Consider the following 115,343-nt stretch of genomic DNA (forward strand, 5'->3'; position numbering starts at 1 on the left):
ATGAACCGTGATCAAATTTTATTAGGTGACCTTCCTCTTGAGTAATACTTTCCCAAGTAGCGATGATGTACTAGGGCGTACATTCAAAGTGGGTGTAAGAGCGCAATTCTAAACAAGGCCTCGTAGAAAATCGAATACGGGGCTAACGGCCCCGTTTTTTATGTTAACAGTATGTCTTAATGTCAATTTTAAGGACTAAAGATTAGTCGGTATCGTTTGCAAGTGAAGCCGAACTATGGCTTGCGTCAAGCAATCTTAGACGCTGATAAAGCTCTGTTATGACCGGCGTATATAGGTTTTTTGATTTCGCCATATTACTCAAAAAACCAAGCACAGTTTCATTTTCACTTAAGCGTTTGTATTTTACGTCTTGGCACATTGAAGACCAATTCTCTGAGGTGGCCTCTATTACTATATCAATCGCATGGGATAGGGCCTGTTCAAAAAACGTAATGTCATTTGCCTTATACACCGCAAAAATTTCTTTCTTCAGCGCAGCTACTTTCTCAGGGTACTGACGCAGTTGCCCATTTTTAATCTGTAGCACCGCCGTTAATGGATTTATTACGCCATTAATAGCCAGTTTTGTATAAAGGGCGTCAGATACATCTTGGTGATACATCACAAAGGGATGAAAGCGTAATAAGCTATCTAACAGGCTTTTCTCATGCTGCCAATTGACTGTCTTATGTTTACACGGTTTGGGCGCATATTGTGTTGGGTCAAGCATATTCCACAAAGGACCTATATCGAGACGACCTTGTGCACTTATTTGAAATGTATCAGTAGCGCTAGCATAAACGGCATCGGTGGTGGTGCCGGCATAAATCAAATTTTGTGGAAAATGCGCCGCCAGCATCTGTGCGCCGCCCATACCATTTTGAACTATTACCAGCCGCGTTTGCCTAGCCACCCAAGGGCGCAACTGAGATATCAATTCTGCTAGCTGATAGCCTTTTACTGTAATGAGCAAAAAATCAAAAATATAAGGCTCAGCGTTATTGGTAAAAGGGTTATGAACGGGCTGTTTTGCGAAGTCAAGCAGCGTGCTTTCTCTAGTCAAGCCTATAATTGTTCTTGCAGGAACGTCTATATTTTTTACTAACAGCACGGGTGAAAGTGTTTTAAAGTAATATGCGAATAAACTGCCGATAGCGCCTTGACCCACAATGCCTATTTTCATACCGATTTACGTGAGTCGACACCATGTGGGTGCGTCGGCGGTAGTATTGGCGGTATATACTTTGGCCAAGGTAAGTGGTGAATTACCGCGATATCTTGTAATAATGCGGGTGTAAATAAATTCCCGGTTTGTGGCATGCACATTATGCAAAAATCATCTTGTTTGTACGAAAATACCAACATAGCGCTGTGTAGATAAAGTCTATCTGAGTTTGTGCCTTTATAGCGTGTGTCGCCAAGAATAGCGCTGCCAATAGATTTAAGTGCAACGCGTATTTGATGGGTTTTACCGGTCACTGGTTTTATGTAAAACACACGGCCAAGATCAGGGGTGCTTTTACTGATAAAAAAGGTAATAGCTTTAGGCAACGAATTCGCGTGTTTCGTTAACATATAGCTGCCGCCACGACTTTTTTTCATATCGCCTGACACTTTGCCTTGCTTCTTTTTAGGTTTGCGATCGCTTATGGCTACATAGTATTTTTCAATTTTTTTATTGGCAAAAAGCTGGCTTAAACTTGCTGCCGCCAATTTATTTTTTGCCAGCAGTAAACAGCCACTTGTTGCAGAGTCGAGTCGATGCACTAAGTAAAGTTGGTCGAGGGACAACTGACGACAAAGCACTTGGCAAACGCTCGCTAAAGGATCGTGCATAGGTAGATCGCAGGGTTTATTGATTACCAAAAAGTCTGGATGGTCATAAACGATAGGAATAATCGATGTCATTTAGGCTGTTGCTCTACTGTAAATTTTATGAGTGTGGTGGGTTCTAATTACATACACTAGCGCGTACGTTTTATCATTTCAATGGCTTCAAGGTACTGCAAGTCTTCGGCTAATGTTTTAATATGCTTAATTGTATCTTGCATAACATTTTGAAACGCGTCAACTTGAAGCGGATCTATGTTGTCTTGGCTTATTTGTTGCTCTAACACTTTGCTGCACTCATAAAGCGCTGTTAAACCAATATTGCCCGATAAGCCTTTAGCGGTGTGAACTTTTAACTCAGCTGATTTTACGTCGTTTTGCGCAAGTGCGTCTTTTACCTGCTGCGGCGTGTAGGTAAATTCATCACAAAATTTATGAAGCAATTTGGCGAGTAGTGCAACGTTTCCGCCAAGTTGTGTGGTGGCGAATTCAATATCGACTAATTTGTGTGTTTTGGTCATTTTAGAGACGTCCCTCTTACATGCTAAGGCGCGTGTCAGCCAATATAGTGTGAGCTATTTGTCGCAGCTTAGGGGTATAACTGGTAAATAAACCACCCGTTTATTCACGACACAAGTAATAAAGATTTAATTAGGCTTTTACAAATTGGTTTTTTTTATCCATCATAAGCGTATGTTCGCAAACAGTACACATTATTAACATTATGGAAATGAAGAAACTAACAGGCATTGTGCATAGCAGCCTAACATTATCGACATATAAGAAAGCGTTTGCGCTAACCACGACCCTAACATTATGCCTTGTTTTTGTGAACGGGTGTACACAGCAAAACAGCATCGTTGCTGCTCCGGTGGCTTTGCAAGGTGAGAGCATAAAGCATTATAAGTATGTTCTTGAAAACGGCTTAACGGTTGTGCTACACGAAGATAATTCTGACCCCTTGGTAAATGTGAATGTAACCTACCATGTTGGATCTGCACGTGAGCAAATAGGCCGCTCTGGTTTTGCCCATTTCTTTGAACATATGATGTTTCAAGGCTCACAGAATGTAGATGACGAAGAGCATTTTAAAATAATTACAGAGGCGGGCGGCAACTTAAACGGCACGACTAATAGCGACCGTACTAATTATTTTCAAACAGTGCCGGCTAATCAGCTTGAAAAAGTGTTGTGGCTTGAAGCCGATCGTATGGGATTTTTACTGCCTGCAGTCACTCAAAAAAAGTTTGAAAACCAGCGTGAAACAGTTAAAAACGAACGCGCACAGCGAGTTGACAATCAACCCTACGGCCTGCGCAATGAGAGAACCGCGCAGGCGCTATATCCTACTGGACATCCATATTCGTGGTCAACCATAGGCTATGTAGAAGACCTTGATCGCGTGGGTTTAAATGACCTTAAAGCCTTTTTTAAAAGATGGTACGGGCCCAATAATGCGGTGCTTACCATTGGCGGCGACATTGACATTGCGCAAGCTAAAGCATGGGTCGACAGATACTTTTCGCCTATTCTGCGAGGTCCTGACGCAATTGATGCAGCAAAGCAGCCTGCTACGCTTGACTATACTCGATATATAACACTGCAGGACAATGTACATTTACCGCTGTTACAGGTCACTTATCCAACCGTATATGCAAACCATCAAGACGAGGCCGCGCTCGATGTACTGGCCAGTATTTTAGGGGAAGGAAAAACCTCTTTATTGCATAAAAATATGGTAAAAGAAGGCCTTGCGGTGCAAGCCTTTGCCGCGCATCTCTGTCAAGAGCTTGCATGTGAATTTACCTTACTGTCTTTAGCTAATCCTCAAAACGTGCGAGATTTGAAGAGCTTAAATGAGATCATTCATGACTCATTAACTGAGTTTGAAGAACGTGGCGTGCAGGACGATGACCTCCAGCGCGTAAAAAGCGACATAGAAACGGGCTATATCTATGCTTTGCAAAGCGTTGAGGGCAAAGTGAATATAATGGCCTCAAGCCAAACCTTTAAAGGTGAACCAGACACGGTAAAAAGTGAACTTGCGCGTTATAATGCAGTGACTAAACAAGACGTGATGCGTGTTTATAAACAGTATATAAAAGGCAAACCCGCTGTTGTGCTAAGTATAGTGCCCCAAGGGCAAGCCCAGTTAGCTGCTAGCGAACAAAACTTTGTTTTGCCTAAACGTAATATTGAGCCAACACAAGCTGTTATTTTAGCGCCTGAAATCGTCGCTACAGTCGACACGTTTGATAGAAGCATTACCCCCACAGCAGATGCAAATCGAGCAATTTCAGTGCCTGATTTTTGGGAATATTCATTCCCAAACGGCATTGAGATTTTAGGGATCGAAACAAGTGAAACACCTACTTTTTCCTTAAGTTTAAGTCTTGAAGGCGGTGTACTACTTGATCCTATCGACAAGACTGGTCTTGCCAGCTTAACAGCCGCTTTAATGAATGAAAGTACCCTGAACTATAGCGCTGAAGAAGTGGCTAACCAACTGAGTTTACTGGGTAGCTCTATATCGTTTAGTGCAGGTGGCCGCTATATTAATGTGTATGTAGATACGCTTTCAAAAAATGCCGTCCCTACACTTGATTTATTACGTGAAAAGCTATTTCGCCCCGCATTTACCCAGGCTGACTTTGACCTTATTAAAAGCCGTACCCTAGGCGCTATGCAGCAAAGCTTGCGAAATCCGTCGGTGTTGGCCTCGCGCGGTCGCAATCTGCTGTTGTATTCAAACGAATCAAGATTAGGCTTGCCCGACGATGGCACCATGTTAAGTATTCAAGCAATTACCCTTGATGATGTAAAACAGTTCTATGATGATTACATTCGTCCAAACCATGCAACAATGGTGGCGGTGGGTGACATGAACAAAGCTCAAACGCTGCAGCTAAGCGCGTTTTTATCATCGTGGGAAGGCAAAAACTATGAGTTGCCAAGCTTTACAATTGACACCACCATAAGCAAAGGCAAGCTATATATTGTTGATAACCCGAGCAGCGTGCAGTCAGTCATTAATATTTTTCGTCACGCGCCTGTTTTTGATGCTTTCGAAGAGCATTTCAAATTAACATTGGCGAACTTTCCGTTAGGGGGCATGTTTAACAGTCGAATTAATTTAAATCTTCGCGAAGACAAAGGCTTCACCTACGGTGCCCGAAGTGCATTTGTGGGAGGTAAACAAACGGGTCAGTTTATTGCGTCTGCCGATGTGTCGAGCCAATTCACAAGACAAAGCATTGAAGAATTCATAACAGAAATAGATACCTTCAACGCATCCGGCATGACGGCTCAGGAGTTAGGCTTTCTTAAAAATGCCTACAGCCAGTCTGACGCCCTTAAATATGAAACCCCAAGACAAAAAGCAGGTTTTTTGGTGAGACTGCTATCTTTGGGTTTGAACAAAGAGTATCCAGCTCAGCAGCAAGCCATCATCCAAAATATAAATGCTGAGCAGCTCAATGCATTAGCGAATAAATGGCTTGATACTGATAAAATGCATATTTTAGTGGTAGGAGACGCTGCGACATTGGTAGAATCACTAAGACCGCTGGGTAGAGACATAGAAATAATAGACGTGCCCGAATAAGTTAAAACTGACCTAGCAAGCACGGCTCGCTTCGCGAGCACACATCGAAGCACACATGCGCTTCGTCATAACCGTACCATAAATTATAGAGAATAATAATTTGCCGACCAACCAAATAAGTTTTGAAGCTAGACTAGCTGCCGTTTCTGCACCTTCTTTTATGCAGGCGCTATGTAACATTAGACACGGTATTGAGCGCGAGACCTTAAGGGTTAACGACAATGGCACAATTAGCAGCGAGCCACATCCTCAGGCGCTTGGGGCAGCACTAACTCATACATGGATTACCACTGATTTTTCAGAATCATTGCTCGAGTTTATTACGCCGCCTGAAACAGACGTTGTTACCAGCATTAGCCAGCTTAACGATATTCATAAATTTACCTATGAATCCATAGGCGAGCAGTACCTGTGGCCTATGAGTATGCCTTGTTTTATTGATGAGCACACAGATATTCCGATTGCTCGGTATGGCAGCTCGAACATAGCACGCATGAAAGAGGTATACAGGGAAGGGTTGCATAATCGCTACGGCAGCATGATGCAGGTAATTTCAGGCGTGCACTTTAATTTTTCACTACCCGACGAGTTTTGGCAGCAGTGGTGCGATTTGCATGGTGAAACGTGGAACAAAGACACGCAGTCTGATTATTATTTTGGGCTCATTCGCAATTTTAAGCGCTTTGCATGGATCATTCCCTATTTATATGGTGCTTCTCCAGCGTTATGTAGTTCTTTTATTGCGCATAAAGATGTGAAACATAAGTTTGATACAGTAGGTAAGGGCACTCTTTATATGCCATATGCGACCTCTCTTCGAATGAGTGACCTTGGCTACACGAGCAGCTCACAGGCTAATTTGAAAATTTGCTACAACGACTTGAGTACTTATGTCAGCAGCCTACGCGGGGCTATTGGTAAAAAAGCACCTGACTATGCGCATTTAGGCTGCGATGAACAAAATGGATGGCAGCAGCTTAACGATAACGTATTGCAAATAGAGAACGAGCTATATTCACCTATACGCCCAAAACAAATAGCTAAATCATTAGAGATGCCAACAAATGCCCTGCAAGATCGCGGCGTAAGCTATTTAGAAGTGCGTTCGTTAGACGTCAACCCCTACTCTAATGTGGGCATTGATATTGAACAGTTTCATTTTTTAGACACGTTTTTAGTATATTGTTTGTTAGCGCCTTCAGAAAAGTTTGATGAGGCCAGCAGGCCGCTTAGTCAACAAAATATCACTGACGTAGTCGAAAGAGGTCGCGATCCAGCGTTACGGCTTAGTAATAACGGTGAGCCTATTTTGCTCAAAGACTGGGGTCAGCAACTTATCATAGAGTTACGTAAAGTAGCGGTGCTACTCGATGAAGCTAAACAAACAAGCGTGCACATTGAAGCGGTGAATAAGCAATATGAAAAGTTCATGGATCCTACCACTACACCCTCTGGAAAATGGCTAAAGACACTACTTGATAATGACATGGACAACGGTGAACTGGGTATGGCGTTGGCTAAGAAATATAAAGCGCAAGCGCATAATATTCCATATATTCATTTATCAAAGGCCGATTTTGTTGCTGAGGCGCTAGTGTCAGAAAATGCACAAAAAGAAATTGAGTCTCCTGATGATAAAGATTTTACCCAGTTTGTGAGTGATTATTTTGGTAAACGTGTGGCGTGTGATCACGAAATGTAACGTTGAGGACGTTAAGATTAGTCTTTAGGTGTTTAGTGAGACTTATCTGTTCATGGAAAATGACGGATAAAAAAAAGCCTGACGTTAAACACGTCAGGCAACACACACACTTAGGGAAAACATTTGTAGCACACAGTAATAAGAGTAAGAGGGAGGTGATTAGTTCCGCATGTTATTAAAAAAAGTAAATTTATTTTTATGCATACTGCTTAGCGCTTTTTTCTTAGGTGCTTGCAGCACCACTCAGCCTTCTCAAAGAGAGAATTTATGCTATATTTTTGAAGAAAAAGATGATTGGTTTGATGCTGCCGCCGACATGCGTGAGAAATGGGGTGTACCTATTCACGTGCCAATGGCCATGATGTATCAGGAAAGCTCTTTTCGTCATAATGCGAAACCGCCCCGAGATTATATACTCTTTGGGCTCATTCCATGGGGCCGCACGAGCAGCGCCTTTGGTTATGCGCAAGCAAAAACCAAGACCTGGGAAGACTACAAGCGAGAAACCGGGCGCACTTTCGCTGATCGTGATGATTTTGACGACGCCATAGACTTTATGGGCTGGTTTATTAGCAAAACCCACACTATTAATAACGTTTCGAAGTGGGATGCAAAAACGCAGTATTTAAATTATCACGAAGGATGGTCGGGCTATAAACGTAAAAGCTATCGTAAAAAGGCATGGCTTTATGGTGTCGCTAAAAAAGTTGATGAACGCTCACTTCGGTACGCAGCGCAGCTTAGAAATTGCGAAGACGATCTTGATAGGGGCTGGTTTATGCGGCTATTCACATAGTACTTGCTCGTATCGGTAAAATCTTTGATCTAGATCAGTAACTTATTCCTCGTTTTAATTACAATAACTCCATTGACTAATTTTAATTTATTAGCAAACGTGAGGTGATCATTATGTGGAACTTAGTTTTTTCAGATCCGGTTGTTTGGGGTTCAATTTTAGGTATTGTAATTATGATAGTAATGGCGGCGTATTATGCGTATCTGTTTATTCATAACGCTAAAAATGGTTTATAGCTAATAGTTGAATGGTTTTCGCAAGATTACGAACAGATGTTTACATTACGTAAGTTAAACGAGCGGTCAATTTCTACTCAGGCTTATAGGCTTGAAAGTCAATGCTGATTAACACAAGTAGGCCTGCTTTGCCGCCATACTCTCTAGGTGCCTGAACAAATCCTGCCACGTCAGGGTGCTGTACAAGCCAATTAGGCACTTTTCGTTTAAGTGTGCCATTGCCATGTCCGTGGATAATGCCGATGCATGCAAAGTGACGCTTCTTTGCCTCAAAAATAACGGCCAAGATTTCTGCTTTTGCCTGCTGTCCAGTTTGGCCGTGTAGGTCTATCTCAATTTCAGGTGTAAAATAGCCCATACTTAGCTTCTTAAGCATGTCTTTGTTGCTAAACGTTAAGGGCAGTTTGAACTCGCTTTGATAGTTAATGGCAGCATCTTTTCGATAATATCTAATAGGTTTATCATCATCCCAATGTGCTTCAAATATATCTGAAAGCTCTACACTGGCACTGTGCTGTAAATAATCCGAAGAAGACAATTGTGCTAATGACATTTTTTGTGCACTAGCCTCCTTCTTAGCCATTCTCAAACGACTTTCTTTTGTGCGCTTTTGTTTACGCTCTTCATTTGTCAGCACATATTGATTATGGCTAACGGGCTTTGCGTCTTTAAACAAAGTAGAAAAATCTAAAGGCTCGTCGTTTTTTTTGCTCATGTGAATATTATTAACAGCATGTTTAGTCATTTTTCGATATTATACGCAACATACCATTCGTTAAATAGCCCAATTAAGTAGTTAATAATTCATGCATGAAGCTAATCAAGCGCCAAGACCTTACAAAACGCTGCAAGATCATGACATAATATCAGCCTTGAATAATCAAGAGCAGGTTACTCAATCTCTTAATAGCATTATAGACTATATCCGTTTTGCCATCTCACAGTGTAACCACCATGACGTTTATTTTGGCCATGGTACTCAAAACGCGTGGCAGGAGTCTCACCGACTCGTTTTTACAGCACTTTCACTGCCTTTAGATATTAGTGTGCAAGAGCAACAAGTATTTTACAGCTGCCGACTGACGCCAGCAGAGAAAGCACTGGTGTTTAGCTGGATAAAAGCGCGCTGTGAAGACGCTATTCCACTGCCGTATTTAAGCAATCAAGCTTGGTTTGCAGGGATGCCATTTTACATTGACGAACGCGCATTGATCCCACGCTCCCCCTTCGCTGAATTAATCGAAAGTAAATTTTCAGACTATTTACAAGATTCTGTGCCTCCAGCCTTTATTTTAGATATGTGCACAGGAAGTGGCTGTATCGCTATTGCGCTAGCGCAGCACTTTGTCCATGCTCAAGTAGATGCGGTGGATATAGACGAAGATGCGCTTGATGTGGCGTCAATTAACATTGAACAATACCAAATTCAAGATAGAGTGTTTCCTATGCAGTCTGACTTGTTTTCAAATTTGGGCGCGCAAAAATATGATTTAATAGTGGTAAATCCGCCTTATGTAGATGCGTACGACATGCAAGATCTTCCGCGCGAATATTTACATGAGCCTGAATCAGCGCTTGCGTCAGGTGAAGATGGCCTTGATTTAACCCTCGCACTCTTGAAACAAGTAGCCCAATATATGTCGGACAACGCTTGGTTGTTCGTGGAAGTTGGCAACAGTGAAGTGAACTTTGCCCAGCGTTTTGGCGCTTTTAGCGTGCATTGGTGCAAGTTAACGCATGGTGGTAATGGTATATTTGCGCTCAATAAAAGCCAATTAACAGCACAACTCCCGTTGTTAAACAAACTCTAAAACACATTCATATTTAAAAAGGAAACTAGCGATGTCAGGAAATACCTTTGGTAAATTGTTTAGCGTTACCACCTTTGGTGAAAGTCATGGACTTGCTATTGGCGGCGTGGTGGACGGTTGCCCACCTGGACTTGAGCTTAATGAAGAGGACTTGCAGGGTGATTTGGACCGACGTAAACCAGGTACCTCAAAATATACGACCGCTAGACGTGAAGACGACGAGGTGAAAATTCTTTCCGGTGTATTTGAAGGTAAAACGACAGGCGCTAGCATTGGTTTATTAATTAATAATATTGACCAACGCAGTCAAGACTATTCTAACATTAAAGACAGTTTTAGACCTGGCCATGCTGATTACACTTATCAACAAAAATTTGGTATAAGAGACTATCGCGGTGGCGGCCGTTCATCTGCACGTGAGACCGCGGTTAGAGTAGCAGCTGGCGGCATTGCTAAAAAATATTTACAGCAGTTGTTTGGTATAGAAATTCGTGGCTACATATCCCAAATTGGTCCAGTGGTAATAGACAAAGTTGATCACAACGTTACGAATACCAACCCTTTCTTTTGCCCTGACAAAGATAAAATAGCCGCCTTAGATCAATACATACGCGATCTAAAAAAGGAAGGTAATTCCATAGGTGCTAGAGTTTGCGTGTCGGCAACAAATGTACCCGTGGGACTAGGTGAGCCTGTGTTTGATCGTTTAGACGCCGACATTGCACATGCCATGATGGGCATAAACGCAGTGAAAGGGGTAGAAGTCGGCGATGGTTTTGACGTGGTAACACAAAAAGGCACCGACCACCGCGACGAAATTTCTCCCAAGGGCTTCTACACAAATCATGCTGGGGGAGTTCTAGGTGGTATCAGCACGGGTCAAGAAGTGCTAGTACAATTGGCATTAAAACCGACCTCAAGTATCAGTATTTCAGGTAAAACGGTTGATATAAACGGCAATGCGGCTGGCATTATTACGAAAGGGCGACACGACCCCTGTGTGGGGATCCGCGCGGTGCCTATTGCTGAGGCCATGTTAGCGCTGGTATTAATGGATCATTTGTTAAGACATAGGGCGCAAAATTCACAGGTTCATTCCATCACGCCCGTAATTCCGGCGCAACGTCCGTAATTGTGGCGTGAATTCATTCATTCGTCTGCTATTTGGGCCTAAGCGTAATGTGCCTATAGACAGCACGAGCAACCGTGTTTTTTTAGGCATGACCTATTTCTTTTATTTTGGCCAACTAGGCATCTTTATGCCGTACGTTGGTTTGTTTCTTGATGACCGTGGCTTTAGCTCCGCGCAAATAGGCACCTTGCTCGCCATCACCGCTTTATTTAGAATGTTAGGGCCTAATTTGTGGGCTAATAAAGCAGACAAGAATGGCACCGCGGGCGAAGTATTGCGCTTTGGAAGCTTACTCGCCTTTTTGGCCTTTTTGGCGGTATTTGTGGTTCAAGGCTACTGGTTACTGACCTTAACCTTTTGCATAATGATGCTGTTTTGGACGGCTGTTTTACCCCAGCTTGAAGTCATTACCTTAAGCGCGACTGCTACCAGTAGAGGCGGCTACGGGAAGCTTAGGCTTTGGGGCAGCGTTGGTTTCATAGTGTGTAGTTTATTGGCGGGTAGCTTAATAGACATATATGGACCAAGTGTGGTGGCCGTGACCACCAGTATTAGTTTATTGTTTATTTACTTAAGCAGCTTGTTGATTGTAAACCCCAAAGTAAAAGAGCACAGCACACAGGCAAGTGGCGGTGACTACAAGCAGGTTATGAGCCTTGTTTTTATCGTTTTTTTGCTGGCTAATACACTTCTACAGGTCAGCTTTGGTACGTATTATAACTTTTTTGCCCTGTATATGAGTGATTTACAGTACACTGGTTTCCAAACGGGTATTTTTATTGCCATAGGGGTAGTTGCAGAAATATTTATATTTATCTATGCGGCCACGCTAGTCAAGAGATTTAATGTACTACATCTGCTGGCTTTAAGCATCTTTTTGACCGCGCTGCGCTGGTTTGGACTGGCTTATTTTGCACACATTGGCGCTGTTATCGTGCTGAGCCAAGTCTTGCACGCATTTAGTTTTGCCTTGAGTCATGTTGCTTCAGTGTATTTTCTGACGCAGCATTTTTCAGACAAATTTCAAAGTCGCGCTCAAGCTATCTATCTGTCAGTGACCTTTGGCTTAGGCAGTGCAATTGGCAGTTTTACAGCAGGCTATGTATGGAATGATGGAGTGGGCGCATCGCTCAGCTTTATATTATCGGGCAGCGTTGCCTTTATTGCTGGGTTATTGTTAGTCATATTAATTGTGTATAAAGCGTTTATTAAAAATAAGGTGGTTTAACAATGTTAATGCAGCTAAACAAAGAGAATCTGACGATTAATTGTGGCTTGACCAAGCTTGCACCGATCTTTTGTGTCACGCTATTGTTACTTTTTTCTGCTCAAGTAAGTGCACAAGAGGCGAGTGATATTTGGGTGGGGAAACTAAACTTATGGGAAAAAGAACCCATTACTGAGCTGATCCAAGTTACTAATACTCAGCAGTATAGTAATCAACCTTACTTCTTTGATAACGAACGCTTGTTTTTTACTGAAGCGGTCAACGTTGATGGAAGCGACGCGCAGATGGACATATGGGTGTTCGATTTTCAATCAGGTAAATTGCAGAACATTACGCAATCGGCCAGCAGTGAGTACTCTGCGACCCCAATACCCGATAAAGACGATATGTCAGTTATTCGCGTAAATGCAGCAGGTTCACAAGAGTTGTGGCAAGTCAATTTATTGGGTAAGGCGGTTCAGCATTTGGCACCTAAATTATCCCCTGTAGGCTATCAGGTATGGTTAAGCGACACTGACTCACTGTTGTTTGTATTAGGCCAGCCTATCACTTTACAACGAGTGAACGCGTTTGACCCCGACACTAAAGGTAGCATTGTCGATACCAATATTGGTGCAAGTCTACATCGATTTGAAAAAACCGACTGGTTCTTATACACCCGTGATGATGATGGCAATTTTCTTCACGCCTATAATAAAGAAACAAATAAAACGATTCAGATTGTCAGAATGCCTGAGAATAGTGTTTTTTTTTCAGTCAGCAGAATGGGTAACGTCATCACGTCTGATGGAGAAACCCTGTGGCAGCGTAAATTTATGATTAAAGGGGACAAAATACGGCCTTTAAATGGATGGCAAAAAATCACTATCGAGCAGCCAGAATGCGCTGAGGGTGTCACTAGAACGGCTATATCCCCAGACACAAGTATGATCGCTTTGGTGTGTCCTAGAGATCCAAAAGAAGCAGAGCAATCATAAAAAAAAGGCGCTATAAAGCGCCTTTTTTTGTTTCACTGATAATACTAGCCAGTAAAGTTTTCAGAAGCAAACTGCCAATTAGCAAGTGCCCAAAAACCTTCAAGGTAATTTGGACGGACATTGCGGTAATCGATATAGTAAGCATGTTCCCACAAATCTACGACTAACAAGGCCGAAACGCCGTCGCTAGTAATAGGGTTGTTGGCATTGCTGGTGTTCATTATATCTAAACTACCGTCTGCTGCTTTTATTAACCATGTCCAGCTAGAACCAAAGTTATTGACCGCTTTGTCGTTAAAGGCTGCTTTGAAGTCTGCAAAAGAACCCCATTTCGCGTTTATTGCCTCAGCAAGTGCACCACTTGGTTCGCCGCCGCCGTTAGGGCTTAAGCTGTTCCAATAAAAAGTATGATTCCAAATTTGAGCAGCATTGTTAAAGACACCACCATCACTGTTTCTGACGATTTCTTCTAACGATTTGCCCGCTAAGTCTGTGCCTTCAATTAGTCCGTTTAATTTAGTCACATAAGTAGCGTGATGCTTACCGTGGTGAAAATCTAATGTTTCAGCTGAGATGTGTGGTTCTAGTGCTGTTTTATCATATGGTAATGCGGGTAATTCAAAAGCCATGTGTTTTCTCCGTGTGTTGAGTGAATTCTTGTTCTCATGTAACTTACTATTAATTGGGGATGATTGGCTTGATTAAAAGCCCAGATAAAAAATAATTCTATCTGTTAGTTCTTTATTTAGCGTGAACAAGATCAGTTTTCTTTTAAATTTCGTATCATCATCATGAACGATTTACACTTTAGCTAAATTGAGATGCGAAAAGGTGTTGAATTTGGTATACTTAGACACACATACAACTAACTAAATACGTATAAGGAATAAGCATTACTATGAGTGAACAAGAAATAAGTGTAATAGAAAAAATTAAACAGCAAATTAGTGAGAATAGCGTTCTCTTATACATGAAAGGTTCGCCGAAACTACCTTCGTGTGGGTTTTCTTCGCAGGCTTCCCAAGCGCTAATGGGCTGTAATGAGCAATTTGCTTACGTCGATATTCTCCAAAATCCAGATATTCGTGCAGAGTTGCCCAAGTACGCAGACTGGCCAACTTTCCCGCAGCTTTGGGTAGACGGTGAATTAGTAGGCGGTTGCGATATTATTATGGAAATGTTTCAGCAGGGCGAACTGCAGTCCTTGATCCAAGAATCGGCTGCTAAAAATAAAAGTGCGTAGTGTCTTGAGTAGAAACTAAAAAAGGCGATGAAATTATTCATCGCCTTTTTTGTTGTTATACTTTATTCGTATTGACGGGCGACAATTAACCCACATCTTTAAACATGCTGTAGTCCATGATAGTGGTATCGATTATGTTTTGTGCCATGTTTATGCAGCTTCCGCACTGTGAGCCCACGCCTAATGCGTTTTTCAGTTCACGCATATTGCCGACACCTTCAGCGCGCACAATGTTTTCAATTTGTGTGTCGGTAATTCCGTGGCATAAGCATACAAACATTTATATTTCTCGTGAAAAATGCACAACAGGCTGTGCGTCTAATACTGTTACAAATGATAATAGTTTCTATTCACAACAAAGGCAAGCGTTTTTTCCATGAATTTTGTATTCGTCTGTCTATGGCTTAATCGCATCAATGTTAATAGACCTTGCGGGCGTTTCATCTTTTGTCCAGTGGCGTTTTTTTAATAGCACAGCCAACGCTGTGGTGCACTGCGCCTGCGCCGTTAACCTGTTCTAATTGTTTTTCATTTAATTAAATCATTATAAGGTCCTTTTATTTGATTTAATTTCAGTAAACTTTTACTGTAATGACAAAAGCGTCATTACAGTAACGACAAGTAAGACGTGAGTATGCTGACAAAAAGTATGCACTTTGGACAATTACGAAGACACACGTAAAGACGCTCTTTGCGCATAGTTAATATCATAAGGAACACAAGCATACATGTGGATATATCTCGTAAGACATGCGCAAACCGACGGTAACGCAAAGCGCATAGTGCAATTACCTGATACTCCTTTGTCTGTTGACGGTGAGCGCCAAGCTAAGGAATTTGCACAAGCCTATTTACACTTACCCATATCCACTATACTCAGCAGTGATTATGCACGTGCAAGAGCAACTGCGTTAGCGCTACATCGGCATGAAAAGACTGTAATGTTAAGCAGTAAGCTACTGCGTGAAAGAAATTTTGGCGATTTGCGCGGCGTGGCCTACCGCGATATTCCCAACGATATTTTTGCGTTAAATTTTAAGCCACCATCAGGGGAGTCTCATCGAGACTTTGTTGTGCGAGTGGGTTTGGCCTGGCAGAATGTGATTAATGTAGCAAAAAGTAACGAAGGCGAACTGCTGGTGATGACGCATGGTTTAGTTGTTCGCTGTATTTTAACCGAAATACTCAAACTTCCGACTGGGGTTTTAAACAGCGCCGATATTCAAAACACCTGCGTCACAAAAATAAATAAACATAATATAGCAGACGTACCATTACTATGTGATGTTTCGCATTTATCAGCACAGGCTTCTGATAAGCGCGAATAAAGTCGTTTAAGCTAAAGTTTGAAGCGTAGCCCTAAGTTTCTTCACTAAGCGGCCAGCCACCTAGTGCTTGATACCGGTTTAGCATAAAGCAAAATAGCTCCGCTGTTTTTTGTGTATCATACAGCGCACTGTGTGCTTCTGACTGTTTAAATTCAATTTTTGCCGCCTCACAGGCCTTTATCAATACTGTTTGGCCAAGGGTAAGCGCCGCCAGCGTAGTAGTATCAAACGACACAAAAGGGTGAAAGGGAGTACGCTTAATATTTTGCCTAACAATGGCGGCATTTACGAAACTTTGATCAAACGTAGCGTTGTGAGCCACGATTACACTGCGCTGGCAGTCAGCCTCTTTTTGTGCTTTACGAATATGCTGACACAAATCTTTTATTACTTCGTTTTCGGGTTTGGCACCGCGTAAGGCACAAAAGGGATCAATGCCATTAAACTCGATGGCTGCTTTTTCGATATTGGCGTCTTCAAACGGAATTACATGCTCGTGAAAGCATGTGTTGGGGCTGAATATGCCGTTTTCATCCTGCTTAAGCGTGATTGCCGCAATTTCAAGTAGGGCATCGGTCTGAGCATTAAATCCGCCCGTTTCTACATCAATTATTACGGGGAAATACCCCCTAAAACGCTGTGCTAATGCTGTCATTTTACTCACTTACAAAAGATAAAAAGATGAAAGTATACGCTATGGTTTATAGTATAGAGCTTTTTGAGTTAAACAATACCCTCCGCACTTAGCAATAATGCGCAATAATGCGCAATAACACTTAATAACACTTAATAACACTTAATAAGGCGTAATGCTAAATTAATGATGGCTAAACCTTTTATAAAAAAAGCCTATAATTAGCAACAGTATAGTACTCTTAGGCTAGTGGCTGCTTCGCAGGATGTTAAGGCTACTCTACTTTGTCTTTATACTCACACAAATCTTCAATAAGACATGAGCCGCAGCGAGGTTTGCGAGCAATGCAGGTGTAGCGGCCATGTAAAATAAGCCAGTGATGTACATCTATTTTAAATTCAGCGGGTATCACTTTAATGAGTTTATCTTCAACTTTCTCAACTGTTTTACCCATGGCCAACTTGGTGCGATTGCTAACCCGATATATATGCGTGTCTACGGCTATGGTAGGCCAGCCAAACGCAGTATTTAATACCACATTTGCGGTTTTGCGGCCAACGCCAGGAAGCGCCTCTAAGGCCTCACGATTTGCCGGTACAATACTATTGTGCTGATGCACTAATATGCGGCAAGTTTCAATCACATTTTTGGCTTTGGCATTGAAAAGCCCAATTGTTTTTATGTATTCTTTTAGACCCTCTAGGCCTAAGGCATAAATAGCCGCAGGCGTATTGGCAAGCGGGTAAAGTTTATCAGTGGCCTTATTCACGCCCACGTCTGTCGATTGCGCAGATAAAATAACGGCAATGAGCAGTTCAAACGGGCTAGAAAAATTGAGTTCGGTGGTGGGATGTGGATTGTCGTCGCGCAGACGCGTTAGTATTTCGTATCTTTTTGTCTTATTCATATTTTATATGTCGGTTCCAGTAACGCGAGCGCGCTGTACCACCTTTTTATCTTTAACTTGGGTTCTGTCCTTAATGACTTGGTCGATAATATTTTTCGCTGCAATAATAAATCCAAGGCCTAAAAAAGCACCAGGCGGTAAAATAGCTAACAGGAAGTTGGCATCGGTTTGGTAAACCACAATGGTTAAGTCGCTAGCCCAGTTGCCCAGTAACAATTCAGCGCCCGAGAATAAGGTGCCCAAGCCTAAAATTTCACGTGTAGCGCCCAGCAGGACTAAAATCAAGGTAAATCCGGTGCCCATCATTAAGCCATCGTAAGCCGCAAATTTAACCGAATGTTTAGATGCATAAGCCTCAGCTCTGCCAATAATCGCGCAGTTGGTCACAATTAAAGGAATGAATATACCTAACACCTGATATAGGCCAAAGGTAAAAGCGTGCATGAGCAGCTCTATAACGGTCACAAAAGAGGCAATAACCATCACGAAAATTGGAATGCGTATTTCGTTGGGCACAATATTTCTGACCAGCGACACCGTTATGTTTGAACCTAGCAGCACAAGGGTGGTGGCTATTCCAAGGCCTAAGGCATTTACAACCGTTCCAGACACGGCCAATAAAGGACAAAGTCCTAAAAGCTGAACTATTGCGGGATTGTTTTTCCATAAGCCTTGTAAAGTAAGCTCTTTGTATTCGTTAGTCACTAGGCATGCCCTTAGCAGACGCCACTGCAATTATTTTCGATGAGTCTGTTTTGCAGTTAGCCGGCAAGGCAAACAGTGTTTGTATGTTATTTTGGCCATAAATAGCCGCGTTTTTAATTGCCTCTACAACCGCACGCGGCGTAATGGTGGCGCCGGTAAATTGATCAAACTGGCCACCGTCTTTTTTAACGCCCCAGCGATCGTCACGCTGCTCATCATAAACAACATTGGAAAAACTTAATATCCAATCGCTCACTCTTAGCTCTATTTTGTCGCCCAGCCCCGGAGTCTCTTTGTGGTTTACCACACGCGCTGCTAACACAGTATTTTGTAAGTCTATAGCCACGACTATATCTATCGCCCCGCTGTATCCGTTGGGCGCGGTAGTTTCAATTATTAGCGCGGTATTGGCATCGCCTTGACGAGATCGATACACTCGCTGCGGCTTATTGCCAAGTAATTCGTTAGCTTGGACCTCAATGCAGTCGGTGTGTAACTCATTGTCGTGCATAGATGGTGCAACAACTTGGTTTAAAGTAGTCAATAACTGCCTTTCTTTTGCGGCTTCTATTCGCTGCGCAGTAAAGCTAAAGGTAAGCGCAATTATACTGGTGGTGACCAAAGCAAAGCCACCCAAAATAAGCCCGTTTCTTAGCACTGTATTGTTCATTTATCACCTTGCTGCGATTTTTTTGCGGGTGAAGGCTTCGCCATATTTCTTACTTTATTTTGGTGACCATAGGTGCCTGGTTTGGTGTAGTAGTCAATTAATGGCACCGCTAAATTCATTAGCACAACGGCAAACGCGATGGCATCAGGATACCCGCCCCAAGTGCGTATAACGATAATCCAAAAGCCTATAAGTGCGCCAAAAACTATTCTGCCGCGGTTAGTAGTAGAGGCTGAAACAGGGTCAGTTGCAATAAAGAATGCCCCTACAATTAAACTGCCATTGACTAAATGAAACCAAGGTGAGGCGTGCGTACTCATATCATAAATAGACAGCACTGCGCTAACGGCCATGGCCGCAATGATCATACTTGCGGGAATGTGCCAGTTAATAACTTTCGCTTTTATGAGCACCAAGCCGCCTATTAAATACGCAAAAGAAACGGGTGCCCAGCCTACGCCCATGCTGGCATTGAATATCTTGTTGTTTAAGCCTTCTGAGATAATGTAACCTTCACTAAGCGCTGTCTTTATATGGTCAAGCGGTGTGGCCATTGTGGCGCCATCAACGGTGGCTTGAAGCTGCGCAATACTGAAGCCGGTGGCTGTGTAACCGGTAAAAATAGTATGTATGGTGTCCCAAATCCCCACGTTTTGAATCGTTAGACTTACCGGTGGCAGCCAAGCTGTCATTTGTACGGGGAATGAAATAAGCAACATCACGTAGCCAGCCATAGCGGGATTGAACAAATTAAAGCCAAGGCCTCCATACAGCTGTTTTACGATGGCAATGGAGAAAAACGTGCCGATAACAATTATCCACCAAGGTGCCAGGGGTGGAATGCTAATGGCGAGCAAAAGACCGCACAGTAATGCGCTATAATCTTTAACTGCGCGTTCGGTGTTCTTTTTGCGGATCTCTAATATCACCACTTCGGTTACCACAGCTGTCACTACCGCCAATGCAAGCTGTACTAGCACACCGTAGCCAAACATATAGGTTTGCACAGCAATACCCGGAATGGCGGCATACACGACTAAGCGCATAACGGCGCCAGTGTCTCGTTGATTGTGGTGATGAGGCGAGCTAGCAACCTGCAGCTTAGTCATTTTTTGCCTCCGCTTTAGTGGCCGAGGCTGTCTCGCTAGGCGACAATTTCTCTTTATTTGCGTTTACTGATGCACCGTCGTTTACGCTATCTTCGCTAGGTTGCAGTTGGGCTGATTTTTTGGCTTTAGCTCTTGCCAGCGCTGCGGCAATTTTATCTTTAGCACCGCCGCCGTTGCTGTTTAAGGCTTTGGTTCTGGCTTGGGCGGCCAAGCGATGTTTTTCTTCTCGCGCTTGTTTTTCACTTTCTAGGCGTTGCTGCCTCGCTTCAAACCGAATACGCGCTTTTTCTGCCTGTTCTTTTTCATGTAGCTGTGCGCGAATGTCGCCTTTAGCTTGACGGTAATAGTGTACTAGCGGTATTTCACTTGGGCACACATACGCGCAGGCGCCACACTCAATACAATCAAACAAGTCATATTCTTGGGCAACATCATAGTCTTTCGCTTTACTATACCAAAACAGCTGCTGTGGTAGCAACGATACTGGACAAGCATCTGCGCAAGCTGAGCAGCGAATGCAGCCTCGTTCATCTTCAACGCTAGGCAGTTCTTTGGCAGCAGGGGCCAAAATACAGTTAGTGATTTTTACAATGGGGATTTTAGCTGATGCAAGGGTAAAGCCCATCATTGGGCCGCCCATAATGATGCGAGGATACGCTTGCTTGTTTACGTCAAAGGCGCTGTTTTCTAATAAATGGCTGACCGGCGTGCCAATTTTTGCCCATACGTTTTGTGGCTTATCAATCGCTTTACCCGTTACAGTAACCACTCGCTGGGTGAGGGCTTTGCCCTCTATGATAGCGTCGGCAACGGCGAAGCAGGTACCAACATTGTACATTACGCAGCCAATGTCTATGGGTAAGCCATCGCTGGGTACCTCGCGAGATGTAAGTACTTGAATAAGCTGTCTTTCGCCGCCTGCTGGATACTTAGTAGGCACACTAACAACGTGGTATTCACTTTGTTGCTGGCAGGCAATAGACATCGTTTCCAAGGCTTCTGGTTTATTATCCTCTATGGCAATAATGACGCGTTTGGGTTTTATTAGGTGGTGAAGAATATCGATTCCTTGCCTAATTTGCCATGCATGCTCGCGCATTAAGCGGTCGTCGGCTGAAATATAAGGTTCACACTCTATTCCGTTAATAATCAAAAATTCTACCGGTTTGATGGTATTTGATTTTATGTGGGTAGGAAACCCTGCGCCGCCAAGGCCACTTATGCCTGCATTACAAATTGCACTAATAATATCGTGTTTACTGGCTTCTTTGTATTGGCTAATGCCTTGCGTGGCAATCGCATCGTCCTTACCGTCTAATGTAATTGTTACGGTCATCTCGGGTAAGCCTGACGGGTGTGCAGCAGGATGTTCACCAATCGCGGTAATCAGGCCTGAAGACGACGCGTGCACCGGCACGGCATATGGATTTTCGCTGGCCGTGAGCGCCTGTCCTTTAAGTACTTTGTCACCTAGAGTGACTAAAAGCTCACTGTCTATGCCTATGTGCTGCTTTATAGGGACGTAAACATACTCAGGCAGCGGAAGGTTTTTTATCACCTCTTTATTTGACAATGATTTTTCTTGAGCAGGGTGAACACCACCGGGAAAGTCCCAAAGGCGGCCAACCGACAGTCTTTCTAATACGGTGTCAAAGCTAGCAAACCCCTTCATAGCGATTGCCTTACGGGTATATCACCCACTTGCGTTTGGCTGAAATCCCATTTCCAGTTGCTGGTACTTTCATGCAGCGGGATCATATCAATGCAGTCTACCGGACAGGGGTCTACGCATAGATCGCAGCCTGTGCATTCGTCTATAATAACGGTGTGCATTTGTTTAGCAGCGCCTACAATGGCGTCGACTGGACATGCTTGAATACATTTAGTGCAGCCAATGCATTCGTCTTCGCGGATAAACGCGACTTTTTTTATGGCTTCGACCCCATGAGCACCGTCTAAGGGTTTTACTTCAACCCCCATAAGCTCGGCTAGATTTTTTATGGTCGACTCGCCACCTGGCGGACATTTGTTTATTTCATCACCGTTGGCGATAGCCTCAGCGTATGGGCGACAGCCCGGATAACCACATTGCCCACATTGAGTTTGCGGCAGTATGCTGTCAATTTGTGCGACTAATGGATCGCTTTGTACTTTAAAGCGAATAGACGCATAGCCTAAGCCTGCGCCCAAAATAAGCGCTATAAATGCCACTATGGCTAATGCGATTAAGGTAGCTGTCATTTAACTAGCCCTGAAAAACCCATAAAGGCTAATGACATTAAGCCTGCGGTTATCATGGCGATTGAAGCTCCTTTGAATGGCACAGGGACATCTGCCGCCGCTAAACGTTCGCGCATGGCCGCAAATAGCACCAGCACGAATGAAAAGCCTGCAGCGGCGCCAAATCCGTACACGATAGATTCAAGAAAGTTGTGTTGCTTGGTTGTGTTTAGTAAGGCTACGCCTAACACCGCGCAATTTGTCGTAATAAGCGGTAAAAATATACCTAGCAATCGGTACAAAGTGGGGCTTGTTTTTCGCACCACCATTTCAGTGAATTGGACTACAACCGCTATCACTAAAATGAAACTAAGGGTACGCAAGTACCCAATGCCTAATGGCACTAGAATGTAAGTTTCAACCAAATAGCTTGAAAGTGATGCCAGTGTAAGCACGAAAGTAGTTGCCATTGACATGCCTATGGCCGTCTCGAGCTTTCCAGACACACCCATAAAAGGGCACAACCCTAGAAATTGCACCAAAACAAAGTTGTTAACCAGTACGGTGCCAAGCAGCAGTAAAAGTAAGTCTGTCATATCAGAAATTTACTCGCCCAGTATAAATAAAATTGATCATAGCGATTGTTTAAAGAAGTCATCGAATATCGGTAAGTAGTAGGGTTTTGTATGTTTGCGAATGACAAAACGACACTATTACTAATATTGTATGTACTAGTTTCAATTATCGCCTGTTACAAGCGATTAAACAACACAGAAAAAGTAAGGATAAGCGATTTAAATGTGATTGATGTCAAAGTGTGTGTACGAAAGCGTATTTCGCATATTTGAAGTGGCTCCCCCTCCCCGGCTCGAACGGGGGACCTGCGGATTAACAGTCCGTCGCTCTACCAACTGAGCTAAGGGGGAATCATAAACGCTTGAGTCAAAAGAAAGATTTTCGTGATAATGATTAGCGCGTTTTGTGCATTAAAAGTGGCTCCCCCTCCCCGGCTCGAACGGGGGACCTGCGGATTAACAGTCCGTCGCTCTACCAACTGAGCTAAGGGGGACCTGCCTTTTAACGGATGCGGATGTTAAAGACGATTGCCTTTGCTGTCAACAAAGTTTTTCAATTATTTTTGGAATAATAGAAATTTGTACTTTTAATCTGCTAAGCCAAAATATAGACAGTGTTGCTTGATTAATCAATCTGTTTGCCAATAAAACAGAAATTGTTGAAAATTAAAACTATTCCAAAAATGGCAGTCATGCACCAAGTTTATTCTAATAAAGCATAAAAAATTGTTTGGTAACTGATTTTATGTACAGTGGTTCGAGGCGGTATAACATGTTGAAATGGTGCGCAGGGTTAGTAACAACTAACATAATTTGGCGTAAAAAGGGATACATTAAGCGCCAGCATTCAGTCACAGCCAGTTATCAACATTTTCTGTGGATAAGTCTGTTGATACTTGTGAATCAATTTAATTTTGAAATAGCAAAAGTTGTCAATATAAACTTTAATATATTTCTTATTTTTCAGTAAAGTCTATATTAAACAGTAATCTATAATTCTAATAAGATGCGGCAAAACTTTTCTGTATGTCTAATATGAAAGAAAGTGATGGCCTGTGTGTTAATTTTATTGACAAGGAATTTATTTTAAGGTCGCCATGTTATTGACGCGCTAATTTCAGCCTGTTTGGTATTTTTCTAGCATATATTGCTGTGCTTTTAGTAAGCAGCGCCTGCTCGTTTAGTGAACATTAATAGAAGGCGAAAATATTTTAAAAAGATATTGCTATTTTTACGCGAATGAATGGGGCAAACTAAAGTGTCTTTATTAATACATATAAATGTTTTGTCCATTCAAAAAAGCTCAAAATCTAAAAATGACATGTTAAAAGGCGATATTAAGTCGACTTTAATTAACATGGCAATTCCCATGATATTTGGCATGATCATGCTAATGACGTTTGGTATTGTCGATACTTTCTTCGTGAGTCTTATCGGCACTAATGAGCTTGCGGCTATCAGCTTTACGTTTCCGATAACCTTTCTCATTATTAGTTTCAACATTGGTTTGGGAATTGGGACCTCTGCTGTAATTGGTAAGTATCTTGGCAGTGGCGACGACTCAAACGCGAAAGTCTTGGCAACAGGTTCTTTGATGCTAGTATTTATACTGGTGGGCATGCTCAGCATTGCCGGTTATTTCACAATAGACTTTACCTTCACCTTACTGGGTGCAAGTGCAACGCTTTTGCCATTAATATATGATTACATGTCAATTTGGTACATCGCGGGCGTATTGTTAGCCATTCCCATGGTCGGAAACGCAGTGCTAAGAGCCTCTGGAGATACCAAAACACCAAGCATTATAATGGCCGCAGGGGGCGGAATTAACGTCGTGCTTACGCCTGTGTTAATTTTTGGATATTTGGGTTTTCCTGCGCTTGGCATAAAAGGAGCCGCGATTGCTACCTGCATTGCTTGGACGGTGTGCGTAGTGTGGATTATCTATTTTCTGGCGGTAAAACGCGAGCTGATGGAGCCTAGACTACTAAGCTGGTCTGAATTTGTGCCGGCATCCAAAGGCGTACTAACAATAGGTTTGCCTGCTGCAGGTTCAAACATGCTGACGCCTATTTCAGCCGCTATTGTAACCTCTATTGTGGCAGGTTATGGCGCGCATGCCGTGGCGGCGTGGGGCGTGGGGAATCGAATTGAATCACTTGCTAGCATTGTGGTGCTTGCTTTGTCTATGTCATTGCCGCCTCTTATTAGTCAAAATTTTGGGGCTAATCAATTTAGTCGAATACACACGGCCTACCGAATGTGTATTAAGTTTATACTGGTGTGGCAGTTTCTAATGTTTGTAATTTTGGTAATACTGGCGCCTTACATCGCCTCTGTATTTGCCGCTGAAGAAAGTGTGGCCCAGCAAATTACGCTTTTCTTACTCATTGTGCCTATTGGCTATGGTTTTCAAGGGATTATTATTTTGACTAACAGCGCGTTTAACGCAATGCATAAACCCCTAGCCGCAATGTATTTAAGTTTAATCCGCTTATTCATTTGCTACGTACCCATCACCGCACTTGGCAGTTATTTATACGGTCTGCAGGGTCTCTTTTGGGCTTGTGTGGTGGCTAATGCTCTGGCGGCTGGGGTATCGTACTATTGGTTTAATCGAGAGATAGGGCTGCAAAAGCAGGCGGACAAAGAAAATTATACAAGGGTGAATGATGTCAAAAGGCTTTAAACTTGCCGCTAAATATTCTCCAGCCGGGGATCAGCCTAAAGCAATCGCTAGTTTAGTTGAGGGCCTTGAAAGCGGCGTAGCGGGACAAGTGTTGTTAGGGGTAACAGGCTCTGGTAAAACCTTTACCATGGCCAACGTGATTAGTGGTGTACAAAGACCCACCTTAATTATGGCGCATAACAAAACCTTAGCGGCCCAGCTGTATGGCGAAATGAAAGAGTTTTTCCCAGACAACGCAGTTGAATACTTTGTGTCTTACTATGATTATTATCAGCCTGAAGCATATGTTCCTAGCACCGACACCTTCATTGAAAAAGACTCTTCTATTAATGAACATATAGAACAAATGAGGCTATCTGCTACCAAAGCGTTGATGGAGCGCAGAGACGTTATCATCATTGCGTCAGTGTCGGCTATATATGGTCTGGGCGATCCGCAAAGCTACATGAAAATGCTCTTGCATCTGCGTGTTGGCGACACGATGGACCAGCGTGATATTTTGCGCCGTTTGGCTGAGCTACAGTATAAACGCAACGATATTGCTTTTGAGCGTGGCACTTTTCGTGTGCGCGGCGATGTTATTGATATTTTCCCCGCCGACTCTGAAAAGCAGGCGGTGAGAATAGAGCTTTTTGATGAAGAGATAGAAAAACTCAGTTTGTTTGACCCCTTAACCGGCTCGGTCGACAAAAATGTAATACGCACCACTGTATTTCCTAAGACCCATTATGTGACCCCACGTGAAAAAATCGTGAAGGCGGTTGATCACATAAAAGAGGAGTTAACACAAAGAAAAGCGTATTTACTTGAACACCACAAATTGCTAGAAGAGCAGCGTCTTTCACAGCGCACTCAGTTCGATATTGAAATGATGTTAGAGCTTGGCTATTGCTCGGGCATTGAAAATTATTCACGCTATTTGTCGGGTAGAGCGCCCGGCGAGCCGCCGCCCACGCTGCTTGATTATTTTCCAGCAGACGGTCTTTTGTTTATTGACGAGTCGCACGTAACGGTGTCGCAAATTGGCGCGATGTATAAAGGTGATAGGTCGCGTAAAGAAACACTGGTTGAATATGGCTTTAGAATGCCATCTGCCCTTGACAACCGTCCGCTGCGCTTTGAAGAATTTGAACACATTTCACCCCAAACCATCTACGTGTCTGCCACTCCGGGTAATTTTGAGCTTGAAAAATGTCAGGGAGACATTGTTGAGCAGGTAGTGCGGCCAACCGGCTTACTTGATCCTCAAATAGAAGTGAGGCCGATAGCGACGCAAGTAGATGATGTGCTCAGTGAAATACACAAGCGCGTGGCGGTGAATGAGCGAGTACTCATTACGACACTCACCAAACGAATGTCGGAAGACTTAACCGAGTATTTGAGTGAACAAGGCGTGAGAGTGCGTTATTTGCATTCTGATATCGACACCGTAGAAAGAATCGAAATAATTAGAGATCTGCGCTTAGGCAAATTTGATGTGCTAGTGGGTATAAACTTGCTAAGGGAAGGGCTGGATATGCCCGAAGTTTCTTTAGTGGCTATACTTGATGCCGACAAAGAAGGCTTTTTGCGCGCTGAAAAGTCTTTAATTCAAACTATAGGCCGCGCGGCACGTCATTTGAACGGGCGCGCCATACTTTATGGCGATAAAATTACAAAGTCTATGCGCAAGGCAATCGATGAGACCGATAGGCGACGGGCGGTGCAAGAAGCTCATAATATTGCTAACGGTATTACACCACAGCAGGTGATTAAAGCCATTACTGACATTATGGATTTAGGCGACAGTAGCGCGCATCCCGCATCGGGCAAAGTCAAGTTGATGAAGGTAACAGACCAACAGTCTGCCAATAAACGACTAAGCCTGAAAGAAATGATGGGCAAAGTGGCTGATATGGAGAAAGAAATGTTTGGTTTTGCACGAGATTTAGAGTTTGAAAAAGCGGCCTCAATGCGTGATGATGTGGAAGCCTTAAGAAAAGAAATTGTGAGGTTGTCTTAACATACTCACGGAGTCGTAAATACTTAAATGCGTATACGACTTTATTGAGGGGCAACCATGTTAAGTCGCTTATAAGGATCATTCATCAAATTGCTAAGAGTATTTTACGCAGTACTTATTAAAACCTTGCCGCCTCAATGTAGAAGGTAGATTTGCGTTTTACGGCCTATTCGTACTCTAAAGGATCGGTCATGTTATTGCCTGCAAAAGCTTCTAATCTCTCTTGGCATGCACCGCATTTTCCGCAGGCTTTTTCACGCCCGTTATAGCAGGTCCACGTGTCATTGTAGTCTAAGTTTAGTGCCAAGCCGCGGGCCAATATTTCTATTTTATCGCTTTTTAAAAAAGGTGCGCGCACTTCAACCGCCTCATAATTAGCAATTTTACACACTTCATTCATGGTACTTACAAATTCAGTGCGGCAGTCTGGGTATATAGCATGATCCCCCGAATGTGCGCCAAAATATACCGCTTCTGCTTTAATTGATACTGCATAGCCGACCGCCAATGATAATAAAATCATATTACGATTGGGCACGACCGTTTGCTTCATAGAGGCTTCTTCGTAATGGCCTTGAGGTACATCAATGTTAGAGGTTAATGATGAGCCTGCAATCAACTGGTTAATACTTGATATATCAACAATTTTATGTGGAATGTTAAATTTTCGAGTAACTTTTTCAGCGTAAAGCAGCTCTTTACTGTGGCGCTGACCATAATTAAATGACACCGCATGAACTTCATACCCTTCGTGCTTTGCTAAGTGCAGTACGGTATATGAATCCATTCCGCCTGAATAGATAATAACAACTTTTTTTGTGCTCATATTTTGACTCTTTAGTTTTTTCAGTGCAGATTTTATGTCATTGATGCTAAAATCTAAATGCATAATCGTATTTATTTTAATTACAGGAAATATTAATTAATGACCACATTGTTGGTAAACGAAATATTCGAAACCATCCAGGGTGAAGGTTCATTCACCGGCACGCCCTCTATTTTTGTGCGCTTGCAAGGCTGTCCTGTAGGCTGTCCATGGTGTGATACCAAACACACTTGGGAAACACTGCCACAGCACCAGGTAAATAGCGATATTATTTTCTTGAAAGCGGGCGACTCCCCCAGTTATTTTAGTGTGCAAAGTCATGATCTTTTGCCCTTATTAGAAAAGCAAGGCTACACCGCAAAGCATATAGTAATCACCGGCGGTGAACCGTGTTTGTTCGATCTTAATGAGTTTACAACACGTGCCCACGACAAAGGCTTTAGTACTCAAATTGAAACTAGCGGCACCTATGAGGTGCAGTGCCATAGTGACACATGGGTGACGGTGTCGCCAAAAATTAATATGAAAGCAGGCATGCCCATTTTATCACAGGCAATGCAGCGCGCTAACGAGATAAAACACCCCATTGCGATGCAAAAGCACATAGACGAATTAGACGCCTTACTGCATAAAGAAAACTTGGTAAATCCCCTTAAAGAACTTAATGACAAGTCGCAAATTAAGGCCACACCGTTTCAATCACCAATGGTGTACCTTCAGCCTATAAGCCAGCAGGAGCGAGCAACCGCGCTTGCCATAAAGACCTGTATTGAGCGTAACTGGCGATTAAGCGTGCAGCTGCATAAATATATCGGAGTAGAATAACCATGTGTAAAATATGCAAAGGATTTACGCGTGTAGCAGCAATACTGAGTGTGCTTTGCTACATCGGCATCTCTTTTCAAGCCGCTTCTGCGGTATGGAATATTACTTATCCGCAATCTGAAGTAGAAAGTGATATACGCGATATTTATTCATTGGCCTTATTAGAATTAGCTCTGCAAAAAACAGGGGTGAGGTATGAGCTAACACAATCACTACAGCCAATGAAACAGCCCCGTGCCTTAAAACGCTTAGAAGAGAACCTCGATATTAACCTAATATGGTCAATGACTGACACCGTTCGGGAACAGCAGCTGCGGCCTATTCGTATCCCCATTACACGAGGCTTAATTGGTTGGCGAGTATTTTTAAGCCACCAAAATAGCCCTTTTTTAGAAGCCCCGATTAATGACATAACAGACCTACTTGAGTTTTCTCCCGTGCAGGGTATCTCCTGGCCCGACACTAAAATTCTCCAAGCTAATGGGTTTAACGTCATTACCGCCAGAGACTATATTGAAAGTACGCAATTTATAAACACCCAGCAAGCAGACTTTTTCCCGCGCTCGGTCATTGAAGTTATGCAAGAGTTAGATAATCAATACTCAGTCAACATGCAGCGGCGAAAAGACCTTGTTTTTTACTACCCTTCAGCCTTATATTTCTTTACTAACAAACAAAATATTACGCTGTCACGACTCATCGAAACGGGCCTGAATAGGGCGATAGAAGACGGCAGTTTTGAAAAGTTGTTTAATGAGCACTTTGGGGAAACTTTGGAAATATTAGATATAAAAAACGCGCTTAACTTCCGTTTAGCCAATCCATTACTGCCACCACTTACGCCTATTGACGAGGCTCGCTATTGGTATTATCCTAATCAATAGTAGGACAGTATTTGAAAGGGCATCCAGTTCTGGCTGCAGAAACCCCTTTTTCTGATGTCTTCACTTTCTTACTTTTCGTTGCTAGCCTTTAAATTCCCCAGAATGCACCGATTTCATTGAGCGACCAGAAGGGTCTGCCATGGCTTTGAAACTTGCATCCCACTCCAAAGCTTCTACCGTACTACATGCAATAGATTTTCCGCCGGGTATGCACTTTGCAGCGCTTTCTTGCGGGAAAAATTGCTCAAATACCGTACGGTAGTGATAGCCTTCTTTGGTGTCGGGTGTGTTTATGGGAAACCTGAAATGTGCCGTTGCAAGCTGCTGGTCTGACACTTTCTCGCCGACATATTCACGAATGGAGTCAATCCATGAGTAGCCTACACCGTCGCCAAACTGTTCTTTTTGACGCCACAATACTTCGGGTGGCAAGTAGGTGTTGTCATCAAATGCTTTGCGCAAAATCCATTTCTCCATGCGGCCGTTTATACACATTTTGTCTTGTGGGTTAAGGCGCATTGCTACATCCAGAAAGTTTTTATCTAAGAAGGGCACACGTGCTTCAACGCCCCACGCTGAGGTTGCCTTGTTGGCCCGAGCGCAGTCAAACATGTGTAGGCGGTCTAATTTACGCACGGTTTCTTCATGTAACTCTTTGGCGTTAGGCGCTTTATGAAAATACAGGTAGCCGCCGAAAATTTCGTCGGCGCCTTCTCCTGATAAGACCATTTTTATGCCCATGGCTTTAATTTTGCGGGTGAGCAAATACATTGGTGTGGCGGCCCGTATAGTGGTGGTATCGAAGGTTTCAAGATGATAAATAACGTCACGAATGGCGTCTAGGCCTTCTTGAATAGTAAAGTGCACTTCGTGGTGCACTGTACCAATCATGTCAGCAACTTTTTTCGCCGCAATTAAATCTGGTGCGCCCTCAAGGCCTACCGCAAAGCTGTGCAGTCGTGGCCACCAAGCATCGGTTTTATCCTCGTCTTCTATGCGCTTTGCCACATAGCGAGCGGCTACTGCCGACACCAATGAAGAGTCAAGGCCACCTGATAAAAGGACAGCGTAGGGCACATCTGACATTAAGTGAGATTTTACTGCCTTTTCAAAGGCATGCTTAAGATCTACCAGATTGGTGGTGTTGTCTTTGACATTTTCATAATCCATCCAGTCGCGCACATAGTACTTAACCAGCTTTCCGTTAAGCATGTAGTGCCCAGGAGGAAATTCTTGCACGGTTTTACACACGGGTACTAACGCTTTCATTTCTGAGGCAACGTAAAAGTTACCAAATTCGTCAAAGCCCGTGTATAACGGAATAATACCCATATGATCGCGCGCTATTAAATAGTCACCACTGGCTTTGTCATATAGTATGAAAGCAAACATACCTTCAAGTTTGTCAATAAAGTCAACGCCATAACGTTTGTATAAGGGCAGAATAATTTCGCAGTCTGAGCGAGTGGTAAATTCGTAGCCTTCACAGTGGGTTTGGGCTAGCTCTTTATGGTTGTAAATCTCGCCGTTTACCGCGAGTATTTGATTGCCGTCGTCACTTAAAAGCGGTTGAGCGCCTGTGTCAACATCTACAATTGCTAAGCGTTCATGGCATAAAATTGCGTGTTCGTCTTGCCATATACCCGACCAATCAGGGCCGCGATGGCGTAATAATTTTGCTAGCTCGAGCGCTTTTGGTCTTAGCTCACCAGCGTCTGTTTTGATATCTAAGATACCGAAAATACCACACATATAAATGCTTGCCTTTTGTTAGTTATTCAAAGAAGGTGTACAAAATCTCTGCCGTTTATTGTTAGATGCTGCTTTTTTAATCTACCTAAAAAAAGCCCACTGCTACAGGCAGGAACTAGGCCAAGGCCGAAGCGCATTACATTTATTATTATTGTTTGATTATTGATAATTGATAATTATTGATAATTATTTTGTGCAACACGAATTTGCCATGATACAAGAAAATTGCAAGTGTTTATTTGTTTTATAAGCCTAATACAAAAAACTGATGGGGTAAATTAACGATTTTTAAAGTTTAGTGTGCTTTTTTTCGTTCAGCCTGGCGCTAGATCTCGTTTATCTCGAGCCTCCAAATTATTTGTGTTAGCGTTTATACATTACATTTCTCGCTGTACCTTCTTCCTGCTTTATTTGTGTAGAAAAAAATATCGCGGTTTTATTCGTTGCTATACCCTTATCAGCCACATTAAAAGTCCACAAATATTTATTATAAAGGAGTGCATCAAAGTCCTATGAATATACGTCATTCTCAAGATGAAACGAGCGAAGAAGCATCAATTAATAGCCTTAAAACCTTGTTTCTGCTCTCTGACTTAGCGCCTTTTTACACTCTGGCTTCTTATGTTAAATCATCACTTGCTCAAGAAAACAGTGTAATCGGTAGCTTAGGCAGCCCCTCACAAATGAATACTACATTAGGCAACAATGCTAACTGCTTGAATATAATAATGGCTGCGAAGCACAAAACGCCATCCATAAGCTTTGCTGATGATAAAGAGTTTGAAAACGACAGTCGTTATTATGAACAAATAATATACGAGTCGAAGAAAGTCCCAACAAGGAAAAACTGGCATGACTTTTTTAACGGCTTGATATGGTCTCAATTTCCTATCACAAAACAATATTTTAACGAACAGCATGTTGAACAAATACAGCTAAACCAGAGCGCTAAAAAACGCAGCCCTGTGCGAGACAAGTTAACACACTTTGATGAATGCGGGCTGGTGCTGTTTACTAATTGTAAAGAGGTGAACACCCAGCTAGAGCAGCACGAATGGTTACGCTTGTTTGTTGAGAATAAGTGTAAATGGCACTCCCAAATTATTCCCGTCATATTTGGGCACGCTTTATGGGAAATGTTGTTGAACCCATTTGTTGGCTTAACCGCCAAGGTAGTCGTAATAGAGGTGACTGACAGTGTGCTGGCACAAATACAGACAAACAAGGACAGTGCGGATCGTCATGCAGTATGCGATAACTTGTTATTTGCACACATAAGCCAACGTAATTTGATCAGCGCAAAAAGACCCTTTTTGCCAATGCCGCTGTTGGGTATACCGCAGTGGTCGCCAATAGAACAAAACGATTCTTTTTATCGCAACGACAGCTATTTTATGCCGAAACGCAGATGACGACCCAAGTGTAGACAATCATAATTCTCGTACACCTATTTTTGCTTCATTTACGTGTGGGCTCCTAACGCGGTAATGACTAATATTATCCAAAAAACGTAGCAGGGAAAAAAGCCGTGATAAATGCACGTGTTTGGCTAAAGTTAATCCATGACCTTATGCAAATATTGACCAAAGTAATAGAGAAAATAAGGTCAATGGGAATCTCAATAGCAGTCTAAATCATGGTGAGCCCATGTCAATATTCAGCAGAAAACCAAGTGACAGAGGGCCAATAAAGACGCATTTATTTGCGCGCCTGCAGCATGAAATATTTTTTCTTTTTTCCTTTTTGCTTATTTTGGTGGGAAGTAATTATCTTCACAAGATTTAAGCATTGTTCAGTTCTTTAGAGGCAATTTTTTATGACATGCTTTTTATCAGATTTACCCTGAATGCAGGGCTTTTTTTAGGTCCAAAGTGCAGTTTTTTAGATAATTACTCGCTAAAATGAATTGCATCACATAATATTACGTGCCGACATTCATTAGTTGTATTTTCACTTGTGCGTATTTAGTTCACGCAGTCTTCACACACCATAAGAATTTGGAAAACTTGAATGATAGTTATTAAAGAACTCGCCAAGAAGTTTACAGTAGAAAATCCGAAAAAACTCAGTGAGCAAGACAAGAAAGACCCCCGCTTAGATGGACGTTATTTTCATTCCGTCAAAAATGTGAGTTTGCGCTGTAATAAGGGTCAAGTATTAGGTTTGCTAGGTCCTAATGGTGCAGGTAAAACGACCACCTTGCGCATGCTGTCTACTGCCCTGCAGCCCAACAGTGGATCCATTATGATCGGCGATATTGACGTGGTGGCAGACCCCGTCATGGCACGTAAAAAAATAGGTTTTTTATCCGGCTCTACAGGTTTATACGGCCGCTTAACGGGGCGTGAGAACATTGAGTATTTTGGTCGCCTCAACGGTATGAATGAAGCGTCGATTAAAGCAAAGATAAACGAAATTGCTGACCAGCTCGACATGCACACTTTTTTAGATCGCCGCAGCGAGAATTTTTCTACAGGCATGAAACAAAAAACCTCAATCGCACGAGCGGTTGTGCATTCTCCCGACGTGGTGGTACTTGATGAACCCACAACAGGGCTCGATATTATGGCGGCTAAAACCGTTATAGACTTTATACGAGATTTAAAGCACAAAGGTATCCCTGTTATTTTCTCTACTCATCACTTAGATGAAGTGACCGAACTATGTGACCACATATCGGTGATTGATCACGGTTTAACCAGCTTTGACGGGCCACTTGCCGATTTTGTAGCACTTTCTCCCAATAATTTACATGAGGCCTTTATGCGCGCTCTGCACAGGAGTGAAAGCTAATGTGGTTAATTTTTAAAAAAGAAATACTAGAATTATTGCGCGATCGCAAAACCTTGTTTTTTATGATCGCTTTGCCTTTGCTGGTCTTTCCGCTTATTTTCGGTGGTATGTTTTACTTTACCGGTAAAGCAATGACGACCTCACAAACCGAAAGTTTAACGTATGCGGTAAGCGGGGCGCAATATGCACCAGAATTAATGGCTGCGCTTGAAAGCGTCGATAGCCTAGCGCGCATAGACCTTAGCGGCAATTTGAGTGATAAAGACACTGTGGCAGGTATTATCAGCCGTAATGAAGTTGACTTTGTACTGCAAATTCCCAATAACTTCAGTAATGACGTTGGCCAAAGTGGTCAGATAACGTTGAAACTAGTCTTAAATGATGCCCAGCTCAACAGCGTGCAAGTGCGTATTCAAGAAGTTACCGACAAGATTGAAAGCATGAACCAACGAAATGCCTTTGCAAACCTTGGTGTGAGCGAGTCGATTCAAGCAGCGATGCTCGACCCAATCATTGTTCAAAAGGTCAATTTAGCTGATGCACGCGAGCAAACAGGAGCTATTTTTGGCGGCCTTATCCCTTACTTTATGTTTATTTTGTGCCTGCAGGGCGCTATGCTCCCAGCGGCCGATATAGGCGCGGGCGAAAAGGAAAGAGGTACCTTAGAAACACTGCTACTGTCGCCTATTGACCGCTATAAAATTGTGTTGGCAAAATTTTTAACTATTGCAACTGCGGGCCTAACATCGGCTCTGGTAACAGTCATCAGTATGGGTATCTGGGCGCTTGTGATAAGTGTGCAAATGCCAATGGGGCCGGTGGTTGAATTTATCTCGGCCATAGATGGGTTTGACTTTTTACTGGTGTTTTTAATGCTTATTCCGGTAGTGGCCACTTTTGCGTCTCTATTATTGGCTTTGTCTATTTATGCGCGTTCATTTAAGGAGGCCCAAGGTTACATGAGCCCGCTGATGATCGTGGTTTTCCTACCTATCATTGTCACTCTTATTCCGGGCATAGAATTAAAGGGCGTATGGGCATGGATCCCGCTAACAAATGTGGCACTGGCCATTAAAGAGTTAGTCAAAGGCACTATGGACTACGTGCAGTTGATTGCTATATTTGGCTCATCGGTAATATTAGCAGGTGCCTTATTAGGTTTTTGTGTGTATTGGTTTAAGCAAGAAAAAGTATTGTTTAGATAACAAGCAAGCGGCTAAGCTTATGGCTATAGCAGCTAACCACCTTTGTCATCATTGACGTTTTTAACATGTATAGAGATTTATTATTAGCCTTATGACGCCTGAACAATCATCCTCTGCTAAGCGTTCGCCCCAGCAGCAGCTATCCAACAAGGTGAGCGATTTTTTTGCCCAAGACGGTCCGTTAGCCGGTGTACTTAGGGATTATCAGGTTCGTCAGCAGCAGCTCGATTTATCGGTTGCCATAGAACAAGCGCTTGCAAGTAAAACCGCGCTTATTGCAGAAGCAGGCACAGGCACGGGAAAAACCTTCGCTTATTTAGTGCCGGCAATTCAAAGTCAGCAAAAAGTTATTATTTCCACCGGTACAAAAAATTTGCAAGAACAACTGTTTAAGCGAGACTTACCGCTGGTGAAAGAGCTCATTAACAAACAAAAAGACACGGCATTATTAAAAGGGCGCAGCAATTATTTATGCCTTCACCGCATAAAGCTTAACGAATTGTCTACTCGGGGTATTGAACAAGAAACCCTATTAGAATATAAAATGGTGCAAAAGTGGTCTGTGGGCACTCAAACCGGCGACATGAGCGACCTTAAAGGCCTCAAAGAAGACGCTCGTGTGCTGCCTATGGTGACTTCCACTATTGACAACTGCCTTGGTAAAGACTGCTCTTACTATGATGACTGTTTTTTAGTGAAAGCGCGCCAAAAAGCCATGCAGGCCGATGTGGTGATTGTTAACCATCATCTATTTTTTGCCGATTTGGCGCTAAAAGAGCAGGGCTTTGGTGAATTGATACCCGCCGCCGACTGCATTATTTTTGATGAGGCACACTTAGTGCCTGACATTGCCAGTGAATATTTTGGCGAAAATTTCTCGACGCGGCAGCTTAACGATCAGCTAAAAGATTTAATAAAGCTGCAGAAAGTGAGTGTCAAAGACGCTAACCAGTTGTCAGAGTTTGCCGAAAAATGCCAATATGCGGTGTCGGATCTGCGCATGCAGTTTCCCAGCGACAGCGAACGCGGGAATTGGCTAGGGGCAATGAAGCGAGTACCGGTTGTTGAGCAAATTACGCAGTTGTTAAATTACCTTGGAAATTTATTGGAAGTGGGCAAAATTCATGGCGGCCGCGATAAAGATTTAGACGCCTTGCTTGAAAAGATCAGCACCAATACTGAGCGCTTGCGTTTGTTTACTATTAGCACGCACAAAGATGTGAGCTTGTGGTTTGAAACAACAAAGTACCATCTTATGCTGCACCTCACGCCCTTGAGTATCGCCAAACAATTTTCAAAGGTAATGAATGAGCGAGAAGCTAGTTGGGTGTTTACTTCGGCTACTTTAGCCATAAACGGCGAGTTTACCCACTTTCAAAAACTCATGGGACTTCAAGACGCAGACAGCCTGTGTTTTGACAGCCCCTTCGACTACCAAAAGCAAGCTATATTGTGCGTGCCACGATACTTACCTGAGCCCAGCAGCAAGAATATAAAACAAGCCTTGGTCGACACGGCGATTACCCTGATACAAGCTGCAAAAGGCAGATGCTTTATTTTATTTACCAGTCACTACATGATGCGAGAAGTATCAAGTTTGGTAAAAGAACGCATTGACAATCCGATTTATGTGCAGGGCGAACGCTCAAAATCGGCTATTTTAGAAGATTATCTCGCCAATCCCGAAAGTGCGCTCTTTGCCACAGGGGCATTTTGGGAAGGCGTTGACGTTAAAGGTGATGATTTACTCTGCGTTATGATTGATAAATTACCGTTTGCATCGCCCGATGATCCGCTGCTAAAAGCGCGACTCGATGATTGTCAAAAGCAGGGTGGATCGCCATTTTTCGACATTCAAATACCCCAAGCGGTAATCGCTCTCAAACAAGGCGCAGGCAGGCTAATTCGAGATTTTCAAGACCGAGGCGTATTGGTCATATGCGATAACCGTCTTGTAACTAAGCCTTATGCAAGTACCTTTCTTGCCAGTTTGCCCGATATGCGCAAAACACGAGATTTAAAAACGGTGCAGGCTTTTTTATCCTCAATTAGCTAACGTTAGCCACAAGCAACCTTATTAATGGCATTATAAATCGAGATTATTACATGAATATACTAGCAATTGACACAGCAACCGAAGCTTGCAGTGTAGCCTTAATGGGCAGCACGGTGAGCAGCAACCCACAAAATCCAGCGTCACAAAATCATACAGCGGACCCAGTAGACAGTATTTTTGAAATATGTCCACAGCAGCATAGTCAGAAAATACTGCCAATGATTGATACTATTTTAACGCGTAGTTCTATGTTGCCAGCTAATTTATCAGCTATTGCCTATGGCTGTGGCCCCGGCAGTTTTACTGGCGTAAGAATAGCGGCAAGCACGGTTCAAGGCTTAGCCTTTGGCGCTGATTTACCTGTGGTGCAGGTGTCTACCCTCGCCACAATGGCGCAGCAAGTTTATGCACAAACGGGCCGCACTGAACATTTAATATTGATTGATGCGCGCATGCAAGAGGTGTACATGGGCCATTTTACAATAGTAGACGGGGTTGCCAGCGCGCAGATGAAAGAAGTGGTAGTGGCGCCACAAGACGCTCTTGATTATTGGCGCAGCCTACCACCAGATATTGGTCTAGCGGGCACAGGTTTTGTGACATATGCTTCACTTTTCAGTGAAGCTCTGCAGAGCTTCACACTAGACGTGCTTTATCCTAATGCCGCCTATATGCTTTCTTTTGCGCAACAAGCACTTAAAAAGAAAACAACGATTACGGTGAACGAAATAGAACCTGTGTACGTTAGAGATACAGTAACGTGGAAAAAATTACCGCATAAAATGTAGAAACGCGCTTGTTTAATACAACTCAACTTCGCTGAGGGCATTGAACTTGGTAGTTTAAAAATAGCCAAAATCTTGTGTATTTACCCATTAAGGTGTTAATAATGAGTGCAATAAAGAGTATAAAGTTAATAATGCTTGTCGCGGCGCTTAGCGCATTGGCGGGGTGTGCAACAGTACCAAACTCTATTACCGTAGCAGAAAATACGAAGCTAATATCTTTTGACGATGTTAGCAACGACATTGCGAATATACAGCCTGATGCTGCAATTTCATTATCGAGCATTGATGGAAAAGCGCGCTGGGGTGGTAAGATTGTTTCGGTTGTGAACAAGAAAGACGTGTCTGAAATTGAAGTAGTGTTTTTCCCTGAAGATCGTCAAGGCAAACCAAAGACAGGCCTGCCTAGCACTGGCCGCTTCAAAGCAATAGTGGCTGGTTTTGTTGATCCACTAGTGTTTGAAAAAGGTCGCTTAATTACGGTGGTTGGTGACGTCAGTGAAAATGTTGAGGGCATTATAGGTGAACAGAGATATATGTATCCGACCTTAGAAGCTAAAGGCTATTACATGTGGAAAGAAACGACGGATGTAAATGTAGAAATAGATTCCTTCGCTTTTTCTCCTTTCATCTATGGTGCAGGGTTTCATCGCGGCTTTTTCAACCCATGGTACAACCCGTGGATGCTACAGCGTCAAAGAGGACGGGCGAGAATTGAGCGCTTCAACGGGCATAGTCAAGGCTCTAAAGTCAGGCGTACTAAGCCCGCATCTTCAAGTGTCATTCAAAGTAAGCCTAGAAGAACAACAAGCACACTGCAGACTCGTCAAACGGACAGAAGGCCAAAGCCACAGCAGTAGAGCGCAATATGTTGTATGAAACGCAAATAAAGTTGCCACACTTATCGCTGGCCGCGCTTGCAAACAGTGAGGTAATTGATCCGAGAAAACCAACGTTAGTGTGTCTGCATGGTTTTCTAGATAACGCCAACAGTTTTGCCACTTTAATGCCCCTTCTGAACAATTACCAATGCGTGGCCATAGACATGGCAGGCCATGGTAAATCCGAGCACAGAAGCATAGACGCTTACTATCATTTAAGTGACTATGCTTATGATGTGTATCAGCTAATAGTGACATTACAACTGCGTAATTTTGCGCTGCTTGGCCATTCTCTAGGCGCTATCGTTAGCAGTTTATATGCATCTACGAGGCCTAAGGGCTTAAGAGGGTTTATTGCGATAGAGTCGTGCGGCCCATTGACGCAAAGCGCAGACACCACAGCGGCGCAGTTAAGAGAATGCTTCATAAGCAGGGCCAAAGCCAATAAGGCTATTATACACCCAAGAAACATTGAAGCGGTTGTAAAATCGCGCTGTGCGGTGAGTGACTTGAGCCCTAAGCATGCACAGCAAATCATGATCCGAAATCTAAAAACCGATGCTGTGGGCAATTTACAATGGCGCACCGATAAGCGCTTACGCACTAACTCGGCCATGAGAATGACGGAAGAACAAGCATCTTCGGTGCTTGCCAACATAGAATGCCCACGATTATTAATATTGGGTAATCAAGGATTTGAGAAGATTAAAGCGGCAATAGCGCTGCGCGATCCAGTTTTCTTTGATGTTCCTGTTAGTACTTTCGAAGGCGGTCATCATGTTCACCTCGAATCGGTAACGCCCGTAGCCAATTGTATTGATAAATACTGCGCACATTTTTTTAAGTCTTAATTCATTTATCCTAAATTAGAATCACTGTTTCTTTTTACAGACAGGTACATTAGTATTAGCGCGTTATTAACCACCAAAAAGGTGCTAAGTGGAAAAGATTTGGATAGCGCAATACGATAAAAATGTCGATGCGGAAATAAGCGACAACATCGCTCCTTCATTGTTAGACATTTTTGAAGCATCATTTGCCGAGTTTAGTACCAAAACTGCTTTTATTAACATGGGCCATCAAATTACGTTCGCTGATTTAGACGGTTTGTCGGCGCAATTTGCCGCGTATTTACAAAATTCAGGCTTACAAAAGGGCGACTCAGTTGCAGTAATGATGCCTAACTTACTGCAATATCCTGTGGCTTTATTTGGTATATTGCGTGCGGGGATGACGGTGGTTAACGTTAACCCAATGTATACCCCAAGAGAATTGCAGCATCAGCTCAGCGATGCCAAAGTAAAAACCATAATTTTGCTTGAAAATTTTGCTGACACTCTATCTAAAGTTATCAGTAACACTGAGCTTGAAAATGTGGTGTTAACGTCGGTGGGCGACATGCTCCCGGCGCCGAAGAGATGGTTAGTCAATTTTGCGGTAAAATACATTAAAAAGATGGTACCCACGTACAATCTAAAAAGTGCGATACGTTTTAATGACGCCCTTTTACAGGGTAAATCTCCCTCTTATATCAGGCCGGAAGTAGGCGCTAATGATATTGCTTTTTTGCAATATACAGGCGGAACTACAGGCGTGTCGAAAGGCGCCATGCTGTCGCATAGGAATATGGTGTCTAATTTAGAGCAGGTAGCAGGCAATCTTAAAATAGCGGTGAGTCCAGGTGCTATGGTAGTAACAGCGCTGCCGCTGTATCACATTTTTGCGCTTACCAGCAATTGTCTAACGTTTTTTAAATCGGGGAGTCCGAACTTATTAATTACCGATCCGCGCGATATGCCGGGTTTTGTCGCCGAATTAAAGAAGTATCCTTTTGCGGTTATTACCGGTGTTAACACTCTGTTTAATGGCCTCTTGAACACCCCAGGTTTTGCTGGCTTAGATTTCAGCCATTTTATGTTTGGCCTAGGCGGCGGCATGGCAGTTCAACAGCCCGTCGCGAGCAAATGGCATAGCGTAACAGGCAAAGTGTTAATTGAAGGGTACGGTTTAACAGAGTGTTCACCTATTGTATCGGTAAACCCATTCAATTTAACCGAATATAAAGGTTCCATTGGACTTCCATTGCCCTCTACCGATATCAAGTTGATAGATGATGACGGCAACCAAGTGGCCATTGGTGAGTCTGGCGAACTTTATGTTAAAGGCCCGCAGGTAATGGTAGGCTATTTAGGACGGCCCCAAGAAACAAATGACATTTTGCGGGAAGGATGGCTAGCAACAGGCGATATTGCAAAAATGGATGAGCAAGGTTTTCTGTACATTGTTGATCGTAAAAAAGATATGATATTGGTATCTGGTTTTAATGTGTTTCCCAACGAAATAGAAGAAGTTGCGGCTATGCACGAAGGTGTATTTGAAGCTGCTGCGGTAGGCATTGCGCATGACGTGTCGGGAGAAGTGGTTAAATTATTTGTCGTGAAAAAAGACCCTAATTTAAGCAAAGAAGACGTTATTAAACACTGTAAGTCACTGCTCACAGGCTATAAAGTGCCCAAAATAGTGGAATTTATAGACGAGCTACCAAAGTCCAATGCGGGTAAAATACTGCGTCGTGAACTACGCGATAAGATCAGCGAATAGGGTTTTTAGAAGCTTATGTTAATCTTTCGATAGGCCTTATAATAACTAAAATAGTAACAAAATTTAATAGAATTAGAGAAAAATTGCATCCTTATAATAAAACATATGAATATTTATACGTTGATACACCTGCGCAACTTACCCAGTTATGCGCCCACTATTCTACCCAAGAAGTCCTAGCCATTGACACTGAGTTTGTGCGCACGCAAACCTTAACGCCAATATTAGGGCTTATTCAAGTGTTTGATAAGCATCAGGTTGCGCTTATTGATCCTGTTGCTATTAAGGATTTATCTGAGTTTTCTTCAATTTTAACAAATCCGAATATTGTGAAAGTGGCGCATGCCTGCTCTGAAGACTTAGAAGCGCTGTGGCACCATTTACATATAATACCCACACCGCTTTTTGATACACAGTTTGCTGCGGCTATGTTAGGCCTTGGCGTATCGGTAGGCTATGCTAATTTGGTTGAGAATTTGTTTGAAATTACCGTGGACAAAGGCGAGTCTAGAACCGATTGGATCCAAAGGCCACTCAGCTCAGCCCAGTGCGCTTATGCCAGTGCCGATGTGACGCATTTAATGGCCCTGTATGAGCACATCTACAAAGAAACGCAAATTCTGCAGAAAACCGATTGGGTGCTTGATGAAATTCATCAGCTAGGCCTTAAAAAGTCAATACCGCTGCCGACTGAAATTGCGTATTACTCGCTTAAAAACAATTGGAAATTGAAAGGTAAGCAGCTAAGCGCCTTAAAGGAACTCGCTAAATGGCGTTTAGAGGTCGCTAGAAAAGAAAATATGGCCGTAAACTTTGTTATAAAAGAAATTGCACTGTTTGAGATTGCTAGCAAAGTACCTGAAACGCCACAGGCTTTATTTGACTGTCATAATTTATATTCAAAACAAGCGCGGCTTTATAAAGATGATCTGTTACGAATATGTCATGCCGCCAAAGAACAAAGTAATATACAAGCTGTGCCCAGAATACAGCGTTTGGTAGAATTTAACGGCTACAAAGCTTGCTTAAATGCGGTCAAAGACTTTGTGGACCATGTAGCCTTACAGCAAAATATACCCGCACCTGTTCTAGCCAGCAAAAAACAAATGAACCAGCTTTTAAAGTGGTGTTGGTTTGACTTTGACGAACTTGAATTACAAGGCTTCAAACCTGATATACTAACAGGGTGGCGTGGTGAGCTTTTTGCTGATTATATACAAGGTAAACAGCTACTCAATCAACATAACTTACATGTGGTAATAGCAGGTCATCATGAAATTAAGCGCAGTTTATAAGTCGCCTAAAAAAGTCGACACCTATTTGTATGTAGCAAAGCGTGACGATTTTACCCAAGTCCCTGCAGCGCTTATGCAAAAATTCGGCACGCCTTTATTCGTCATGTTGATACCCTTAAATAAGCGCGAGATCATTGCGGGTATGGATAGAAATAAGCTAGTGTTAAAACTTGAGTCAGAAGGTTTTTATTTACAGCTACCACCAAAGGTCACGAACTTATTGGAAGGGCATTTACACGGTCGTCAAATTGATAATATTCCTGATGCAAAATAACACTATTGGTAGCTCTTATGAGTAGCACAAAGCAAAAGTCTGTATATTCAAAGGACTTAATCGAGTCTGCTTTTTGGCGCGACACGCCCTTAAGTGAAATGTCGCGGCCACAGTGGGAAGCTATTTGTGATGGTTGCGCGCGCTGTTGTTTACATAAGTTTATTGATGATGAAGCACTAGAGCAAGAGTTTGCTCCCACTGATCACATAAATCAAGACGAAGAAATACTCTATACCAATATTGCTTGTTATTTGCTCAACGATAAAACCTGCGCATGTACTCAGTATGAAAAACGTGGGGAGCTTGTACCTGACTGCGTTACGCTGACTAAAGACAATCTTGCTGACGTATTTTTTATGCCGCCTTCGTGCAGTTACAGAAGACTGCAAGAGGGCAAAGGTTTGGCGCATTGGCACCCCTTGCTGAATAAGGGTAAAAAGACCAAAATGCATCAATTGGGGATTACCGTTCGCAATCGCGTGGTGAGCGAAGCTAATGTCGACATGGATAAGTTTGAAGATTATATTGTAACGTGGCCACTTGATTCTCTTGAATAGCCTTATCTTCTCATTTTATGCATTAACGTTTGAAAAAATTTAACGCGCTATTATCCGTTTCTTTTAACAAGGCCAAACCACACATTAGCAAGTAAGACAAGCGTTAAAATAGCCAGATAAACACCAAATATTATTTGCATCCAGCTCGCCATTCCTATGCCAGAAAATTGCCAGCTATTCTCATTACAATCACCTGTTGCTGCAAAAATTGCAGGAAACCATTCATGCAGAGGCAAAAGCGAGGGGAAATTAGGCACAATGTCACAGATATTGGCAAAAGGATTGCTCGCAAATATAATATCTAAATGTTCACGTGCCACCCTAATACCTTCAAAGCAGCTGTAGGCCCACACTGAATATGCTGCAAGGCGTGTATATGTATGATTGTATAACAGCGGAATAACGGCGGCCATAAGTACACCAATAACCGCCGTTCTTTGATAAATACACTTGATACACGGCAGTAAGTCCATGGCATATTGAAAGTACAATGCCGTTATTAACAAAGCAAACGCAGATATACTCAGCAGCGCCCAAGCGCGCTTTTGTTGACTAAACTCATATATCCACTGCATGGCGTTCCTCTACTGGTTATGTTGATGATTTGGCGTTATATCGCAAATACGCGTTGTATTATACTTAATTGGCGCATTATGAGCGACCGTTAATTATAAGTGTACTCAATTACCTATTTGCATTGAGCAAATGCATGCGCAAAACATAAAGCTTTTCTTGTGCCGTTCATCTGGTACAATCTGTGAATACATTTAACATTTTAGTTGTACGCATGATCTATAAGTCCCAAAGTCCAGCAGGCTTTGCTGAAGAATATATAGTAGAGTCCATATGGAGTGGCCGATTTCCTCCAGGAACGATTCTGCCTGCCGAGCGTGAGCTTTCTGAATTAATCGGGGTAACTCGCACTACCTTACGTGAAGTCCTGCAGCGCTTAGCGCGCGATGGCTGGTTGACGATTCAGCATGGCAAGCCGACGAAAATTAATAACTATTGGGAAACTTGTGGCCTAAATATTCTTGAAACATTGGCGAGACTCGACCAAGCAGGGCAACCTGAGTTACTTAATAAAATGCTGTCAGCGCGCACTAATCTAAGCGCTGTGTTTATTCGTGCGGCATTTCGTCAGTCACCAAAAATCAGTCGTGAAATCATTGAACGTTACCAGCACGTTGAGCAAGAAGGCAACGCTTTTTCTCAGCACGACTATCAAATGCATCATGATTTAGCTTTTGCATCAGACAACCCCGTCTATGTGCTTATGATGAATGGTTTTAAAGGCATTTACGCTCGTGTAGGCGGTTTTTTCTTTCATCATGAAAGTGCCCGCGACATAGCCACTAACTATTATAAGCAGCTGCTTGGGGTACTAGATGCAAATGAGCCTGATCGGGTTGTGGCGGTTGTGCGGAAATATGGCGTTGAGAGTGGAAAAATTTGGCTCAAACTGCGCGAAGATAAGCCTGAGAATTTAGTTGATTAATGTTGTTTATACATCCGTAACGAATAAACCAAACTATAAAATTCGGTGGCAAAAGCTGCCCGTCTATTATGCACGTTAGTGTAATCGTATTATTTTGAGGAACGAAAAAAAATGACAATAGCACTTGCTTCTTTAGAAGCAAAGACACCTTATCCGCACATCTTTCGTCCCTTAGACTTAGGTTTCACTCAGCTAAAAAACCGCATCGTGATGGGCTCTATGCACACCGGTCTTGAAGAGTTGCCTAACGGCCATGAACGCATGGCGGCATTTTTTGCTGAACGCGCTCGCGGCGGTGTAGGCCTCATAGTTACCGGCGGCATAGGGCCAAACGATGAAGGCGCAACACACGATGTTACGTGTAGATTAGATAGCGATGAAGCAGTAGAAAACCATAAAGTAGTCACTAAAGCGGTGCACGACGAGGGCGGTAAAATTTGTATGCAAATTTTGCACACAGGTCGTTACGCCTACAGTAAAAAGTTAGTAGCGCCATCTGCCATTCAAGCACCCATCAATCCATTTATGCCCAAAGCACTTGATGAAGAAGGTATTGCCAGACAGATCGACGACTTCGTATTTACCGCGCAGCAAGCTCAGCGCGCAGGTTATGACGGCGTCGAAATAATGGGCTCTGAAGGCTACTTTTTAAATCAGTTTATTGCCACGCGCACTAATCAGCGAAAAGACGAGTGGGGCGGTGAGTACAAAAATCGTATTAAGCTCCCCATTGAAGTGGTGCGCCGCGTGCGTGAAGCAGTGGGTGAAGAGTTTATTATTATATACCGTTTGTCTATGCTTGATTTAGTAGAGGGCGGATCAAACTATGATGAAGTGGTTGAACTCGGGCTAGCAATAGAAAAAGCCGGTGCAACCATCATAAACACGGGTATTGGTTGGCATGAGGCGCGTATCCCTACGATTGCGACCAAAGTACCAAGAGCTGCATTTACGTGGGTAACGGCTAAGTTTAGAAAAGCGTTGAATATTCCGGTAATTACCTCAAATAGAATTAACACCCCCGAAGTGGCTGAAGAAGTGCTCGCGCGCGGTGATGCCGACATGGTATCAATGGCAAGACCGTTTTTGGCAGACGCCGACTTTGTCCGTAAAGCAGAGCACAACCAAGCGAATCAAATTAATACCTGTATAGGGTGTAACCAGGCCTGTTTAGATCATGTCTTTGACGGTAAAATGACCAGTTGCTTAGTAAATCCACGAGCCTGCCATGAAACCGAACTAAATATTGTGCCAGCCACTGTGCTGAAAAATATTGCCGTTGTAGGCGCAGGGCCTGCTGGCCTTGCTGCTGCAAAAACCTGCGCCCAAAGAGGGCATAAAGTGACCTTATATGACGCTGATACTGAAATAGGCGGTCAGTTTAATATTGCCAAGCAAATACCGGGTAAAGAAGAGTTTTACGAGACTATCCGATATTTTGGCGTACAGTTGGCGCTGTTAGGTGTCGACATTGTGCTTAATACCAAAGTGGATGTCGATACTCTGCACAAAGGTGGCTTTGATGAAGTTATATTAGCCACGGGTATTATTCCGCGCCAGCTCGACATAGAAGGCATAAACCACTCTAAAGTACTGTCCTATGTAGATGTGCTAAAACATAAAAAGCCAGTGGGCAAAAAAGTCGCGGTGCTAGGCGCCGGCGGCATAGGCTTTGATACCAGCGAGTTTTTGTCGCACGCTGGGGTGTCTACTTCAACCAACATTCCTGCCTTTATGAAAGAATGGGGAATAGACATGACCTTCGAAAACAGAGGTGGGGTGGAAGGCATGCACGCGCAGCCCGAGCCATCGCCACGAGAAATCTATTTGCTACAGCGTAAAACCACAAAAGTGGGTGCTGGTTTAGGCAAAACAACTGGTTGGGCTCATCGGGCGGGCTTGATGATGAAGGGCGTGAAGCTAGTAGCCGGTGTAACATACAAACGAATTGACGATGAAGGTTTGCATATAGAAGTAAATGGTGAGTCAACAGTACTCGATGTCGACAATGTTATTATCTGCGCAGGTCAAATGCCTAAGCGAGAGTTAGTTGACGGACTAAGGTTGCCATATCACCTAATTGGCGGGGCTGACTTTGCCACCGAACTTGACGCAAAACGCGCAATTGATCAAGGTACGAGGCTTTGCGCATCACTCTAAGACATAAAATCACGCTGAGGCCTCATCGTTTCAGCGTTTTTTATACATACGCATAGTTTCACTCGCGGCATCATAGCTTAAATCAAATTGGCTTAGCACATTCATGCCTAGTAAACCGTCAAATTGGCCTAAGTTTTCACTTGGTAAAATCAACACGCTGGTGTTGGTAACTATGCGATGCCCTATGGTTATTTGTTTAACCTTGTATATAGGTGCTTCAATAAGACCGCCTGCTGTATTGACTTTAAACAGTCCTAAAAACTCCACATCACGACGCTCAATTTCATTAAACGTTTCATTACTTATGGCAGTGGTGGATGCGCCTGTATCGACTAATAATCTGGCGGGTGTATTATGTATAAGCGCGCGGGTCACAAATTGCCCCCGTTCTTGTTGCATTAAAACATCAGCTAGACGGGGATTATCTAAGGCGCTATCAACAATGTTGTCTGACAAACTAACGGCTTCATCTGTGCGGCTGGTTTGATTCAAGCGCGCGTTAACGTTTTGTCGCAGCCTAATGGCGCGAATATCGGTAGACTCAAAACTCGCCAGCACGTCTTCCATTAACGTCAACTGAGACTGCATGCCGTAGGCTCCTGCTAAGGCCATCAAATACTGCCTATTTCGTGGCGCAACTTGTACCAAAGGTTCTAAAAATTGGGCCAATAAATTCCATGCGCCGTCACCGCTAAACTGCTGAATAACGCGCGTGGTATTAACGGCAATAAGCTTTTCTATATCGCTGTGCTGTTTAGGCGTTAACGGCTTTGTTAAAAGTGCATGGTAGTGAACAAGTGCAACATTGAGGGGCTTGTTGTGATAATACGCCTGTGCTTCAAGGAGCATAGCGGCAGTGTCTTGCGGGTAAATGCGCAAATAGGCGCTTACTTCAAATTCAAGCTGCTGAAATTCTTGTGCTTCTGCCATTGATTTAAGCCACTGTAAATAGGTACTTTGAGAACGCATCCGTTCATCGGCAGTGGCAAGTGATTTTGTAAGCTTTGGGTTTCTCTGGGAGGCACTGCGGATAGAATCTTGTGAATATTGCTGCCATGCGTGAGAAGGCTCATCTGACGCTGAATTTTCAAGGCTGTTGATGCCGGTGACAAGAGCGTCTTTATGTGTCGCCCAATTGTAAATGAACCAAAAATTAGCGCCCAAGGATATGGACAATAATACACTTAGCCATTTTATTAAATGCATATCATGTTCCTTAGCTCAAGCGATATTAGAGTTTAATTGAGTTTTCGTGTAATGTGTACTTGTGTACTTCATACAGTTACGGCCGCATTTCCATAAATATTTTGAAAAATTTCGGGCATCTTTTTTGGCATACCTGTTCGCAAACTCACGCAAACAAAGTGAGTCTTTGCACTAAAAATAGTCCTGCCACTGACAGCATTAATATACTGGAATTGACGACTTAGTCGAAGTTTTTTATCACAATTCAGGATCCATGTTGCACACATGAGTTTGTCTCCCACATGAGACGCTAGATGATAATTAAGTTCATGCTGAGTAATAGCCATGGCGCGGTCAAGCTGTTGATAGTCTGTAAAGCATAGTCCTAGCGATGCAGAATGCTCCCACGCAAGCTTTTCTAGGCGTGTTAAATAGGCAATGTTATTGGTGTGCTGGTAATGATCGATATGTGTGCTCTGTATTTCCCATTCGCATACGAATGGCTTGGGGTGTAGCCAATTAAGCGTATGAAGATGTTCTTTGTAAAGTGTATTTTGTTTTATCATTTAAGTGTCAGCAAATAAAAGGTAACTTTTACATGTTGTTTATAATAGCATCGGCTATAATGCATGCGTTAATTTTCACCTAAAAAATTAAGCAGTACCCGCAAATGATCGAAATATGCGAAATAAGAGATTACCAGTATAGAGACTATGTCAGCAAATTTGCCTATAAAAAATCAACATCTTGCCAAGAGCGACATTGATTTACAGAGTCTGTTCTGCCAGTGTTTCGAGCAGCAGTTCAACACTCGTTTGCGAGGCAATGCGATTGAGCCTCTTTACAGCCCTAGTAGCGCCAAGCAAGCCCAACATGTAATATTTTATCGTGATGACTATTTTTCCAGTGCACTGCATGAAATAGCACACTGGTGTATTGCGGGAGACAAAAGACGTTTGCAAACTGACTACGGCTATTGGTATGCGCCAGATGGCAGAAGCGCGCAGCAGCAAAAGACGTTTGCATTAGCTGAGCAAAAACCACAGGCACTTGAGTGGGCTTTTTCAATTGCATGTAATATTCCATTTAGGGTGAGTATAGACAATTTAGCCGCGCAAGACACCGGCCTCGAGGATGTGCTGGTTAAGCTACGAGCGCAAGAGGAGCAATTTACACTGGCAGTAAATACACAGCTTAAGCTGTATATTGAAAGGGGATTTCCCACGCGCGCGCAACTTTTTTTGTCGCGTTTACATACTTTCTACTCAACTCAGTCCTTTTTTGCAAACGACGAACGCTTGATAATGATGCCATTGTCCGCAGATAGTACTATATGAATCGCATTGCTGATGCTTATATTTACCTACAAATAGGATCTTGCCACATGAAAACTGTGCATACTGTGTTACTAATTACTCAAGCCAACACACCCATTTATATGCGAAATAGTCGTAATAAGGCCGCTTCTACATGAGTGCGCCACGTTTAAGCAGGCGCTTTAAATTAGGCCTCATCATTAATCCATTTGCCGGCATTGGTGGAGCTTTAGCCTTAAAAGGCAGCGACGGCAGTGAAGTCAGAAAAACAGCCTTAGATAATGGCGGTGAACAATTAGCCATGCAAAAAGCGGCGATTGCGCTATCTCATTGTGTTGCGCTTAGAGATCAGTTAACAATAGTCACCGGCAGCGGAGATATGGGAGAAAACACTGCCCGCGATTTGAGCTTTGACTACGTTGTGTGTCATTATAATAACGGCCAAACCGAAGCGAACGATACTCAAATATTAGCCACAAAGCTGCTAGCTGAAAACGTTGATTTAATCCTTTTTGCGGGCGGCGACGGTACTGCACGTAACATATGCAGTGTGGTTGGTATGCGCTTGCCTGTTTTAGGTATACCCGCGGGCTGCAAAATTCACAGCGGGGTATATGCCATTACGCCAAAATCGGCGGGCATTGTTTTGCAAAAAGTCATTAAAGGTGAGTTACTGTCGCTTCACAGCGGCGAAGTAAGAGATATCGACGAAGCCTTATTCAGGCAAGGCAAAGTGATGTCAAAGCACTACGGGGAAATGAAAGTGCCCAGCGAGCTCACCTATATTCAAGCCGTAAAGATGGGCGGGAAAGAGTCGGATGAACTACTGTTAGACGCCATTAGTGACTACCTTATAGAAATAATGCAAGACGAACCCGACACGCTTTTCGTTATGGGCTCGGGCAGTACCGTTGACGCCATTATGCAGCAAGCTAGTTTGCCAAACACGCTGTTAGGTGTCGATGTTGTTAAAAATCTTGAAGTTGTTGCTAAAGACCTAAGCGCGCGTGAGCTGTTGTCTATTACCGCCGATAAGAAGACTAAATTGGTAGCCACTATTATTGGCGGGCAAGGCCATATTCTTGGGCGCGGTAACCAGCAGCTATCCCCTGCATTTATTAAACAAATTGGTAAAAGCAATATTATGCTCGTAGCGACTAAAGCCAAACTACATTTATTGGGCGATAAAGGCTTAATTTCAGATTCCTCAGACGCGGCCCTAGATCTTGAGCTTGCGGGTCCTATTTCAGTCATTACGGGATATAGAGATGAGGTGCTGTATTTTATTCGGGATTAATAATTTCGGGATTTGCAGTCATTATCACCATTCACAAGATTAGGAGGTATTAGTGTTGGGCAGTACACATGAACAAGTCATTGTTAACTTTACGGAGTATTTAGACCAAACTGAGGCATTACTCGACGCTTATATAGATTCTGGCAGTGATCATGAGCTTTTTATTGCCAGCTATATCCACGGTCATTATTCGGTAATAGCAGCTAACCTAGTACATGCTGTGCACTGTTCACAAAATCAAAATGCACGCTTAGCCCAGTGGCAAAAACAAACGCAACATATGCTTATGCAATCTATTGACGACGCTATTGCCAATAACGAACTCGCTGTTTGTGACGCGAAAGACGTGATCAAAATGCGCGATAGTCTGTTTGTAAACAACATAAATTAACGCACATTCCCTCTCTATAAAATAAATCATCTAAGCTGAACTCATTTTTGTTTAGCCTGAAAGTATTTTTTGTTCTTTCAGGCTAAGCCTATGAAAAATGTCATCAACGTTATTGGGTCTATACTGCGTCGTGTGCTGTGTGTGTTCATCATTATTAGCTTAGCGGGCTGCGCCAATATGCTGGCGCCGCAAGGCCCCGCGCTTCAGTCTACACAAATTACTACCTTAGGCAATTAAGAACTCTTTACCTTTAGACTGGCGCAAGAACACTTCGTTAATATGCGGCCCAATCCACAAAAACGCGTTGCCTTGGCTGAATAAGCATTGCCAATTGATGCGCAGGGCCAAAGACTAATGTTTGAACAAACTGTGTAAAACACCACCGTGCTAGGCAAGCAAATGGCCGAGTATGTCAGCTATTGTGTGCAATAATATTGGTATGACCTAAGTTTGCCATGGCTCTCGCCTTATGAGTGAACGCACAATGAATCTGTTTGGGTTGAGTGTATCGAGCAGCGGTTTTGTCAGCGGCATGGGTTCTTCTAGCATTTGGCTGACTAAAACCTCTGCCATAAGCGGCGCTGTAGTAAGTCCTCTAGATCCTAAGCCGGTCATAATAAAAACATTTTTTTCATGACTTGGTACCTGATACTGATGCAAGGGCAGGGCTTTATACAAGTCTGCTAATTCAGTAAATTGCAAGCTATCAGGCATTGCGCCTACTACCGGCAAATGATCAGGCGTTGAGCATCTTATGGCAGCTCGTGAATAGTTGTTCGGGTTGAGCTGTGCTTGGCCTAGTGCTTTTTGCCACGCTTTGTGCTGTATGCTTTGTATATGCATATTAAAGTTGATATCGGTTTCTTGCGCGCGCACATCACACCTAGTATCCTCTTTTATATAGGTGGAGCCTAAGGCATGAAAACCATCGCTAGCGGGTGTAAAATAACCCTTGTGACACAGCAGAGTCTTAAGCTGCGCCATTACATTGTCGGGTTGCGAAAGCTGGCTATTTGAGACCATTTCAACTTGTCCGCGCGTTAGCCTAAGAGGAATAACATGTTTTGTTAAAGCCTTACTGCCGCTGCCCATTGCCAGTACTAAAGCTTGCGTATAACACTCTTTGACGGACCTTTGCTCGTTTGTTTTTAGCGCTAACTGAATGCTGCCGTCACCTATACATTTATAATTGATCAACTGTGAGTTATTTTGCAGTGTAAGCAAGCCACTCGCCTTAGCTTGCTCAAGGCAGGCGTTCACTACACTAGGTGGCTTTATCCAACCCGCTTTTACAATGTGCAAGCACGAGTAGGGCATCGGTATATTTGCAATCTCGCTTGCTTGCTTTGCATCAACTAAATGTGCTAATTCGCGCGGCCAAAAAGCGGCGCTATCTAACTTATTTAAGCGTGTGCGTGTGTTGTCATTAAACGCAATTTGTAAAGCGCCGCACCAATCATGGCTAAAGGGCTGTAAAGTATGCAGGGACTTATAAAATTCACTGGCATATAAAAAGCTATGCATTTGAATTTGACTCGCAGCATTATGCTGTGCGTTTAACTGCGGGTAAAAGCCGCCGATAGGATTACCCGAGGCGAAATCACTTGGTAATTCGCCCTGCCACAACAAAGTGACACGCTTGCCGCGCTGCGTTAGCTTCAAGGCCATAATTGCGCCGGCTAAACCATTACCCACAATGGTAACGTCATTACTTTGCTTTGCTAAATTCAAGCTTGGACGGCCGAAATAGGGGGCTTGATGTTGATCTAGCTTACCCTGTTGTTGAGATAGCTCTGGCGTTTGCAGGTGACTGCGTGTTTCGTTCGAATTTGCATTTGACGTTTTATTTAAATTTTGATGTGAATTACCAGAGTAAACGCCTAACAGCATTTCTCTCTTTCGTTCAAAGCCTTTTTGTTTATGTACCGAGAACCCCGCTATTTGCAAACCGCGTTTAACTTCGCTTGCCGCGGTAAAGGTGGCAAAGCTGCAGCCTATTTTACTCAAGCTTGCCATTTGCTCATAAAGTGCTGGCGTCCACATACTGCTGTTTTTACTCGGTGTAAAACCATCTAAAAACCACGCGTCAACCACGCCGTTTGGACTTTTTTGAATCTGTGCCAATGAGTCAGTGGCATCTCCATAGTGCAAGTCGAGTGTTATGTTTGCACTAAGATCTGTTTTGTTAATCGAAAAGTTTCGGCGGTGTATTCCAGCAACCGATATTGGATATTGCGCAAGCCATAAGTCACATAAGTCTAAATAGCCGCTTTGGCCATTTGAAGCGCTTAGCGTTTCATCAGCGCAGACATCGCCTAAAATGTTATCTTGTTTCCACTGCTGCATAATGTCTGCAGCATCTTTTTTAGATAGCGGATGCTTTTCTGTTGATATAAAAATAAGTGTTTCTAGAATATGGTTTGGGTGTACTTGACGAAAATGCTGAAAATGTTGGGAAACTCTGAAAAAGTTTAAACCGGTCCCAAAACCTGTTTCAGCAATACAAAAATGAGGATCGCTATGCTGTGACCATCTGCTGAGTAAATCATTGCCGCCTATAAAAACGTAGTCTGTTTCTTGCGCCCCGTTTTCCCCTGAAAAGTAAACGTCGTTGTAGCGTCGTGAAGCGGGCGTGTTGTTTTCATTAACGTAGACACTTGCTGGCGTTATCATTGTTGCTGTTTTATCATTTGTCACGATTTGAAAGACCATCATCTAGTGTATTTACGCTATTTTGGATGAAATGCGCGCAACAGTGCTATTTATGAAAACCTTAACACACAAAATATCTGTTAAAGGCTGTGAACTTATGACACATTATACATGAAAGAGCAGACCAGTTTTCAGTCTAAACTAGGTAGTATGTGCACAGCGCTCAGCAAGGGTGACGAACGTGGCTTTTGAGTACTTGGCTTAATGCAGTGCGCTAGCATAATAACAACATTGGTTTGATATAAACACTGTTTTGCAAACAACAATAAATAATTAAAAAGGTGACAAATGAAACGAGCCGTAATCACTGGTTTAGGCATAGTATCAAGCATTGGTAATAATGCAGAAGAAGTAAGAGAGTCGTTACGCCACGGCAAGTCGGGTATTACTTTTTCTCAACAGTTTGCTGACGCAGGTTTACGCAGCCACGTATGGGGCGATGTTAAAATTGACCTTAAAGAGAAAATAGACCGCAAAGTACTGCGTTTCATGGGTGACGCTGCAAGTTATGCGTACTTATCGATGCAGCAGGCAATAGCCGACGCGGGCTTAAGTGAAGAGCAATATTCAAATGAAGACGTCGGTATAATTGCGGGTTCGGGCGGGGCTAGCTCTGAAAATCAAGTTAATTCAGCCGACATTATGCGCAATAAAGGGGTGAAGCGAGTTGGGCCTTATATGGTAACGCGGTGTATGGGTAGCACTGTTTCTGCTTGCTTAGCCACACCGTTTAAGATTAAAGGTGTCAATTACTCAATATCCTCAGCCTGCGCCACCAGTGCACACTGTATAGGCAATGCTCTTGAAATGATTCAGCTTGGCAAGCAAAAAATGGTGTTTGCCGGCGGTGGAGAAGAGTTACATTGGGCGCTTTCAGGCCAGTTTGACGCCATGGGAGCTTTATCAACGAAGTATAACGACACGCCTGAACTAGCGTCACGCACTTACGATGCTAATCGCGATGGCTTTGTAAGCGCTGGCGGTGGCGGTATGGTAGTAGTTGAAGAGTTAGAACATGCCTTAGCACGAGGCGCTAAAATATATGCTGAAATAGTAGGCTATGGCGCCACTTCCGACGGCTACGACATGGTTGCGCCAAGCGGCGAAGGCGCTATTAGATGTATGCGCCAAGCACTAAAGGATGTTGCAGAGCCTTTAGATTATCTCAATACTCACGGCACATCCACGCCGGTGGGTGATGTAAAAGAACTCGAAGCTATTCAAGCCTTGTTTGGTGACAATTGCCCTGCTATTAGTGCAACAAAATCACTAACGGGACATTCACTCGGCGCTGCAGGCGTGCATGAGGCGATTTTTTCTTTGCTCATGATGGAAGGCGACTTTATTTGTCCATCAATTAACATTGATAATTTAGATGAAGCAGCCAGGGGTCTCAACATTATCACCAAGCCTACGCAGGCCCATTTAAATGTAGTTATGTCCAACAGTTTTGGCTTTGGCGGCACTAATGCAAGTTTGGTCTTTAAACGTTATAGTGTTTAATGATTTTAACAAGTGTGCCGTAAAGTAAAGGGTTGGCATTTGCCAACCCTTTGTGAATAAACGAGGGAACAATGTTATGAAAATTCAATCACAGGTGAGCGCAGATGAATGGCAAACCCGTGTCGATCTAGCTGCCTGCTACAGGATGGTCGCGCATTACGGTTGGGATGACCTGATTTTTACGCATATATCGGCAAGGGTGCCAGGGCCTGAACACCATTTTTTAATTAACCCCTACGGGTTATTATTTGAAGAAGTAAGTGCATCAAGCTTAGTGAAGGTTGATTTACAAGGCAATAAAGTAATGCCAAGCGAGCATGATATTAACCCTGCTGGTTTCACTATTCATAGCGCTATACACGAAGCTAGAGCAGACGCTAATTGTGTAATGCATTTGCATACCAACGAAGGTGTAGCGATATCTTCACTTGAAACAGGCTTGGGGCCATATAGCCAGCAGTCGCTGTTTGTCTTAGCGTCTTTGAGCTATCATGACTATGAGGGCGTTGCCTTAAACCATGAAGAAAAGACTAGGTTGGTCACTGATCTGGGCAACACTAATTTCATGATATTGCGTAATCACGGTTTACTTACCTGTGCGCCTAGTATTGCTGATACTTTTTTAGGCATGTTCATTTTGCAGCGAGCTTGTGAAATACAGCTTATGGCTCAGGCCACAGGCGAACCATTAATCTTTGTGAGTGCAAACATCGTGGCCGGCATGCAGTCGCAAGCGTCTGAGGTAACAAAAGCAGCAGGAGGTAAACTAGCATGGCCGGGCATATTACGAAAACTTGATCGAATGTGCCCTAACTATAAAAATTAAATTCGCTTTCGTGCAATTTAGACAATGATAATGATTTTTAAAAAGCTAAGGTGGATAAGCATCAAATGCCTATACAAATACTTGCCGATAGTGCAATGCCTTACTGGCAGGAATTTTTTCTTGAAGTAGGAGAGGTCAAGACCTTCAAAGCTGGCGAACTATCAGCTGAAATTCTAGCCTTGCCTTCGTCTGCGCAACTAAGAGCATATTTGCCTTGTGTAGAATGCTTATTAGTGCGTTCTACCACACAGGTCAATCAAGCACTGCTTGCGTTAATGCCTAATCTACAGTTCGTGGCGACGGCCACGGCAGGCTACGATCATTTTGATATTGAGGCACTACATGCAGGAGATATTGCGTGGTATGCGGCCGGTGGATGCAACGCTCAAGCCGTCGCGCAATATGTGGTGTGCGCTGCGCTGCAATTAGCAGTTGATGATCGCTTTTTACTGAAGGACAAAAGAGTAGCAATAGTGGGTCACGGTAATGTTGGTAGCCGTGTCGCTAATGCTTTGCATGCGCTTGGTGCGCAGGTGATTATTTATGATCCGCCTCAGCTAACTAAGGCGCAAAATACCACAGACTTACGGATCAGTGGTTCTTTAAATTCACCTTGCTACGTTTCTTTTAGTGAGGTATTAAAAGCGGATGTTATCTGCATACATGCTCCGCTGAATAGTCACCCCGAGCATCCATCAAGACATTTGTTTGATGCTGATGCACTTAGCCAACTCACAGGCTCGCAATATTTGATAAATGCAGGAAGGGGCGAGATAATCGACAATCAAGCTTTGCTTAGCTACTTTGAAAATGCAGTAAAATCTGAAAAAGTGAAGCTTAATGTGGTGCTTGATGTGTGGGAAAATGAACCTACAATAACCACCGACCTAGTTGGCCATTTGCGCATAGCAAGTGCGCACATAGCAGGGCACACCCTAGAAGGCAAAGCAAACGGTACGTTCATGTTGTATCAACAGTTGTGCCATCGCTACAATATAGCGCAAAAGGTAAAACTTAGCGCAATGTTACCGCCTGATAACACGTCACTACCAAAGCATTTGCAAAATGAACTGCACTTAAATGAGATGTTCGATGGTGAAAGCGCCCAGCGTTTACTCAAAAATATTTGCCATTTAGTCTATGATATACAAAATGATGATAGAGTTTTTCGTGCTCACATGGCACAATTCAATACGTTTGCTAAATTACGGCAAGAATATCCAATTCGTAGAGAATTCAGTGCGTTAAGACTGAATGTCAAGAATACTAAAACCAGCCAAATGCTGCGAGGAATTGGCTTTGTCATTTCCAACGACGGTACAACATGACACTTAATAAAACAGGATAAAAACATGTCTCAAGCTTTTAATGTTGCTATACTCGGTGCAACAGGCCTAGTGGGCCAAGCAATAATGGATATACTGGCGCAGAGAAACTTTCCAGTAGATACTCTTTTTCCTTTAGCGAGCGAGCGTTCAGCTGGTGGCGAAGTAGAATTTAACGGCAAAACATTGACCGTCCTTAACGCTGATGAGTTTGATTGGTCACAGGTTCAAATTGCTTTTTTCTCAGCTGGCGGATCTGTGTCTGCAAAATATGCTCCTATCGCAGCTGGAGCGGGTTGTGTGGTTATCGACAATACCTCTCACTTTAGATACGAGCCAGACATTCCTCTTGTAGTACCTGAAGTGAATGCCCATGCTATAGCCGACTTCAGAAACAGAAATATAATTGCCAATCCGAATTGTTCTACCATTCAGATGGTAGTGGCGTTAAAGCCAATTTATGATGCTGTGGGGATTGATCGCATAAACGTGTGTACCTATCAGTCAGTGTCGGGCGCGGGTAAAAGTGCCATGGAGGGTTTAGCCAGACAAACAGCTGAACTGCTAAACGCAAAGCCTGTCACTGGAGAAGAGTTTTCACGACAAATCGCGTTTAACGTAATCCCACAAATTGATGAATTTATGGATAATGATTACACCAAAGAAGAAATGAAAATGGTATGGGAGACGCGTAAAATATTAGGTGATGACAATATTTTGGTAAACGCAACTGCGGTCCGAGTACCGGTTTTTTATGGTCACGGGGAGGCGATACATATTGAAACCCAGCAGCAAATAGACGCTGAGCACGTTAAGTCTTTATTAGCGGATGCGCCGGGTGTCACTCTTTATACCGACACAGCCGCCTTTCCTACTCAAGTAAGCAGTGCTAGTGGCAACGATGGCGTGCATGTAGGCAGGGTAAGAGACGATATATCTCATTCACACGGCATAAATATGTGGGTGGTGTCAGATAATATTCGAAAAGGTGCAGCCACTAACAGTATACAAATTGCTGAAGTATTAATAAGAGATTATTTGTAAGTCAAGCAGTAATTCGGTCGATAAACTTACGCTATACAACATTTTTAACGAGGTAATGGCAATTTGATATACGCGGACAATATTCAAAGCTTAAGCAAAAAAAACGTCATTAACGTTCAAGTATATATACTTTGCTTTGTGTTTTTGTTTGCAATAGCAAATGCGTTTATCAGTGGTGCTAGTGCTCAAACTAATCAAGTGCAGGACTCTCAGATACAGGGAGACCAAGACAATACGCAAGTATACTCGGGTGTAGTCTTTGGCCCTGTAGGTCAAAACGATACTTTATGGCGAATTGCTAGCCGCTATAAGCAGGACTCTCCTTTTTCGGTCTTTCAGACTATGCTCGCCATATTCGAGCTAAATCAGCAGGCTTTTGAAAATGGTAACTTTAATACTATGGTCAATGGTGCCACTTTGCGTCTTCCCAGTGATCTCTACATTGCCCGAATTGATCCACAGCGCGCAAGAGCAAAAGCCACTTCTGACGATAGAGCATTAGGCCCAAGATCCTCTGCTAACAGCAGACAAGCGCCTAGTACAGATGTTAAATCTGAAATCCTACCGCTCAATCAAGAGAATTTGTTTATAACATCATTGCAGTTACAATCTCAACTCGATGGTTTACGTCAGCAGCAGCAACGACAATTTGATCAACTCAAAAGGCAAGTTAGCACCTCTATCAGTGCGGTAGAATTACTGCTTGAGGAAAATAAGAAGCTAAGTAATCAGCTATTACAGTTAGATGAGAACAACCAAGCGTTGACGCAAAAAGTTGAATCAGAACTACAAAACCAAATAAACCAACAGCTTGAGCAATTAAGCCTATTAGCTACTCAAGTAACAGACGCAGAAAACAGAAGGATAGATCAGGAATCTGAGTCTATATTAAGCGTCCTTTCGTCACCGCTTGCGCTGATTATTATATTGTCTGTGGTGACACTGCTACTAATAGCTGGATTTGGCTTATTCTTGCTGCGAAAGCCCTCTCAAGCGGGCCAAAAAGGTGATGCAAAACCGGCGCAAGGCATTGTCAATGAAGATTTAGTCATAGGTGAGATTGACGATGAACTAGACAAAGACTCAAAAGATTTGATGGCGACATCGTCCAAAGAAGATACTTTTCCAGAAGACGATATTTTGTCTGATGCCATGGAAGATGACGACGTTTTAAATGCACTTCCAGATGTCGATATGGAAGACGTGCTAAATGACTTAGATGATCTGCTAGTACCGGATTCGCCATCACAAATATTTGACACTGAGTCTAAGAATGATAAAGGCAGTTCACAAGCTGTTCAGCTCGACAGCCAGAACTTTTTTGATGAGAATATTGAAAAATTGGGTCTGTCTGAGTCTCAAACGATTAGCCGTGATAACACGGCTAAAGATGCAGAAGACCCTAGCGACGAGCCTTACGCCTTACTTGGCTCCATCGGTGAGGATACTTTCGTTAGCAGGCGCCAGATCGATGACACGGTATCACAAGACTCAAATGAATCCTCAGATGAGTCATTGGATGTGAGTAATGCCGACAGTGACATGTTTGACACTGCACAAGAAAATGTTCAGGTCTCGAAACTTGCTGAAGAACTTTTAAATGATTTAGAAAATGATAATGATGACGGTCCTTTAAGCGGTGTCATCGACGATATTGATAAAACTACAGACAGCAACAGCAGCCTCAAAGAAAATCATATTAGTGATGAAAAAGCCAGCGTTTTAGCTCAGGCAAAATCAAACCCAACCCTCGATGCTAACGAGTTGCTAGACGACATCCCACGCTTTACCAGCGACATGTCATTCAACGATGGTAAAGTTGAAGACTTTATTGAAGAAGTAGTGGAGCCAGTAATAGTCAGCAAAAATTCTGAACAGTCCATACAGACTGAACAAGAAGATACGTCTGCATTATCTGAAATTAGAGACACTGATGATATCGGTTATAGTGGGATCAACAAGTCTGAAAATGAAAATGATAAATCTGATGCAAACAATCAAAAATCTATGGGTGCTAATCAAAACGATGAGGATGATCGCGACGATGGAACAGATGAAGGTCTATCCGCAGGATTTAAAGACCTACACAACTGGTTAGATGAAGGAGACAATGAAACCTGCAAGACGATAGGTGAACGAAAGAATATTGAAGTTGATTTAGCCGCGATGGCGCTAGATGATGAGTTTTATTCGCTAGACGAACGAAGCTTAACAGATGACGAGCTTGTTCAAGGTTTAGATGATGCCAACTTCGATAAAATGTTAGACGATTTAGCCAATGAGTCAGCGCAAGGTTCCGATAATAAAAACACAAGCCGATTAAGAAATGATCCGCTATCTACAGCCATCTTAGATATAGATGCATTAGCAAATGATGAGTCTATTTACCCTAGATCCAAGGGCGCTGCTAGTGAACTAGCCACTAAAGAAAAGAGCGTTGACTTAGACCTATCAAGTAAAAGCTTTGTAGACGTAGATGACCTAATTGAAGAGAGTGATGCTGCGGCTTTAATGAGTGATAGCGATAAAAGGCTGGATTTAAATAGCTCATTAGGCAGACTTAATACCAAGCAAAATGATGAATTTAATATACCTGATATAGGCATAGAGTCAGATCAGGCTAGTAACTTAGATTTGGCCCAAGTGTATATGGATATGGAAGACTTCGAAGCGGCGCAAGAACTATTAGATGAAGTAATTCGTTTGGGCACTATGGATCAGCAAGAAGAAGCAAAAGCCTTACTAGTGAATCTTAACAAGTAAGACTTTGTTGCTGATGAACCTATACTTTGTTTACCTAATTAGGCATCTAAGGGCGTAGAAAATTCTTCTGACTCCTCAAAATCACCTGTCATTGACGATAACTTACCATCTACAAATTTTAAAATAAGTTCTTTACGCACGTCTTCACCGCGTTTGCTCATTCCCCTTTTCATGTTGTAGATGTAGTACCAAGTGTCAGACGAAAAACTATCTTCGACTATTGCGTTGCCCAGAACAAACTCAACCTGTTCTTTGGTCATTTCAATTCGTAATCTATCAACGTCTTTTTGGTCAAGGAAATTGCCCTGTGGAACATCAATACGGAATATCCAGTCTGAACACGCCGTAGTGAACAAGGTGGTGACTAAGATGATGATAATGTAAGCTGATTTCATATTATACCTATTATAAATTTGCGCAGGCATCCTACCCTACCTGCGTATGACCATTCAAGCGGTAAATGGTTCGAATTTAAAATAGTCCTCACATTTTAAGCAAATCTTTCGCATTTGCAATGGCAGTATCGGTAAGTTCATCGCCTGCAAGCAATCTAGCGATTTCGTTAATACGCTCTTCTTTGCTTAACTTAAGCAAGGTGGTTTCGGTTGTTTTACCGTCAGTTACTTTGCTGACAAATAGCTGGTTATGAGCTTGTGCTGCTACTTGTGGCAGATGAGTAACGCACATTACCTGCGCCTTTTCGCCTAAACGTCTTAGTAACCTTCCAACAAGTGACGCGGTCGGTCCACTTATGCCTGTGTCTACTTCATCAAACACCATTGTGGGAATAAGAGTGTCTTTGGCACTGATAACCTGCAGCGCTAGTCCAATGCGCGACAGCTCACCGCCTGATACAACTTTATCCATGAGATCTGAAGCTTGACCCGGATTAACGGACAAGTATATTTGTACAATATCGTTGCCTAGGGCAGTTGGTGTTGGTTCAAGCTCCTGTTTTACTCTAACGTCAACGCTTGCGTGAGGCAGGTTCATTTCACGAATAGACTGTTGTATTTCAGTCGATAACAGCTTAGCCGCTTTAGTGCGAGAAGCAGAAAGTTTTTTACTGGCGGCTAAATAATGTTGATAGTTGGTCTGCACTTCATCTGTTAGCACCGTTAAGCTATCCTCTTGTGCCATCAATGATTGATATTCTTGTGCAAGCGCTAAATGTGTCTCGTAAAGTGCCTCTGGTCTTACCTGATGCTTTCTGGCTAAATCCATGGCGCTACTATATCTAGTTTCAATATAGGCAAGTTGTTCGGGATCTGCTTCAATTCGCTCTTGGTAATGCTCAAGTTCATTGCACGCATCTTCAGCTTGAATAAGTGCGTTTTGTAAACTCTCGATTATACCGTTAACGCCCTCATCAAAATGAGCAACGTTGTTAAGTGATTTAATGCTCTTTTGTAGCAATGATAAAGCATTGGCGTCATCACTCGTTTTTAAGGTGTGAACTGCAAACTCAGTATTATCGATAAGCTCTTGGGTGTTACTTAACTTTTTAAAGTCGTTTTCAAGGGTAGCAAATTCATCTTCTGCAATACTAAATTCGTCCAGCTCTTTAACTTGATAGCTGAGCAGTTGACAACGATCGAGCCTTTGCTGTTGCTGCGCTTCTAGCTGCTTTAGCTGCTTATAGGTGTGACTATAAGTTTTGTGGCTTTGTGCGACCTGAAGCAATATAGACGAATGCTGTGCATATTGGTCAAGCACCTTGCGCTGAAATTCAGGTTTTAAAAATTGATAATGCGCATGCTGGGAGTGAATAAAAGCCAGTTTACTGCCAAGTGCTTTAAGCTGACTTAAATTAACCGGAATGCCGTTTACAAAAGCTTTTGAACGCCCTTCTGGGCTAATTACGCGGCGAATAAAACACTCGTCAAGGTTGTCGTCTTGCTGGAGTTCGTGCTCGCTTAAAAATTCACGTGCACTTTTGACTTTTGCAATATCGAAATGCGCGATAACTTCAGCCTTGTCGGCGCCATCTCTTACCATGTTGGATTCTGCACGCTCCCCCAGGCATAAACCAAGTGCGTCAAGTGCGATAGATTTACCGGCACCCGTTTCTCCTGTGATAGCGGTTAAACCTAAACCTAGCGTTAACTCGACCTTTTTAACAATAGCTAAATTTTTAATGGCAATGTGTACTAGCATAGCGTTATCAGCCTATAGAATGTAAACAAGATAGCAAAATAAGATAGTTCAAGCCTAAATTTGAACAACTCTTAAACTACTGATAATATATACAGTAGTTGCGCATCTGTAAAGATCAGTTTTGTACTAAAACAGCTTGCTTCCCCAATTTAATTTAGTGCGCAGCACATTGAAATAAGAATATTCTGGAGGATGAACTAAACTCAATAAATTAGGGCTTTTCTTTATATGTACCTCATCACCTGGTGCTAAACTGATAACAAGGTGAGAGTCACAGCTTATTTGGACGTTGTCGGAATTTTTATGAGAGACTTTCAAAGTAAGTGGTGAATTCGCATCAACCACGATGGGTCTGCTTGTTAAACTATGCGGAAACATAGGCACTAAGGTTATAGCGTCTAATTGAGGTACTAAAATTGGACCACCACCGGAAAGAGAATAGGCAGTAGAGCCGGTAGGCGTGGCGATAATTAAACCATCTGAACGCTGACTAAACACAAAATCTTGGCCTACATAAAGTTCAAACTCCATCATGTGAGCCACTTTGCTATGGTGCAATACTATTTCGTTTACTGCGACATGCGTACTAATCAATTTGTTTTTACTGCGCACTTGCGCTTCAAGTAAAAAGCGTTCCTCGCGATGCAGTTCGTTGGCAAATATTCTGTCAAGCTGGCGCGAAATATCTTCGGGGTTAATATCGGTCAAAAAACCAAGATTTCCACGATTCACGCCCACCACATCTATAGGGTGACCTGCTAATACTCTAGCAGCGCCTAACATGTAGCCATCGCCACCCACCACAATGGCTAATTCAGCCTGTTTGCCAATTTCCTCCATGGAGCACACGGTTAGAGACTTATCATCAATGGAGTCGGTAATACGTGTTTCGATTAATATATTACAGCCACGTTGTGTTAACTCTTTTACTAATACCGTTAAGCTGGCATGAGTCCCAGAGTGACTAGGTTTTCCTATTAATCCAACGGTTTTGTAATGCATATAATTAGTTAGCCTAAATCCTTCGTGCCACAAAGGTATACGTAAGGCTATTGCTGTTGCAAGTACAATTTGCAGAATTTACTAAAGATTGGAAAAGTGTATGCAAATCTGCTGTACAAAGGACGCTGCCTATTTTGTCTAAAAAACCACAATAAAATAACCTTTAATAGCTTGAAGCACTAAATTCTGTCCCCATACTACCCAACACAATGCATTGTATGTGATGTTAATCACTTACCTGACTAATTAAACGAAAGTGGAGCACCCAATGACGCACGAAAATGCTTCTAACAAAGAGACGCAACAGCCCCAAAATGAAGCGGATAGTTCATCGCAGCCAGAAGCTTCAGAACCTTTGGAGGGAACAGTTGTTGGCCCTGAATCTGACGAAGTGCTAGAAGAGCAAGGTTTTGATTGGAAAATATACGCTAATGAGCTTGAGCTAAAATTGGCGGCGGCTGAAGCTAAAATTGAAGATCAAAAAGACAGCGTACTGCGCTCTATCGCCAATAGTGAAAACGCTAGACGCCGTGCTGACCAAGAGGTTGACAAAGCCCGAAAATTTGCGCTTGAAAAGTTTGCTGGTGAGCTACTGGCAGTGGTTGACAACTTAGAGCGCGCTACACAAGCAGCCGATGCTGAAAATGAATCTGTAAAACCGCTTTTAGAAGGCATTGCCTTAACGCACAAATTGTTCATGTCTACATTTGAAAAATTCGGCATAGAACTAATTGATCCACAAGGTGAGATATTTAACCCAGAGCAGCATCAAGCAATGTCGTTGCAAGAAAACGAAGAGTTTAGCCCCAACACGGTTATGGCTGTCATGCAAAAAGGCTATTCGTTGAAAGGAAGACTGCTTAGACCGGCAATGGTGATGGTATCTCGCGGTGGAACTACCAAAGTGGATACACAAGTTTAATATTTTGATAAATACAGGGGCTTAACAATAATATTAGGCCATAAAAGATCAAAATAAATAAAAATTATTGATTCACCTATTGAAAATAGGGTTACTAGCCCCACTTTATAATCATCGAAAGTGAGGCATTTAAAAAGAATTTTGGAGATATAAAAATGGGTAAAATTATTGGTATAGACCTCGGTACAACTAACTCATGCTTAGCGGTACTTGACGGCAAAACGGCAAAAGTAATCGAAAATGGTGAAGGCGAACGCACTACACCGTCGGTTATTGCTTATACACAAGACGGTGAGATATTAGTAGGCCAACCGGCAAAACGCCAGGCTGTCACAAACCCTACTAATACTTTATACGCTATTAAGCGTCTAATCGGCCGTAGATTTGAAGACAAAGAAGTACAGCGTGACATCGGTATAATGCCATATAAAATAGTCAAGGCTGACAATGGCGACGCATGGGTAGAGGCGAATGGCGAGAAAATGGCGCCTCCGCAAATATCTGCTGAAGTCTTGAAAAAGATGAAAAAGACCGCCGAAGACTATTTAGGTGAAGAAGTAACGGGTGCAGTTATTACTGTACCAGCTTACTTTAACGATTCTCAGCGTCAAGCCACTAAAGACGCAGGCCGAATTGCTGGCTTAGAAGTGAAGCGTATTATTAATGAACCGACCGCTGCAGCGCTTGCTTACGGCATGGATAAAAATAAAGGCAATAATACTATCGCGGTATATGACCTTGGCGGCGGTACCTTCGATATTTCAATCATTGAAATAGACGTAGTAGACGGCGAGCACACCTTTGAAGTACTTTCTACAAATGGTGATACGCATTTAGGCGGAGAAGATTTTGATAGCCGCATGATTAACTACTTGGTAGATGAATTTAAGAAAGATCAAGGGTTTGATTTACGTAAAGATCCGTTGGCGATGCAGCGCCTTAAAGAAGCCGGTGAAAAAGCGAAAATTGAGTTATCTTCAGCTCAACAAACGGAAGTTAACTTACCGTATATTACCGCTGATGCATCAGGCCCCAAGCACTTAGTGATTAAGGTCACTCGTGCAAAACTTGAATCGTTGGTTGAAGACTTAGTCAAGCAGTCGCTAGGACCACTTAAGCAAGCATTAACTGATGCTGACCTTAGTGTCGGTGAAATTAATGACATTATTTTAGTGGGTGGCCAAACGCGCATGCCACTAGTGCAAAAATATGTCACTGAATTTTTCGGTAAAGAGCCCCGCAAAGACGTAAACCCTGATGAAGCAGTTGCAGTAGGCGCAGCCATTCAAGGCGGTGTATTAGCAGGCGAAGTTACAGATGTATTGTTATTAGATGTAACGCCTTTGTCACTTGGTATTGAAACTATGGGCGGCGTAATGACCGCGCTTATTGAGAAAAATACGACTATTCCAACGAAGAAAGGCCAAACTTTCTCTACGGCTGAAGACAACCAGTCAGCGGTAACGGTACATGTATTACAAGGTGAGCGTAAGCAAGCTCAAGGCAACAAGTCCTTAGGCCAGTTCAACTTAGAAGGTATCCGTCCAGCATCGCGCGGCGCCCCTCAAATTGAAGTGACCTTTGATATTGATGCAAATGGTATTTTACATGTGTCTGCAAAAGATAAAGACACCGGTAAAGAGCAGAAGATTACGATTAAATCATCTTCTGGCCTGAGTGAAGACGAAATTAATCAAATGGTGCAAGACGCTGAAGCAAATAAAGACGCCGACGCTAAATTTGAAGAGTTAGTGCAAGCGCGTAACCAAGCAGACGGCATGATCCACGGCACGCGCACTCAGGTTGAAGAATCTGGGGAAGCATTAAGCGCTGACGACAAGGCTAAAATTGAAACGGCGCTTGATGCTTTAGAGGCTGCCCGTAAAGGTGAAGATAAAGAGTCGATTGAATCCAAAACTCAGGCCTTAATTGAAGCTTCTGCGCCATTGATGGAAATTGCACAAGCAAAAGCACAGGCTGAAGGAGCACAAGCTGAAGGTTCAGAAGCGCCAAAGCAAAATGCAAAAGACGCCGGTGATGACGTAGTTGACGCTGAGTTTGAAGAAGTAAAAGACGACAAGAAGTAATGCTTGGAAGTCTAGAGAAGCTACCGTTTTTTATAGCTAAAAGTCAGTAGTGTTTATTAGGCGCAACCTTTAACGAGTGTTGCGCCTTTATTACGAAAGCAGTTTGTACTTTTACTTTGTGCAAATATGCTCCTTATCGGCACGCTAATGCGTGCACAATAAACGAATTAACAATAATTTTGGCAGTACTAGCTGCAGCATACAGTGCTTGCGGTTTTGAAATAGTAAATGCTGTCGAATATTAACAAGTTCCAATGGGTGGTTTATGTCTAAAAGAGACTATTATGAAGTGCTGGGGGTGGGCAAAAACACCGAAGCACGTGATATCAAAAAAGCCTACAAAAAGTTGGCAATGAAGTATCACCCAGATCGTACACAAGGTGATAAAGCGCTTGAAGAGAAGTTTAAAGAAATTCAAGAAGCTTATGAAATATTAACCGACGCTCAGAAACGAGCGGCCTACGATCAATACGGTCATGCCGGTGTTGATCCCAACCGCGGCGGTGGCGGTGGTGGTGGTGCTGAATTCGGTGATATTTTTGGAGATGTGTTTGGCGATATCTTCGGCGGTGGTCGCGGGGGCGGTCGCTCAAGAGCACGTCAAGGCTCCGATTTACGATATAATCTAGAAATGTCGCTAGAAGATGCGGTACGCGGTAAAGAAGTTGAAATTCGTGTACCCACCTTGGTGGAGTGCGATACTTGCGACGGCTCAGGCGCTAAAAAAGGCTCAACGCCCACTACGTGCCCTACCTGTAAAGGAAACGGTCAAGTGCAGATGCGCCAAGGCTTTTTTGCGGTGCAGCAAACGTGTCCAAGCTGTTCGGGTAAAGGAAAGATCATTTCAGATCCGTGCTCACCGTGTCGAGGACAAGGCCGAGTAGAAAAGACTAAAACCTTATCTGTTAAAGTGCCTGCAGGGGTTGATACAGGCGACCGTATACGTCTTTCATCAGAAGGTGAAGCAGGTGAAGCGGGTGCACCAGCAGGTGACTTATACGTTCAGGTAAACGTACGCGACCATGAGATTTTCACACGTGACGCAAACAACCTATTTTGTGAGGTGCCTTTAGGTTTCACTACTGCAGCATTAGGCGGCGAAATACAAGTGCCAACGCTTGACGGTAAAGTAAAGCTAAAGATTACTCCCGAAACACAAACAGGTAAAATGTTTAGACTGCGCGGTAAAGGTGTCAAATCGGTGAGAAGTGGCAGTGTTGGCGACCTGATCTGTAAGGTCGTCATTGAGACGCCTGTGAATCTTTCTTCAAAACAAAGAGACTTGCTGCAAGAGTTTGAAGTGTCAATTAATGGTCAAGCTGCTAAACACAGGCCTAAAGAGAAAGGTTTTTTTGATGGCGTAAAAAAGTTCTTTGACGATTTGACAAAATAAAAGCTCGGCTATTAATGTAGGTTATTAAAACCTCAGCACCTTGTGTTGGGGTTTTTCGTTTCTATATAGTTAAAAGTCTTCGTAAATATGTTAATTTATAAAAAGTAGTCAAACAATGCTTGGCTATTTCCTAATTAATAATAACATTTATAGGTTTACAGTAGTATTGTCAGTTAAAGTTCACAGTCGTGAGTTAGCTGTTTTGACTACGCATCATCACACTATAGGATATTTTATGAAAACATCATCGTTACTTTTATTAGCGGCAGGCTGTTCTTTGGTGCTGGGCAGTGTTTGTCTTGCACCTCAAGCATTAGCTAGCGAAGTTAGACAAGCTTCAAGTGAAAAACAAGCAGAAACAGCGGTTACTTTTAGGCAGTCATTATTGCAATTAGTGCGCAGTAATATGGGCCCTCTTGGCGCAATGGCAAAGGGCAATATTCCAATGGACGCCGAAGTAATAGGCACAAACTCAAAAAGAATAGAGTTTTTAGCTGATATGATGCACGATTATTTTTCCCTTGATACAAGCGCTTTTCCAGTAGAAACGGGTGCAAAAGACGAAATATGGCAAAATCACGCTGACTTTACTCGCAAAGTGAACGATATGGTAAGTGCGGCGGCCGACTTACAAACACTGGTCGCAAATAACCAAGAAGGCGATTTTAGAAAAGGCATTGGCGCACTAGGGGCAACGTGTAAAGCTTGTCACGACGATTACAAAAAAGATTAGTAATTACGATTAATAATAAAAAAAGGACAGTATTTATATGTACGCATATGCTGTACAAAAAGCAGGGCAAGCCTTGTCAAAAATTGAGCTTGAGTTACCACCATTAGGCGCAGACGAAGTAAAAATAAAAGTCAGCTATTGTGGAATTTGTCACTCAGACCTTTCGATGCTCAACAACGAATGGGGAGCATCGACGTTCCCACTAGTGGCGGGGCATGAAGTATCGGGAGAGGTTGTTGAAGTTGGTAGCAGTGTAAGTAAACACAAGGTGGGTGATGTCGTTGGCTTGGGCTGGCATGCAGCTTACTGTGACACTTGTCGCACCTGCGATACCGGTGATCAGAACCTATGTGCTTCAGCTCAGCCTACTATAATCGGCCGCCACGGCGGTTTTGCCGAGTTTGTACAGGCGTCATAAACAAGCGTAGTGGCCCTGCCGAAGGGGATCGATGTCAAATCAGCAGGTCCTATGTTTTGCGGTGGTATTACGGTGTTTAATCCTCTTGTACAGTTTGATATTAAACCAACAAGCAAGGTTGCAGTTATTGGTATTGGTGGTTTAGGTCATTTAGCGCTGCAGTTTTTAAACGCTTGGGGCTGTGAAGTTACTGCGTTCACCTCTAGCGAAAGCAAATTCGATGAAGCAAAATCGATGGGGGCGCATCACGTGATTAATTCAATCGATGCCAAACAGATAGAGGCCGCTAACAGCAGGTTTGACCTGATTATTTCAACCGTAAACGTAAAGTTAGATTGGAACTTGTATTTGACCACCCTAACACCAAAAGGCCGCTTGCATTTTGTGGGGGCTACCTTAGAGCCTCTTAATGTTGGTGTTTTTTCGCTGATAGGCGGACAAAAAAGTATTTCAGGTTCACCGGTAGGCAGTCCTGATACTATTAAAACGATGCTCGATTTTGCCAACCAGCATAGCATTGAGCCATTAGTTGAAGAGTTTCCTATGAGTCAGGTCAACGAAGCTATTGCTCATTTGGAATCGGGTAAGGCGCGCTATAGAATTGTGTTAAAAGCCGACTTTTAAAGCAAATCTTTACCCTTAGCCTGAATAAATATAGTGGCATCACACTGCATTATGTGATGCCGCTAATATCATTTACTATGTAGATATTGACATAAGCTAAAACTATTGACGCCCTGCTGAATATGTCAATACATAAAAAAGTCATCAGATGGGGGCGGCGGCAGTACTTCAAGGATTAAATACATAGCGATTGCCGTTATTAATAAACTGATAAGCAAACCTGCCCAAGGAAATATCGCACTTGAGTAAGGCGATACTGCAACATCCGTGCGGCTGACTTTCTTCTTGCCCGTAATCATGGCTTTCGTTAAACCCTCTTTCAACACAATTTTGTGATATGAGATGGCGAGAATATGCAGTGCAATAAAACCGAGCAAAAGTGTAAATACGTTATGATGAAGAAAATTGGCAATATCTTGAGCGCGATTACCTAATACACCATAGTACAGTCCATCACTAAATACTTCATCGCTTATAAATAAACCGCTTAACGCCTGCGTTAAAATTAACGTGAGCAGCACAATGATTGAATATGCACCCGCTGGATTGTGCCCTAAAAATTGACTAAATGACCGCTTGTTACGCAAATATTGAAACGTGGTAATGGGGGACGTGACAAACTGGCTGAATTGTGAATAGTAGGTACCGAAAATACCCCAGCAAAGCCTAAATATGACCAGCGCTATACAGGTGTATCCTGCATAAAAATGCCACTGCATGGTATTTGGCAGTATATTATCATCTAAAATTTCGCCGCTTAAATATTGAAAAATAATAATCAAAACGAAGCCCCAATGGCAGACCCTAACAGGAATATCCCAGACCTTTTGTGTGTGCATTAGCATCCTTTAGCGAGGCAAAGTGTTTCTTAACCTCTATTGTACAAGTTATTTTCATTTTCGACAGTATACAAGGGCGATAAGTTTTTTAAAGTTGCAAGGTGTTGATGCGGTAACGCCTCGCTACTCATAAGGTATGTTAGCCCAAAGTCTTATTGCTGTGTTAAGCTTTGACTGATAATTTTTTATGCGTATCCACAAAATGTTTGCGAGCCCATAAATGTACCGCACCTGCCTATCCCAAACGAGTATCCACTTATGCTAATATTTTTCATATGCCTCACCATTCTAATATTAGGTTACAAGTTTTATAGCCCTTTTGTTGAAAAACAAGCGGGTATGGACCCAACGGCAATGACGCCGCAGAAGCGTTTTAGTGAAGGTGTAGATTATGTACCTATTCATCCTGTACGCGCATTTTTGATCCAATTTTTGAACATAGCCGGTGTAGGCCCAATTTTTGGTCCAATTTTAGGTGCTTTGTATGGCCCAATAGCCTTAGTCTGGATTGTGCTTGGTAACGTTTTAGGCGGTGCCGTTCACGACTTTTTCTCTGGCGTAATGAGCATAAAAGAAGACGGTAAAAGCCTGCCTGAAATAGCAGGCAAATACTATAACGTAGTATTTAAAGGTTTTATGCTCTTGTTCACCGCCATGCTGCTGTTTTTTGTTGGGGTGGTATTTATTATGAGTCCGGCTGGCCTACTCAGTAATCTTGATATTTTTAAAGACACTATTTTTGCCAATAATACTTTTTGGGTGCTGGTAATATTAGCCTATTACTTTTTAGCTACCATGCTGCCGATAGACAAGATTATTACTAAGCTTTACCCGCTGTTTGGTTTGTTAATGATTGTGATGACCACGCTCATTGGTGTTGCGCTATTAATAAAGGCGCCACATTTACCAGTAACAGGTGACTTATTTGCTTACTTTGAAACCGACCATGCACATGATTTTTTGAGCCCTAATTCAGACGGTTTGCCCATATGGCCGCTGCTGTTTATTACAATTACCTGTGGCGCTATCAGTGGTTTTCATTCAACTCAAGCACCGATTATTGCACGGTGCTTAACGAATGAAAAATATGTGCGGCCGGTTTATTACGGCGCTATGATGTGTGAAGGGATTGTAGCTTGTGTATGGGCTTTGGCTGGTATCGCGGCATTTCCTGAAGGCTACGACGGTTTGAAAGCAATGTTAGACCAAGGTGGTCCAGGACTAGTGGTGAACTATGTTGCTAGCAGTTACTTAGGTGTTCTTGGCGGCATAATGGCGATTATTGCCGTGGCGATTTTCCCCATTACTTCAGGCGATACTGCTTTTCGCTCGCTGCGCCTAACCATGGTTGACGCTTTTAATATTCCGCAAAGTTTACGTAACCGTATACTACTTGCTATTCCTATTTTAACCATCGCTTTTTTTATGACGAAGCTCGACTTCACCGTTATTTGGCGTTATTTTGCTTTTTCAAATATGCTGCTTTCAACCAGCGTGCTGTGGTTAGCTACTAAATACTTGTTTGACCGTGGTACTTTTCATTGGGTGGCAAGTGTACCAGCGGTTATTACTACAGCAATCACTTTGTCTTATATTGCAACGGCTAAAATTGGACTCAATTTACCAAGTGACTTATCAAAACCCATTGGTGTCGCGGTAGCAGTAGTCGTCTTTATTGGGCTTGTGTTAATACATAATAAGCATAAGGTAAAAACAAACATGTAGGCTTTTACCTTATTTTACGAAGCGAAACAAACCAGCTTTGCTAGCGTCTTTACTTTAGTGCAAAATAGCGCTAAATGTTGTGCCAAAATACTAGAAGCGATATTAAAACGTCTCTAGCTTTCTAATAGAGAGGATTAGCAGTGATAAGAGTAGGTGTGTTTGGTGCCAATGGCAGAATGGGCAGGATATTAATAGAGGCGGCTTGCCAGCATCGACAGGTAAGTCTTGGTTTTGCTAGTGTTCGTAATGGCTCTGCTTTTGAGGGGATAGATGCAGGTGAGTTGGCCGGCATACATAAGCAAAATGTGGCTGTTGCCGTCATCAACGATACGCTAGCGATTAGCGCCGATATTCTCATCGATTTCACCTTACCTGATGCTTTAGCGTATAACCTTGCATATGCATGTAAACACAACAAACCTATTGTTATTGGTACGACTGGCTTAAATAAAGCACAGCTCGCGCTAATTGATCAAGCCGCATTAAGCGTTCCCATTGTGTTTGCCGCAAATTATAGTGTAGGCGTCAATGTTATGCTAGATTTGGTAGAGACTGCGGCGGCCGTAATGGGTGACCAAGCCGATATAGAGATTATTGAGGCGCACCACCGTTTCAAAAAAGATGCACCTTCAGGCACTGCTATGGCCATTGGTGAGCGTATCGCTAATACGCTCAATCGAGATTTAGCCACATGCGCAGTGTACGGACGTGAAGGTGATACAGGCGAGCGTACCCGCGACACAATTGGCTTTGCTACCATAAGAGCGGGCGACATAGTGGGTGAGCATACAGTGCTTTTTGCGACCTTAGGCGAGCGCCTTGAAATTACCCATAAAGCCAGTAATCGATTAACCTTTGGCAATGGTGCCATAACTGCTGCTGTTTGGATAAAGGCGCAAAAACCTGGCTTATACTCTATGCGGCAAGTATTAAATTTAGCAAAGTAGATTAGGGCGTGTTGATCTTTGCTGTAGAAGAAATAAATGGCATGAAGATAGGGTATAATCGAAAAAATGCGCGCTCATTTACCTAAAAAAACGAATGGTTAGTTTGACGTTTGACAAACACCGTTAGCAGTGATACGTTTTAAGAAAGGGATTTATACTCACGAAGTACATTAAGAAGTTATAGCGATGACGACTCAAAATGAACAAGGATTGTTCAGACCACAGGATGTGGCGAACCAATCTGTAAAATTAGATGGTGACGTAGTCATCGCACAGCCCTCAGCAGCAAGGATATTGCTACTAGCATTGGTTGCCATTAGTCTCGTATATCTAGCTAACGCGTCTTTTCATCGCAAAGAGACCTTCATGGCTTATCTACAACCTGCTTCTGGCTTAGCCAAAATTACTGTCAAAAATGCCGGTGTGGTCAATACGCTTTACGCTAAAAATGGCGATACAGTTGTCGCCGGCGACCCAATAGCCCTTATTCATATTCCTGAACTTTTATCAGACGGTCAAAATGTCACTGCATTACTGACCAACACGCTTAATCAACAGCTGAGCTTTACCGATATTCGTGCGAATGAGGTAACTAGCCAGCATAATCAACAAACACAAACCTTAGCTCAGCGTATTTACGTTAACAAACAGTCATTCATCGAAGCGCAAGCGCAACTTACCTTACTCAATGAACGCCTCGCTATTATACAACAGGTGTCTGAGTTGACCTCCTCGTATCAAACCCAGAGGCGCCAAATAGAGCAGTTAACCACCCAGTTAAATCGAATCCCATCAAAGCATGCCCAGCAACTGGCCATGCTTAACACTGAAAAAACTAGGATAAACCAGCAATTAGCCGAGGCCAGCGCACGTGGGCAGGTATTACTGATTGTGCCCATTGCTGGAAAGGTCACTAACTTGGTGGCTGAGCCGGGAACTTCAATACCTGAACAATTGCCGCTGGCGATCATCGTGCCAACAAACGATGTGCTAAAAAGCCATATTGCTGGTGCTCACTCGCGCTTTCGGTTTTGTCGAAGCAGGGCAACATACACGTATACGATTCGACGCTTTCCCCTACCAACGTTTTGGTTTGTTTGAAGGCGAAGTGACCCATGCGGCAAATTCAATATTGTTGCCGGGTGAAGTAGACATGCCAATTAGTATCCAAGAGCCTGTATACCGCGTAGAGGTGGCCTTGGGTAAGCAAGAAATCCGCGCTTATGGAAAGGAAGTCCCGTTGCAACCGGGTATGACCTTAAGCGCAGATGTCGTGCTTGAACAACACAGCTTAATAAGCTGGTTGCTTGAGCCAATTTTAAGCCTGAAAGGGCGTATATAAAACCTAAACTTAAAATAATCTCTAGGAGAGATGATATGCAAGAATTGAAGTTTGATCAAGTAGGAGATGTGAATGGTGGATTCGGACCAGGTGGCGCTATTTTGGGAGGAGCTATTGGTGGTGTTAGTAGTGCCTTAAATGGCGGAGGTTTTGGCAATATCGCAGGTGCAATAGCGTTTGGTGCTGCATCTGGCTTCTTTGGGGGTTTTGTGGGCCACACTGGCTCAAGGTTTGCCAATGCAATGTTTGGAGGAAAATCGTTTATGCTAGGTGTAGGTGCTTCTAAATTCTAGAAAATTAAAGGGGCTGAACATTTGGCCCCTTTATTAAATTGGAGAAAAAAATGTTTTTTAACGCATTTATATTACCATTGGTCGTTGTTTTGGTTCTGCCAAGGGTACTAGATAAAAGAAATAGGACGTTGACCTGCAGTGCAGTAAGCGTTATTTTTATTCTAATATTTTTACACGAATATATTTTTATGAGTGAAAACTGGCTGTTTACAACAATTGGGAAGTGTATAGCGGTATTAATACTGGGATTGACATCCTATAAGTATTGCAATTTCGATGGTACTTTTAAGGAAAAACATCTGCGAGGGAAATTATGGTAGGGCTCATAGTCATGCGTCTCGTTGGGCCGGTCGAGATCATTTGGCAAGCAATCCATATTTTTTATCGGGGTTATAACGGCGCTAGTGTTAAGTCGCTTTGTGGCGGTAACGTTTTGGATTGAATTTACCCAGGTGGGCTGATTGATTTATGTACAGAAAAGATCAACACGTTCTAGTACGATGCTAGGGTAGCAATACAAAAGACGCACTTTTGAGGCTTTGCTAGTGAATTTAGAGTGTTCCGGTTGTTTTAATCATTTATTTAAAACCTATAGACCTGAATGGTTTAGTTCGATATACTACTTAGAATTTGCCAAAGGGAAGCGATTTTACTAATTTGAAATCCTTCTAACAATAACGGCAGGTGCTAACAGTCAAGGCTTTATGTTAGTTATTGCTCGTTTTGTAGTCTCTATTTTGGCAGAGATACTAAACCATTTTTTATATCAAAATATGGTTTAACGACAGGTTTGCTTCATTCTAATGACGAACCCTAGCTATCTCTACTTTTTAGGAGATTTAAGTGGCTGTTTCTGCCCTGTTAGTACTCGCCGACGGATCCGTGTTTAAAGGAACCGCCATTGGTGCGACCGGTAGCAGCGTTGGTGAGGTTGTATTCAACACCTCAATGACCGGCTATCAAGAAATTCTTACCGACCCTTCATACGCTGAACAAATTATTACCTTAACTTATCCCCATATCGGCAACACTGGCATTAACAGTGAAGATGTTGAATCTGGCCAAGTGTGGGCTAAAGGCTTAGTAATAAGAGATTTGCCATTAGTCGCCAGTAACTTTAGAAGTCAGCAAAGCTTAAGTGACTATTTACTAGCCAATAATGTAATAGGCATAGCCGATATTGACACGCGCAGGCTGACCCGCATTTTACGTGATAAAGGCGCTCAAAACGGCTGCATTTTAAGTCTTGAAAATCTTAGCGACATAGACAGCGTGATTGAAAAGGCCTTAGCACAAGCAAAAGGCTTTGCTGGTCTAAAAGGAATGGATTTAGCCAAGGTTGCTAGCTGTGAAAAGCATTATGAGTTCACACACGGCATATGGCACTTAGAAAGTGGTTACGATACCCAAATCACTAATTTACCCTATCATGTGGTTGCTTACGATTTTGGCGCTAAGCGCAACATCCTGCGCATGCTTGTTGACCGCGGCTGCCGGCTAACGGTGGTACCCGCGCAGACATCCGCAAAAGACGTATTAGCGCTGAAGCCCGACGGAATATTTCTATCTAATGGACCCGGTGATCCGCAGCCATGCGACTATGCAATAAGCGCCATTAAAACCTTTATTGACGAACAAATCCCCATGTTCGGTATTTGTTTGGGACATCAACTTTTGGCCTTGGCCGCAGGTGCGAGCACGCAAAAAATGAAGTTTGGCCACCACGGCGCAAACCATCCGGTCAAAGATCTTGCCACAAACCGCGTTATGATCACCAGTCAAAACCACGGTTTTGCGGTAGATGAAAACAGTTTGCCTAGTACTATTAAGGTTACCCATGTATCCTTGTTTGACCAGTCTCTGCAGGGAATAGCGTTAAAAAATGCACCAGCCATCGGTTTTCAAGGCCACCCAGAAGCAAGCCCTGGTCCGGTAGATGCCGCTGCATTATTTGACCACTTTATAGACCTGATTAAACAAGCAAAACAATAGGAAGCTTTACCATGCCAAAACGTACCGACATCAAAAGCATTTTGATTCTTGGCGCCGGTCCTATTGTAATAGGACAGGCCTGCGAATTCGATTATTCAGGCGCTCAGGCTTGCAAAGCACTACGCGAAGAAGGCTATAGAGTTATTTTGGTTAACTCCAACCCAGCCACCATAATGACCGATCCCGATATGGCCGATGCGACCTACATTGAACCCATTCAATGGGAAGTGGTGCGAAATATTATCATCAAAGAACGTCCTGACGCTATTTTACCCACGATGGGCGGACAGACGGCCCTTAATTGCGCGCTGGACTTGAATAAACACGGCGTACTAGACGAATTTAATATTGAGCTTATTGGCGCAAATGCCGACGCTATAGACAAAGCAGAAGATCGCGAACGCTTTGACAAGGCCATGAAGTCCATCAACCTTGAATGCCCGCGTGCGGAAATTGCACATAGCTTAGAGCAAGCCCAAGATGTGGTAACGCGCATCGGCTTTCCATGCATTATTCGCCCCTCTTTTACCATGGGCGGCAGCGGCGGCGGTATTGCCTATAACATGGACGAATTTAACGAAATTTGCACCCGGGGCTTAGATTTATCTCCCACCTCAGAGCTGCTGATTGACGAGTCGCTTATTGGCTGGAAAGAATATGAAATGGAAGTGGTGCGCGATAGCGCAGACAACTGCATTATTATTTGCACTATTGAGAACTTCGACCCGATGGGCGTGCACACCGGTGACTCTATTACGGTTGCACCCGCGCAAACCTTAACCGACAAAGAATTTCAAATAATGCGCAACGCCGCTATTGCGGTGCTGCGTGAAATTGGTGTGGAAACCGGAGGTTCGAACGTGCAGTTTGGTATCGATCCTAAAACAGGCCGTATGGTCATCATAGAGATGAACCCAAGAGTGTCGCGTTCATCTGCGCTGGCCTCAAAAGCGACTGGTTTCCCGATTGCTAAAATTGCCGCTAAACTTGCCGTTGGCTTCACCCTTGACGAACTAGAAAACGATATAACGGGCGGTAAAACACCTGCCTCATTCGAGCCTGCAATAGACTATGTTGTAACCAAGATCCCGCGCTTTAATTTTGAAAAGTTTGCCGGTGCAAACGATCGCCTAACCACCCAAATGAAGTCGGTGGGTGAGGTGATGGCCATTGGCCGCAATCAGCAAGAGTCCTTGCAAAAAGCGCTGCGAGGCTTAGAAGTAGGCGCCACAGGCTTAAGCCCTATTGTGGATTTAAACGACCCCGAAGCTAGAACTAAAATAGTATATGAACTACGCGAGCCAGGCGCTGAGCGTATTTGGTATATTGGCGATGCGTTTAGAATGGGCATGTCGGTTGAAGAAGTGTTTTTATTAACTAATGTAGACCCTTGGTATTTAGTACAAATTGAAGATATTGTTACACAAGAAGCGATTATAAAAGAGCGTGGCCTAGCCGGTATGGATGAAGAGTTGATGCGCGGCCTTAAGCGCAAAGGCTTTGCTGATGCGCGTATTGCTGAACTAACTGGTATAGTCGAAGATGAAGTGCGTGCCAAACGCGTAGAAATGGGGGTGTTACCTGTTTATAAGCGTGTTGACACCTGCGCTGCAGAGTTTTCCACTTCTACCGCTTATTTGTATTCTACTTATGATGAAGAGTGCGAGGCACTGCCGTCTTCAAAACCCAAAATAATGATTCTAGGCGGTGGCCCTAACCGGATAGGTCAAGGTATTGAGTTTGACTACTGCTGTGTACACGCTGCGCTTGCACTGCGTGAAGACGGCTACGAGACCATAATGGTGAATTGTAACCCAGAAACAGTGTCAACCGATTACGATATCTCAGACAGGCTTTATTTTGAGCCTGTCACCCTTGAAGACGTATTGGAAATCTGCAGAGTTGAGAAGCCTGATGGTGTGATTGTGCAATATGGCGGTCAGACTCCTTTGAAGCTTGCGCGTGCTTTGAAAAAGAATGGGGTTAATATTATCGGTACCTCCCCCGATGCTATAGACAGAGCAGAAGATCGCGAACGGTTTCAGCAAATGGTAACCAAGTTAGGCTTGAAACAGCCGGCTAATGCGACCGTGAGTAATATGGAACAGGCGATTGAACATGCTCAAATAATTGGCTTTCCATTAGTTGTTCGGCCCTCTTATGTATTAGGCGGCCGCGCCATGGAAATTGTGTATGACCTAAAAGATTTGAAACGTTATTTAACCGAAGCAGTAAAGGTTTCTAACGACTCTCCTGTGTTGCTAGACAGATTCTTAGACGACGCCATTGAAGTTGATATAGACGCAATTTGCGACGGCACTGACGTTGTGATTGGCGGCATAATGGAGCATATTGAACAAGCGGGCGTGCACTCAGGCGATTCAGCCTGCAGTTTACCTCCTTATTCTTTATCCAAAGAAATTCAAGATGTTATGCGTACGCAAGTTGCGCAAATGGCGCTAGAGTTAGGCGTAGTGGGCTTAATGAACACACAGTTTGCTGTTAAAGACAACGAAGTATACTTAATAGAAGTTAACCCGCGCGCCGCTCGCACGGTGCCTTTTGTGTCAAAGGCAACAGGCGTACCCTTAGCTAAAATAGCCGCGCGCGTAATGGCCGGTAAGTCACTCGCCAGCCAAGGCATTACCAAAGAAACAATACCCCCATTTTTCTCGGTAAAAGAAGTGGTGTTGCCGTTTGCTAAGTTTCAGGGCGTTGATCCATTATTAGGTCCAGAAATGCGTTCTACAGGTGAGGTAATGGGAATAGGGGTGAATTTTGAAGAAGCTTACGCTAAAGCAGGACTAGGCGCGAGTTCTCCGTTACCTAAAAAGGGCAAAGTACTGGTGTCTGTGCGTAATAATGATAAACACAGGGTGCTCAATCTAGCCAAGGTTATTATTGAAAATGGCTTTAGTTTAGAAGCGACTAGCGGCACTGCGAAATTTATTAATGACGGTGGCTATGAGTGCTCGGTGGTCAATAAGTTATTAGAGGGGCGCCCTAATATTGTTGATTCTATTAAAAACGGTGCTTACACCTACATTGTAAATACCACTGAAGGTCGTCAAGCTATTACCGACTCGGTGTATATTCGAAGTGAAGCGCTGTTAAATAAAGTGGCCTATACCACCACCTTAAATGCAGCATTTGCAACGATGCAGTCAAAAACCGCTGATGCGTATAAAAATGTGAATTCTTTGCAAGAGTTACACAAACAAATCGACGCCTAAAAGCCTACCCACAATAGCCCGATTGTTTTATACTATTATGCTATTAATTATATAAATTGAACGCGTTTAGCGTTCTTTTTTATTTCACGGTTGAATCTATAGCGTCTAATATGTGATGAGCTAGTGGTTATTGCGCCCTAGCACATATTTTGCATCGCGGTTTATCACTATATTGGCAAATCAACACATCATGATAAGAGAATAATAATGGCAACTACTTACCCAATGACACTGCAAGGCGCGCAAAAGTTGCGTGAGGAATTAAATGTACTAAAGTCTAAAACTAGACCTACGATTATTAAGTCTATTGCTGAAGCCAGAGAACACGGCGATTTAAAAGAAAATGCTGAGTATCATGCTGCACGAGATCAGCAAAGCTTTTGTGAAGGACGTATTCAAGACATTGAAGGTAAGCTGGCGGGTGCACAAATAATTGACGTGACCAAAATCGTCAATAATGGCAAAGTCATATTTGGCTCTACCGTAAAATTACTTAATGTTGGCACCGACGAAGAAATTCAATACCATATTGTGGGTGATGACGAAGCCGACTTAAAGAACAGCCGGATTTCGGTGAATTCGCCTATTGCGCGCGGGTTAATTGGTAAAGAAGTTGACGATGTTTCTGCTATTAAAACGCCCTCTGGTGTGGTTGAGTATGAAATTATCCAAGTGGATTATATTTAGCGTTCTGATGAGAAGGAGCGCTATTTAATTGTTTATATTATACTGAAAAAAGATTTAGCTCCTGTGAAAAACTGATAGATTGAAATGTGTAAATTAGGCTTCACTTCTCAGCCAATTCAATACTAAAATCGGCGCATTAATTCTAATTAAGCGGAGTTCTTTGTGACCGCTGATAAATAGCGGCACCAAATCCGAACAGTGCAAGTATCCAAATAGGCCCGTTCCCGAAGCTTCGGTAGGGTGTGTCTCCTATGACTAAGCTAATGGTGTCGTTAAGCACCGCAGCTTCAAACTGCGGCAATCGGCTTTGGATATGGCCGGTGTGATCAACAATGGCAGTAACACCGTTGTTGGTGGCACGCAAAACAGGCAAGCCAAACTCCTTTGCGCGCACTTGTGCTATTTGCATATGTTGATGTGGACCGTGAGAGTTGCCAAACCAAGCGTCGTTGCTAACCGTTATAATGGCGTTAGATTTGCTGGTTAAATTGGCTGCTATTTGTGAAGGAAAAGCAATTTCAAAGCATATAGCCGGCGCAAAATAGGTGCTTCCCGCCACCAAATTAGGCTGCACGTAATCACCACGGCTAAAAGAAGACATAGGTAAGTCAAAAATAGGTGCTAAAGGCCTAAGTAAATTCTCAAAAGGCACAAACTCCCCTATGGGTAATAAATGATGTTTAGCAAAGCGCTTACTGTGGTTTGGCGCATACGCCTCGGTGTTAGTGCCACTATCTATCCCAAGTGCTACAAGCGAATTGTAGGCAATATTGGTGCGTAAATCGTAGTTAATAAGTCCCGTTATCAGGCCTGTATTTGTTTTAGTTGCTTGATTGTCTAAGGACTTTAAAAATGTCTGCACCAGTGGTTCTATTCGTGACACCGCGGCCTCAGGCCATATAATAATATCTGAGTTCCAATACGGCGATGTCATTTCCAGATATTTGTCCATAGCCAACAGGTCTTTTTCTGGCTCAAAGCGCATCGATTGCGCAATGTTTCCTTGTACCAGCGCCACGGTTTTGATTATCCCTGTTGGCGTACTGAACTGCACGCTGGTCAGGATGTAAGCGCTGACAGTAAACACAAGGACAGGAATAAGCGCATGCAGCCACTGTTTTTGTGCAATGCCAACTGCGGCGGCGGCGCTAACCAATACGATTAGCGCGCTTAAGCCTATTTCACCCACCAAGGGATAATACGCACTAAATAGGCTATTGCTTTGCGAATAACCTATTGACAGCCACGGAAAACCGGTTAACACCCAAGCGCGCAGCCATTCCATTAAAAGCCATGCAAACGGTAAACAAAGAGGCCATAGGGCAGGCTTAAAAAAACGAGACACTGCATAAAACAGCAGTGCAGGAAACAAAGCTAAATACCCGCAAAGCATCACCATTAGGCCAACTGATGCCATAAGCGGCAAGCCACCAAATTCATATATGCTGACGTGTATCCATGAAATACCTGCACCGAAATAGCCGAAGCCAAAGCACCAGGCACTTTTAAAAGGGCTTTGCGTTTTATAGGCAAGAAGATAAATGCAAATGGGTAGAACAGCAAAAACAATCAGCCATAGATTAAATGGCGCGAACGCAAAGGTAAGGCTAGCGCCTAAACAAAAAAGAAGAACGTTCACCAAGAGTGTAGACAGCCTAACTCTCCAATTCGGGTAAATACACCTTAAGTTGCAATAGGCGTCGTTTATCAGAGTTAGTGACTTCGAACTGTACGTTATCTACATTTACTTTTTCGCCTGTTTCGGGCATGTGGCCGAAGGCGCGCAGCACTACGCCACCAATAGTATCTGATTCATCGGAATTAAAAGATGATTCAAAAAACTTATTAAAATCGTCAACGGGGGTGAGGGCTTTTACAGAATAGGTTGACTTATTAAGCGGGCGGATATTGCCACTATCCGTAATTTCATCATCAAACTCATCTTCAATTTCACCCACAATGAGTTCAAGTATGTCTTCAATGGTAACCAAGCCCGAAACACCACCGTACTCGTCTACCACTATTGCCATATGGTAGCGCTGCTGCCTAAATTCTTTTAGTAACACGTCAACCCGTTTGCTTTCAGGCACAATAACTGCTTCTCTAATAACGTTTCTAAGCACAAAGTTCTTTTCGTCATTAAACGCATAGGGCAGAAGATCTTTCGCTAGCAGTATACCTTCAATGTGATCTTTGTCTTCACTAATAACCGGAAATCGTGAGTGAGCAGACTCTAATACTAAGGGTAAAAACTGATCAACCGTTTGTTCAATATCAATGGTAATCATTTGTGCCCGCGGGATCATAATTTCGCGGACTTTAATCTCGCTGACACCCATAACACCTTCGATCATTTCTTTTGTTTGAGGGTCAATGACATCTCTGAACTCGGCATTAGAAATTAAGTTTGATAACTCTTCTTTATTTTGCGGCTCCCCTTTAAAGTTGGTCATAAATTTACCTAACCAGCTTTTGTTAGAAGAACCGTTGGGTGAAGGGGGGTTGTCATCGCTCATTATTTAATTCGCATCTTATATAGTAAAGTTAAAAGTGTGTGAAGTTGGTATAGGCGACGGTTATGTTAAATGCGCAGGCCAACTGAATTCACGTTGATATCGTTATGGCTATGTTTAACTAATTTGATATGGGTCGTCAATACCTAATTTAGCTAATATTGTTATTTCGAGGCTTTCCATTTCATGTGCATCAGCATCTTGTATGTGGTCAAGGCCCATTAAATGAAGCATACCGTGTATGCACATATGCGCCCAGTGATGTTCAAGGGTTTTTTGCTGCTCAAGGGCTTCATTTGCCACTATTTGAGCACATATAACCAAGTCGCCTAAAAAAGCGCTGGGAACAAAGTCAGGTAAGTCACTCTCAAAAGACAGCACATTAGTGGGCTCATCTTTACCTCTGTATTGGGCGTTTAAAGACTGGGATTCTTCAATTGATACTATGCGAATGCTAAGTTCAGGGAGCAAGTCATTACTTTTTTGTTGCTCAAGGGCTAACGAATCATTTGCTAATGAATAGGCCAGCTTCAACCATTGGCTAATGGTGTCTTGTGTAGGCAGGCTCTTTGAAACAGTGTCAGCCAAATCGTCGGCAAACTGAACATCAATTAATAAATTATCACTCATGTCACTCTACGTCCTTGTAGGTGCTACTGACGGAATTATCTATTTGCCGTTTGATGACGTGTTATCCCTGTTAAATTGGTCTTGCTTTTCTTGTCTTTTCTTAGCTTGAAGGGCGTCTTGAACTGACTCGTAGTTTTCGTAGGCTTGCACAATTCTTGCCACCACAGGATGACGTACAACGTCGGTCGCGGTGAAGAAATTGAAACTAATGTCGTCAACATCGGCAAGTACATCAATCGCTTGGCGAAGACCCGAGCGAGTGCCGCGGGGTAAATCAACTTGCGTAATATCACCCGTAATGACCGCTTTTGAATTAAAGCCAATGCGGGTTAAGAACATTTTCATTTGTTCTACTGTGGTGTTTTGTGATTCATCAAGAATAATAAAAGCATCGTTTAAGGTGCGCCCTCGCATATATGCTAATGGAGCTACTTCAATCACATTACGTTCAATTAGCTTTTCAACTTTCTCAAAACCCAGCATCTCAAATAGTGCATCGTATAGCGGCCGTAAGTAAGGGTCGACTTTTTGGGATAGATCACCCGGCAAGAAACCTAGCTTTTCACCGGCTTCAACCGCGGGTCGTGTTAGCAATATGCGTCTAATCTCTTGTCTTTCTAAGGCGTCTACCGCACAGGCTACTGCCAGATACGTTTTGCCTGTACCTGCAGGGCCTACGCCAAAGGTAATATCATGGGTAAGCACGTTGTTTACATATTTAGATTGATTTGGGTTGCGAGGTTTAACAATGCCGCGCTTTGTTTTTATACTTATTTCTTTAGCGTGAGTATCTGCCTCAGCGTGCTCTAGGCATTTTGCTTCTTGAATCGCTAAATGAACTTGTTTAGGTTCTAAAACAGGTACACTACCACGCACTGGCTGCGTTTCTATATATAGTAGCTTCAGTAATTCACTTGCGCCGTTAGCCTGCTGAGGTTCACCGTGCACACTAAACTCGTTATTACGGTAGATAATCTCTACCCCTAAACGACGCTCTATTTGCTTTAGATTTTCATCGAACGGGCCACAAAGGCTAGATAAACGTTTAGTGTCTTGTGGATCTAGTATCACTTTATTGCTGACTATTTTACTCAAGTAGTTTCCCTATCTTCGTTTTTTCAAAGTGTGTGTTGGCACATTATAAAATCGCTATTTTCGCTTACGCAGGCATTATTTGAATAACGCCAAGCTGGTTAGGCGTAGGCTTTTTGGCCAAAATGCTTTGTGGAGATACGGCAACGCGCAGGCCCATATCGGCTTCACGACGGATCACGTCGCCGCGCAGTGAGTTGCTATAAACCGATGTAACAGTAACATCAACGAACTCACCAATCATGTCGGGCGTACCTACAAAGTTAACTACGCGATTGTTCTCAGTTCGACCGGTTAGCTCCTTGGGATCTTTCTTCGAAGGTCCTTCAACTAGCAATCGCTGCTGGGTATCTAGCATATTGCGCGCAATTTGCTGGGCGTTTTGATTGATACGCTGCTGGAGTATTTGTAATCTTTTCTTTTTCTCGCTTTCGGGCACGTCGTCTACCGCATCTGCTGCGGGTGTGCCGGGTCTGGCGCTGTAAATAAAGCTAAAGCTCATGTCGTAACCCACAAAATTAATAAGGTCCATGGTGGCTTCAAAGTCTTCATTCGTTTCACCCGGAAAGCCTATAATAAAGTCAGAAGACATAGCCAAATTTGGGCGTACTTTCTTTAATTTGCGAATAATCGACTTATATTCAATAGCGGTGTGGCCGCGTTTCATCAGGTTCAAAATACGGTCGCAGCCCGACTGTACGGGTAAGTGTAAGTGGTCAACTAATTCAGGAATATGCGCGTAAGCTTGAATAATATCGTCTGTAAATTCAACGGGGTGAGAGGTGGTGTAGCGAATTCTGTCGATGCCATCTATGCTGGCAACGAGCTCTAGCAGTTCAGCAAAACGACACACCTCGCCGTCAAAATGATCACCTCTAAAGGCGTTCACGTTTTGGCCTAATAAATTGACCTCACGCACGCCTTGGGCTGCTAATTGCGCAATTTCGAGCAAAACGTCGTCCACAGGCCGGCTAACTTCTTCGCCGCGTGTATAGGGTACCACACAAAAACTGCAGTATTTTGAGCAACCTTCCATAATAGACACGAACGCGGTAGGTCCGTCGGCGCGCGGCTCTGGCAAACGGTCAAACTTTTCAATTTCGGGAAAGCTAACGTCGACCACTGAGCGTTCGCCGCCTTTTATTTGGCCAATCATTTCGGGCAAGCGATGCAGTGTTTGCGGCCCAAAAACGATATCGACAAATGGCGCGCGTTTACGAATTTCGTCGCCTTCTTGCGACGCCACACATCCGCCAACGCCAATGACCAGCTCTGGTTTGTCTTTCTTGAGATTTTTCCAGCGACCCAACTGATGAAACACCTTCTCTTGTGCTTTTTCACGAATAGAACAAGTGTTGAGTAAAATAAGGTCGGCGTCAGCGGCTTCTTCCGCCATTGTATAACCGTGAGTTACGTCTAAAAGGTGCGCCATTTTTTCCGAGTCGTACTCGTTCATTTGGCAACCCCAGGTTTTTATAAATAATTTTTTGCTCATTTCACTTCATCAAATTTTGGTTAGTGGGTAGATGTGCCGATAACGTAGCACCTAAATTATTCTGCCACATTATTACTATACGCAGTGGCGTCAATAAAGACTTTAATAATACTCGATAGTATTTTTTACCACCGTTCAAATTGGCCGATATGTTACCTGTAATTTAGGCACAAGGCTAGTGCTAAAGGGTATAGGAAAGGTCGTGTGAATTAATTCTTTCACTAAATGTAAGGTGTTGTTTACTATATCTATTTTATCAATGAGACAATATTTACCTATAGAAGTAGATAAACTTCATAATCGCGCTGTGGATTATGAAGTTTTATCAGCGGTAAGTAGTAACTTACTCGTCCCTTATTTGAGTAATTCAATATCCGTAGGTGTTCACTATCCGTTCTAAACCCCTTCTTTACAATAGAAGTTATATTACAATTGTACGAAGATTCAATTACTGGCAGTGCTATGGCATACTCTGTACATGAAGCGAGTATGTGAATGTAGAAGTGACAATTTATGCTTGAAACAAAGTTTGACTGCTGCGTAGTTGGCGGAGGAATGGTGGGGGCTGCGTTGGCCTTAGGACTTGCAAAGCAATTTCATAAGGTTGCTTTAATAGAAAAGAAGCCCTTAGCGGGATTTGATAAAGCACAGGCCCCTGATATCCGTGTATCTGCCCTTAATATGCACTCTATCAACTTGCTTAAGTCCTTAGGCGCCTGGCAGCATGTGCAAAAAATGCGTTATCGGGCTTACGATACCCTGAGCGTATGGGATGGTGAAAGTAGCCGCAAGCACTTGTTCGATAAAAGTCAAACAACGCAGTTTAAAGCTTCTGAGATTGATCGCGAGTTGCTTGGCTATTTTGTTGAAAATAGACTGCTTCAGCTTGCCCTATACGACGAGATAAAAGCCAACTGGACGAATGAAATAACCTGCATTCATGAGCAAACCATTAGTAGTATTGATGTTGAGCAGGGTAGTCTTATCCTTAGCAGCGGCCAGCTTATTGAGGCGCGTATTTTGCTTGGTGCTGATGGCGCAAACTCGCAAATTCGTCAATCTGCTGGTATTCCCACAAGCGGTTGGCAGTATGCACAAAAAGCTAACGCTGTGCTGATTAAAACCAAAGAAAAAGTGCCAGATGAAACATGGCAAGCATTTTATGCCACGGGTCCGCGTGCTCTTTTACCGATGCATGACCATTATGCCTGCCTAATTTGGTATCACAACGCTACAAAAAGTAAATGGATCCAGAAGGCGTCTAAAGAGGATTTGAAAGCCGCTGTCATTAATGATTTTCCTGATGTGTTGGGTGAGTTTGAGATTGTAAAAGTAGCTGGGTTTCCCATTACGCGAATGCATGCCCATCGTTACGGGCAAGGCAAGGCTATTATTGTTGGCGACGCCGCACACACTATCAACCCTTTAGCTGGGCAAGGCGTTAATTTAGGCTTTAAAGATGTAGACGCTCTTTTAAGCATTATTCAGCACGAGGGCTTAGATAAGCCGAAAAGACTAATTGCGCTATACGAAAACAAGCGCCGCGTACCTAATTTGCTGATGATGTCGCTAATGGACGTGATTTATCATGGTTTTTCAAACACTTTCATGCCCATGCAAATTGCGCGCGAGATTGGTCTTAAAGTGGCTGATAAAGCGGGTCCACTTAAAAAAATGGCGCTAAAGTATGCGATGGGCTTGGTCTAACAGTAAAGTAATGTGTGTAGACAATGACCTGTTTGTCTATGCTTTGTGTATCTACTCTATATTGGTCATTTTTGAAACTATATTAAAGAGGAGTTTATGTCAGTTTTTGCTATTTTAGGGGTCTTATTACTAACCTTAGTCATCTTGATCCCACTGTTGGAAAAGTTTGGCAAACCTATGAGTGATGAACATACAGCAAAGATCTCTCGTTGGATATTCCCGCTTTTACTCGTGGCGATACTGGCCGGTCTGTTGACGACATTTTTATAGCGCGCTCAATAGCAGCCCACTAAACGAAAATATTGCCAACAAAGCCTATGAACGCATTTATTTGCTATGTCTTCGACTGCCAAATTTCCTTCTCTTCTAGTTCTCCCTGAATCAAGCAGTCATCTTGTGCAAAGGTAATTTTCTTATTCAGCTTGCGTTTCTCACGATAGTCATTGGTTACCGCCACAATAGTGGGCGTTAAGATAAATATGGCAATAATGTTAACTAAGGTCATCATACCTAAGGCCATATCTGCCATTGCCCACACCATGGGCAAAGAGGCGACCGAACCCCATAAAATCATGAGTAAGTAGCCGGTAGTATAAAAGCCTCGGCCAAACTTATTATCGAGCTTAAACATGTGCAGGTTACTTTCGCCGTAGGCATAGTTAGCCACCACCGAGGTGAACGCGAATAGGCAGATAGCGGCTGCTACAAAGTCGCCTCCTACGCCGCCTAAGTGCGCTTCCATTGCGGTTTGCGTGAGCCTTATTCCTTCCATTTCACCAATACCTGTTTGTGTGCCAAGTAAAATAATGAAGGCGGTGCAGGTACACAGCACCATGGTGTCAATAAACACGCCAAGCATTTGAACGTAGCCCTGTGAAGCAGGGTGGTTAGGCTCGGGTGATGCAGCTGCGGCGGCATGAGGAACACTGCCTGATCCGGCTTCGTTTGAATAAAGGCCACGCTGAATACCGTTTTTAATGGCAGCTGCTAATGCGCCTGCCCCAGCCTCTTGAAGGCCAAAGGCGCTGGTAATAATGTCGTATAATACGCCCGGCAGTAATTGAATATTAATAATTGTTATTACTAAGGCAACGGTAACGTAGGTAAGGCCCATAAACGGTACCACGTACTCGGCAAAGCGTGCAATGGCTCTAAGTCCGCCTACCACTATTAAAGCGGCTAACACCACAATACCCAAGCCAGAATGAATAGTATCTAGCTCATAGGTATTGTTAAGTGCATCGGCAATGGTGTTTGCCTGCACGGCGCTAAATACGAAGCCGTAGCCAAAGAATAAACACAGCGCAAACAACCATGCAAAGGCTTTATTTTGAATGCCTTGCTGAATATAATAGGCTGGACCACCGCGGAATTGCCCTCTGGAATCTTTAATTTTATAAACTTGTCCAAGCACACTTTCCGCATAGCCTGTGGCCATTCCCAGCAGAGCAATGACCCACATCCAAAAAATAGCACCCGCACCGCCTAATGATATTGCTACCGCTACGCCCGCTAAGTTACCTGTGCCAACGCGCGCTGACAAGCTTGTACACAGCGCCTGAAAAGAACTGATACCGGCGTCGTCCGATTTTGTGCTTTTGCGCATAAGCGAAAACATATGCTTGAAATCAAGTATTTGAATAAACTTTAAACGCCAGCTAAACCAGCTGCCTGCGATCACTAATAGAAATATTAGAATGCCGTAGGTGGTCTGGTCGCCCCAGAGCCAATAATTGGCGATGCCTACTACATAGGTAGCGGCGTTTTGAACAGGAGTTAGAATATCTTGAAGTAGCCAGGTGATAATGTCATTCATAGGGGAAAAGGTTAATTACTGTTTCTACAACTTGTGTGTATTGTGCAAGATTTTTAGTCGTTTAACCACGTCAAATCAAAAAACAATAAAAAAAAGTGCTTATGAGAAACATGATATCGATAATGAAGGCATATGCTGAGCTTTAAAGGCATAAATAAAAAGCGCCGACTGCTAAATATCGACGCTTTATATATGGCTGGGGTAGCAGGACTCGAACCTACGAATGACGGGATCAAAACCCGTTGCCTTACCAACTTGGCTATACCCCAAAAAAGCTAGCCTTGGAGGCTATCTTTATTGGAAAAAAATGGCTGGGGTAGCAGGACTCGAACCTACGAATGACGGGATCAAAACCCGTTGCCTTACCAACTTGGCTATACCCCAGCAATGGTGCGGAAGGAGAGACTTGAACTCTCACGCCGTGAAGCACTGGAACCTAAATCCAGCGTGTCTACCAATTCCACCACTCCCGCACGGAGTTACTCAGGCAAAGTAAAATGGTGGCTACGGCGGGACTCGAACCTGCGACCCCATCATTATGAGTGATGTGCTCTAACCAGCTGAGCTACGTAGCCTGTATTCACTGTGCTTCTAAGTGGCGCGTATTATGCTTAGTTGAACACAAAGCGTCAACCGTTTTTTGTCAAAAATATATCAAAAAAGGACGGTTGACTATAATCTAAGCAGCAACGTCCCTATTTACAACTTTTACGCAACTCTTCGGCTAAATATAAAGTAGATAACAGTTATACATTAAAACGAAAATGAATTACGTCACCGTCTTTTACGACATACTCTTTACCTTCTAAACGCCATTTACCAGCTTCCTTCGCGCCAGACTCCCCTCTGTTTCCAACATAGTCGTTAAAGGCAACAATTTCTGCACGAATAAAGCCTTTTTCAAAGTCAGTATGTATTTTACCCGCCGCTTGAGGCGCTGTAGAGCCCTCGGGAAAAGTCCACGCGCGGACTTCTTTAACCCCAGCTGTAAAATAGGTTTGTAGATTGAGCAAATCATAGCCTGCACGAATAACTCGGTTTAAACCAGGCTCTGTTAAGCCGAGCTCATCCATAAATTCTTGTTTTTCTTCTTCGTCAAGCTCAGCAATGTCTGATTCTACAGCGGCGCAAATACTCACTACTACCGCATTTTCGTTTTTGGCAATCGCTGTTACTTGGTCAAGATAAGGATTGTTTTCAAAGCCTTCTTCATTCACGTTGGCAATATACATGGTTGGCTTAAGGGTCAAAAAGTTCATGTAAGATATTGCTGCACGTTCTTCTTTGCTTAATTCAAGCGCTCTTAATAAGCCGCCATCGTTTAGGTGCGGCGTTATTTTCTCAAGTACTTTTAGCTCAAATTTAGCCTCGCTGTCACCACTTTTGGCGCGCTTACCTACTCGTAAAATAGCTTTTTCAGTGGTTTCTAAATCGGCAAGGCCCAACTCGGTATTAATAACGTCAATATCTTCTTGTGGATTCACTTTTCCGGCAACATGAACAATGTTGTCGTCATCAAAGCATCGTACTACATGACCTATAGCATCGGTTTCGCGTATGTTGGCTAAAAACTTATTGCCTAAACCTTCTCCTTTAGATGCACCTGCGACTAAACCGGCTATATCCACAAACTCCATAGTGGTAGGAATAACACGCTTGGGATTAACAATTTCTGCAAGCTGATCTAAGCGTGTATCGGGCACCGGCACTACGCCTGTGTTTGGCTCTATTGTGCAAAAGGGAAAGTTTGCTGCTTCTATTCCTGCTTTTGTTAATGCATTAAATAGGGTCGATTTACCGACGTTTGGCAAACCTACTATGCCACATTTGAAACCCATAATTACCTCTGTTTATTGTGTGTGAACTGCCTAAACACTTAAGCGCTAAGGTTATAGCGCTTTAAAGCTGTGCAGCCGGTGTTGTGCTTTTGTTAGGTTTTGTTCATATAAAATTGGGATACAGCGCATTGCTTCATCAATGGCATCTTCAATGCGGGCGTATTCTTCAGGTGGCGCTTTTGACAATACATAGCCTGTTACTTTACTCGCATGGCCCGGGTGGCCTATGCCAATGCGCAAGCGCAAAAATTCTCGCTGATTCCCCATGCTGCTAACAATGTCCTTTATGCCGTTTTGGCTAGAGCTTCCGCCGCGCTTGAATTTGGCAATGCCGGGGTCAAAATCCAATTCGTCGTAGGCGACTAATATTTCATCAATGTCAATTTTATAGAACTGACAAACAGCAGCAACAGACTTGCCGCTTAAATTCATAAACGTAGTGGGAATAAGAAGACGGACGTCTTCATCGGCAATAATGCCGCGTCCCGAAAAACCAAAAAACTTAGGGTCGAGTTTTAGGTTTATAGCAAACCTTGACGCTAAGCTTTCTAAAAATTGTGCACCGGCGTTGTGCCGTGTTTGATGGTATTGTGGGCCTGGATTACCTAGGCCCACAATTAGCCGTATAGCGGACACCAATTAATCCTTGGCGTCTCCTGCTGCGTTTGGAGCATTAGGGGCAACTGGTGCGCCTTCCTCTTCGTCATCAGCAACTGCAGCGCCTCTAGCTTGTTTAATACTAACAACCGCTAAATCGTGCTCTTCGCCTCTTGTTAATTCAACAGACTCGACGCCTTTTGGGAAGGTAACATCAGATAAGTGAAGTGTCTCATCTAGCTTAACGTTAGCTACGTCTATCTCAATGAACTCAGGCAGATCTTTTGGTAAGCAGGTTATTTCTATTTCATTCATGTGGTGCTCAGCGTGGCCGCCTTCAAGTTTAATAGAGTCTGCTTTGTCTTCATTCATAAAATGAATAGGTACGTTTGTAGTAAGTAACTCACCAGCAACGATACGAATAAAATCAATGTGCGTTACTTTTGGCTTAAATGGGTGGCGCTGCATATCTTTAACCAACGCTTCTTCTTTCTTACCGTCTATATTGATAGTCAGCACGTGTGAGTAGAAGGCTTCAAAATCTTGCGCTTGATTCACTTTGTTGTGATCAAGCGAAAGTGATACTGGCTCTTTGCCGGCACCGTAAATAATAGCGGGTACTTTTCCAGCGTGACGTAGGCGGCGGCTCGCACCTTTCCCTAAGTCAGTGCGCACGGTAGCATCCAGAGTAAATATTGCATCAGACATTATATGTCTCCAAGGTTTGTATTATTACGATTGCGTAAATAATACGATTAAGTGAGTAGCTTTTTGCGACCAAAAACTACGTGATATACAGTTGTTGTGTTCGTTAACGACAGTGCAGTATCTTATTGATAATAATGTCTATGTAAACGTATAAAAACACCTTAAAATATATATGCCGCTTGTTCGAAAACGGCGGCATATTTTAGCACTTATATTGCATAGCTTACAATCTGAAATTGTCTAAAAGCAGTTTATATTTACATGCTCTGATTTATATCGCTTACTTTTGAGTCGTCAATGATTTTTATCTCGAGTACTTTAACTAAGGTGCCAAACTGCTGTGTGGTCATTCTATCGGTTATGGGCTGCACCTTCATCTCAACAATTAAGCCATTTTTACGATGCTCTTCTTTCAAGCCAGAAGGCATATATTTTTTGCCATCATTAGCAATGAAACTGTAAAACCCGCCTTCAAAGCTTTGATACCGAATTTGACCGGTAAGAATCATTGTTTTGTCTTCTTTTAATTGCGGATCTACCGTTTTCACCACTGCCATTTGAGATTGATAAATGGGGCTTTGAGCTGTGCTTGCTGTGCTTTTTTCTGTAATCTTGTTACTGCCGCAGGCCGATACACTCACCATCATTATTGCGGCAACGAAGTATTTTGGTAAATTAACATGATTTTGTGTCAATACGTTTAACATTTGTTGTTCTGTACTTTATGTAAAGTGACGCGGCTAAAGCTGAGGTGTGTCAAAGTCAGTAGTTTGTATAAAAGGCGATCAGACATTATTTCCCTCAATATTTGGCAAGGATAGTGGCCTTTAGTTCCCTCATACCCGTTGCAGCAACATAAAAAAGGCCTACCAAAAGATAAGCCTCAACTATTAAATATGCAAGTGTAATTTAATATTCAAACATGGCCGATATAGACTCTTCGTTGCTAATACGACGGATAGTTTCTGCTAGCATCTCAGATAAGCTCAACTGCTTCACTTTTTTGATTTTTTTCATTTCAGCGGAAAGCGGAATACTGTCTGTTACAATAATTTCATCAATTAATGAGTCTTCTAGGTTTCTCGCGGCATTACCAGAAAATATTGCATGCGTGGCGTAAGCATATACGCGTTTTGCGCCGTGGGCTTTTAAAGCCTCGGCTGCTTTTGCTAAGGTGCCACCGGTGTCAATCATGTCATCTACAATGATGCAGTCTCGGTTTCGCACATCACCAATAATATTCATTACTTGCGCAACGTTTGCTTTTGGACGGCGTTTGTCGATAATCGCCAAATCGGTGTCGTTGAGTAGCTTTGCTGTGGCTCTTGCTCTAACCACGCCGCCAATATCGGGTGATACTACCACGGGCGAGTCAAAATCTCGTTGGAACATGTCATCAAGCAATATGGGGGTACCAAACGCGTTGTCTACAGGCACATCAAAGAAACCTTGAATTTGCTCTGCGTGTAAATCGACGGTGAGAACCCGATCTACGCCCACGTTAGACAAAAAGTCGGCGACTACCTTAGCGGTAATGGGCACTCTGGCAGAACGCACGCGGCGGTCTTGTCGAGCGTATCCAAAGTAAGGGATAACCGCAGTAATACGACCTGCAGATGCGCGCCTAAAGGCGTCAATCATAACGATAAGTTCCATTAGATTGTCGTTGGTAGGAGCACAGGTTGATTGGATAATAAAAACGTCGGAACCGCGTACGTTTTCATGGATTTCTACGCTGATTTCACCGTCACTAAAGCGACCGCAAGTAAGATTTCCTAATTTTGTGTACAAACGTTCGGCGACTTTCTGGGCAAGTTCAGGAATGGCATTTCCTGTGAAGAGCTTCATATCAGGCACAAGTTATTCCTCGGTGCGTATTAACTATATTGGCTGGGATGGCAGAGATTGAACCTTTTAATGGCGGGATCAAAAGACGCTGCTTTACCAACTTGGCAGTACCCCAAATGCATGTTCAGGGGCAGTGATACTTTACGATTACGTACATTGTGCAAGCTTTACATGCAGTGGAGATACATCAAGGCCTTTAGCAACGAACGCTGTGACCCTATCAGGTAAATACTGCATGACGTCTTTTGCTCGTTCTAATGTAGTAAATTTGGCAAAAACACTGGCACCTGTGCCCGTCATTCTCGACGGTGCGTAGTGTAGCAATCTGTTGAGTAAATTTGCAACCTCAGGTTGCAAATTACAGACTAATTTCTCACAATCATTTCGTGTTAATGCAAATTTATACTCATTAATATCTAGTTTATGAGAATTTCTGGGTAAATCAGGATGCGTAAAAATTGCCTGCGTAGAAATATGCGCATCGGGTGTCGCGATTAAATAGTAAGCGGGTTCAATATGAGTATTACTTAGTTTATCGCCAATGCCATGGGCAAATGCACTGTGACCATTAACGAAAACGGGTACGTCTGCACCCAACGACTTGCCCAGCAAGAGCAGCTCGCTTTGACGTAAATTGCACTGCCACAAGTAATTTAACGCCACCAACACAGTGGCTGCGTTAGACGAACCACCGCCTAATCCAGCGCCCATTGGAATTTTTTTACGTACATAAATATTAGCGCCTAAAGATGGATTTGACCGATAAGGCAGCAGCAAACAAGCCGCTTTATAAATTAAATTATCTTGTGTTTTTACGCCGTCAATATTATCGCTAAGTGTGACGTTGGATAATGCGTTAAGCTCTATGCCTATTTTGTCGCCGTAATCGAGCAGTTGAAACAGCGTCTGTAGCTCATGATAGCCATTCTCATGACGGCCACAAATATGCAAAAATAGATTAATTTTTGCGGGGCTAGGCCACCATTCAAGCGTAGGTTTTATTGCGGGGCTTACTGGCTCCATTCACTAATTCTCATTTTAATGGTGGCTTGGTTACCTGAGTTGTACATATTTATTTGTGTGGGTAATTGGTATTGAATGTTGTTTATGGTCACATTAGCATAGCTTGTATAGTCAATTGTCCATTGGTCGCAGCGAGATTTTTCGCTGCCTTCATTGGCGCAAACTGGTTTTATTTGCTTGATGAGTCCATTCTCATAGCGCGTAATTTGCTGGGTGTTTTGCGCCATCACTACCGTTGTATACGAATCGTTAGCTGTGAGCTTATTATTTAAGCGTCCGCCTGGTGAAGCTGCACCTTTTACCCAAGTGCTTAACTGCTCCAAGGGGACCTGCCATCCCGTTGTTTGATAAATTAGCGCGGACGGCGAAGGGTCTCGATAAGTTTTGCCATCGGCTTGCAGTATGGCCAGTTGTCCGTCAAACGACAGCGACGCGACATTAATGCCTAGAACACTGCTTAGATCAAACTGCATGCTACGATTATTTTGCTGCCAGTTCATGTAAGCACTTTTTCGCTGGGAAGGGCTTATAAATGCAATTTTACCTTTTAATTTCCACTGCTGAAGCTGCGCTAAATTATTATTTAAATTAATCACGGCTTGGCTTTCTAAAGCCGGTTTGCCTGAACAAGCTGCTAAGCAACATACTACCAAAACACAGGCAAGGCGTTTTATATGACGCTCTTTCAATAAGCCGCCTATTACTGTCCGTTTTCTTGAACAAAGTGTGCTTAAAAAAAGATTGCTCAAACAAGTATCTCTAAAAAATTTATAAATTGAAGCGCTATGTTGCCCAAAGCTAAGCTGTAAATGTGGGCGATTAACGCACTTATAACAAGACATGTATGAAACTTCATGTTAATTCGTTTTTGAACACTCAAGTTGATACTAATCTACGCTTAAACATACGGCAATATCATGTTTTTTTCTAACCTTAATTTGTATTTCTTTAAATCTAAGCCACTTTTGACTACAATGCGCTGTCAATGAATAACCTTACTAGAAATCATAATACATGAGTTTTATCGCCATTGGCATAAATCACCAAACCGCGCCTGTTAACATACGTGAAAAGGTGGCATTTACGCCCACGACACTTGCAGGTGCGCTAAAAGATTATGCACAGCGAAAAAAAAATGCTGAGCTGGTTATCTTATCGACTTGCAATAGAACCGAGATATTTGCCAATAGTGAGCAAATAAGCCCTGCGGATTTGTCGACGTGGTTAGCCGAAATTCATCAGTTAGACTTAAGTGAATTAGGGCAATACTTGTACACTTACGAAAATGCGCCAGCCATAAGACACCTGATGCAGGTAGCCTGTGGCTTAGACTCTCTTATTTTGGGTGAGCCGCAAATACTGGGGCAGGTAAAACAAGCGTTTTCGGAAGCAAAACACGTTGGCACAGTGAACGGTCACTTTGAAAAAATTTTCCAAAATACCTTTGCCGTAGCCAAAAAAGTCCGCACCCAGACCGACATTGGGGCGAACGCTGTGTCTGTAGCCTACGCAGCAGTGCAGCTTGCGAAACAAATATTTTCAGACTTATCCAATAGTCATGTCATGCTAATAGGCGCGGGGGAAACTATAGAGCTTGTGGCCAAACACTTAGCCCAGTTTGACTTAAAAAAGATAACCGTTGCAAATCGCACGCTAGCCAACGCGCAAGCACTGGCCGACGCCTTACAAACTGAGTCCGAAGCCATTACCATTAGTGAGATCCCAGGCCGCCTAGCAAAAGCTGACATTGTGATCAGTTCTACTGCTAGTCCTTTACCAATACTAGGCCAAGGCGCAGTGACTAGCGCACTAAAAGAACGCAAATACAAACCCATGCTAATGATCGATTTAGCCGTGCCGCGCGATATTGAAGAGCAGGTAAGCGAGATAGATGATGTATACTTATACACGGTTGACGATTTACAGCATATTGTGCAGCAAAATGTAGCGAACCGCGAGCAAGCGGCCAGTCAAGCCAATGAAATTATTCAAAACAGTGTGTTAGAACTGCTGCTTTGGATAAAACAGCACAAAAAAATTGATTTAATAAAAACCTATAGAGATAAATCCGAAGCTACCCGCCAAGCACTAGCAGAAAAAGCGCTGGCAAAACTTGCGCAAGGTGAAGCGCCCGAAAAAATATTACAAGAATTCAGCTATAAGCTATCTCAAGCAATGATGCATAGTCCTACAAAAGCGATGCAAAAAGCCATTGTTGATCCTAAAACAGGCGCGCTAGATTTGCTTGAAGATATATTTGGCCGAAATAATAAGTAGGCGTAGCTGATAAAATGAAGATTGAATGAACACACACTGTTTTTTGTAACAGTGTTACTACATTCACATGGCGGTGCTTTTACTAAGAGAGCTAGCCGCACTAAGGAAATACATGAAAGACTCGGTAATACAAAAATTAGAATCGTTGGTTGAACGCTTTGAAGAGGTTCAAGCACTCTTGGGCGATCCAAGTATCATCGGCAACCAAGATAAATTTAGAGGATTGTCAAAAGAATACTCACAGTTAGAAGAAGTAGTTAAGCAGTTTGGCGAATTTCAAGGCGCACAACGTGATATAGCCTCTGCGCTTGAAATGATCCAAGAAGAAGATGCGGAAATGCGCGAAATGGCGCAGGAAGAGCTTAAAAACGCAAAGAAGAACAGCGAGCAAATAGAAACAGATTTACAAATACTACTGTTGCCACGCGATCCTGACGACGACAACGACTGCTTTTTAGAAATAAGAGCTGGCGCGGGCGGCGACGAAGCGGCAATTTTTGCCGGTGACATGTTCAGAATGTATTCTCGCTACGCTGAAACGCAAGGCTGGCGCTTAGAAGTGATGAGTGCGAGTGAAGGCGATCACGGCGGATATAAAGAAATAATCGCGCAAATTAGCGGCAACGGCCCCTACGGTATATTAAAATTCGAGTCTGGCGGACATCGCGTGCAGCGTGTTCCTGACACAGAATCTCAGGGCCGCATTCACACCTCGGCTTGTACCGTTGCCGTATTGCCGGTAGTGCCTGAATCTCAAGCCATTGAAATTAACCCTTCCGATTTACGAGTAGATACTTATCGCGCCTCGGGTGCGGGTGGGCAGCACGTTAACAAAACCGACTCGGCCATACGTCTTACGCACATCCCTTCGGGTGTGGTGGTAGAGTGTCAAGATGAGCGTTCACAACATAAAAACCGCGCTAGAGCAATGTCGGTATTGCAGGCAAGACTTAACAATATCGAAAAAGAAAAGCGTGACGCTGAAGAAGCCAGTACTCGCAAGTCACTCGTTGGCAGTGGCGATCGTTCAGAGCGTATTCGTACTTATAACTTCCCCCAAGGGCGTGTTTCTGATCATCGTATCAACCTTACCTTGTATAAGCTAGACGACGTAATAGCCGGTGACTTAGGGGCACTGTTAGGCCCTATTAGACAAGAGCATCAGGCCGATTTATTAGCAGCGCTAGCGAGTGATTAATACCTTGTTGCGCGCAGTGATCGTGAAGGGCAAGTTGGATTGAAAGTCGGATTCAATGCTGAATTAAAGGCCACTGCACGTTCTATTCATGGAGCGTGCTAAACCATGCATAAATGCGAAAATATAGATGAGATTAGCATTTCAGGTTTGCTGGATTGGGCAAAACATCTTATTCAGGCGCAACATGATCTAATGTTTCAAGCGCCACCGCTTGAGGCTAGGTTATTGTTTACTTTTGCCACGAAGGAAAACCACACATGGCAGATAACATATGGCAACCAAGCGGCTACTCAGCATTTGAGTAAGGAGCAAATAGCGCTTTATGTAAAGGTGGTAAATCAAAGACTCCGTGGCACCCCCATCGCGTTTATTTTGGGTACACAAGAATTTTGGTCACTCACTTTAAAGGTATCAAAATGCACCTTAATTCCGCGTCAAGACACTGAAATATTAGTTGAAACGGCGCTGTCTTTGCCACTTCCTTACAGTGCTTGTGCGCTCGATTTAGGCACAGGCACGGGCGCAATTGCGCTTGCACTAGCGAAAGAGCGAAAGCAGTGGCAAGTACTTGGTATCGATAAAGTAGCGCAGGCCGTTGAACTTGCCCGCGAAAACGCTTTGTTGAATAATGTGCAGGCTGTTTTTTTGCAAAGCGATTGGTTTAGTGCGCTTGATACTCACGAAGGACGCAAAACCTTTGACATTATTGTGACGAACCCCCCCTATGTGGAAGAAGATAGCAACTGTGTTGCGCAAGGTGATTTGCGTTTTGAGCCCTTAAGCGCCTTAGTTTCTGGCAAAGACGGTCTAGACGATATTAGGCACATTATTCGCCAAGCCAAACCATACTTAAATGAGGACGGTTATTTATTGATTGAGCATGGCGCAGGGCAATACAAAAATGTGCAGTCATTACTTAAACATGCAGGTTTTGTTGATATAAGGTCGGTGGCAGATATTAACCAAATTCAGCGAATTACGCTGGGTAAATCGATCATAACGACATCTTAGTATGTAAATGACCCACAAGCGTAAATAAATAGAGACAATTGCAAGTAACGAGTAATATCGACGGTTTGTCATCTAAATACGACAAGCAGCCAAAATAACCAAGATCCACAATTTTTAAAATAAAAAAGAGAACTAACACTATGTATACAATAATAAAACACCTGCACCTGACTATTATAGTGCTGACCTTCGTATTTTTTGTGATTAACTTGGTGTTAACCATGAAAAACTCTGAACTCGTCAGAAATAAATTTTTGAAAATTAGCCCGCATATTTTGTATACCTTGTTTGTGCTTACCTTCATTTACCTAAGCTACATAAATCCCTTAGAACTCTATCCCTTTGTTAACGGCTGGGCATCTTCAAAACTAGCTGGCTTTGTATTTTATGTGCTATCTATTACCTTGGCGCTGAAGTGGGCGAAAAACAATATGTGGCGTGTTGCCGGCGCTATTAGTGCAGTATTTTGGCTAGTGGTCACTGCACGCTTAGGCTTTGCCGATCACATAAAAGTGAAAGGCATCAGCGAAAATGTAAGCACATATTTGCCGTTGTTAGGTGATACGCTGCGCGCGATTGTATAAGTCTATCGCTTGTTCATGAGTGCGTGTTCAAGACACGAGTTTTCATGATCAGGCTACCAACATTTCTATATGAAAAGGGAGCGTTATGCGTCCAATTGAACAAGTAAAGGTAGGCAATTTAACGGTGGCTAACAATAAGCCATTTGTGCTTTTTGGCGGCATGAATGTGCTTGAGTCAGAAGATCTTGCTATGAAAATCGCCGAAACCTACAAAGAAGTCACTACCAAGCTGGGTATTCCTTACGTGTTTAAAGCCTCGTTTGACAAAGCAAACCGTTCGTCGGTTAATGCCTACCGAGGCCCCGGAATGGAAGAGGGCATGCGAATATTTGAGCGTATTAAAAAAGAATTCGACGTGCCCATCATTACTGATGTGCACGAGCCTGCTCAAGCGGCGCCGGTAGCTGAGGTAGTTGATGTTATTCAGCTTCCGGCTTTTCTAGCGCGCCAAACCGACTTAGTCGTAGCCATGGCCAAAACAGGCGCGGTTATCAATGTAAAAAAACCCCAGTTCTTAGCGCCCCACGAAATGGCGCACATTATCAATAAATTCGATGAAGCCGGTAATCAAAATATCATACTGTGCGAACGCGGCAGCTGTTATGGTTACAACAACCTAGTGGTAGACATGTTGGGAATGGACCTTATGAAACCGATGGCGCCAGTCATTTTCGATGCCACACACGCACTGCAAATGCCCGGCAAAAGGAGCGACTCCGCAGGCGGCAGACGCCAGCAGGCCGCGCAGCTAGCTAAAAGCGGCATGGCCTTGGGCATTGCCGGTCTGTTTATTGAGTCACACCCCGACCCCGACAATGCGAAATGTGACGGACCGTGCGCGTTGCCGCTTAGCCAATTAAGCGCATATTTGACACAAATCAAAGCGGTGGATGATTTAGTGAAGTCGTTTGACGACTTGCATATAGACTAAAGCTAAGCACAATAGCTAAGCTTTTGTGCATTAATCTTAGTGATAGTTTCATTTACTAAAAGTCATCATTGTATTTATAGCATTCACTTTATCAGACAATGAAACGGTTTCCATAACCCGAACTAATGGGCAATAAAAAAAGCTAAGTAATTTCTCACTTAGCTTTTTGTAAACGAGCTACCATATTAAGGTTTGAACAAACGCAGATTAAATCTTGCTTAGTAACGCATTTAGCGTTGCGCTTGGGCGCATTGCTTGTGCTGCTAGGGCGTCGTCGGCAAAGTAGTAGCCGTTAACATCCATTGTCTTTCCTTGCGCGCTGTTGAGCTCGTTTACAATAAGCGACTCATTTTCTTGCATAGCTTTTGCAACTGACGCAAATTGCATCTGCAGCTGAGCGTCGACGCTTTGCTTAGCAAGTGCTTGAGCCCAGTAAAGGCCGAGGTAAAAGTGAGAGCCTCTGTTATCAAGCTCGTTTACGCGCCGTGAAGGTGACTTGTTCTCTTGCAAAAACATTGCGGTGGCTTCATCAAGCGTGTCAGCCAATACTTTAGCTTTTGGATTACCGGTGCTAACACTTAAATGCTCAAGGGAAGCAGCAAGGGCTAAAAATTCACCCAAAGAATCCCAACGTAAGTGATTTTCTTTTTCAAACTGCTGAACGTGTTTAGGCGCAGAACCGCCTGCGCCGGTTTCAAACAAACCACCGCCGTTCATAAGCGGTACAATTGAGAGCATTTTTGCACTGGTGCCTAACTCTAAAATTGGGAAGAGGTCGGTTAGGTAGTCACGCAATACGTTACCGGTCACCGAAATAGTATCTTCACCTTTAGCGCAGCGAGCGAGCGTATACTCAGTGGCTTCTACGGGGGCCATTATTTGAATATCTAAGCCTTCAGTGTCGTGGTCTTTTAAGTAGGTATTCACCTTTTTAATCATTTGTGCATCGTGAGCACGGTTTTCATCTAGCCAAAAGACGGCAGGGGTGTCTGAAGCGCGAGCGCGTGTTACGGCTAATTTAACCCAGTCTTGAATAGGCGCATCTTTAGCTTGACACATTCTCCATATATCGCCTTGTTCAACAGTGTGCTGCAATAATGTGACACCTGCACTGTTAATTACGCGCATGGTTCCAGGCGCAGACATTATGAAGGTTTTGTCGTGTGAGCCGTATTCTTCTGCTTTTTGCGCCATCAGGCCAACGTTAGGGACGGTGCCCATTGTGGTGGGATCAAACGCGCCATTCTTCTTACAAAACTCAATAACCGAGGAAAATACGCCGGCGTAGTTACGATCGGGGATCATAAATTTGGTGTCTTTTTGATGACCGTCAGGCCCCCACATTTGCCCCGAAGCTCTTATAGCCGCAGGCATAGAGGCGTCAATAATAACGTCGCTTGGCACGTGCAGGTTAGTAATGCCGCGATCAGAATCAACCATGGCCATGTCGGGACGTGTTGCGTATACCGCTTGAATGTCGGCTTCAATTTCAGCTTTTTTGTCGGCAGGCAGTTTCGCAATTTTTGCATAAACATCACCCAAGCCGTTTCTTACATCTACCCCAAGTTCGGCAAATGTGCTGGCGTGTTTAGCAAATACATCTTTATAGAATACTTCAACTGCTTGACCGAATATAACCGGGTCAGACACTTTCATCATGGTGGCTTTCATATGAAGAGAGAGCAAAACGTCCTGTTCTTTGGCTAAATTGATTTCTCTTTCAAAAAAGCTGTTTAGCGCTGCGCTGCTCATTAACGAGGCATCAATGATTTCTTTGTCGATTAATGACACTTTTTCTCTTAACACAGAGACTAGGTTGTTTGCATCAATAAATTCAATGCGCACATCTTGCGCGTCACCTATGGTGGTGGAAAGTTCGCTGCCGTAAAAGTCGCCGCTGTCCATATGTGATACATGTGATTTAGAGTCTGTAGACCAGGCGCCCATTGAATGCGGGTTAGTGCGAGCATATTGCTTTACTGAGCTTGGCGCACGCCGATCTGAGTTACCTTCGCGCAAAACAGGGTTTACCGCAGAGCCAAGTACTTTCGCATAGCTTGCCTGTATTGCTTTTTCTTCGTCGGTGTTGGCTTTTTCTGGAAAATCAGGTAAAGCATAGCCCTTGGCCTGAAGCTCTTTTATAGCGGCTTGAAGCTGTGGCACCGAGGCACTAATGTTGGGTAATTTAATGATGTTCGCCTGCGGCGTTTTGGCAAGTTCGCCAAGCTCGGCTAAATCGTCGCCTATGCGCTGTTCTTCTTTCAAATAACTAGGGAAACTCGCAATGATACGACCCGCTAATGAAATGTCGCGTGTCTCAATACCAATCTCGGATGAAGCGGTAAATGCTTTTATGATGGGCAACAGCGACTGTGTTGCTAAAGCGGGCGCTTCGTCGGTAATGGTATATATGATTTTGGATGGTTCAGTAGTCATTAAAAGTCCTGTAGTTGATTGAATATTAGCGTTCATTTTGCTGTTCACACTTATTCGCGACATATTATCGCGATAAATAGGGCTGTCTGTATTACTTGTCGCGCAATGACACAATATGAAGCGCGTAAAGTGGGGCGATATTTTATACGAAAACACAGCGTTTTTACAGTCCGCAATGACAATAGAAATATCTTTTAAATAAAACTAGGCCGTTTAAGCACTTCTTCAGATTTTAGGAAAATTTATTATCTACTTTATTGCATAAGAGATTAGTTTCAATATTAAAGATTTGTGTTTATTTATTGGCAAGTATGAACAAGCCTCACGGCGAGCCCGGGGGTGCTAAGCTACTTAAGTCGTATAGCCAAAGCTATTGCGTACTTATATGATATTAGACTATTCTAGGGGAATGCAGTAATTTACATATTTGCTTATGCGCTTGCCAATATATGCCTCTCAAATATCACTATGCATGATGCGTACACACCACAGTAACAACTGAACTAGAGTTAGATGCTGATTTTTTTACAGCATTTATTTATGCTTTTACTCAAACAAGGAACCACTTCATATGTCAGATAATAAACAAAAAATTATTTATACTCATACCGATGAAGCGCCATTGTTAGCGACCGCCTCGCTATTACCGATTATTCGCAAGTTTACCGCGGCGGCGGATATAGAAGTAGCGCTTAGCGATATATCAGTGGCAGCCCGCGTGCTTGCAGAATTTCCTGAATACTTGAGTCAAGACCAACAAGTGCCTGATAACCTAGCCGAACTTGGGCGATTAACCCAAGAGTCCTCCACCAATATTATTAAACTACCCAATATCAGTGCTTCTGTTGGGCAGCTAAAAGCTTGTATAAAAGAGCTACAGCAAAAAGGCTTTGCTATTCCTAACTTTCCTGACGATCCTAAAACGGATGAAGAAAAAGCACTGCGCAATCGTTACGGTAAAAGCTTAGGCAGTTCGGTAAACCCCGTGTTGCGCGAAGGTAATTCTGATCGTCGTGCACCAAACGCGGTGAAAAACTTTGCGCGTAAGCACCCACATTCTATGGGCGAATGGAAGCAATGGTCGCGTACTCATGTTTCACACATGCATAAAGGCGATTTCTACGACGGTGAACAATCTATCACGCTAGACCAAGCACGCACCGTTCGCATGGAACTACTTGGGGACAATGGCAACACCACCGTATTAAAATCTGAGCTTTTTTTGCAAGACAAAGAAGTTATTGATTTAATGTTCATGAGTAAAAAGGCACTCTGTGATTTTTACGAAGAAGAAATGGAAGACTGCCGAGAGTCAGGTGTTTTGTTTTCGCTGCATGTTAAAGCGACTATGATGAAAGTGTCTCACCCAATTGTGTTCGGCCACGCGGTTAAAATCTATTATAAAGATGCATTTGAAAAACACGGCGCATTTTTTGACGAACTAGGTATTAACGTGAATAACGGCATGGCCAGTTTGTATGAAAAAATAGCTGATTTGCCGGCGAGTAAACGTGAAGAAATTGAGCGTGACCTGCACGCTTGCCAAGAAAATCGGCCGCGCCTAGCCATGGTCGATTCTGCCAAAGGTATTACTAACTTCCATTCACCAAGCGATGTTATTGTTGATGCCTCTATGCCTGCAATGATCCGCTCAGGCGGTAAAATGTGGGGCGCCGATGGTAAGAATTATGACTGTAAAGCGGTAATGCCTGAATCTACTTTTGCGCGTATTTATCAAGAAATGATAAATTTTTGTAAGTGGCATGGTAATTTTGACCCAATGACCATGGGCACTGTCCCTAACGTTGGTTTAATGGCTCAAAAAGCCGAAGAATACGGTTCACACGACAAAACATTTGAATCGTCTGATGCCGGTATTGCCCGTGTTGTTGACGTGAAAAGCGGTGAAGTACTGTTAGAGCAGCGCGTTGAAAAAGGCGATATTTGGCGTATTTGCCAAACCAAAGACCTGCCTATTCAGGACTGGGTGAAGCTGGCAGTAAACCGTGCGCGCGACGCGAAAACCCCAGTTGTATTTTGGCTTGACCCGTATAGACCGCATGAAAATGAGCTAATCAAAAAAGTAAGAAGCTATCTTAAGGATCACGACACAAGCGGGCTTGATATTCAAATTATGTCCCAAGTTCGGGCAATGCGCTATACACTTGAGCGGGTGGCGCGAGGCCTTGACACTATTTCGGCAACGGGCAATATTTTACGTGATTATTTAACCGACCTATTCCCCATTTTAGAGTTAGGCACCAGTGCAAAAATGCTCTCGGTAGTGCCGCTAATGAAAGGCGGCGGCTTGTTTGAAACAGGTGCCGGTGGTTCAGCCCCTAAGCATGTGCAGCAGTTGCTAGAAGAGAATCATTTGCGTTGGGATTCACTGGGTGAATTTTTAGCACTGGCCGTTTCTATCAAAGACTTGGGTCAAAAGCATAACAATACAAAAGCTAAAATTTTAGCGCAGACACTCGATACTGCCACTGAACGCTTACTGGATAATGATAAATCACCGTCGCGCAAAGTGGGTGAAATTGACAACCGAGGCAGTCATTTTTACCTAAGTTTGTTCTGGGCAGACGAATTAGCGAAGCAAGTTGAAGACGCCGACCTAGCTGCACATTTCAAACTATTGCATACGCAATTAAGCGATAATGAACATATTATAATGCAAGAGTTAAATGACGTGCAGGGTAAGTCTGTAGATGTAGGCGGATACTTCTTAGTTGACCCTGAACTGTGTAGCAAAATAATGCGCCCTAGCGGCATATTTAACAGCATAATCGATAAAACTAGCTAGCATTCTAGGCTTGTAAATAGCCGTTTGAGCCCAGGATACCTTGTTTGACCAATGTATCTTGGACCTTCAAAGGGTAAACATTCTGCACGCCCAAACCCTTCAAATCTTGTTTGTCTACTGGGCCATAATAAAACTCTATTGCGTTATCGTATTTGCTGAATAAGCCATAGATAGCTTGCCAAGTCAGCGGGGCTGTTTTGCTAGGTTTTGCGCTGTGCTTGGTGAGTCTAGTATCGCTTGGCATATGTAGCCACTGTTAAGCAACTCATCAAACTGACAGTTTACCCTTGCTGCTGGTTATCTTGCGCGAGTAGTTCATCTACAAGTCTTACTGCATCGCCAATGTAGTTTGCTGGAGTCATTTTTTTCATTGACTGCTTAGCCTCCTCGGGCAGATCTAATTGGTCAATAAAATGCGCCATTGCGTTGGCGTCTACTTTTTTACCCCGGGTAAGCTCTTTTAGCTTCTCATAAGGTTTTTCTATCCCGTAGCGGCGCATTACGGTTTGAATAGGTTCTGCTAAAAGCTCCCAGTTGTTATCAAGCTCTGCGGCTAAACTAGCCTCGTTCACTTTTAACTTGCTAATGCCTTTTAAGGTGGATTGATACGCGATAATCGCATAGCCAAACCCTACGCCTAAGTTGCGCAGTACCGTTGAGTCGGTTAAGTCACGTTGCCACCTGCTAATGGGCAACTTGGCCGCAAGGTGAGCAAATATGGCATTGGCTAAACCCAAGTTGCCTTCAGAGTTTTCAAAATCGATGGGGTTCACTTTATGCGGCATAGTGGACGAACCAATTTCGCCTGCAATGGTGCGCTGTTTGAAGTGACCTAAGGCAATATAACCCCATATATCGCGGTCAAAATCAATGAGTATGGTGTTGAACCTTGCAAATGCGTCGTATAGCTCGGCAATGTAATCATGCGGTTCAATTTGGGTGGTAAATGGGTTATGAGTCAAGCCTAATGACCTTACAAACTCTGCGCTTAATTCATGCCAGTCGATATCTGGATAGGCGCTTAAATGCGCATTGTAATTTCCTACGGCGCCATTTAGCTTGCCTAACATAGGTACTGCTTTTATTTGTGCATATTGACGTTCTAGGCGCACTGCAACGTTCGCCATTTCTTTGCCCATCGTGGTGGGAGAGGCGGGTTGTCCGTGGGTTCTGGCCATCATGGGAATGCTGCGATATTCCTTTGCTAAGGTTTTTAGCGCGTTTATCAGTTCAAGGCAATAGGGCAGCACCACATCAGCTAAGCCGCTTTTCAGCATAAGCGCATGTGACAAGTTATTAATATCTTCCGAGGTACATGCAAAGTGAATAAACTCGTTGATAGCATTCAGTTCTGCAAGGCTACTTACTTGCTCTTTTAAAAAATACTCAACGGCTTTGACGTCGTGATTAGTGGTACTTTCAATATCTTTTATTCGCTGTGCATGGTGTGGTGAAAAATTATCCACAATATCATTTAGTAAGGCATTTGCGCTTTGTGAGAAAGCTGGTACTTCGCTAATGGCGCCGCACTTAGAAAGTGCTTGTAGCCAGCGAACTTCTACTGTCACTCTGTGTTTAATGAGGCCAAATTCACTGAAGTAGGGTCTCAATGCTTGGCTTTTACTGCCGTATCGGCCGTCAACGGGGGAAAGTGCTGAAAGTGCAGATAAATCCATTTTATTACCTATTTATGTAAATGTTGCTGTGATGAAACTGGTGTGAATATGCCTAAATAAAATGCCGACCATTACGCTGCGAAAACAGCTGTATTGTTGCTTATATCGCTGACTACATTGCTCTAACTGCGCTTTGTGCACTTTCTAAAAGCGCTTTTCTATTTAATAAAATATGTCGGCGCTTTCCACCTAACTGACGCCACAGTACAGCCGCTCTCACGCCGGCTAACAGAAGGGCTCTTATCTTTTTTTGATTATTCTCAACGCTTAAATATTGAGGATTACCCGCTATTTGAATTTTAGGCGCAAGCGAGCTTACGACATCGGTGTAAATAGAGGCTAAATTGGTGATGATTTGATAATTTTCAAAATCGACATGATCAAGCTGACGTTGCACATGAGATACTCTCTGGCTCAGGTCATCCATGGCCTTTGTCTGACGGCTCAGTTTACGTTCTAAACTCAAAATAGAGGCAATATAGCGAGTTAGTTCTGCGTCTTTGAGTTTATTATTAGAGTCTATTTGTTTTACCAGCGTGGTAAAGCCTAATCGTAAATTTGGCAATGCGCCAAATACTTGCTGGGTATTGTCAGGAGAAGTAACTAAAATACTCGACAAACTGGCTTCTACCGCGCTCTTGTCGGCTTCGCCTTTACGCGCAATGCTTTGCACTAAACTCGCGCTTTGGCAAACTCCCGCAAGGGCTAATTGTTGCTCTTCAAATTGTGTAGTCATATAGGATTAGGCGCGCTTTAGTTGTTCTTGGTTTTTGTCATCTGTTTTGAAGTAGCCATCAATAATGCCGCCTCCTAAACACACATCGTTTTTATAAAATACAGCAGACTGACCTGGCGTAACCGCCTTTTGTGGTGTCGCAAACATGACCTTCGCGGTGCCATCGCCATTTGGAATATACTCGCAGGGAATATCGCTTTGCCGATACCTAGTTTTTACCGTTATGTGCATGGCTTTGCTAGGCTGCACTTGTTCTACAAAGTGCAGTTGTGTGGCAATCAGGCCATTTGAATATAAGCTTTCATGATCACTGCCTTGCGCCACAATAAGCACATTGCGGGAAATATCTTTTTCAACTACGTACCATGGCTCTTCACCGTGCTCTTTTTTGCCCCCAATCAGTAGCCCTTTACGCTGGCCTAGCGTGTGATACATGAGGCCGTTGTGCTTACCAATCTCTTCACCGTCGATGGTTTCAATAAGGCCGGGGGTTGCGGGTAAATACTGTGACAAAAAGTCGTTGAATTTACGCTCACCTATAAAACATATGCCGGTGCTGTCTTTTTTATTGTGGGTCAGTAAGTCGTGTTTTTTGGCTATTTCTCTTACTTCTGGTTTAGGTAAGTGTCCAATAGGAAATAAGGTTTTGGCAATATGTTCGTGGCTTAATGTGTATAGAAAATAGCTTTGGTCTTTATTGTCGTCAGCGCCGCGTACCATTTGCCATTTGTCGTCTACAAGTCTGCGCTGGGTATAGTGGCCGGTAGCAATATAGTCAGCGCCTAAATCTTCAGCGGCAAATTCTAAAAAGGCTTTGAATTTAATTTCTTTATTACACATTATATCGGGATTGGGGGTTCTGCCTGCTTTATATTCTTCTAAAAAATATTCAAACACGCGGTCCCAATATTCAGCCGCAAAATTAATGGTATGTAAATAAATGCCAAGCTTGTCGGCTACTGCCTGTGCATCGGCTAAGTCTTGGGCGGCGGCGCAGTATTCTTCATTGTCATCTTCTTCCCAATTTTTCATAAACAAACCTTCTACTATGAAGCCTTGCTGCTGCAATAATAAGGCAGATACCGACGAGTCGACCCCGCCAGACATGCCGACAATTACTTTAGTTTCACCAGCAGGTTTTGATAAATGATGATTGATTTTTTGCATAATTTACGAGTATAAGCTCAATGGTAGATTAGACGGTGTTAGCCGATAAAACGACATAGCTGTATGTAGCTTTAGGCAATACGTAGTTATCACACAAGTATAGCAAATCTCTTACCTTTAGCCATCCCCTGAAATTGTTAAATACTCACCGTTGTCAACTCCGTCTAAAGTCCACTTTCCTATGGCGTAGCGAATTAGCCGTAGCGTTGGGTGTCCAATGTGAGCTGTCATTCGTCTTACCTGCCGGTTTCTGCCTTCACTAATGGTGATTGATAGCCATGCTGTAGGAATGTGCTTGCGTTGTCGAATAGGTGGATTTCGATCCCAGATATTTGGTGCACGCATAATGTTGATTTTTGCTGGTGCCGTTATACCATCTTTTAGCTGCACACCTTTCGCTAAGCGATGTATATCTTCCTTGCTAGGGACCCCTTCTACTTGTGCCCAGTACGTTTTATTGGTTTTATGCTTGGGTGACGTGATTTTATTAGCAAGTGCGCCGTCATTTGTGAGCAATAATAAGCCTTCGCTGTCAAAGTCAAGCCGGCCTGCGGCGTATATGTTAGGTATATCAATAAAATCTTTAAGGGTGGTTCGGTCATTTTCGTCGGTAAATTGACACAGCACGTTAAAAGGTTTGTTGAATAGAACCGTTGTAAAAGATTTACAGTCAGCTGCTATTTTGCTGCGTGCAGGATGATTACTCTTTTCGCGCGAGGATGCTTTTTGAGGCGCGGTCGCTGACATTTTGTAAAAAGGCTTTTTGCTCTTTTGCTCAGGGTTCATTAGATTAATATAACATAATTAAGTAGACTATATTCTATATATAGCGACCATAAAAAAAGCAGGGTTAAACTTGCTTTTCAAAGTAAGCTATCACTTTGCATAAGGTAAGAGTCTTGCTGGACTTGTAAGCTATCTTATCCCACAGTTCAAGCTCAGATGTACACAGATGGGTGAGGCTAACTCTTATTCGTTATCTCTCAGGCTCTTGGTCGCTATCGGGCAAGCCAATGTTTTCAGCGTGCAAACCTTTAGGACCTTCTTGTACTTCATAGCTAACTTCCTGTCCGGCTTTCAGTGATCGATAACCGTCCATCTGAATAGTTGAATAATGCGCAAAGATATCGTCTCCTCCATCTTCTGGGACTATAAAGCCGAAACCCTTCGCATTATTGAACCACTTTACTTTACCAACTGCCATCGTCGTACTTCCTATTCCTTGAAATATTTACTGTTCGTCTCCATAACCATTCTAGCTAAGAAGAATGAGTGATAAAGTGATGTATGGTACGCAACTAAGTTATCACTTATAAACTAGAGTAGTAATTTAAAGCGGATTTTGTCAAGTAAATATCGAGCTTATCATTGAATAAACTCATAAGAATCCAAATGAATAGCTAAATCTGAATAAATAACTAAATCTGTGGTCCTAAGCTACAGTTTTCTATTATAAGTAATTATGAGTAAAGATATTATAAATATAGAGCGTGAGAAGCAGCTCGACAAGCAACGCCAGAAAACATCGCCTCCACCAATGTACAAAGTCATGCTAAATAACGATGACTATACGCCAATGGATTTTGTTGTGGAAATACTAGCGACCTTTTTTGCTATGGACATCGAAAAAGCAAATCAGATAATGTTAACCATACATTATCAAGGAAAAGCAGTCTGTGGCATATACAGTGCAGAGATTGCAGAAACGAAAGTCATGCAAGTGAATCAATATGCTCGAAAACATCAACATCCATTGATGTGCTCGATGGAACCAGCGCAATAGGGGTACATATGTTAAATAAAGATTTAGAGCAAACGCTTAACGAAGCATTTGTTTTTGCGCGCCAACAACGTCACGAGTTTATGACGGTAGAACATCTTCTACTGTTGCTACTTGACAATGTCGCGGCGAGCGAGGCCTTAAAGGCTTGTGGTGCGAAAATAGATTTATTACGCACAGAGCTGAGCGTCTTTGTAAATGAAACCACGCCCTTGTTAGGCGAAAACGACGCTGCTGATCGCGAAACACAGCCGACATTAGGCTTTCAGCGCGTTTTACAACGGGCAGTGTTTCATGTTCAATCTTCGGGTAAGGGCGAAGTTACAGGTGCGAACGTGCTCGTAGCCATTTTTAGTGAGCAAGAATCGCAGGCTGTCTACATACTTAAAAAAGCCGACGTGACTCGATTAGACGTAGTTAACTTCATTTCTCACGGTGTGAGTAAAAACCCAGATGAAGATACGCCTTCTCAAAAAATGAATGAAGAGGCGGGTAGCGAGAGCGAAGAGAATCAATCAATGCTGTCAAAATATGCAAGCAATCTGAATATTGCCGCTAAAGAAGGCAAGATTGATCCTCTCATTGGCCGAGATATGGAAGTTGAACGCAGTATTCAAATTTTGTGCAGACGCCGAAAAAACAATCCTTTACTAGTGGGTGAAGCAGGTGTTGGTAAAACAGCCATTGCAGAAGGACTAGCGTTTAGGATAGTAAACGACGATGTGCCTGAGGTTATTGCTCAAAGCACTATTTATTCACTAGACTTAGGTGCGCTGTTGGCAGGTACTAAATACCGCGGTGATTTCGAGAAACGTCTTAAGGGTATTTTAAACGAGCTAAGTAAAGACCGTGATGCCATTTTGTTTATCGATGAAATTCACACTATTATTGGAGCGGGTGCAGCCTCTGGCGGTGTTATGGACGCCTC

Annotated in this window: 102 protein-coding genes, 6 tRNA genes and 1 pseudogene (1 of these 109 running past the window's edge); 59 read left to right on the forward strand and 50 right to left on the reverse strand. The window is 43.2% G+C overall.

Annotated features, from left to right (window positions below):
• Window positions 1–202 precede the first annotated feature (202 nt).
• The 3 genes from GPUN_RS02440 to GPUN_RS02450 are packed head-to-tail and all read right to left on the reverse strand — an operon-like array spanning window position 203 to window position 2,351.
• A complete protein-coding gene (locus GPUN_RS02440; RefSeq protein ID WP_006003090.1) occupies window positions 203–1,183 on the reverse strand; it encodes a ketopantoate reductase family protein in 981 nt (326 codons plus the stop codon).
• A complete protein-coding gene (locus GPUN_RS02445) occupies window positions 1,180–1,908 on the reverse strand; it encodes a TIGR01621 family pseudouridine synthase (RefSeq protein WP_006003093.1) in 729 nt (242 codons plus the stop codon). The genes GPUN_RS02440 and GPUN_RS02445 overlap by 4 nt, the downstream gene beginning before the upstream one ends.
• 56 nt (window positions 1,909–1,964) lie before the next feature.
• Window positions 1,965–2,351 (reverse strand): Hpt domain-containing protein, encoded by a 387-nt coding sequence (locus tag GPUN_RS02450; protein WP_006003095.1) that lies wholly within the window; start codon window positions 2,349–2,351, stop codon window positions 1,965–1,967.
• A 203-nt stretch (window positions 2,352–2,554) separates the two neighbouring features.
• Between GPUN_RS02450 and GPUN_RS02455 the strand changes: the two genes are divergently transcribed.
• From GPUN_RS02455 to GPUN_RS13830, 4 genes are all read left to right on the forward strand, one after another.
• Window positions 2,555–5,434 (forward strand): M16 family metallopeptidase, encoded by a 2,880-nt coding sequence (locus GPUN_RS02455; RefSeq protein WP_006003096.1) that lies wholly within the window; start codon window positions 2,555–2,557, stop codon window positions 5,432–5,434.
• Between the two features lie 100 nt (window positions 5,435–5,534).
• Window positions 5,535–7,136, forward strand: coding sequence for a glutamate--cysteine ligase (gshA, locus tag GPUN_RS02460; RefSeq protein WP_006003097.1), 1,602 nt, complete (start codon window positions 5,535–5,537; stop codon window positions 7,134–7,136).
• Window positions 7,137–7,305: 169 nt separating this feature from the next.
• The gene (locus GPUN_RS02465; RefSeq protein WP_006003098.1) at window positions 7,306–7,932 is read left to right on the forward strand and encodes a transglycosylase SLT domain-containing protein; all 627 of its coding nucleotides are present in this window, start codon (window positions 7,306–7,308) and stop codon (window positions 7,930–7,932) included.
• A 113-nt stretch (window positions 7,933–8,045) separates the two neighbouring features.
• Window positions 8,046–8,168 carry a DUF3149 domain-containing protein gene (locus tag GPUN_RS13830; protein ID WP_006003099.1) on the forward strand — a complete coding sequence of 41 codons (123 nt, stop codon included), beginning with the start codon at window positions 8,046–8,048 and terminating at the stop codon, window positions 8,166–8,168.
• Between the two features lie 73 nt (window positions 8,169–8,241).
• On the opposite strand, the gene GPUN_RS02470 is transcribed toward GPUN_RS13830, so the two are convergent.
• Complete coding sequence (locus GPUN_RS02470; RefSeq protein WP_158309254.1) at window positions 8,242–8,883, reverse strand: Smr/MutS family protein; 642 nt, start codon at window positions 8,881–8,883, stop codon at window positions 8,242–8,244.
• A gap of 91 nt (window positions 8,884–8,974) precedes the next feature.
• Here GPUN_RS02470 and prmB point away from each other — a divergent pair, with 91 nt between their 5' ends.
• From prmB to GPUN_RS13590, 4 genes are read left to right on the forward strand one after another with little or no spacing between them, the layout of a single operon-like run.
• Window positions 8,975–9,979, forward strand: coding sequence for a 50S ribosomal protein L3 N(5)-glutamine methyltransferase (gene prmB / locus GPUN_RS02475; RefSeq protein ID WP_006003102.1), 1,005 nt, complete (start codon window positions 8,975–8,977; stop codon window positions 9,977–9,979).
• A 31-nt stretch (window positions 9,980–10,010) separates the two neighbouring features.
• Window positions 10,011–11,111, forward strand: coding sequence for a chorismate synthase (gene aroC, locus GPUN_RS02480; protein WP_006003104.1), 1,101 nt, complete (start codon window positions 10,011–10,013; stop codon window positions 11,109–11,111).
• Between the two features lie 7 nt (window positions 11,112–11,118).
• A complete protein-coding gene (locus GPUN_RS02485; RefSeq protein WP_238528933.1) occupies window positions 11,119–12,339 on the forward strand; it encodes an MFS transporter in 1,221 nt (406 codons plus the stop codon).
• 2 nt (window positions 12,340–12,341) lie between these two features.
• Entirely contained in the window at window positions 12,342–13,316 is a 975-nt protein-coding gene (locus tag GPUN_RS13590; RefSeq protein WP_006003108.1) for a TolB-like translocation protein, read from the forward strand.
• A gap of 44 nt (window positions 13,317–13,360) precedes the next feature.
• Here the strand turns inward: GPUN_RS13590 and GPUN_RS02495 are convergent, their stop codons facing one another.
• Entirely contained in the window at window positions 13,361–13,945 is a 585-nt protein-coding gene (locus GPUN_RS02495; RefSeq protein ID WP_006003110.1) for a superoxide dismutase, read from the reverse strand.
• Window positions 13,946–14,214: 269 nt separating this feature from the next.
• On the opposite strand from GPUN_RS02495, the gene GPUN_RS02500 reads away from it, so the two are divergent.
• Window positions 14,215–14,559 carry a Grx4 family monothiol glutaredoxin gene (locus GPUN_RS02500; protein WP_006003112.1) on the forward strand — a complete coding sequence of 115 codons (345 nt, stop codon included), beginning with the start codon at window positions 14,215–14,217 and terminating at the stop codon, window positions 14,557–14,559.
• Between the two features lie 85 nt (window positions 14,560–14,644).
• Here the strand turns inward: GPUN_RS02500 and GPUN_RS02505 are convergent, their stop codons facing one another.
• Window positions 14,645–14,839 (reverse strand): bacterioferritin-associated ferredoxin, encoded by a 195-nt coding sequence (locus GPUN_RS02505; protein ID WP_006003114.1) that lies wholly within the window; start codon window positions 14,837–14,839, stop codon window positions 14,645–14,647.
• A 448-nt stretch (window positions 14,840–15,287) separates the two neighbouring features.
• Between GPUN_RS02505 and GPUN_RS02510 the strand changes: the two genes are divergently transcribed.
• Window positions 15,288–15,887 (forward strand): histidine phosphatase family protein, encoded by a 600-nt coding sequence (locus GPUN_RS02510; protein ID WP_006003120.1) that lies wholly within the window; start codon window positions 15,288–15,290, stop codon window positions 15,885–15,887.
• Between the two features lie 31 nt (window positions 15,888–15,918).
• On the opposite strand, the gene rnt is transcribed toward GPUN_RS02510, so the two are convergent.
• The 10 genes from rnt to GPUN_RS02560 all read right to left on the reverse strand — a co-directional run bounded on the left by rnt (window position 15,919) and on the right by GPUN_RS02560 (window position 23,201).
• Complete coding sequence (gene rnt, locus GPUN_RS02515) at window positions 15,919–16,542, reverse strand: ribonuclease T (protein WP_006003122.1); 624 nt, start codon at window positions 16,540–16,542, stop codon at window positions 15,919–15,921.
• Window positions 16,543–16,795: 253 nt separating this feature from the next.
• On the reverse strand, window positions 16,796–17,428 hold the full coding sequence (gene nth / locus GPUN_RS02520) for an endonuclease III (protein WP_006003124.1): 633 nt from the start codon (window positions 17,426–17,428) through the stop codon (window positions 16,796–16,798).
• A gap of 3 nt (window positions 17,429–17,431) precedes the next feature.
• Window positions 17,432–18,133, reverse strand: a complete 702-nt coding sequence (locus tag GPUN_RS02525) for an electron transport complex subunit E (RefSeq protein ID WP_006003125.1) — start codon at window positions 18,131–18,133, stop codon at window positions 17,432–17,434.
• Complete coding sequence (rsxG, locus tag GPUN_RS02530; protein ID WP_006003126.1) at window positions 18,126–18,803, reverse strand: electron transport complex subunit RsxG; 678 nt, start codon at window positions 18,801–18,803, stop codon at window positions 18,126–18,128. Before rsxG ends, GPUN_RS02525 begins: the two co-directional genes overlap by 8 nt.
• Entirely contained in the window at window positions 18,800–19,912 is a 1,113-nt protein-coding gene (gene rsxD, locus GPUN_RS02535) for an electron transport complex subunit RsxD (RefSeq protein ID WP_006003127.1), read from the reverse strand. The genes rsxG and rsxD overlap by 4 nt, the downstream gene beginning before the upstream one ends.
• Window positions 19,905–21,584, reverse strand: a complete 1,680-nt coding sequence (gene rsxC, locus GPUN_RS02540) for an electron transport complex subunit RsxC (protein WP_006003128.1) — start codon at window positions 21,582–21,584, stop codon at window positions 19,905–19,907. Before rsxC ends, rsxD begins: the two co-directional genes overlap by 8 nt.
• Complete coding sequence (rsxB, locus tag GPUN_RS02545) at window positions 21,581–22,153, reverse strand: electron transport complex subunit RsxB (protein ID WP_006003129.1); 573 nt, start codon at window positions 22,151–22,153, stop codon at window positions 21,581–21,583. The genes rsxC and rsxB overlap by 4 nt, the downstream gene beginning before the upstream one ends.
• Window positions 22,150–22,728 (reverse strand): electron transport complex subunit RsxA, encoded by a 579-nt coding sequence (gene rsxA / locus GPUN_RS02550; protein WP_006003130.1) that lies wholly within the window; start codon window positions 22,726–22,728, stop codon window positions 22,150–22,152. Before rsxA ends, rsxB begins: the two co-directional genes overlap by 4 nt.
• A gap of 254 nt (window positions 22,729–22,982) precedes the next feature.
• Window positions 22,983–23,058, reverse strand: a tRNA-Asn gene (locus GPUN_RS02555).
• Between the two features lie 67 nt (window positions 23,059–23,125).
• A tRNA-Asn gene (locus GPUN_RS02560) sits at window positions 23,126–23,201 on the reverse strand.
• A gap of 791 nt (window positions 23,202–23,992) precedes the next feature.
• On the opposite strand from GPUN_RS02560, the gene GPUN_RS02570 reads away from it, so the two are divergent.
• Together GPUN_RS02570 and uvrB are read left to right on the forward strand one after the other, a co-directional pair.
• Window positions 23,993–25,396, forward strand: coding sequence for an MATE family efflux transporter (locus GPUN_RS02570; protein WP_141567209.1), 1,404 nt, complete (start codon window positions 23,993–23,995; stop codon window positions 25,394–25,396).
• A complete protein-coding gene (uvrB, locus tag GPUN_RS02575; protein WP_006003137.1) occupies window positions 25,380–27,398 on the forward strand; it encodes an excinuclease ABC subunit UvrB in 2,019 nt (672 codons plus the stop codon). The genes GPUN_RS02570 and uvrB overlap by 17 nt, the downstream gene beginning before the upstream one ends.
• A 166-nt stretch (window positions 27,399–27,564) precedes the next feature.
• Here the strand turns inward: uvrB and queC are convergent, their stop codons facing one another.
• Complete coding sequence (gene queC / locus GPUN_RS02580; protein ID WP_141567197.1) at window positions 27,565–28,287, reverse strand: 7-cyano-7-deazaguanine synthase QueC; 723 nt, start codon at window positions 28,285–28,287, stop codon at window positions 27,565–27,567.
• 36 nt (window positions 28,288–28,323) lie between these two features.
• Between queC and queE the strand changes: the two genes are divergently transcribed.
• Window positions 28,324–29,049, forward strand: coding sequence for a 7-carboxy-7-deazaguanine synthase QueE (gene queE / locus GPUN_RS02585; protein WP_006003141.1), 726 nt, complete (start codon window positions 28,324–28,326; stop codon window positions 29,047–29,049).
• 2 nt (window positions 29,050–29,051) lie between these two features.
• Window positions 29,052–29,933: a transporter substrate-binding domain-containing protein gene (locus GPUN_RS02590; protein WP_006003143.1), complete on the forward strand. Its 882-nt coding sequence runs from the start codon at window positions 29,052–29,054 to the stop codon at window positions 29,931–29,933.
• Window positions 29,934–30,014: 81 nt separating this feature from the next.
• Here GPUN_RS02590 and asnB read toward each other — a convergent pair whose 3' ends face one another.
• Entirely contained in the window at window positions 30,015–31,685 is a 1,671-nt protein-coding gene (gene asnB, locus GPUN_RS02595; protein ID WP_006003144.1) for an asparagine synthase B, read from the reverse strand.
• A gap of 512 nt (window positions 31,686–32,197) precedes the next feature.
• Here asnB and GPUN_RS02600 point away from each other — a divergent pair.
• The 11 genes from GPUN_RS02600 to GPUN_RS02650 all read left to right on the forward strand — a co-directional run bounded on the left by GPUN_RS02600 (window position 32,198) and on the right by GPUN_RS02650 (window position 44,132).
• Window positions 32,198–33,097, forward strand: coding sequence for a DUF3025 domain-containing protein (locus GPUN_RS02600; RefSeq protein ID WP_006003146.1), 900 nt, complete (start codon window positions 32,198–32,200; stop codon window positions 33,095–33,097).
• Between the two features lie 598 nt (window positions 33,098–33,695).
• The gene (locus tag GPUN_RS02605) at window positions 33,696–34,478 is read left to right on the forward strand and encodes an ABC transporter ATP-binding protein (RefSeq protein WP_006003151.1); all 783 of its coding nucleotides are present in this window, start codon (window positions 33,696–33,698) and stop codon (window positions 34,476–34,478) included.
• Complete coding sequence (locus GPUN_RS02610) at window positions 34,478–35,683, forward strand: ABC transporter permease (RefSeq protein WP_006003153.1); 1,206 nt, start codon at window positions 34,478–34,480, stop codon at window positions 35,681–35,683. Before GPUN_RS02605 ends, GPUN_RS02610 begins: the two co-directional genes overlap by 1 nt.
• A 91-nt stretch (window positions 35,684–35,774) precedes the next feature.
• Entirely contained in the window at window positions 35,775–37,739 is a 1,965-nt protein-coding gene (yoaA, locus tag GPUN_RS02615; protein ID WP_006003155.1) for a DNA repair helicase YoaA, read from the forward strand.
• 50 nt (window positions 37,740–37,789) lie between these two features.
• Window positions 37,790–38,527: a tRNA (adenosine(37)-N6)-threonylcarbamoyltransferase complex dimerization subunit type 1 TsaB gene (tsaB, locus tag GPUN_RS02620; protein WP_006003156.1), complete on the forward strand. Its 738-nt coding sequence runs from the start codon at window positions 37,790–37,792 to the stop codon at window positions 38,525–38,527.
• Window positions 38,528–38,628: 101 nt separating this feature from the next.
• Window positions 38,629–39,384: a Slp family lipoprotein gene (locus tag GPUN_RS02625; RefSeq protein ID WP_006003158.1), complete on the forward strand. Its 756-nt coding sequence runs from the start codon at window positions 38,629–38,631 to the stop codon at window positions 39,382–39,384.
• 8 nt (window positions 39,385–39,392) lie between these two features.
• Window positions 39,393–40,256: an alpha/beta hydrolase gene (locus GPUN_RS02630; RefSeq protein WP_006003159.1), complete on the forward strand. Its 864-nt coding sequence runs from the start codon at window positions 39,393–39,395 to the stop codon at window positions 40,254–40,256.
• Between the two features lie 88 nt (window positions 40,257–40,344).
• Window positions 40,345–42,006: an AMP-binding protein gene (locus tag GPUN_RS02635; protein ID WP_006003161.1), complete on the forward strand. Its 1,662-nt coding sequence runs from the start codon at window positions 40,345–40,347 to the stop codon at window positions 42,004–42,006.
• A gap of 83 nt (window positions 42,007–42,089) precedes the next feature.
• Window positions 42,090–43,301 carry a ribonuclease D gene (rnd, locus tag GPUN_RS02640; protein ID WP_006003164.1) on the forward strand — a complete coding sequence of 404 codons (1,212 nt, stop codon included), beginning with the start codon at window positions 42,090–42,092 and terminating at the stop codon, window positions 43,299–43,301.
• Complete coding sequence (locus tag GPUN_RS02645; RefSeq protein ID WP_006003165.1) at window positions 43,279–43,575, forward strand: YcgL domain-containing protein; 297 nt, start codon at window positions 43,279–43,281, stop codon at window positions 43,573–43,575. The genes rnd and GPUN_RS02645 overlap by 23 nt, the downstream gene beginning before the upstream one ends.
• Window positions 43,576–43,592: 17 nt before the next feature.
• On the forward strand, window positions 43,593–44,132 hold the full coding sequence (locus GPUN_RS02650) for a YcgN family cysteine cluster protein (RefSeq protein ID WP_006003166.1): 540 nt from the start codon (window positions 43,593–43,595) through the stop codon (window positions 44,130–44,132).
• A 50-nt stretch (window positions 44,133–44,182) separates the two neighbouring features.
• On the opposite strand, the gene dsbB is transcribed toward GPUN_RS02650, so the two are convergent.
• Complete coding sequence (gene dsbB / locus GPUN_RS02655) at window positions 44,183–44,707, reverse strand: disulfide bond formation protein DsbB (RefSeq protein WP_006003167.1); 525 nt, start codon at window positions 44,705–44,707, stop codon at window positions 44,183–44,185.
• Between the two features lie 212 nt (window positions 44,708–44,919).
• Here dsbB and fadR point away from each other — a divergent pair, with 212 nt between their 5' ends.
• Both fadR and GPUN_RS02665 read left to right on the forward strand, forming a co-directional pair.
• Entirely contained in the window at window positions 44,920–45,630 is a 711-nt protein-coding gene (fadR, locus tag GPUN_RS02660; RefSeq protein ID WP_040520181.1) for a fatty acid metabolism transcriptional regulator FadR, read from the forward strand.
• A 111-nt stretch (window positions 45,631–45,741) separates the two neighbouring features.
• The gene (locus GPUN_RS02665; RefSeq protein WP_006003169.1) at window positions 45,742–47,790 is read left to right on the forward strand and encodes an NADPH-dependent 2,4-dienoyl-CoA reductase; all 2,049 of its coding nucleotides are present in this window, start codon (window positions 45,742–45,744) and stop codon (window positions 47,788–47,790) included.
• 30 nt (window positions 47,791–47,820) lie between these two features.
• On the opposite strand, the gene GPUN_RS02670 is transcribed toward GPUN_RS02665, so the two are convergent.
• Window positions 47,821–48,996: a retropepsin-like aspartic protease family protein gene (locus tag GPUN_RS02670; protein ID WP_006003170.1), complete on the reverse strand. Its 1,176-nt coding sequence runs from the start codon at window positions 48,994–48,996 to the stop codon at window positions 47,821–47,823.
• 68 nt (window positions 48,997–49,064) lie between these two features.
• Window positions 49,065–49,541, reverse strand: coding sequence for an acyl-CoA thioesterase (locus GPUN_RS02675; RefSeq protein ID WP_006003172.1), 477 nt, complete (start codon window positions 49,539–49,541; stop codon window positions 49,065–49,067).
• A gap of 147 nt (window positions 49,542–49,688) precedes the next feature.
• On the opposite strand from GPUN_RS02675, the gene GPUN_RS02680 reads away from it, so the two are divergent.
• The 4 genes from GPUN_RS02680 (at window position 49,689) to GPUN_RS14315 (ending at window position 52,216) form a co-directional block, all read left to right on the forward strand.
• Window positions 49,689–50,312, forward strand: coding sequence for an elongation factor P hydroxylase (locus GPUN_RS02680; RefSeq protein ID WP_006003174.1), 624 nt, complete (start codon window positions 49,689–49,691; stop codon window positions 50,310–50,312).
• 133 nt (window positions 50,313–50,445) lie between these two features.
• Complete coding sequence (locus GPUN_RS02685; RefSeq protein ID WP_006003178.1) at window positions 50,446–51,588, forward strand: ATP-NAD kinase family protein; 1,143 nt, start codon at window positions 50,446–50,448, stop codon at window positions 51,586–51,588.
• Window positions 51,589–51,640: 52 nt separating this feature from the next.
• The gene (locus GPUN_RS02690; RefSeq protein ID WP_006003180.1) at window positions 51,641–51,979 is read left to right on the forward strand and encodes a YfcL family protein; all 339 of its coding nucleotides are present in this window, start codon (window positions 51,641–51,643) and stop codon (window positions 51,977–51,979) included.
• A gap of 90 nt (window positions 51,980–52,069) precedes the next feature.
• A complete protein-coding gene (locus tag GPUN_RS14315; protein WP_006003182.1) occupies window positions 52,070–52,216 on the forward strand; it encodes a hypothetical protein in 147 nt (48 codons plus the stop codon).
• Window positions 52,217–52,423: 207 nt separating this feature from the next.
• Here the strand turns inward: GPUN_RS14315 and mnmC1 are convergent, their stop codons facing one another.
• Window positions 52,424–54,676, reverse strand: a complete 2,253-nt coding sequence (gene mnmC1, locus GPUN_RS02695; protein WP_158309255.1) for an FAD-dependent 5-carboxymethylaminomethyl-2-thiouridine(34) oxidoreductase MnmC1 — start codon at window positions 54,674–54,676, stop codon at window positions 52,424–52,426.
• 303 nt (window positions 54,677–54,979) lie between these two features.
• Here mnmC1 and fabB point away from each other — a divergent pair, with 303 nt between their 5' ends.
• The 5 genes from fabB to GPUN_RS02720 all read left to right on the forward strand — a co-directional run bounded on the left by fabB (window position 54,980) and on the right by GPUN_RS02720 (window position 62,152).
• A complete protein-coding gene (gene fabB, locus GPUN_RS02700) occupies window positions 54,980–56,194 on the forward strand; it encodes a beta-ketoacyl-ACP synthase I (protein ID WP_006003189.1) in 1,215 nt (404 codons plus the stop codon).
• A gap of 76 nt (window positions 56,195–56,270) precedes the next feature.
• Window positions 56,271–57,020, forward strand: coding sequence for a class II aldolase/adducin family protein (locus tag GPUN_RS02705; protein WP_006003191.1), 750 nt, complete (start codon window positions 56,271–56,273; stop codon window positions 57,018–57,020).
• Window positions 57,021–57,085: 65 nt separating this feature from the next.
• The gene (locus GPUN_RS02710; protein WP_006003192.1) at window positions 57,086–58,348 is read left to right on the forward strand and encodes a 4-phosphoerythronate dehydrogenase; all 1,263 of its coding nucleotides are present in this window, start codon (window positions 57,086–57,088) and stop codon (window positions 58,346–58,348) included.
• Window positions 58,349–58,372: 24 nt separating this feature from the next.
• The gene (locus GPUN_RS02715; protein ID WP_006003193.1) at window positions 58,373–59,389 is read left to right on the forward strand and encodes an aspartate-semialdehyde dehydrogenase; all 1,017 of its coding nucleotides are present in this window, start codon (window positions 58,373–58,375) and stop codon (window positions 59,387–59,389) included.
• Window positions 59,390–59,452: 63 nt separating this feature from the next.
• Window positions 59,453–62,152 (forward strand): FimV/HubP family polar landmark protein, encoded by a 2,700-nt coding sequence (locus GPUN_RS02720; RefSeq protein WP_006003194.1) that lies wholly within the window; start codon window positions 59,453–59,455, stop codon window positions 62,150–62,152.
• Between the two features lie 38 nt (window positions 62,153–62,190).
• Here the strand turns inward: GPUN_RS02720 and GPUN_RS02725 are convergent, their stop codons facing one another.
• From GPUN_RS02725 to nadK, 3 genes are all read right to left on the reverse strand, one after another.
• A complete protein-coding gene (locus tag GPUN_RS02725) occupies window positions 62,191–62,547 on the reverse strand; it encodes an outer membrane protein assembly factor BamE (protein ID WP_040520189.1) in 357 nt (118 codons plus the stop codon).
• Window positions 62,548–62,635: 88 nt separating this feature from the next.
• Entirely contained in the window at window positions 62,636–64,309 is a 1,674-nt protein-coding gene (gene recN / locus GPUN_RS02730; RefSeq protein ID WP_006003196.1) for a DNA repair protein RecN, read from the reverse strand.
• Between the two features lie 126 nt (window positions 64,310–64,435).
• Window positions 64,436–65,311, reverse strand: coding sequence for an NAD(+) kinase (gene nadK / locus GPUN_RS02735; RefSeq protein ID WP_006003197.1), 876 nt, complete (start codon window positions 65,309–65,311; stop codon window positions 64,436–64,438).
• Window positions 65,312–65,579: 268 nt separating this feature from the next.
• On the opposite strand from nadK, the gene grpE reads away from it, so the two are divergent.
• The 5 genes and pseudogenes from grpE (at window position 65,580) to ahr (ending at window position 71,488) form a co-directional block, all read left to right on the forward strand.
• The gene (grpE, locus tag GPUN_RS02740) at window positions 65,580–66,233 is read left to right on the forward strand and encodes a nucleotide exchange factor GrpE (protein WP_006003198.1); all 654 of its coding nucleotides are present in this window, start codon (window positions 65,580–65,582) and stop codon (window positions 66,231–66,233) included.
• Window positions 66,234–66,388: 155 nt separating this feature from the next.
• Window positions 66,389–68,320 (forward strand): molecular chaperone DnaK, encoded by a 1,932-nt coding sequence (gene dnaK, locus GPUN_RS02745; protein ID WP_006003199.1) that lies wholly within the window; start codon window positions 66,389–66,391, stop codon window positions 68,318–68,320.
• A 265-nt stretch (window positions 68,321–68,585) separates the two neighbouring features.
• On the forward strand, window positions 68,586–69,713 hold the full coding sequence (gene dnaJ, locus GPUN_RS02750) for a molecular chaperone DnaJ (protein WP_006003200.1): 1,128 nt from the start codon (window positions 68,586–68,588) through the stop codon (window positions 69,711–69,713).
• Between the two features lie 235 nt (window positions 69,714–69,948).
• Complete coding sequence (locus GPUN_RS02755) at window positions 69,949–70,446, forward strand: c-type cytochrome (RefSeq protein WP_006003201.1); 498 nt, start codon at window positions 69,949–69,951, stop codon at window positions 70,444–70,446.
• A 37-nt stretch (window positions 70,447–70,483) separates the two neighbouring features.
• Window positions 70,484–71,488 (forward strand): annotated as a pseudogene (gene ahr / locus GPUN_RS02760) (NADPH-dependent aldehyde reductase Ahr).
• A 125-nt stretch (window positions 71,489–71,613) separates the two neighbouring features.
• Here the strand turns inward: ahr and GPUN_RS02765 are convergent.
• Window positions 71,614–72,327 (reverse strand): cytochrome b/b6 domain-containing protein, encoded by a 714-nt coding sequence (locus GPUN_RS02765; protein WP_006003205.1) that lies wholly within the window; start codon window positions 72,325–72,327, stop codon window positions 71,614–71,616.
• Between the two features lie 258 nt (window positions 72,328–72,585).
• On the opposite strand from GPUN_RS02765, the gene GPUN_RS02770 reads away from it, so the two are divergent.
• The 8 genes from GPUN_RS02770 to greA all read left to right on the forward strand — a co-directional run bounded on the left by GPUN_RS02770 (window position 72,586) and on the right by greA (window position 82,546).
• A complete protein-coding gene (locus GPUN_RS02770; protein WP_006003207.1) occupies window positions 72,586–74,052 on the forward strand; it encodes a carbon starvation CstA family protein in 1,467 nt (488 codons plus the stop codon).
• A gap of 140 nt (window positions 74,053–74,192) precedes the next feature.
• Entirely contained in the window at window positions 74,193–74,999 is an 807-nt protein-coding gene (gene dapB / locus GPUN_RS02775) for a 4-hydroxy-tetrahydrodipicolinate reductase (protein ID WP_006003209.1), read from the forward strand.
• A gap of 186 nt (window positions 75,000–75,185) precedes the next feature.
• Window positions 75,186–76,100 carry an HlyD family secretion protein gene (locus GPUN_RS14120; protein WP_006003210.1) on the forward strand — a complete coding sequence of 305 codons (915 nt, stop codon included), beginning with the start codon at window positions 75,186–75,188 and terminating at the stop codon, window positions 76,098–76,100.
• A complete protein-coding gene (locus tag GPUN_RS14575; RefSeq protein WP_238528934.1) occupies window positions 76,009–76,341 on the forward strand; it encodes a beta-barrel domain-containing protein in 333 nt (110 codons plus the stop codon). The genes GPUN_RS14120 and GPUN_RS14575 overlap by 92 nt, the downstream gene beginning before the upstream one ends.
• 35 nt (window positions 76,342–76,376) lie before the next feature.
• Window positions 76,377–76,634, forward strand: a complete 258-nt coding sequence (locus GPUN_RS02785) for a hypothetical protein (protein ID WP_006003213.1) — start codon at window positions 76,377–76,379, stop codon at window positions 76,632–76,634.
• 843 nt (window positions 76,635–77,477) lie between these two features.
• Window positions 77,478–78,626 carry a glutamine-hydrolyzing carbamoyl-phosphate synthase small subunit gene (gene carA / locus GPUN_RS02795; RefSeq protein ID WP_006003215.1) on the forward strand — a complete coding sequence of 383 codons (1,149 nt, stop codon included), beginning with the start codon at window positions 77,478–77,480 and terminating at the stop codon, window positions 78,624–78,626.
• A gap of 11 nt (window positions 78,627–78,637) precedes the next feature.
• Window positions 78,638–81,859, forward strand: a complete 3,222-nt coding sequence (carB, locus tag GPUN_RS02800) for a carbamoyl-phosphate synthase large subunit (RefSeq protein WP_006003216.1) — start codon at window positions 78,638–78,640, stop codon at window positions 81,857–81,859.
• A 207-nt stretch (window positions 81,860–82,066) separates the two neighbouring features.
• Window positions 82,067–82,546 carry a transcription elongation factor GreA gene (greA, locus tag GPUN_RS02805; protein WP_006003217.1) on the forward strand — a complete coding sequence of 160 codons (480 nt, stop codon included), beginning with the start codon at window positions 82,067–82,069 and terminating at the stop codon, window positions 82,544–82,546.
• Window positions 82,547–82,688: 142 nt separating this feature from the next.
• On the opposite strand, the gene lnt is transcribed toward greA, so the two are convergent.
• From lnt to miaB, 5 genes are all read right to left on the reverse strand, one after another.
• Complete coding sequence (gene lnt / locus GPUN_RS02810; protein WP_006003218.1) at window positions 82,689–84,188, reverse strand: apolipoprotein N-acyltransferase; 1,500 nt, start codon at window positions 84,186–84,188, stop codon at window positions 82,689–82,691.
• Between the two features lie 13 nt (window positions 84,189–84,201).
• Window positions 84,202–85,062 carry a CNNM family magnesium/cobalt transport protein CorC gene (gene corC / locus GPUN_RS02815; protein WP_006003219.1) on the reverse strand — a complete coding sequence of 287 codons (861 nt, stop codon included), beginning with the start codon at window positions 85,060–85,062 and terminating at the stop codon, window positions 84,202–84,204.
• 114 nt (window positions 85,063–85,176) lie between these two features.
• Window positions 85,177–85,689 (reverse strand): rRNA maturation RNase YbeY, encoded by a 513-nt coding sequence (gene ybeY / locus GPUN_RS02820; RefSeq protein WP_006003220.1) that lies wholly within the window; start codon window positions 85,687–85,689, stop codon window positions 85,177–85,179.
• Window positions 85,690–85,728: 39 nt separating this feature from the next.
• Window positions 85,729–86,784: a PhoH family protein gene (locus GPUN_RS02825; protein ID WP_006003221.1), complete on the reverse strand. Its 1,056-nt coding sequence runs from the start codon at window positions 86,782–86,784 to the stop codon at window positions 85,729–85,731.
• Between the two features lie 64 nt (window positions 86,785–86,848).
• Window positions 86,849–88,276: a tRNA (N6-isopentenyl adenosine(37)-C2)-methylthiotransferase MiaB gene (gene miaB / locus GPUN_RS02830; protein WP_006003222.1), complete on the reverse strand. Its 1,428-nt coding sequence runs from the start codon at window positions 88,274–88,276 to the stop codon at window positions 86,849–86,851.
• Between the two features lie 513 nt (window positions 88,277–88,789).
• Here miaB and GPUN_RS02835 point away from each other — a divergent pair.
• A complete protein-coding gene (locus GPUN_RS02835; RefSeq protein WP_006003223.1) occupies window positions 88,790–89,983 on the forward strand; it encodes an FAD-dependent oxidoreductase in 1,194 nt (397 codons plus the stop codon).
• Window positions 89,984–90,079: 96 nt separating this feature from the next.
• Window positions 90,080–90,253 carry a hypothetical protein gene (locus GPUN_RS14320; RefSeq protein ID WP_006003225.1) on the forward strand — a complete coding sequence of 58 codons (174 nt, stop codon included), beginning with the start codon at window positions 90,080–90,082 and terminating at the stop codon, window positions 90,251–90,253.
• Window positions 90,254–90,317: 64 nt separating this feature from the next.
• Here GPUN_RS14320 and GPUN_RS02840 read toward each other — a convergent pair whose 3' ends face one another.
• The 12 genes from GPUN_RS02840 to lolB form a co-directional block, all read right to left on the reverse strand.
• On the reverse strand, window positions 90,318–91,799 hold the full coding sequence (locus GPUN_RS02840; RefSeq protein WP_006003227.1) for an alanine/glycine:cation symporter family protein: 1,482 nt from the start codon (window positions 91,797–91,799) through the stop codon (window positions 90,318–90,320).
• Window positions 91,800–91,992: 193 nt separating this feature from the next.
• Window positions 91,993–92,068 (reverse strand) — tRNA-Gln (locus tag GPUN_RS02845).
• A gap of 39 nt (window positions 92,069–92,107) precedes the next feature.
• A tRNA-Gln gene (locus GPUN_RS02850) sits at window positions 92,108–92,183 on the reverse strand.
• 4 nt (window positions 92,184–92,187) lie between these two features.
• Window positions 92,188–92,272: transfer RNA gene (locus GPUN_RS02855), tRNA-Leu, on the reverse strand.
• Window positions 92,273–92,297: 25 nt separating this feature from the next.
• Window positions 92,298–92,374 (reverse strand) — tRNA-Met (locus GPUN_RS02860).
• Between the two features lie 171 nt (window positions 92,375–92,545).
• The gene (gene ychF, locus GPUN_RS02865; protein WP_006003231.1) at window positions 92,546–93,637 is read right to left on the reverse strand and encodes a redox-regulated ATPase YchF; all 1,092 of its coding nucleotides are present in this window, start codon (window positions 93,635–93,637) and stop codon (window positions 92,546–92,548) included.
• A 51-nt stretch (window positions 93,638–93,688) separates the two neighbouring features.
• Window positions 93,689–94,273, reverse strand: a complete 585-nt coding sequence (gene pth / locus GPUN_RS02870; protein ID WP_006003234.1) for an aminoacyl-tRNA hydrolase — start codon at window positions 94,271–94,273, stop codon at window positions 93,689–93,691.
• A gap of 3 nt (window positions 94,274–94,276) precedes the next feature.
• Window positions 94,277–94,942, reverse strand: coding sequence for a 50S ribosomal protein L25/general stress protein Ctc (locus tag GPUN_RS02875; protein WP_006003237.1), 666 nt, complete (start codon window positions 94,940–94,942; stop codon window positions 94,277–94,279).
• Window positions 94,943–95,199: 257 nt separating this feature from the next.
• Window positions 95,200–95,649, reverse strand: a complete 450-nt coding sequence (locus GPUN_RS13600; protein WP_006003239.1) for a hypothetical protein — start codon at window positions 95,647–95,649, stop codon at window positions 95,200–95,202.
• Between the two features lie 202 nt (window positions 95,650–95,851).
• Entirely contained in the window at window positions 95,852–96,799 is a 948-nt protein-coding gene (locus GPUN_RS02885) for a ribose-phosphate pyrophosphokinase (RefSeq protein WP_006003241.1), read from the reverse strand.
• Between the two features lie 138 nt (window positions 96,800–96,937).
• Window positions 96,938–97,813: a 4-(cytidine 5'-diphospho)-2-C-methyl-D-erythritol kinase gene (gene ispE, locus GPUN_RS02890; protein WP_006003242.1), complete on the reverse strand. Its 876-nt coding sequence runs from the start codon at window positions 97,811–97,813 to the stop codon at window positions 96,938–96,940.
• A complete protein-coding gene (gene lolB, locus GPUN_RS13605; protein WP_006003243.1) occupies window positions 97,801–98,502 on the reverse strand; it encodes a lipoprotein insertase outer membrane protein LolB in 702 nt (233 codons plus the stop codon). Before lolB ends, ispE begins: the two co-directional genes overlap by 13 nt.
• 325 nt (window positions 98,503–98,827) lie before the next feature.
• Here lolB and hemA point away from each other — a divergent pair, with 325 nt between their 5' ends.
• From hemA to kdsA, 5 genes are all read left to right on the forward strand, one after another.
• The gene (gene hemA, locus GPUN_RS02900; protein ID WP_006003244.1) at window positions 98,828–100,090 is read left to right on the forward strand and encodes a glutamyl-tRNA reductase; all 1,263 of its coding nucleotides are present in this window, start codon (window positions 98,828–98,830) and stop codon (window positions 100,088–100,090) included.
• A 112-nt stretch (window positions 100,091–100,202) separates the two neighbouring features.
• Complete coding sequence (gene prfA, locus GPUN_RS02905) at window positions 100,203–101,288, forward strand: peptide chain release factor 1 (protein WP_006003245.1); 1,086 nt, start codon at window positions 100,203–100,205, stop codon at window positions 101,286–101,288.
• A 105-nt stretch (window positions 101,289–101,393) separates the two neighbouring features.
• A complete protein-coding gene (gene prmC / locus GPUN_RS02910; RefSeq protein ID WP_006003246.1) occupies window positions 101,394–102,299 on the forward strand; it encodes a peptide chain release factor N(5)-glutamine methyltransferase in 906 nt (301 codons plus the stop codon).
• Between the two features lie 140 nt (window positions 102,300–102,439).
• Window positions 102,440–102,883, forward strand: a complete 444-nt coding sequence (locus tag GPUN_RS02915) for a SirB2 family protein (protein ID WP_006003247.1) — start codon at window positions 102,440–102,442, stop codon at window positions 102,881–102,883.
• An 85-nt stretch (window positions 102,884–102,968) separates the two neighbouring features.
• Window positions 102,969–103,814, forward strand: a complete 846-nt coding sequence (gene kdsA, locus GPUN_RS02920; RefSeq protein ID WP_006003248.1) for a 3-deoxy-8-phosphooctulonate synthase — start codon at window positions 102,969–102,971, stop codon at window positions 103,812–103,814.
• A gap of 207 nt (window positions 103,815–104,021) precedes the next feature.
• On the opposite strand, the gene GPUN_RS02925 is transcribed toward kdsA, so the two are convergent.
• Complete coding sequence (locus GPUN_RS02925) at window positions 104,022–106,250, reverse strand: NADP-dependent isocitrate dehydrogenase (protein ID WP_040520096.1); 2,229 nt, start codon at window positions 106,248–106,250, stop codon at window positions 104,022–104,024.
• Window positions 106,251–106,821: 571 nt separating this feature from the next.
• On the opposite strand from GPUN_RS02925, the gene GPUN_RS02930 reads away from it, so the two are divergent.
• Window positions 106,822–109,056: an NADP-dependent isocitrate dehydrogenase gene (locus GPUN_RS02930; RefSeq protein ID WP_006003250.1), complete on the forward strand. Its 2,235-nt coding sequence runs from the start codon at window positions 106,822–106,824 to the stop codon at window positions 109,054–109,056.
• Between the two features lie 4 nt (window positions 109,057–109,060).
• Here the strand turns inward: GPUN_RS02930 and GPUN_RS02935 are convergent, their stop codons facing one another.
• The 6 genes from GPUN_RS02935 to cspD form a co-directional block, all read right to left on the reverse strand.
• Window positions 109,061–109,300: a hypothetical protein gene (locus GPUN_RS02935; protein ID WP_006003252.1), complete on the reverse strand. Its 240-nt coding sequence runs from the start codon at window positions 109,298–109,300 to the stop codon at window positions 109,061–109,063.
• A 37-nt stretch (window positions 109,301–109,337) separates the two neighbouring features.
• Entirely contained in the window at window positions 109,338–110,732 is a 1,395-nt protein-coding gene (gene purB, locus GPUN_RS02940; protein ID WP_006003254.1) for an adenylosuccinate lyase, read from the reverse strand.
• 112 nt (window positions 110,733–110,844) lie between these two features.
• The gene (gene hflD, locus GPUN_RS02945) at window positions 110,845–111,468 is read right to left on the reverse strand and encodes a high frequency lysogenization protein HflD (protein ID WP_006003257.1); all 624 of its coding nucleotides are present in this window, start codon (window positions 111,466–111,468) and stop codon (window positions 110,845–110,847) included.
• 6 nt (window positions 111,469–111,474) lie between these two features.
• Entirely contained in the window at window positions 111,475–112,635 is a 1,161-nt protein-coding gene (gene mnmA / locus GPUN_RS02950) for a tRNA 2-thiouridine(34) synthase MnmA (protein ID WP_006003258.1), read from the reverse strand.
• Between the two features lie 117 nt (window positions 112,636–112,752).
• Window positions 112,753–113,421, reverse strand: a complete 669-nt coding sequence (locus GPUN_RS02955) for a pseudouridine synthase (RefSeq protein ID WP_006003260.1) — start codon at window positions 113,419–113,421, stop codon at window positions 112,753–112,755.
• A gap of 190 nt (window positions 113,422–113,611) precedes the next feature.
• Complete coding sequence (gene cspD, locus GPUN_RS02960; RefSeq protein ID WP_006003262.1) at window positions 113,612–113,839, reverse strand: cold shock domain-containing protein CspD; 228 nt, start codon at window positions 113,837–113,839, stop codon at window positions 113,612–113,614.
• Between the two features lie 258 nt (window positions 113,840–114,097).
• On the opposite strand from cspD, the gene clpS reads away from it, so the two are divergent.
• Both clpS and clpA read left to right on the forward strand, forming a co-directional pair.
• Entirely contained in the window at window positions 114,098–114,418 is a 321-nt protein-coding gene (clpS, locus tag GPUN_RS02965; RefSeq protein WP_006003264.1) for an ATP-dependent Clp protease adapter ClpS, read from the forward strand.
• Between the two features lie 8 nt (window positions 114,419–114,426).
• Window positions 114,427–115,343, forward strand: the 5' portion of a protein-coding gene (clpA, locus tag GPUN_RS02970; RefSeq protein ID WP_006003265.1) for an ATP-dependent Clp protease ATP-binding subunit ClpA. 1,357 nt of this gene lie beyond the right edge of the window; only the first 917 of its 2,274 coding nucleotides appear in the window; the start codon lies at window positions 114,427–114,429; its stop codon lies off the right edge, out of view.

The organism is Glaciecola punicea ACAM 611, from assembly GCF_000252165.1.
Classification (GTDB): domain Bacteria; phylum Pseudomonadota; class Gammaproteobacteria; order Enterobacterales; family Alteromonadaceae; genus Glaciecola; species Glaciecola punicea.

Bases quoted from the DNA above. Each gene is read 5' to 3' on its own strand.
- uvrB (WP_006003137.1), top strand. From the start codon at position 25,380: ATGTCAAAAGGCTTTAAACTTGCCGCTAAATATTCTCCAGCCGGGGAT.
- GPUN_RS13590 (WP_006003108.1), top strand. From the start codon at position 12,342: ATGTTAATGCAGCTAAACAAAGAGAATCTGACGATTAATTGTGGCTTG.
- rnt (WP_006003122.1), bottom strand. From the start codon at position 16,542: ATGACAGCATTAGCACAGCGTTTTAGGGGGTATTTCCCCGTAATAATT.
- GPUN_RS02650 (WP_006003166.1), top strand. From the start codon at position 43,593: ATGAGTAGCACAAAGCAAAAGTCTGTATATTCAAAGGACTTAATCGAG.
- GPUN_RS02465 (WP_006003098.1), top strand. From the start codon at position 7,306: ATGTTATTAAAAAAAGTAAATTTATTTTTATGCATACTGCTTAGCGCT.
- GPUN_RS14120 (WP_006003210.1), top strand. From the start codon at position 75,186: ATGACGACTCAAAATGAACAAGGATTGTTCAGACCACAGGATGTGGCG.
- GPUN_RS02600 (WP_006003146.1), top strand. From the start codon at position 32,198: ATGAATATACGTCATTCTCAAGATGAAACGAGCGAAGAAGCATCAATT.
- GPUN_RS02645 (WP_006003165.1), top strand. From the start codon at position 43,279: ATGAAATTAAGCGCAGTTTATAAGTCGCCTAAAAAAGTCGACACCTAT.
- GPUN_RS13830 (WP_006003099.1), top strand. From the start codon at position 8,046: ATGTGGAACTTAGTTTTTTCAGATCCGGTTGTTTGGGGTTCAATTTTA.
- asnB (WP_006003144.1), bottom strand. From the start codon at position 31,685: ATGTGTGGTATTTTCGGTATCTTAGATATCAAAACAGACGCTGGTGAG.
- GPUN_RS02935 (WP_006003252.1), bottom strand. From the start codon at position 109,300: ATGCCAAGCGATACTAGACTCACCAAGCACAGCGCAAAACCTAGCAAA.
- miaB (WP_006003222.1), bottom strand. From the start codon at position 88,276: ATGAGCAAAAAATTATTTATAAAAACCTGGGGTTGCCAAATGAACGAG.
- rsxB (WP_006003129.1), bottom strand. From the start codon at position 22,153: ATGACAGCTACCTTAATCGCATTAGCCATAGTGGCATTTATAGCGCTT.
- dnaK (WP_006003199.1), top strand. From the start codon at position 66,389: ATGGGTAAAATTATTGGTATAGACCTCGGTACAACTAACTCATGCTTA.
- GPUN_RS02665 (WP_006003169.1), top strand. From the start codon at position 45,742: ATGACAATAGCACTTGCTTCTTTAGAAGCAAAGACACCTTATCCGCAC.
- fabB (WP_006003189.1), top strand. From the start codon at position 54,980: ATGAAACGAGCCGTAATCACTGGTTTAGGCATAGTATCAAGCATTGGT.
- GPUN_RS02925 (WP_040520096.1), bottom strand. From the start codon at position 106,250: ATGACTACTGAACCATCCAAAATCATATATACCATTACCGACGAAGCG.
- GPUN_RS14320 (WP_006003225.1), top strand. From the start codon at position 90,080: ATGTCAGTTTTTGCTATTTTAGGGGTCTTATTACTAACCTTAGTCATC.
- clpS (WP_006003264.1), top strand. From the start codon at position 114,098: ATGAGTAAAGATATTATAAATATAGAGCGTGAGAAGCAGCTCGACAAG.
- GPUN_RS02440 (WP_006003090.1), bottom strand. From the start codon at position 1,183: ATGAAAATAGGCATTGTGGGTCAAGGCGCTATCGGCAGTTTATTCGCA.
- queE (WP_006003141.1), top strand. From the start codon at position 28,324: ATGACCACATTGTTGGTAAACGAAATATTCGAAACCATCCAGGGTGAA.
- GPUN_RS02455 (WP_006003096.1), top strand. From the start codon at position 2,555: ATGGAAATGAAGAAACTAACAGGCATTGTGCATAGCAGCCTAACATTA.
- nadK (WP_006003197.1), bottom strand. From the start codon at position 65,311: ATGCATTACAAAACCGTTGGATTAATAGGAAAACCTAGTCACTCTGGG.
- ispE (WP_006003242.1), bottom strand. From the start codon at position 97,813: ATGGAGCCAGTAAGCCCCGCAATAAAACCTACGCTTGAATGGTGGCCT.
- GPUN_RS02765 (WP_006003205.1), bottom strand. From the start codon at position 72,327: ATGCACACACAAAAGGTCTGGGATATTCCTGTTAGGGTCTGCCATTGG.
- GPUN_RS02670 (WP_006003170.1), bottom strand. From the start codon at position 48,996: ATGCATTTAATAAAATGGCTAAGTGTATTATTGTCCATATCCTTGGGC.
- recN (WP_006003196.1), bottom strand. From the start codon at position 64,309: ATGCTAGTACACATTGCCATTAAAAATTTAGCTATTGTTAAAAAGGTC.
- dnaJ (WP_006003200.1), top strand. From the start codon at position 68,586: ATGTCTAAAAGAGACTATTATGAAGTGCTGGGGGTGGGCAAAAACACC.
- rsxC (WP_006003128.1), bottom strand. From the start codon at position 21,584: ATGAAGGGGTTTGCTAGCTTTGACACCGTATTAGAAAGACTGTCGGTT.
- GPUN_RS14315 (WP_006003182.1), top strand. From the start codon at position 52,070: ATGAAAAATGTCATCAACGTTATTGGGTCTATACTGCGTCGTGTGCTG.
- GPUN_RS02590 (WP_006003143.1), top strand. From the start codon at position 29,052: ATGTGTAAAATATGCAAAGGATTTACGCGTGTAGCAGCAATACTGAGT.
- cspD (WP_006003262.1), bottom strand. From the start codon at position 113,839: ATGGCAGTTGGTAAAGTAAAGTGGTTCAATAATGCGAAGGGTTTCGGC.
- GPUN_RS02450 (WP_006003095.1), bottom strand. From the start codon at position 2,351: ATGACCAAAACACACAAATTAGTCGATATTGAATTCGCCACCACACAA.
- mnmA (WP_006003258.1), bottom strand. From the start codon at position 112,635: ATGCAAAAAATCAATCATCATTTATCAAAACCTGCTGGTGAAACTAAA.
- carB (WP_006003216.1), top strand. From the start codon at position 78,638: ATGCCAAAACGTACCGACATCAAAAGCATTTTGATTCTTGGCGCCGGT.
- nth (WP_006003124.1), bottom strand. From the start codon at position 17,428: ATGAATAAGACAAAAAGATACGAAATACTAACGCGTCTGCGCGACGAC.
- grpE (WP_006003198.1), top strand. From the start codon at position 65,580: ATGACGCACGAAAATGCTTCTAACAAAGAGACGCAACAGCCCCAAAAT.
- GPUN_RS02680 (WP_006003174.1), top strand. From the start codon at position 49,689: ATGTCAGCAAATTTGCCTATAAAAAATCAACATCTTGCCAAGAGCGAC.
- GPUN_RS02625 (WP_006003158.1), top strand. From the start codon at position 38,629: ATGAGTGCAATAAAGAGTATAAAGTTAATAATGCTTGTCGCGGCGCTT.
- GPUN_RS02500 (WP_006003112.1), top strand. From the start codon at position 14,215: ATGAGTGAACAAGAAATAAGTGTAATAGAAAAAATTAAACAGCAAATT.
- GPUN_RS02840 (WP_006003227.1), bottom strand. From the start codon at position 91,799: ATGAATGACATTATCACCTGGCTACTTCAAGATATTCTAACTCCTGTT.
- GPUN_RS02685 (WP_006003178.1), top strand. From the start codon at position 50,446: ATGAGTGCGCCACGTTTAAGCAGGCGCTTTAAATTAGGCCTCATCATT.
- purB (WP_006003254.1), bottom strand. From the start codon at position 110,732: ATGGATTTATCTGCACTTTCAGCACTTTCCCCCGTTGACGGCCGATAC.
- kdsA (WP_006003248.1), top strand. From the start codon at position 102,969: ATGCGTCCAATTGAACAAGTAAAGGTAGGCAATTTAACGGTGGCTAAC.
- GPUN_RS02785 (WP_006003213.1), top strand. From the start codon at position 76,377: ATGCAAGAATTGAAGTTTGATCAAGTAGGAGATGTGAATGGTGGATTC.
- GPUN_RS02610 (WP_006003153.1), top strand. From the start codon at position 34,478: ATGTGGTTAATTTTTAAAAAAGAAATACTAGAATTATTGCGCGATCGC.
- GPUN_RS02835 (WP_006003223.1), top strand. From the start codon at position 88,790: ATGCTTGAAACAAAGTTTGACTGCTGCGTAGTTGGCGGAGGAATGGTG.
- rsxD (WP_006003127.1), bottom strand. From the start codon at position 19,912: ATGACTAAGCTGCAGGTTGCTAGCTCGCCTCATCACCACAATCAACGA.
- prfA (WP_006003245.1), top strand. From the start codon at position 100,203: ATGAAAGACTCGGTAATACAAAAATTAGAATCGTTGGTTGAACGCTTT.
- GPUN_RS02510 (WP_006003120.1), top strand. From the start codon at position 15,288: ATGTGGATATATCTCGTAAGACATGCGCAAACCGACGGTAACGCAAAG.
- tsaB (WP_006003156.1), top strand. From the start codon at position 37,790: ATGAATATACTAGCAATTGACACAGCAACCGAAGCTTGCAGTGTAGCC.
- GPUN_RS02605 (WP_006003151.1), top strand. From the start codon at position 33,696: ATGATAGTTATTAAAGAACTCGCCAAGAAGTTTACAGTAGAAAATCCG.
- ychF (WP_006003231.1), bottom strand. From the start codon at position 93,637: ATGGGTTTCAAATGTGGCATAGTAGGTTTGCCAAACGTCGGTAAATCG.
- GPUN_RS02915 (WP_006003247.1), top strand. From the start codon at position 102,440: ATGTATACAATAATAAAACACCTGCACCTGACTATTATAGTGCTGACC.
- ybeY (WP_006003220.1), bottom strand. From the start codon at position 85,689: ATGAGTGATAATTTATTAATTGATGTTCAGTTTGCCGACGATTTGGCT.
- yoaA (WP_006003155.1), top strand. From the start codon at position 35,775: ATGACGCCTGAACAATCATCCTCTGCTAAGCGTTCGCCCCAGCAGCAG.
- fadR (WP_040520181.1), top strand. From the start codon at position 44,920: ATGATCTATAAGTCCCAAAGTCCAGCAGGCTTTGCTGAAGAATATATA.
- GPUN_RS02495 (WP_006003110.1), bottom strand. From the start codon at position 13,945: ATGGCTTTTGAATTACCCGCATTACCATATGATAAAACAGCACTAGAA.
- GPUN_RS02930 (WP_006003250.1), top strand. From the start codon at position 106,822: ATGTCAGATAATAAACAAAAAATTATTTATACTCATACCGATGAAGCG.
- GPUN_RS02445 (WP_006003093.1), bottom strand. From the start codon at position 1,908: ATGACATCGATTATTCCTATCGTTTATGACCATCCAGACTTTTTGGTA.
- prmB (WP_006003102.1), top strand. From the start codon at position 8,975: ATGCATGAAGCTAATCAAGCGCCAAGACCTTACAAAACGCTGCAAGAT.
- GPUN_RS02505 (WP_006003114.1), bottom strand. From the start codon at position 14,839: ATGTTTGTATGCTTATGCCACGGAATTACCGACACACAAATTGAAAAC.
- rsxA (WP_006003130.1), bottom strand. From the start codon at position 22,728: ATGACAGACTTACTTTTACTGCTGCTTGGCACCGTACTGGTTAACAAC.
- corC (WP_006003219.1), bottom strand. From the start codon at position 85,062: ATGAGCGATGACAACCCCCCTTCACCCAACGGTTCTTCTAACAAAAGC.
- hflD (WP_006003257.1), bottom strand. From the start codon at position 111,468: ATGACTACACAATTTGAAGAGCAACAATTAGCCCTTGCGGGAGTTTGC.
- GPUN_RS02470 (WP_158309254.1), bottom strand. From the start codon at position 8,883: ATGAGCAAAAAAAACGACGAGCCTTTAGATTTTTCTACTTTGTTTAAA.
- GPUN_RS02955 (WP_006003260.1), bottom strand. From the start codon at position 113,421: ATGAACCCTGAGCAAAAGAGCAAAAAGCCTTTTTACAAAATGTCAGCG.
- GPUN_RS02630 (WP_006003159.1), top strand. From the start codon at position 39,393: ATGTTGTATGAAACGCAAATAAAGTTGCCACACTTATCGCTGGCCGCG.
- greA (WP_006003217.1), top strand. From the start codon at position 82,067: ATGGCAACTACTTACCCAATGACACTGCAAGGCGCGCAAAAGTTGCGT.
- rsxG (WP_006003126.1), bottom strand. From the start codon at position 18,803: ATGAACAATACAGTGCTAAGAAACGGGCTTATTTTGGGTGGCTTTGCT.
- GPUN_RS02755 (WP_006003201.1), top strand. From the start codon at position 69,949: ATGAAAACATCATCGTTACTTTTATTAGCGGCAGGCTGTTCTTTGGTG.
- dsbB (WP_006003167.1), bottom strand. From the start codon at position 44,707: ATGCAGTGGATATATGAGTTTAGTCAACAAAAGCGCGCTTGGGCGCTG.
- prmC (WP_006003246.1), top strand. From the start codon at position 101,394: ATGCATAAATGCGAAAATATAGATGAGATTAGCATTTCAGGTTTGCTG.
- GPUN_RS02725 (WP_040520189.1), bottom strand. From the start codon at position 62,547: ATGAAATCAGCTTACATTATCATCATCTTAGTCACCACCTTGTTCACT.
- GPUN_RS02675 (WP_006003172.1), bottom strand. From the start codon at position 49,541: ATGATAAAACAAAATACACTTTACAAAGAACATCTTCATACGCTTAAT.
- queC (WP_141567197.1), bottom strand. From the start codon at position 28,287: ATGCATTTAGATTTTAGCATCAATGACATAAAATCTGCACTGAAAAAA.
- GPUN_RS02875 (WP_006003237.1), bottom strand. From the start codon at position 94,942: ATGTCTGATGCAATATTTACTCTGGATGCTACCGTGCGCACTGACTTA.
- GPUN_RS02715 (WP_006003193.1), top strand. From the start codon at position 58,373: ATGTCTCAAGCTTTTAATGTTGCTATACTCGGTGCAACAGGCCTAGTG.
- GPUN_RS02710 (WP_006003192.1), top strand. From the start codon at position 57,086: ATGCCTATACAAATACTTGCCGATAGTGCAATGCCTTACTGGCAGGAA.
- hemA (WP_006003244.1), top strand. From the start codon at position 98,828: ATGAGTTTTATCGCCATTGGCATAAATCACCAAACCGCGCCTGTTAAC.
- GPUN_RS02705 (WP_006003191.1), top strand. From the start codon at position 56,271: ATGAAAATTCAATCACAGGTGAGCGCAGATGAATGGCAAACCCGTGTC.
- GPUN_RS02770 (WP_006003207.1), top strand. From the start codon at position 72,586: ATGCTAATATTTTTCATATGCCTCACCATTCTAATATTAGGTTACAAG.
- GPUN_RS13600 (WP_006003239.1), bottom strand. From the start codon at position 95,649: ATGTTAAACGTATTGACACAAAATCATGTTAATTTACCAAAATACTTC.
- aroC (WP_006003104.1), top strand. From the start codon at position 10,011: ATGTCAGGAAATACCTTTGGTAAATTGTTTAGCGTTACCACCTTTGGT.